Origin of the sequence: Corynebacterium sp. MSK150, from assembly GCF_030229215.1 — a bacterium.
Classification (GTDB): Bacteria; Actinomycetota; Actinomycetes; order Mycobacteriales; family Mycobacteriaceae; genus Corynebacterium.
Map to the genome: position 1 here is coordinate 1 of NZ_JASPHM010000002.1, position 115,343 is coordinate 115,343.

99 protein-coding genes, 1 tRNA gene and 3 pseudogenes (1 of these 103 running past the window's edge) are annotated in these 115,343 nt (G+C 59.6%); 59 read left to right on the forward strand and 44 right to left on the reverse strand.

The window, feature by feature from the left end; genetic code table 11:
* The 3 genes and pseudogenes from QP941_RS01230 to glgA all read right to left on the reverse strand — a co-directional run.
* Window positions 1-389 (reverse strand): annotated as a pseudogene (locus QP941_RS01230) (helix-turn-helix domain-containing protein); the annotation flags it as partial.
* A 495-nt stretch (window positions 390-884) separates the two neighbouring features.
* Window positions 885-2,327 carry a GH32 C-terminal domain-containing protein gene (locus tag QP941_RS01235; protein WP_284867719.1) on the reverse strand — a complete coding sequence of 481 codons (1,443 nt, stop codon included), beginning with the start codon at window positions 2,325-2,327 and terminating at the stop codon, window positions 885-887.
* A 12-nt stretch (window positions 2,328-2,339) separates the two neighbouring features.
* On the reverse strand, window positions 2,340-3,494 hold the full coding sequence (gene glgA, locus QP941_RS01240) for a glycogen synthase (RefSeq protein WP_284867720.1): 1,155 nt from the start codon (window positions 3,492-3,494) through the stop codon (window positions 2,340-2,342).
* Window positions 3,495-3,603: 109 nt separating this feature from the next.
* Here glgA and glgC point away from each other — a divergent pair, with 109 nt between their 5' ends.
* Window positions 3,604-4,821 (forward strand): glucose-1-phosphate adenylyltransferase, encoded by a 1,218-nt coding sequence (gene glgC / locus QP941_RS01245; protein WP_239277895.1) that lies wholly within the window; start codon window positions 3,604-3,606, stop codon window positions 4,819-4,821.
* On the opposite strand, the gene QP941_RS01250 is transcribed toward glgC, so the two are convergent.
* Window positions 4,818-5,465 (reverse strand): O-methyltransferase, encoded by a 648-nt coding sequence (locus QP941_RS01250; protein ID WP_284867721.1) that lies wholly within the window; start codon window positions 5,463-5,465, stop codon window positions 4,818-4,820. The two genes, glgC and QP941_RS01250, sit on opposite strands and share 4 nt — an antisense overlap.
* Before the next feature lie 151 nt (window positions 5,466-5,616).
* Between QP941_RS01250 and sigE the strand changes: the two genes are divergently transcribed.
* From sigE to QP941_RS01265, 3 genes are all read left to right on the forward strand, one after another.
* Window positions 5,617-6,246 carry an RNA polymerase sigma factor SigE gene (gene sigE, locus QP941_RS01255; RefSeq protein WP_284836430.1) on the forward strand — a complete coding sequence of 210 codons (630 nt, stop codon included), beginning with the start codon at window positions 5,617-5,619 and terminating at the stop codon, window positions 6,244-6,246.
* A gap of 100 nt (window positions 6,247-6,346) precedes the next feature.
* The gene (locus tag QP941_RS01260; RefSeq protein ID WP_284867722.1) at window positions 6,347-6,796 is read left to right on the forward strand and encodes an anti-sigma factor family protein; all 450 of its coding nucleotides are present in this window, start codon (window positions 6,347-6,349) and stop codon (window positions 6,794-6,796) included.
* A 23-nt stretch (window positions 6,797-6,819) separates the two neighbouring features.
* On the forward strand, window positions 6,820-7,374 hold the full coding sequence (locus tag QP941_RS01265; RefSeq protein WP_284867723.1) for a twin-arginine translocase TatA/TatE family subunit: 555 nt from the start codon (window positions 6,820-6,822) through the stop codon (window positions 7,372-7,374).
* Between the two features lie 4 nt (window positions 7,375-7,378).
* On the opposite strand, the gene QP941_RS01270 is transcribed toward QP941_RS01265, so the two are convergent.
* Window positions 7,379-8,509: an Mrp/NBP35 family ATP-binding protein gene (locus tag QP941_RS01270; RefSeq protein ID WP_284867724.1), complete on the reverse strand. Its 1,131-nt coding sequence runs from the start codon at window positions 8,507-8,509 to the stop codon at window positions 7,379-7,381.
* A 105-nt stretch (window positions 8,510-8,614) separates the two neighbouring features.
* Between QP941_RS01270 and QP941_RS01275 the strand changes: the two genes are divergently transcribed.
* A complete protein-coding gene (locus QP941_RS01275; protein WP_284867725.1) occupies window positions 8,615-9,355 on the forward strand; it encodes a hypothetical protein in 741 nt (246 codons plus the stop codon).
* Window positions 9,356-9,807: 452 nt separating this feature from the next.
* On the opposite strand, the gene QP941_RS01280 is transcribed toward QP941_RS01275, so the two are convergent.
* Both QP941_RS01280 and QP941_RS01285 read right to left on the reverse strand, forming a co-directional pair.
* Window positions 9,808-13,530, reverse strand: a complete 3,723-nt coding sequence (locus QP941_RS01280) for a multifunctional oxoglutarate decarboxylase/oxoglutarate dehydrogenase thiamine pyrophosphate-binding subunit/dihydrolipoyllysine-residue succinyltransferase subunit (protein ID WP_502869186.1) — start codon at window positions 13,528-13,530, stop codon at window positions 9,808-9,810.
* Between the two features lie 177 nt (window positions 13,531-13,707).
* Window positions 13,708-14,442, reverse strand: coding sequence for a hypothetical protein (locus QP941_RS01285; protein ID WP_284867727.1), 735 nt, complete (start codon window positions 14,440-14,442; stop codon window positions 13,708-13,710).
* Between the two features lie 116 nt (window positions 14,443-14,558).
* Between QP941_RS01285 and QP941_RS01290 the strand changes: the two genes are divergently transcribed.
* From QP941_RS01290 to QP941_RS01300, 3 genes are all read left to right on the forward strand, one after another.
* Window positions 14,559-16,262 (forward strand): carboxylesterase/lipase family protein, encoded by a 1,704-nt coding sequence (locus QP941_RS01290; protein WP_284867728.1) that lies wholly within the window; start codon window positions 14,559-14,561, stop codon window positions 16,260-16,262.
* An 81-nt stretch (window positions 16,263-16,343) separates the two neighbouring features.
* Window positions 16,344-17,192: a DNA primase gene (locus QP941_RS01295; RefSeq protein WP_284867729.1), complete on the forward strand. Its 849-nt coding sequence runs from the start codon at window positions 16,344-16,346 to the stop codon at window positions 17,190-17,192.
* Between the two features lie 174 nt (window positions 17,193-17,366).
* Window positions 17,367-18,209, forward strand: a complete 843-nt coding sequence (locus tag QP941_RS01300) for a hypothetical protein (RefSeq protein WP_284867730.1) — start codon at window positions 17,367-17,369, stop codon at window positions 18,207-18,209.
* On the opposite strand, the gene QP941_RS01305 is transcribed toward QP941_RS01300, so the two are convergent.
* A complete protein-coding gene (locus tag QP941_RS01305; protein ID WP_284867731.1) occupies window positions 18,206-18,724 on the reverse strand; it encodes a hypothetical protein in 519 nt (172 codons plus the stop codon). The genes QP941_RS01300 and QP941_RS01305 overlap by 4 nt on opposite strands.
* Before the next feature lie 112 nt (window positions 18,725-18,836).
* On the opposite strand from QP941_RS01305, the gene QP941_RS01310 reads away from it, so the two are divergent.
* The gene (locus QP941_RS01310) at window positions 18,837-20,078 is read left to right on the forward strand and encodes an MFS transporter (protein ID WP_284867732.1); all 1,242 of its coding nucleotides are present in this window, start codon (window positions 18,837-18,839) and stop codon (window positions 20,076-20,078) included.
* Window positions 20,079-20,092: 14 nt separating this feature from the next.
* Here the strand turns inward: QP941_RS01310 and QP941_RS01315 are convergent.
* Window positions 20,093-20,382: pseudogene (locus tag QP941_RS01315) on the reverse strand (divalent metal cation transporter); the annotation flags it as partial.
* Between the two features lie 193 nt (window positions 20,383-20,575).
* On the opposite strand from QP941_RS01315, the pseudogene QP941_RS01320 reads away from it, so the two are divergent.
* Both QP941_RS01320 and QP941_RS01325 read left to right on the forward strand, forming a co-directional pair.
* Window positions 20,576-22,446 (forward strand): annotated as a pseudogene (locus QP941_RS01320) (FAD-binding and (Fe-S)-binding domain-containing protein); the annotation flags it as partial.
* 589 nt (window positions 22,447-23,035) lie between these two features.
* Window positions 23,036-24,991, forward strand: coding sequence for a DNA cytosine methyltransferase (locus tag QP941_RS01325; protein ID WP_284867733.1), 1,956 nt, complete (start codon window positions 23,036-23,038; stop codon window positions 24,989-24,991).
* Here the strand turns inward: QP941_RS01325 and QP941_RS01330 are convergent.
* The 7 genes from QP941_RS01330 to QP941_RS01360 all read right to left on the reverse strand — a co-directional run bounded on the left by QP941_RS01330 (window position 24,988) and on the right by QP941_RS01360 (window position 34,221).
* The gene (locus QP941_RS01330) at window positions 24,988-26,268 is read right to left on the reverse strand and encodes an ATP-binding protein (protein ID WP_200435149.1); all 1,281 of its coding nucleotides are present in this window, start codon (window positions 26,266-26,268) and stop codon (window positions 24,988-24,990) included. The two genes, QP941_RS01325 and QP941_RS01330, sit on opposite strands and share 4 nt — an antisense overlap.
* A complete protein-coding gene (locus QP941_RS01335) occupies window positions 26,268-27,032 on the reverse strand; it encodes a DUF6339 family protein (RefSeq protein WP_284766324.1) in 765 nt (254 codons plus the stop codon). Before QP941_RS01335 ends, QP941_RS01330 begins: the two co-directional genes overlap by 1 nt.
* A complete protein-coding gene (locus tag QP941_RS01340) occupies window positions 27,033-27,938 on the reverse strand; it encodes a hypothetical protein (RefSeq protein WP_200435151.1) in 906 nt (301 codons plus the stop codon). It lies immediately after the preceding gene.
* On the reverse strand, window positions 27,931-29,910 hold the full coding sequence (locus tag QP941_RS01345) for a hypothetical protein (RefSeq protein ID WP_284867734.1): 1,980 nt from the start codon (window positions 29,908-29,910) through the stop codon (window positions 27,931-27,933). Before QP941_RS01345 ends, QP941_RS01340 begins: the two co-directional genes overlap by 8 nt.
* A gap of 3 nt (window positions 29,911-29,913) precedes the next feature.
* Entirely contained in the window at window positions 29,914-30,906 is a 993-nt protein-coding gene (locus QP941_RS01350; protein WP_284766322.1) for a PD-(D/E)XK motif protein, read from the reverse strand.
* Window positions 30,907-30,908: 2 nt separating this feature from the next.
* Window positions 30,909-33,659, reverse strand: coding sequence for a Z1 domain-containing protein (locus QP941_RS01355; protein WP_284867735.1), 2,751 nt, complete (start codon window positions 33,657-33,659; stop codon window positions 30,909-30,911).
* Window positions 33,660-33,789: 130 nt separating this feature from the next.
* On the reverse strand, window positions 33,790-34,221 hold the full coding sequence (locus QP941_RS01360; protein ID WP_200435155.1) for a (deoxy)nucleoside triphosphate pyrophosphohydrolase: 432 nt from the start codon (window positions 34,219-34,221) through the stop codon (window positions 33,790-33,792).
* 133 nt (window positions 34,222-34,354) lie between these two features.
* Between QP941_RS01360 and QP941_RS01365 the strand changes: the two genes are divergently transcribed.
* Window positions 34,355-35,701, forward strand: a complete 1,347-nt coding sequence (locus tag QP941_RS01365; RefSeq protein WP_284867736.1) for a YjiH family protein — start codon at window positions 34,355-34,357, stop codon at window positions 35,699-35,701.
* A gap of 8 nt (window positions 35,702-35,709) precedes the next feature.
* Here the strand turns inward: QP941_RS01365 and hutG are convergent, their stop codons facing one another.
* From hutG to QP941_RS01385, 4 genes are read right to left on the reverse strand one after another with little or no spacing between them, the layout of a single operon-like run.
* The gene (gene hutG, locus QP941_RS01370; RefSeq protein ID WP_284867737.1) at window positions 35,710-36,642 is read right to left on the reverse strand and encodes a formimidoylglutamase; all 933 of its coding nucleotides are present in this window, start codon (window positions 36,640-36,642) and stop codon (window positions 35,710-35,712) included.
* A gap of 23 nt (window positions 36,643-36,665) precedes the next feature.
* A complete protein-coding gene (locus QP941_RS01375; RefSeq protein ID WP_284867738.1) occupies window positions 36,666-38,006 on the reverse strand; it encodes a YjiH family protein in 1,341 nt (446 codons plus the stop codon).
* A gap of 18 nt (window positions 38,007-38,024) precedes the next feature.
* Entirely contained in the window at window positions 38,025-39,173 is a 1,149-nt protein-coding gene (locus tag QP941_RS01380; RefSeq protein WP_284867739.1) for a CaiB/BaiF CoA transferase family protein, read from the reverse strand.
* Between the two features lie 27 nt (window positions 39,174-39,200).
* On the reverse strand, window positions 39,201-40,367 hold the full coding sequence (locus QP941_RS01385; RefSeq protein ID WP_284867740.1) for an acyl-CoA dehydrogenase family protein: 1,167 nt from the start codon (window positions 40,365-40,367) through the stop codon (window positions 39,201-39,203).
* Window positions 40,368-40,567: 200 nt separating this feature from the next.
* Here QP941_RS01385 and QP941_RS01390 point away from each other — a divergent pair, with 200 nt between their 5' ends.
* The 3 genes from QP941_RS01390 (at window position 40,568) to QP941_RS01400 (ending at window position 43,646) form a co-directional block, all read left to right on the forward strand.
* Complete coding sequence (locus QP941_RS01390) at window positions 40,568-41,320, forward strand: IclR family transcriptional regulator (protein WP_284867741.1); 753 nt, start codon at window positions 40,568-40,570, stop codon at window positions 41,318-41,320.
* Between the two features lie 108 nt (window positions 41,321-41,428).
* Window positions 41,429-42,982: a histidine ammonia-lyase gene (gene hutH, locus QP941_RS01395; RefSeq protein ID WP_284867742.1), complete on the forward strand. Its 1,554-nt coding sequence runs from the start codon at window positions 41,429-41,431 to the stop codon at window positions 42,980-42,982.
* Window positions 42,983-43,055: 73 nt separating this feature from the next.
* The gene (locus QP941_RS01400) at window positions 43,056-43,646 is read left to right on the forward strand and encodes a flavin reductase family protein (RefSeq protein ID WP_284767517.1); all 591 of its coding nucleotides are present in this window, start codon (window positions 43,056-43,058) and stop codon (window positions 43,644-43,646) included.
* On the opposite strand, the gene QP941_RS01405 is transcribed toward QP941_RS01400, so the two are convergent.
* Window positions 43,629-44,414, reverse strand: a complete 786-nt coding sequence (locus tag QP941_RS01405; protein ID WP_284867743.1) for an SGNH/GDSL hydrolase family protein — start codon at window positions 44,412-44,414, stop codon at window positions 43,629-43,631. The genes QP941_RS01400 and QP941_RS01405 overlap by 18 nt on opposite strands.
* A gap of 189 nt (window positions 44,415-44,603) precedes the next feature.
* On the opposite strand from QP941_RS01405, the gene hutU reads away from it, so the two are divergent.
* Both hutU and hutI read left to right on the forward strand, forming a co-directional pair.
* Window positions 44,604-46,280 carry a urocanate hydratase gene (gene hutU, locus QP941_RS01410; protein WP_284596961.1) on the forward strand — a complete coding sequence of 559 codons (1,677 nt, stop codon included), beginning with the start codon at window positions 44,604-44,606 and terminating at the stop codon, window positions 46,278-46,280.
* Entirely contained in the window at window positions 46,281-47,450 is a 1,170-nt protein-coding gene (gene hutI / locus QP941_RS01415) for an imidazolonepropionase (protein ID WP_284867744.1), read from the forward strand.
* Here hutI and QP941_RS01420 read toward each other — a convergent pair.
* A complete protein-coding gene (locus QP941_RS01420; protein WP_284867745.1) occupies window positions 47,447-48,061 on the reverse strand; it encodes a hypothetical protein in 615 nt (204 codons plus the stop codon). The two genes, hutI and QP941_RS01420, sit on opposite strands and share 4 nt — an antisense overlap.
* 373 nt (window positions 48,062-48,434) lie before the next feature.
* Between QP941_RS01420 and QP941_RS01425 the strand changes: the two genes are divergently transcribed.
* A complete protein-coding gene (locus QP941_RS01425) occupies window positions 48,435-50,294 on the forward strand; it encodes a DEAD/DEAH box helicase (RefSeq protein ID WP_239280019.1) in 1,860 nt (619 codons plus the stop codon).
* A gap of 148 nt (window positions 50,295-50,442) precedes the next feature.
* On the forward strand, window positions 50,443-51,669 hold the full coding sequence (locus tag QP941_RS01430) for an HNH endonuclease signature motif containing protein (protein ID WP_284867746.1): 1,227 nt from the start codon (window positions 50,443-50,445) through the stop codon (window positions 51,667-51,669).
* A gap of 20 nt (window positions 51,670-51,689) precedes the next feature.
* On the opposite strand, the gene QP941_RS01435 is transcribed toward QP941_RS01430, so the two are convergent.
* The 3 genes from QP941_RS01435 to putP are packed head-to-tail and all read right to left on the reverse strand — an operon-like array spanning window position 51,690 to window position 54,365.
* Entirely contained in the window at window positions 51,690-52,139 is a 450-nt protein-coding gene (locus QP941_RS01435; protein ID WP_284867747.1) for a DUF2269 domain-containing protein, read from the reverse strand.
* 44 nt (window positions 52,140-52,183) lie between these two features.
* Window positions 52,184-52,762, reverse strand: coding sequence for an HNH endonuclease family protein (locus tag QP941_RS01440; RefSeq protein WP_284767505.1), 579 nt, complete (start codon window positions 52,760-52,762; stop codon window positions 52,184-52,186).
* Window positions 52,763-52,799: 37 nt separating this feature from the next.
* Window positions 52,800-54,365, reverse strand: a complete 1,566-nt coding sequence (putP, locus tag QP941_RS01445) for a sodium/proline symporter PutP (RefSeq protein ID WP_284867748.1) — start codon at window positions 54,363-54,365, stop codon at window positions 52,800-52,802.
* A gap of 178 nt (window positions 54,366-54,543) precedes the next feature.
* Between putP and QP941_RS01450 the strand changes: the two genes are divergently transcribed.
* The 7 genes from QP941_RS01450 to QP941_RS01480 all read left to right on the forward strand — a co-directional run bounded on the left by QP941_RS01450 (window position 54,544) and on the right by QP941_RS01480 (window position 63,223).
* On the forward strand, window positions 54,544-57,567 hold the full coding sequence (locus QP941_RS01450) for a DEAD/DEAH box helicase (RefSeq protein ID WP_502869187.1): 3,024 nt from the start codon (window positions 54,544-54,546) through the stop codon (window positions 57,565-57,567).
* A gap of 3 nt (window positions 57,568-57,570) precedes the next feature.
* The gene (locus QP941_RS01455) at window positions 57,571-58,392 is read left to right on the forward strand and encodes an SWIM zinc finger family protein (protein WP_284867750.1); all 822 of its coding nucleotides are present in this window, start codon (window positions 57,571-57,573) and stop codon (window positions 58,390-58,392) included.
* A complete protein-coding gene (locus QP941_RS01460; RefSeq protein ID WP_284867751.1) occupies window positions 58,392-59,510 on the forward strand; it encodes a metallophosphoesterase family protein in 1,119 nt (372 codons plus the stop codon). Before QP941_RS01455 ends, QP941_RS01460 begins: the two co-directional genes overlap by 1 nt.
* Complete coding sequence (locus tag QP941_RS01465; RefSeq protein WP_284867752.1) at window positions 59,510-62,095, forward strand: AAA family ATPase; 2,586 nt, start codon at window positions 59,510-59,512, stop codon at window positions 62,093-62,095. The genes QP941_RS01460 and QP941_RS01465 overlap by 1 nt, the downstream gene beginning before the upstream one ends.
* 4 nt (window positions 62,096-62,099) lie before the next feature.
* Complete coding sequence (locus QP941_RS01470; RefSeq protein ID WP_284867753.1) at window positions 62,100-62,606, forward strand: MarR family winged helix-turn-helix transcriptional regulator; 507 nt, start codon at window positions 62,100-62,102, stop codon at window positions 62,604-62,606.
* Between the two features lie 5 nt (window positions 62,607-62,611).
* A complete protein-coding gene (locus QP941_RS01475; protein ID WP_284867754.1) occupies window positions 62,612-62,911 on the forward strand; it encodes a molecular chaperone GrpE in 300 nt (99 codons plus the stop codon).
* 108 nt (window positions 62,912-63,019) lie between these two features.
* Window positions 63,020-63,223: a hypothetical protein gene (locus QP941_RS01480; protein WP_284766303.1), complete on the forward strand. Its 204-nt coding sequence runs from the start codon at window positions 63,020-63,022 to the stop codon at window positions 63,221-63,223.
* Between the two features lie 56 nt (window positions 63,224-63,279).
* Here QP941_RS01480 and QP941_RS01485 read toward each other — a convergent pair whose 3' ends face one another.
* Genes QP941_RS01485 through QP941_RS01495 form a run of 3 tightly spaced genes read right to left on the reverse strand, consistent with a single transcriptional unit; the run spans window position 63,280 to window position 65,859 of the window.
* Window positions 63,280-64,446 (reverse strand): ABC transporter permease, encoded by a 1,167-nt coding sequence (locus tag QP941_RS01485; RefSeq protein ID WP_284867755.1) that lies wholly within the window; start codon window positions 64,444-64,446, stop codon window positions 63,280-63,282.
* A 3-nt stretch (window positions 64,447-64,449) separates the two neighbouring features.
* Complete coding sequence (locus tag QP941_RS01490; RefSeq protein WP_179386357.1) at window positions 64,450-65,349, reverse strand: ABC transporter ATP-binding protein; 900 nt, start codon at window positions 65,347-65,349, stop codon at window positions 64,450-64,452.
* Between the two features lie 3 nt (window positions 65,350-65,352).
* Entirely contained in the window at window positions 65,353-65,859 is a 507-nt protein-coding gene (locus tag QP941_RS01495; protein WP_284867756.1) for a hypothetical protein, read from the reverse strand.
* A gap of 98 nt (window positions 65,860-65,957) precedes the next feature.
* Between QP941_RS01495 and QP941_RS01500 the strand changes: the two genes are divergently transcribed.
* Entirely contained in the window at window positions 65,958-66,755 is a 798-nt protein-coding gene (locus tag QP941_RS01500) for a MerR family transcriptional regulator (protein ID WP_284867757.1), read from the forward strand.
* 89 nt (window positions 66,756-66,844) lie between these two features.
* Here the strand turns inward: QP941_RS01500 and QP941_RS01505 are convergent.
* The 5 genes from QP941_RS01505 to QP941_RS01525 form a co-directional block, all read right to left on the reverse strand.
* A tRNA-Arg gene (locus QP941_RS01505) sits at window positions 66,845-66,918 on the reverse strand.
* A 53-nt stretch (window positions 66,919-66,971) separates the two neighbouring features.
* Window positions 66,972-68,558 (reverse strand): alpha/beta fold hydrolase, encoded by a 1,587-nt coding sequence (locus tag QP941_RS01510; RefSeq protein WP_284867758.1) that lies wholly within the window; start codon window positions 68,556-68,558, stop codon window positions 66,972-66,974.
* Window positions 68,559-68,682: 124 nt separating this feature from the next.
* On the reverse strand, window positions 68,683-69,303 hold the full coding sequence (locus QP941_RS01515) for a LutC/YkgG family protein (RefSeq protein WP_284867759.1): 621 nt from the start codon (window positions 69,301-69,303) through the stop codon (window positions 68,683-68,685).
* Window positions 69,300-70,805, reverse strand: a complete 1,506-nt coding sequence (locus QP941_RS01520) for a lactate utilization protein B (RefSeq protein WP_284836526.1) — start codon at window positions 70,803-70,805, stop codon at window positions 69,300-69,302. Before QP941_RS01520 ends, QP941_RS01515 begins: the two co-directional genes overlap by 4 nt.
* Window positions 70,805-71,590 (reverse strand): (Fe-S)-binding protein, encoded by a 786-nt coding sequence (locus QP941_RS01525; RefSeq protein ID WP_284791357.1) that lies wholly within the window; start codon window positions 71,588-71,590, stop codon window positions 70,805-70,807. The genes QP941_RS01520 and QP941_RS01525 overlap by 1 nt, the downstream gene beginning before the upstream one ends.
* Window positions 71,591-71,801: 211 nt before the next feature.
* Here QP941_RS01525 and argS point away from each other — a divergent pair, with 211 nt between their 5' ends.
* The 4 genes from argS (at window position 71,802) to thrB (ending at window position 77,265) form a co-directional block, all read left to right on the forward strand.
* Entirely contained in the window at window positions 71,802-73,454 is a 1,653-nt protein-coding gene (gene argS, locus QP941_RS01530) for an arginine--tRNA ligase (RefSeq protein ID WP_284867760.1), read from the forward strand.
* Window positions 73,455-74,792: a diaminopimelate decarboxylase gene (lysA, locus tag QP941_RS01535; RefSeq protein WP_284867761.1), complete on the forward strand. Its 1,338-nt coding sequence runs from the start codon at window positions 73,455-73,457 to the stop codon at window positions 74,790-74,792.
* Window positions 74,793-74,967: 175 nt separating this feature from the next.
* A complete protein-coding gene (locus QP941_RS01540; protein ID WP_284867762.1) occupies window positions 74,968-76,311 on the forward strand; it encodes a homoserine dehydrogenase in 1,344 nt (447 codons plus the stop codon).
* 24 nt (window positions 76,312-76,335) lie between these two features.
* Window positions 76,336-77,265, forward strand: coding sequence for a homoserine kinase (gene thrB, locus QP941_RS01545; RefSeq protein ID WP_284867763.1), 930 nt, complete (start codon window positions 76,336-76,338; stop codon window positions 77,263-77,265).
* Here the strand turns inward: thrB and QP941_RS01550 are convergent.
* From QP941_RS01550 to QP941_RS01565, 4 genes are all read right to left on the reverse strand, one after another.
* Window positions 77,252-77,911 carry a helix-turn-helix transcriptional regulator gene (locus tag QP941_RS01550; RefSeq protein ID WP_284867764.1) on the reverse strand — a complete coding sequence of 220 codons (660 nt, stop codon included), beginning with the start codon at window positions 77,909-77,911 and terminating at the stop codon, window positions 77,252-77,254. The two genes, thrB and QP941_RS01550, sit on opposite strands and share 14 nt — an antisense overlap.
* Before the next feature lie 38 nt (window positions 77,912-77,949).
* Entirely contained in the window at window positions 77,950-79,782 is a 1,833-nt protein-coding gene (locus QP941_RS01555) for an ATP-binding cassette domain-containing protein (RefSeq protein WP_284867765.1), read from the reverse strand.
* Between the two features lie 4 nt (window positions 79,783-79,786).
* On the reverse strand, window positions 79,787-80,551 hold the full coding sequence (modA, locus tag QP941_RS01560; RefSeq protein ID WP_284867766.1) for a molybdate ABC transporter substrate-binding protein: 765 nt from the start codon (window positions 80,549-80,551) through the stop codon (window positions 79,787-79,789).
* A 68-nt stretch (window positions 80,552-80,619) separates the two neighbouring features.
* Window positions 80,620-80,880: a DUF2249 domain-containing protein gene (locus QP941_RS01565; protein WP_239235769.1), complete on the reverse strand. Its 261-nt coding sequence runs from the start codon at window positions 80,878-80,880 to the stop codon at window positions 80,620-80,622.
* 66 nt (window positions 80,881-80,946) lie between these two features.
* On the opposite strand from QP941_RS01565, the gene QP941_RS01570 reads away from it, so the two are divergent.
* Genes QP941_RS01570 through QP941_RS01580 form a run of 3 tightly spaced genes read left to right on the forward strand, consistent with a single transcriptional unit; the run spans window position 80,947 to window position 84,559 of the window.
* A complete protein-coding gene (locus tag QP941_RS01570; protein WP_284766290.1) occupies window positions 80,947-82,026 on the forward strand; it encodes a DUF8744 domain-containing protein in 1,080 nt (359 codons plus the stop codon).
* Complete coding sequence (locus QP941_RS01575; RefSeq protein ID WP_284844018.1) at window positions 82,013-83,191, forward strand: beta-carotene 15,15'-monooxygenase; 1,179 nt, start codon at window positions 82,013-82,015, stop codon at window positions 83,189-83,191. The genes QP941_RS01570 and QP941_RS01575 overlap by 14 nt, the downstream gene beginning before the upstream one ends.
* Window positions 83,192-84,559, forward strand: a complete 1,368-nt coding sequence (locus tag QP941_RS01580) for a multicopper oxidase domain-containing protein (RefSeq protein WP_284867767.1) — start codon at window positions 83,192-83,194, stop codon at window positions 84,557-84,559.
* A 227-nt stretch (window positions 84,560-84,786) separates the two neighbouring features.
* On the opposite strand, the gene mobA is transcribed toward QP941_RS01580, so the two are convergent.
* The 5 genes from mobA to QP941_RS01605 form a co-directional block, all read right to left on the reverse strand.
* Window positions 84,787-85,374, reverse strand: coding sequence for a molybdenum cofactor guanylyltransferase (mobA, locus tag QP941_RS01585; protein ID WP_284867768.1), 588 nt, complete (start codon window positions 85,372-85,374; stop codon window positions 84,787-84,789).
* On the reverse strand, window positions 85,374-85,853 hold the full coding sequence (gene moaC / locus QP941_RS01590; RefSeq protein ID WP_198492889.1) for a cyclic pyranopterin monophosphate synthase MoaC: 480 nt from the start codon (window positions 85,851-85,853) through the stop codon (window positions 85,374-85,376). Before moaC ends, mobA begins: the two co-directional genes overlap by 1 nt.
* Window positions 85,854-85,862: 9 nt before the next feature.
* The gene (locus QP941_RS01595) at window positions 85,863-87,062 is read right to left on the reverse strand and encodes a molybdopterin molybdotransferase MoeA (RefSeq protein WP_284867769.1); all 1,200 of its coding nucleotides are present in this window, start codon (window positions 87,060-87,062) and stop codon (window positions 85,863-85,865) included.
* A gap of 10 nt (window positions 87,063-87,072) precedes the next feature.
* Window positions 87,073-88,185 carry a GTP 3',8-cyclase MoaA gene (gene moaA / locus QP941_RS01600; RefSeq protein ID WP_284867770.1) on the reverse strand — a complete coding sequence of 371 codons (1,113 nt, stop codon included), beginning with the start codon at window positions 88,183-88,185 and terminating at the stop codon, window positions 87,073-87,075.
* Window positions 88,186-88,251: 66 nt separating this feature from the next.
* Window positions 88,252-90,033 carry a long-chain fatty-acid--CoA ligase gene (locus tag QP941_RS01605; RefSeq protein ID WP_284867771.1) on the reverse strand — a complete coding sequence of 594 codons (1,782 nt, stop codon included), beginning with the start codon at window positions 90,031-90,033 and terminating at the stop codon, window positions 88,252-88,254.
* A gap of 354 nt (window positions 90,034-90,387) precedes the next feature.
* On the opposite strand from QP941_RS01605, the gene rho reads away from it, so the two are divergent.
* The 20 genes from rho (at window position 90,388) to QP941_RS01705 (ending at window position 107,424) form a co-directional block, all read left to right on the forward strand.
* Window positions 90,388-92,226, forward strand: a complete 1,839-nt coding sequence (gene rho / locus QP941_RS01610) for a transcription termination factor Rho (RefSeq protein WP_284838936.1) — start codon at window positions 90,388-90,390, stop codon at window positions 92,224-92,226.
* Window positions 92,219-93,295 carry a peptide chain release factor 1 gene (prfA, locus tag QP941_RS01615; protein WP_023021759.1) on the forward strand — a complete coding sequence of 359 codons (1,077 nt, stop codon included), beginning with the start codon at window positions 92,219-92,221 and terminating at the stop codon, window positions 93,293-93,295. The genes rho and prfA overlap by 8 nt, the downstream gene beginning before the upstream one ends.
* 6 nt (window positions 93,296-93,301) lie before the next feature.
* Window positions 93,302-94,138: a peptide chain release factor N(5)-glutamine methyltransferase gene (gene prmC / locus QP941_RS01620; RefSeq protein WP_284867772.1), complete on the forward strand. Its 837-nt coding sequence runs from the start codon at window positions 93,302-93,304 to the stop codon at window positions 94,136-94,138.
* 32 nt (window positions 94,139-94,170) lie between these two features.
* A complete protein-coding gene (locus QP941_RS01625) occupies window positions 94,171-94,839 on the forward strand; it encodes an L-threonylcarbamoyladenylate synthase (RefSeq protein WP_284867773.1) in 669 nt (222 codons plus the stop codon).
* Window positions 94,840-94,851: 12 nt separating this feature from the next.
* Window positions 94,852-96,027: an MraY family glycosyltransferase gene (locus tag QP941_RS01630; protein ID WP_284867774.1), complete on the forward strand. Its 1,176-nt coding sequence runs from the start codon at window positions 94,852-94,854 to the stop codon at window positions 96,025-96,027.
* Window positions 96,028-96,100: 73 nt separating this feature from the next.
* Window positions 96,101-96,478, forward strand: a complete 378-nt coding sequence (locus QP941_RS01635; RefSeq protein ID WP_284867864.1) for a Cg1360 family ATP-synthase-associated protein — start codon at window positions 96,101-96,103, stop codon at window positions 96,476-96,478.
* Between the two features lie 458 nt (window positions 96,479-96,936).
* Complete coding sequence (gene atpB / locus QP941_RS01640) at window positions 96,937-97,749, forward strand: F0F1 ATP synthase subunit A (protein WP_049361382.1); 813 nt, start codon at window positions 96,937-96,939, stop codon at window positions 97,747-97,749.
* Window positions 97,750-97,852: 103 nt separating this feature from the next.
* Entirely contained in the window at window positions 97,853-98,095 is a 243-nt protein-coding gene (locus QP941_RS01645; protein WP_049361381.1) for an ATP synthase F0 subunit C, read from the forward strand.
* A gap of 44 nt (window positions 98,096-98,139) precedes the next feature.
* On the forward strand, window positions 98,140-98,712 hold the full coding sequence (locus QP941_RS01650) for a F0F1 ATP synthase subunit B (RefSeq protein WP_284867775.1): 573 nt from the start codon (window positions 98,140-98,142) through the stop codon (window positions 98,710-98,712).
* Between the two features lie 6 nt (window positions 98,713-98,718).
* Window positions 98,719-99,534 (forward strand): F0F1 ATP synthase subunit delta, encoded by an 816-nt coding sequence (locus QP941_RS01655; protein WP_239191482.1) that lies wholly within the window; start codon window positions 98,719-98,721, stop codon window positions 99,532-99,534.
* Window positions 99,535-99,594: 60 nt separating this feature from the next.
* Window positions 99,595-101,235 carry a F0F1 ATP synthase subunit alpha gene (gene atpA / locus QP941_RS01660; RefSeq protein ID WP_284814005.1) on the forward strand — a complete coding sequence of 547 codons (1,641 nt, stop codon included), beginning with the start codon at window positions 99,595-99,597 and terminating at the stop codon, window positions 101,233-101,235.
* Window positions 101,236-101,285: 50 nt separating this feature from the next.
* Complete coding sequence (locus QP941_RS01665) at window positions 101,286-102,275, forward strand: F0F1 ATP synthase subunit gamma (RefSeq protein ID WP_284867776.1); 990 nt, start codon at window positions 101,286-101,288, stop codon at window positions 102,273-102,275.
* 3 nt (window positions 102,276-102,278) lie between these two features.
* Window positions 102,279-103,724, forward strand: a complete 1,446-nt coding sequence (gene atpD, locus QP941_RS01670; protein WP_049361377.1) for a F0F1 ATP synthase subunit beta — start codon at window positions 102,279-102,281, stop codon at window positions 103,722-103,724.
* Window positions 103,725-103,734: 10 nt separating this feature from the next.
* Window positions 103,735-104,103 carry a F0F1 ATP synthase subunit epsilon gene (locus QP941_RS01675; protein WP_238801023.1) on the forward strand — a complete coding sequence of 123 codons (369 nt, stop codon included), beginning with the start codon at window positions 103,735-103,737 and terminating at the stop codon, window positions 104,101-104,103.
* 185 nt (window positions 104,104-104,288) lie between these two features.
* Window positions 104,289-104,765, forward strand: a complete 477-nt coding sequence (locus QP941_RS01680) for a DUF2550 domain-containing protein (RefSeq protein ID WP_239277971.1) — start codon at window positions 104,289-104,291, stop codon at window positions 104,763-104,765.
* A gap of 23 nt (window positions 104,766-104,788) precedes the next feature.
* Window positions 104,789-105,481: an endonuclease NucS gene (nucS, locus tag QP941_RS01685; RefSeq protein ID WP_250410351.1), complete on the forward strand. Its 693-nt coding sequence runs from the start codon at window positions 104,789-104,791 to the stop codon at window positions 105,479-105,481.
* Window positions 105,481-105,765, forward strand: coding sequence for an Rv1322 family protein (locus QP941_RS01690; protein ID WP_284766272.1), 285 nt, complete (start codon window positions 105,481-105,483; stop codon window positions 105,763-105,765). The genes nucS and QP941_RS01690 overlap by 1 nt, the downstream gene beginning before the upstream one ends.
* Window positions 105,766-105,775: 10 nt before the next feature.
* Window positions 105,776-106,084, forward strand: a complete 309-nt coding sequence (locus tag QP941_RS01695; RefSeq protein WP_005323373.1) for a thiamine-binding protein — start codon at window positions 105,776-105,778, stop codon at window positions 106,082-106,084.
* Entirely contained in the window at window positions 106,085-107,011 is a 927-nt protein-coding gene (locus QP941_RS01700) for a tetratricopeptide repeat protein (protein WP_284867777.1), read from the forward strand.
* Between the two features lie 20 nt (window positions 107,012-107,031).
* Window positions 107,032-107,424, forward strand: coding sequence for an arsenate reductase/protein-tyrosine-phosphatase family protein (locus QP941_RS01705; protein WP_284867778.1), 393 nt, complete (start codon window positions 107,032-107,034; stop codon window positions 107,422-107,424).
* 4 nt (window positions 107,425-107,428) lie between these two features.
* Here the strand turns inward: QP941_RS01705 and glgB are convergent, their stop codons facing one another.
* Window positions 107,429-109,546, reverse strand: a complete 2,118-nt coding sequence (glgB, locus tag QP941_RS01710) for a 1,4-alpha-glucan branching protein GlgB (RefSeq protein ID WP_284867779.1) — start codon at window positions 109,544-109,546, stop codon at window positions 107,429-107,431.
* A gap of 44 nt (window positions 109,547-109,590) precedes the next feature.
* Window positions 109,591-111,600, reverse strand: a complete 2,010-nt coding sequence (locus QP941_RS01715; protein WP_284867780.1) for a maltotransferase domain-containing protein — start codon at window positions 111,598-111,600, stop codon at window positions 109,591-109,593.
* Between the two features lie 58 nt (window positions 111,601-111,658).
* On the opposite strand from QP941_RS01715, the gene QP941_RS01720 reads away from it, so the two are divergent.
* The 5 genes in view from QP941_RS01720 to QP941_RS01740 are tightly spaced (at most 24 nt apart) and all read left to right on the forward strand, a layout consistent with a single transcriptional unit that may run on beyond the window.
* The gene (locus QP941_RS01720) at window positions 111,659-112,480 is read left to right on the forward strand and encodes an ABC transporter ATP-binding protein (RefSeq protein WP_284867865.1); all 822 of its coding nucleotides are present in this window, start codon (window positions 111,659-111,661) and stop codon (window positions 112,478-112,480) included.
* Window positions 112,477-113,304: an NUDIX hydrolase gene (locus tag QP941_RS01725; protein WP_284867781.1), complete on the forward strand. Its 828-nt coding sequence runs from the start codon at window positions 112,477-112,479 to the stop codon at window positions 113,302-113,304. The genes QP941_RS01720 and QP941_RS01725 overlap by 4 nt, the downstream gene beginning before the upstream one ends.
* Entirely contained in the window at window positions 113,301-114,434 is a 1,134-nt protein-coding gene (locus QP941_RS01730) for a THUMP-like domain-containing protein (RefSeq protein WP_284867782.1), read from the forward strand. Before QP941_RS01725 ends, QP941_RS01730 begins: the two co-directional genes overlap by 4 nt.
* A gap of 24 nt (window positions 114,435-114,458) precedes the next feature.
* Complete coding sequence (locus QP941_RS01735; protein ID WP_225747081.1) at window positions 114,459-115,241, forward strand: electron transfer flavoprotein subunit beta/FixA family protein; 783 nt, start codon at window positions 114,459-114,461, stop codon at window positions 115,239-115,241.
* 8 nt (window positions 115,242-115,249) lie between these two features.
* On the forward strand, window positions 115,250-115,343 hold the start of the coding sequence (locus QP941_RS01740; protein ID WP_284867783.1) for an electron transfer flavoprotein subunit alpha/FixB family protein. The gene runs 848 nt beyond the window's last position; only the first 94 of its 942 coding nucleotides appear in the window; its start codon is at window positions 115,250-115,252; its stop codon lies off the right edge, out of view.

Genomic DNA, 115,343 nt, shown 5'->3' on the forward strand with positions numbered 1-115,343 from the left:
CCAAGCGGTGGTGTGACTTGAGGATGACGATTGCCTGGGCTTTCAGGCGTGTCCCTGGTTCCTCAAGTCTCGCAATTTTTTTAAGTAGGCGTTTTCCGCTTCCAGCCGCTCAACCTGGCGGCGAAGCTTTTCCTCTTCCGTGAGGCGTTTCGGCGCAGCCGATCCTTTGGGCCTGCCCTTCGGCTTCGGGCGCAGAGCCTCGTCGCCGCCTCTGCGCCACTTAGCCACCCAGTCCTTGACGAGGTGGTCGGATGAAAGATTGAACTCTCGGGCAAGATCCATCATCGACTCACCCGCAAGATGACGTTCTACAACTTCCTTCTTCGCCTCGAAGGAGTAGTGCTGCTTGTTTGGTTTCTCCACGAGACATAGTCTGCCACGCAGTTGGAAACGGCGATAAAGTCTACGCGTTGCGTCTCTCGAGACACCGACAACACGAGCAGCGGCTCGGCAACCCATTCCCTGCTCGAAAAGCTCCACTAACTGCTCACGCTGAACTTCACTCAGCGAACTACGTGCTCTCAAAGAAAATGCTCCCCACTAGTTGTTGGCAACTGATTTCTCAGTCCAACTAATGGGGAGCAGTTCACTCACCGGCAGCGCGTGGGGCGGTTCTTTCGTCTCCCCAGTGGGCGCGAGGGGGAGGCTTTCGTCCTTGCCGCTCACCGGCACACGCTTTCCGACGCCCCAGCATCTCCCCGTGAGCGCGAAGGGCGCGTGTGAGGGAGCGAGGGGAGACGCGGCCCAGCGGAGTGAGGCCGAAAACGCGCAACCCCGCCCTTGCCGCTCACCAGGAGAGGCGGAACCGCGGTGGGCAGCTGCGCTGGTGAGCGCGAAGGACGGGGAGGGACGGGCCGGGTGAGGCGGCGCTGAGAGCTGGGGGGTTAGAGCTTGGAACCGGAGCGCTGCCAGTCCTGCTCGATGATGGCCTCGCCGGAGGTCTCGACCCGCAGGCCGGAGCAGCCGCCTTCGAAGTAGACGCGGGAGGCCATCGCGATGAGGCCACCGTCGACGAATACCTCAACGGTGGAGCCGTCTTGGATGATGGTGAGGGTATCGGAGTCGCCTTCGGCAAGCGTGGCGGTGGCGGGTTCGGAATCAGCGAAACAGTGGTCGAAGGCCTTGTTCATGGAGCGATCGAGGCTGATGTCATCGCCGGAGTGGCAGATGGTGGCGGCGGGGTCACCGGCGCCGTCGAGAAGCGTGACCGTTACGCAGGAACCGGAAGGGACCTCCATGACGCCGGTCCAGGAACGGGCGTAATCGGACAGCTTGACGGCATCGGGCAGGCCGCGGGCGGGTGCTTGGTAGAGGACGCCGCCCTCGAGGGTGACCCGGCGAGGCAGGGACAGGGCATTGGCCCAGCCTTCGGCCTCCCAGGAGGCGTGCGCGGTGGCGTCGTCGCCGCGGCCGTTGCCGTTGAGGAGGCCGACGATGACGGCGCGCTCGTAGCGCTGCTCTGGGGTGAGAGTGCCGGTGGTGGTGTTGGTACTGCGCGGACGGGAGAAATCATGGCCGAAGTCCACCCGGCGGAAGCCGGAGACCACGGTAAAAGTGGTGCCCTCCAGCCGGCCGACGAGGTAGCCGGAGACGTCGCGGCCGCCGCGCTCTAGGGTGACGAAAAGGACGTCGTAGATATTGCCGTCGACCTCATCGCGCAGGCGGACCAAGCGAGGAGAGACAACCGGCGGGATGGGCGAGGTGGCGGGGACCTCGCCTTCCAAGAAGCCAGGGTCGCCGTCGAACTTGAGGCTGCCACGCAGGCGCCAGGCTACGCCATCGGCGGACTCGAGGATGACGGGAACCGGGGCGTCGGAGTGGCCGGTGAGCGCGAGCATGAGCCAGCCATCGTGGCCGGCATCGCGGTCCTCGGAGGCCCAATCGGGCACCACGCAGGGCGAGCGGAAGTGATCAAAGTTGCGGGTATTGCCTACGACCTCGCCAAAACGAACGACATTGGGGTCGAGCGCTTGAGGGTCGTCGGAGACCTCGCAGATCTCGTCCACGTCAGCGTAGCGGGCGAGGTGAACGGCGATTCCGGCGGCGGTCACGGAGGTGAAGTAGAGATGGATATCGTCCGGGCCTTGGGCTACGGAACCTGCGCGCAGGGAGAGCTCGCCGCCGACGGGGGCGAGGACATCGTCGCAGTCCAACCAGTCAAAGGGAGACTCTTCGGAGTAGGTGTGTCCCCAGCGGGCAGGGGAGTCTGCGGTGGGGCGGTACTGGTAGAACAGGTGCCAGGTATCGCCGTCGCGCAGGATACCAGCGGGGGCGTCGAGGACGCCGTCTTCGGGGACAAAATGCAGTTCGGGGCGGTGAGTTGTCACGGCTATCCTTCCTTAAATCAAGCTGCGGTAGATATCGACGGTCTGGGCGGCAATGGTAGCCCAAGAGAAATCGCGAATGGCGCGCTCGCGGCCGGCGCGGCCAAATTCCGCGGCGCGCTCTTTATCGGCGGCGACGTCATTGACGGCGGCGGCGAGGTCGGCTTCGAAGGCGGCGGTAGCGGCGGCGTCGTAAGGCACCAGCACACCGGTCTCGCCATCGACCACAACCTCCGGAATGCCGCCCACGTTGGAGGCGACAACGGCCGTGCCGCAGGCCATAGCTTCCAGGTTGACGATGCCGAGCGGCTCGTAGATGGACGGGCAGACAAACACATCCGCGCCGGAGTAAATCTGCTGGACCTCGTTGCGCGGGAGCATGTCCTTGACCCAGAAAATGCCATCGCGCTGGGCGCGCAGCTGATCCACCAGTGCCTCGGTCTCCGCCGCGATTTCGGGCGTATCGGGCGCGCCGGCGCACAGCACCAGCTGGATATCCGGGTCGAATTTCTGCGCCGCCTGCAGCAGGTGCTTTACGCCTTTCTGCCGGGTAATGCGGCCGACGAAGGCCACGATGGGGCGTTGCTTATCGACGCCCAGCTTGTCCAACACATCCCCCTCACGCGGCTGCCACAGCTCGGTGTCGATGCCGTTGAGGACGACGTGGACTTTGGAGGCGTCGATGCGCGGGTAGGCATCCAGGATGGAGTCCTTCATGCCGGCGGAGACGGCGATGACGGCGTCGGCATATTCCATGGCGTTCTTCTCAGACCAAGAGGAAACGTCATAGCCGCCGCCGAGCTGCTCGCGCTTCCACGGGCGGTGCGGCTCCAGCGAGTGGGCGGTGACCACGTGCGGAATATCGTAGAGCTGGGCGGAAAGATGGCCGGCGAGACCCGTGTACCACGTGTGGGAATGGGCGATGTCGATATCGGAGGCGGCATCGGCCATGCGCAGCCCGGTGGACAAGGTCTTAAGCGCGCCATTGGCACCCTCGAGTGCGGGGTCTACGCCGTGTACAAAGACGTCTTCTTCGTCGCGTGGGGAGCCCATGCAGTGCACGGAGACATCGATGATATCGCGCATAAAACGGGTGAGTTCAGCTACGTGAACTCCGGCCCCGCCGTAGATTTCCGGCGGGTATTCTTTGGAAAAGATTCCGGCTCTCATGCCCACCCAGAATACGTATCTCTGGTGCCGCGTGCAGAAATACGGGATGGGGGTAGAAATGTGCATATATCTGCTGCGAAATGTGGGATTTGCGGTTAGGTTTGGAAACGTGAGAAGCCTGCCAAATGTCCTAGCCATCGTCCTCGCCGGCGGCGAGGGAAAGCGTCTTTTTCCCCTGACCGAAGACCGCGCTAAACCCGCCGTGCCTTTTGGCGGTTCCTACCGCCTCATTGACTTTGTCCTGTCCAATCTGGTCAACGCCGGTTTCCTCAAGATTGCGGTGCTGACCCAGTACAAGTCCCACTCCCTGGACCGCCACATTTCCCAGGCGTGGAACTTAGCAGGGCCGACGCCGCAGTACATTGCCTCGGTGCCTGCCCAGCAGCGCCGCGGCAAGCGGTGGTACAACGGCTCCGCGGATGCCATTGTGCAGTCGCTTAACCTCATCTATGACGAGAATCCGGACTACGTCATCGTCTTCGGCGCAGACCATGTCTATCGCATGGATCCGGCGCAGATGGTAGAAGAGCACATTGCCACGGGGCTGGATTGCTCGGTGGCCGGCATTCGCGTGCCGCGCTCGGAGGCAACGGCGTTCGGATGCATCCAGGCCGATGGCATGGGAACCATCACGGAGTTCGTGGAAAAGCCTGCGGACCCACCGGCTACGCCGGATGATCCGAATATGAGCTATGCCTCGATGGGCAACTATGTCTTTACGGCGCAGGCGCTTATTGACGCCCTCTTGGAGGACGAAAAGAACGAGGACTCGGCCCACGATATGGGCGGCGATATTATCCCGTACTTTGTGGAGCGTGGGCAGGCGCATGTCTATGACTTCATGGCCAATGAGGTGCCGGGGTCTACCGAGCGCGATCACGGCTACTGGCGCGACGTGGGAACCATTGACTCCTTCTATGAAGCGCACATGGACATGATTTCGGTGCATCCGATCTTTAACCTCTATAACCGGAATTGGCCGATTCACTCCACGGATGACTCCAATTTCCCTCCGGCGAAGTTCGTGCAAAATGGCATCGCGCAGTCTTCGATGGTGGCGCCGGGCTGCATCGTCTCTGGCGGCACGGTGCGCAATTCCGTGCTGGCGTCTGATGTCCACGTGGCCGATGGCGCCACGGTCGAAGGATCGGTCATCCTGCCGGGCGTGCGCATCGGCCGTGGTGCGGTGGTGCGCCGCGCGATCCTCGATAAGAACGTCGTCGTCAGCGATGGCGCAATTATCGGCGTGGACCGCGAGCGCGATGAGGAGCGCTTCAAGGTTTCTGACGGCGGCGTGGTTGTCGTCGGCAAAAACCAGAAGGTCTAGAGCTTCGTTACAAGGGTGAGCCCGGACCCCAGCGGCAAGCGGGTCACGCTCGCGCCCTCGAGCTCGCGCAGGTACTCGTCTGCTTCGCGGGCGGCGGCGGTGTCGCGGTCGGTCCGGGAGACGTCGGCAAGCGTGCCATCGAGCAAAGAATTAGCCAAGACCAGGGTGCCGCCTTGGTGCAGCAGTGGCCACGCGGCCTTGATGATGGCGGGGAGCTCGAGCGCGGCGACGTCGGCGTAGATGACCTGGTAGGCATCATTAGCCAGGCGGCCCATGACCTCGAGTGGGCGAGACGGCAGGAAGCGGCCACGTGAAGGTGGATAGCCCGCCTCGCGGAAGGCGGTCTTGGCGCTACGCTGGTGCTCAGCCTCGGGGTCGATGCAGGTCAAAATGCCATTATCGGGCATGCCGGCAAGCAGGTAGAGGCCTACCACATTGGCGGCTGGGGTGATCGCCACGGACTGGGGGCGTTCGGTAGAGCTGGACGAGGCGGCCGTCAGCGTGGCGAGCAGCTGGCCCGTTGATTCATCAGGAACGGGCAGACCGTACTCATCGGCGTGGTCGCGCGCGCCACGCAGGGCCGCCGAAGGCTCGCTGGTGGTCTCGATATAAGAACGCAGTGCTTCATATGCGGTAGTAGTCACGTAATAAACCTTAGGGAAAAGTGTCCGTCGATGTGGCAAAAACGCGCCTAGCCAGCAAGGTTGTGGTAGGTGGGGATAATGTGACGGACTCACAGGAAATTATCAGCACTGTGGCTGGAGTTTCACTTTGAAGTATAGAAAGATGACATGCATGACAACAACGAAGCGCGATGCCGAATCCCTTCAGCCCGCCACCCCTGAGGCGGCGTTGACCGGTACCGCGGCGTTCGATGCCGGCGAAGCCGACATGCCCGCTTGGGGTGATCTCGTGGCCGAACACGCCGATGGCGTTTATCGCTTGGCGTACCGACTCTCTGGTAATCAGCACGATGCAGAGGATCTCACCCAGGAAACCTTCATGCGCGTCTTCCGCTCCCTGGATAAATACCAGGCCGGTACGTTTGAAGGCTGGCTGCACCGCATTACCACCAACCTCTTCTTGGATATGGTTCGCCACCGCTCCAAGATCCGCATGGAGGCCCTGCCGGAGGATTATGAGCGCGTGCCCGGCACGGATATGACCCCGGAGCAGGCCTATACTGTGGCCAACTTGGACCCGGCGCTGCAGTCTGCGCTCGATGGTCTGGCTCCCGATTTCCGCGTGGCCGTGGTGCTGTGTGATGTGGTTGGCATGAGCTATGACGAAATTGCAGAAACTCTCGGCGTCAAAATGGGTACGGTGCGCTCTCGCATCCACCGTGGCCGCTCGCAGCTGCGTGCGGCACTGGAAAAAGAAGCGCAAACCAATGCGGAAACCCGCATGCTGCTGCGCACGCGTTAAACCACCGCGCGCTAAACTTTAAAGAAACTGCATAGTCCCCGCTGCCGGCGGGGACTTTCCGTGTCACTGAAGGCCAAGCAACTAGTGGAGGAGGGTGTCGATGGACTCGCTGCGAGGACGCCGGACCGTGTCCATGCTGGGCGTGCGCGGCGGATTCGATACTGTCCAGGCCAAGGCCCGCGATAAGGCGAAAGCCAAGGCGCGGCGCAGCGATACCATCGGGCACCTTGGCCCTGAGGCTGTCGTTGCCTTCGTAGACGGGGAGATGGAACCGAAATTCATGCACCGCGTGCGCATCCATTTGGTGCACTGCGCCGAGTGTCGCGCGGATGTGCACCAGCAGCGCCATGCCTCAGAGTGGGTTCGCCACTGCGCGGATTCCGCGAAGGTCAAGGCACCGCAATCCCTGCTGGCAAAGCTCGCGGGCATTGCCACCGAAGAGGTTGCGCCCGGGCCGGATGCTGCAACGCCTGTGTACCGGCCGCAGCAGGATTTCTTGGACAAGGTGGAGATGGTGGTTCGCGCAATCAAGCACAATCAGCGCGGCTAAGAGTGAGGGACTAGTATTTAACCGTGTTTTCTTCCATTGGTTGGCCCGAGATTTTCGTCATCGTACTCTTGGGCATCATCGTCATCGGCCCGGAGCGCATGCCCGAGGTGATTAAGGACGTGCGCGCGGCCATCTACGCGGCGCGCAAGGCCATCAATAACGCCAAAGCGGAGCTCAACGGCGAGATGGGCTCGATTACCTCGGAATTCGATGATATCCGCGGCCCGCTCACCCAAGCCGCCCAGTGGACGCGCCTCGGCCCGAAGGGCGTAATCACCAAGGCGCTTTTCGATGGCGACGATTCCGCCTGGGACGATTTCAACCCCAAGAAAATGGCAGAAAACGTCAAGACCGCTACCGCTCCAAAGGAGCCGGAGGAGCAGCCGCAGTCTCAACCGCAGCAGCAGCGCCCGAGCTTCGACTACTCCCAGATCTACGCTGAGCAGCCGCAGCCAGAGTCCCGGCCGCAGCAACGCACCGAAGCCCCCAAGCCGACGGAGCAGCCCGCGCCGGAGAACAAGCCGCCACGCGGTGGGGAAGAATCCACCGGCGGCGGCATATGGGGCGATGTGACCTAAGGCGTTAGTTCACGCCCAAGTTGAGGTTTTTACCCACCAGTGAATCGGAGCGGATGGCCAGCTTATCGGCCACCGCCTGGATCTGCTGGGCGGCGGGGGACTCGGGGGGATCGAGAACAATCGGCGTGCCGGCATCGCCACCGCTGCGCAAGGTGGGATCCAGCGGCACGGAAGCCAACAATGGCACCTCATGGCCCAGGATGACGCCTAGGCGATCGGCCACAATCTGTCCGCCGCCGGAGCCAAAGACATCCATGGTGGAGCCATCCGGCATCACCATGGCGCCCATGTTTTCAATTACGCCAGCCACGCGCTGACGGGTCTGCTGGGAGATGGATCCGGCGCGCTCTGCCACCTCGGCGGCCGCGGCCTGCGGGGTGGTGACAATGAGTAGCTCTGCATTGGGAATGAGCTGGGCTACGGACAGGGCGACGTCGCCAGTGCCCGGTGGCAGATCCAAGAGCAGGACGTCGAGGTCGCCCCAAAAAACGTCAGCCAGGAATTGCTGCAGAGCGCGGTGGAGCATAGGCCCGCGCCAGACCACCGGGGCATTGCCCTCCACAAACTGCCCGATGGAAATGTGCTTAATTCCGTGAGAAATCGGCGGCAGTAGCATCTCATCATCGAGCACGGTCGGCCCGTCGGTGCAGCCCAAGAGGTTAGGAACGGAGTGGCCGTAAATATCGGCGTCCACAATGCCAACCTTGAGGCCCTTCTGGACCAGCGCTGCGGCCAGGTTTACGGTCATGGAGGATTTGCCCACACCACCTTTACCGGAGGCCACCGCGAAAACGCGAGTAGTGGAATCCGGCTTTGCAAACGGGATTTCGGGCTCGGCTCGGCCGCCGCGTAGCTTCTTCTTGAGCTCGCGACGCTGCTCATCGCTCATGGCTTCCATCGCCACCGTGACGTTTCCAACGCCCTCGATATCCTCTACCGCAGCGCGGGTATTGGACTCGATGGTGGACTTCATGGGGCAGCCAGCGATGGTGAGGTAAATTTCCACGGCCACGTCATTACCGGTGACGGTAACGGACTTCACCATGTTGAGTTCGGTGATGGGGCGGCCAATTTCGGGGTCTTCGACGCGGGAGAGTGCCTCGCGTACGACGGATTCAGTAATAACGCTAGACATAACCCTTGCCATCTTAGTCACGCCGCAACAGGAGGTAAACACACCCTCGGTGTAGAATCAGCTAGACGTTCACGCGCCGCCAACCAAAAGGAGAAGAGTACCGCCATGCGCAGCTTTGCCCGCCCCGCTCGTGTCATTGCCGGTGTGGTGCTGTCCGCAACGCTGCTTTCCGGCTGTTCCTCCCAGCTCGATACCAACCCCTTTGCTAAGAGCTCCCAGAGCGATCCCATTGGCATTTTGGTGGATACCAATGAGACCGACCAGCTGGTCCTCGCAGAGATCTACCGTCAGGAGCTGATGGGGCAGGGCCGCGAGGCGTCCATTGTGAAGGGAGACATCTTCCACGACACCAAGGGTGGGCGTTCCATGAACCCGGGTGGCAATTTCTATGTGGGTTGTACCGGCGCGTTTCTTAATATCCTCAACCCCCGTGAGGCGCGGGCTATTTCGAAGGACTACAAGAAGGCACAGAAAGCCTCTGAGCCCGGCGGCGAGGATTACTTGGCCCGTACCCACATTGCCCTCATGTCGAGCTTGCCCACGGATACCTCCACGGTTGAGCCTTCCGGTGCCAGCGGCTGCGAGGACGCCGAGCCCGAATTGCCAGAGAATTTTGTGGTGCTCTTTCAAGACGATCTTTTCGACCGTGAAGAGCGCCAGGCTGTGGCCTCGCTGACTAAGTTCATTACCCAAAAAGATCTCTCTGACATGGCCGAAGAGGTAGAAGCCGACGACACCAGCGCGGAGAAGGTCGTGCGCTCCTGGATGAATTCCTCCGGCGTCGACATCGCCCATGAAGAGGGCGACTCCGATTCTTCCGGCGGGTCGAATCTCACTGGTTCTTAATATTTGACCGTTGGCAGGTTTGTTTGAGTTTCCCGGGCTTGTTGGCAACTTGGAGCTCCTGATGGTTAGCAACCGGCAGACCAACACCTCCACAGGATCAAGGACACGTGTGACTCGATATGGAACCATTCTGGGCTTGTGAATTCCGACGCTAGTGCTTTTCATTGCTCCCGGGTTTGAGTGACAAGCATCCGCGACACGATTGGACATATCGAGTAAGCGCGCTAATTCTTAACCCGCTCCCTTGGCGCTCATGGGAAAGCGACCGCCAAGACAATAGTGTTCCGCTGGTGAGCGCGAAGGAATCGGAGATGAGAAAAGACGTGAGAGGGCAAGAACGCCGAGGGAGTGCTCCGGCAGAAGCAAGAACAGAAGCTTTACTAATGCTGGTGTCGGCATGAATAAACCCCAGTGAGGAGGTCCTCACTGGGGTTTAAACGGGGTAGAGGCGACTAGATATCGAAGGCCTCTTCCAGCAGGTTCTTCTGCTCAATCTGGTGCACCTTGGCGTTACCGGTGGCAGTAGAGGACTGAGCACGGCGGGAAACGCGTACCAGCTCCGGCATATCCGGAATCAGGGTGCGCAGGTGCTCGTTGTAGAACGGCCATGGGCCCTGGTTGGCCGGCTCGTCCTGAACGAAGCGGACCTGGGTGGCATTCGGGTAAGCCTCGAATGCCTCGCGCAGGCGGTTGAACGGAATCGGGTGGAGCATCTCCACGCGGACGATGGCGATGTCATCGCGGCCGTCGGCCTCGCGCTTCTTTTCCAGATCCCAGTACAACTTGCCGGAGACCAGCATGATGGTCTTGACCTTGTCGGTATCGCCGACCTTCTTGCCGTTGATATCAACGAAGTTCGGGTCATTGATAACGGACTGGAAGCGCTTGACCTCGGTGAAGTCTTCCACAGCAGAGGTGGCCGCCTTGTTGCGCAGCATGGACTTCGGGGTGAAGACGACCAGCGGGCGCTTCATCTCACCGAGGGCCTGACGGCGCAGCAGGTGGAAGTGGTTAGCAGGGGTGGAAGGCTGAGCCACGGTCATGGAGCCCTCAGCGCACAGCTGCAGGTAGCGCTCGATGCGGGCGGAGGAGTGGTCCGGGCCCTGGCCCTCGTAGCCGTGTGGCAGGAGGAGTACCAGGCTGGACAGCTGTCCCCACTTGGCCTCACCGGAGGAGATGTACTCGTCAATGATGGTCTGGGCGCCGTTCGCGAAGTCACCGAACTGTGCTTCCCAGGCCACAAGGGCGTCTGGGTTGCCCACGGTGTAGCCGTACTCGAAGCCCATGCCGGCGTACTCGGTGAGCGCGGAGTTGTAAACCATGAACTTGCCACCGTTGCCCTTGGAGGTGGCGACCGCGTGCATCGGGTTGTACTCGTTGCCGTTGCGCGGGTCGAAGGTGACGGCGTGGCGCTGGGTGAAGGTACCGCGACGGGAATCCTCGCCAGCCAGGCGGACAACCTTGCCTTCGCCGGCCAGGGAACCGAAGGCGATGAGCTCGCCCCAGCCCCAGTCGATGCCGCCCTCACGGGAGGACTTCTCGCGCTCTTTGGCTACCTTGCCCACGCGCTTGTGGTACTCGAAGTCCTCTGGTGGGTTGCCATAAGCGGCACCCAGCTCGGCGAGTTCCTCGGCGGTGATGGAGGTATCCAGGCCGCGGGTGAGCTCCTGGGAGGAAGTGATGCCGGTCTGCTCCTTCGGGCGAGCCTTGCCAGCTTCCTTGTGCTCGGTAAAGACGGATTCCATCTGGTCGTGGAAGTCGCGTGCGGCTGCCTCGGCGTCCTCAGCGGAAAGGTCACCACGGCCGATGAGGTCGTTGGTGTAGTGCTCGCGCACTGCCTTGTGCTCGTCGATGACGGAGTAGAGCTCCGGCTGAGTCATGGACGGGTCATCGGCCTCGTTGTGACCGCGCAGGCGGTAGACCATGAGGTCAATGAAGACGTCCTTGCCAAACTGGCGGCGGTACTCGGCTGCCATCTGACCAACCCAGACAACTGCCTCTGGGTCGTCGCCGTTGACGTGGAAGACCGGGCAGTCGAAGCCCTTGGCCAGGTCGGTGGCGTAGTGGGTGGAGCGACCGGAGTCCGGGGTGGTGGTGAAGCCCACCTGGTTGTTGACCACGATGTGGACGGTGCCGCCGTTGGTGTAACCGCGCAGCTGGGACAGGTTGATGGTCTCCTGAACAATGCCCAGGCCGGTGAAGGAAGCATCACCATGGAGCATGACCGGAACAACGGTGTGGCCCTCTGGGCCCTTGTCCAAGATGTCCTGCTTAGCGCGGGCGATGCCCTCCATGACCGGATCCACGGCCTCGAGGTGGGATGGGTTGGCGGCAAGGGTGACCTTGATTTCGCCATCGCCAAACATCTGCAGGTGGTGGCCCTCGGAGCCCAAGTGGTATTTCACGTCACCAGAGCCGCCGAGCTGGCCGCCCTTGTAGTTGCCGTCGAACTCGCCGAAGATATCGGCCAGTGGCTTGCCCACGATATTGAACAGGACGTTTAGGCGGCCGCGGTGCGGCATGCCGATGACGACCTCGTCCAAATCCTGGCCGGCGGCGGTATCAATGATGGAGTCCAGCAGCGGAATGAGGGTCTCGGCGCCCTCGAGGGAGAAGCGCTTCTGGCCCACGTACTTGGTTTGCAGGAAGTTCTCGAATGCTTCTGCGGCATTGACCTTCTGCAGGATGTACTTCTGCTCCGCGTTGGTCGGCTTCGGCATGCCCGCCTCCAGGCGGTCCTGCAGCCAGCTGCGCTCATCGCGGTCGAGGATGTGGGTGTATTCGGAGCCGACCTTCAAGGTGTAGGCGGCGCGCAGGCGAGACAGTACCTCGCGCAAGGTCATCTGCTCCTTGCCGCCAAAGCCACCGACATTGAAGGTGCGGTCCAGATCCCAGATGGTCAGGCCGTGGGTCGCGATGTCGAGGTCGCGGTGGTCCGGGTTAGGCAGGCCCGGCTGTACCCAGCCCAGCGGGTTGGTATCGGCCAGCAGGTGGCCGCGGGAGCGGTAGGACTCGATGAGCTGCATGACGCGGGTGTTCTTGTCCACGCCGGAGTTCGGCACGTCCTGTGCCCAACGGAACGGCTCATAAGGCACGCCCATGGAGGAGAAGAGGTCGTCCCAAAAGGCGCCGTCGACAAGCAGGTGGCCAATGGTGCGCAAGAATTCGCCGGACTCTGCACCCTGGATGACGCGGTGATCATAGGTGGAGGTCAGGGTAACCAGGCGGCCGACGCCCAGGTCCGCCAAGCGGTCCGCGGAAGCACCGGCAAACTCGGCCGGGTAATCCATGGAGCCCACGCCGATGATGGAGCCGGCGCCCTTAGTCAGGCGGGCGATGGAGTGGCGGGTGCCAATGCCGCCTGGGTTGGTGAGGTTAATGGTCACACCAGAGAAGTCGTCCATGGTGAGCTTGTTCTTGCGAGAACGGGTGACGATGTCCTCGTAGGCCTCAACGAACTCGGAGAAAGACTTGGTCTCGCACTCCTTGATGGCGGCGACGACCAACGCGCGGGAGCCATCCTTCTGCGGCAGGTCAATTGCCAGGCCCAGGTTAATGTGCTCCGGCTGGATGACATAAGGCTTGCCATCCTTTTCCTCGTAGCGCACGTTCATGTCTGGGTGCAGCTGTACGGCCTTAACCATGGCGTAGCCGATGATGTGGGTAAAGGAGATCTTGCCACCGCGGGTGCGCTTGAGGTGGTCATTGATCATGGAGCGGTTTTCCCACATGAGCTTAACCGGCATATCGCGCACGGTGGTAGCGGTAGGAATCTCCAGGGATTCTTCCATGTTCTTCGCAATGGCCTTGAACATGCCCTTGAGCTGGCGCTCCTCGCCGCCCTTGTAGTCGTCGATGCGGTCGAGCGGGGACTCGGGCTTCTTCACGGACTGCTTTGCCTTAGCGGACTTTTCCTGCGCCTTGGCCACGGACTTATCCACGTTGGTCTCGCGGGCCTCCTGCTTGCGGGCGGTAGTAGTACCCTCAGTCTTCTTCGCGGCAGGCTTAGACGGCTTCTTCGGGGCTTCCTTGGCAGGTGCCTCAGACTTGGGTGCGCCGTTTGCCTCGAAGTAGTCGCGCCACTCCTTATCTACGGAGTTAGGGTCCTTGGAGTACTGCTGGAACTGCTCGTCTATCAGCCACGCATTGGGGCCGAAGATATTCGATGTGCTCACGGCAGGTATTCGCCTCATTTCTCTGCTTTAAAATGGTCGTTTATTCGACTTTAGTGCGGCCTTTGTACGAGCGCATGCGCCACTCGCCAAAGAGTCTGCCTACATGATACGGGTCATACCCCTAAACTCACTATGTTAGGGGTATCAATAGCCCCGCTTAGTGGTTCCCGGCTACCCCTAGGCTTGGGTGAGGGGAGAAAGCTGCTCGCTGGCATGCTCGATGACCTGCTTGGCCAACTTGCGGTTGGCGGTAGTACCCAACACGGCGCCGATGCCCATGGGCATGAGCTTGCTGATCCACGCCCACTTCAGGCGCTTGGTGATCTGCTTGGTAAAAAGCTTGGTCAAGCGGCCGTTGATGCCAGACAGCGTCGGGCCGGAGAAGCGGGAGAGGCTAGCGGCCGAGCGCATGCCCGCCACGCTATTGAGATCGCCCACAAAGGTATCCACCAAAGCGGAGCCCTTCGAACCGGTCAGCACCACAAGTACAAGGGCGCGGCGGCGCTCGGGGGACTTGATTTCATCGCCACGCAGGTAGGCCGAAGCCAAGATGTACCACGCGGCGGCCTCCAGGAAGACCACGGATTCGCCGGCGATGGTGGCAGCGCCAGTTACCAAACCGACACCAGGGATGGCAGCGGAAGCGCCCGCGGCCGCACCGGTGCCGGAGGTGATATTGAGGAAGTGCTTGTCAATGAGCTCCTGCAGCTGCTGCGGGCTCGCGTCCTTATTGCGCTTCTTTAGGTTCTCGACGTACTTGATAATGACGCTGGACTGCACGGCCACTGCGCGGTCCAAGGAATTGAGGAGCGCGGAGGTAAAGCGGTTGGTATCTTCCGGATCGATGTCATAGGTATCGATGGTGTCGACCTCGGCGGAGTTGTCCTTTTTGTCTTTAGTAAAGAAACCCATGTGTCCTTCTCTTTTGCTAAAACTTATCTGCGCCCAGCATAGTAAAGGCTCTATTTATGCGCCGCCGCGCCGCATTGAGATCGCCGAGGGCGTGCAGGCAACCTAAGCTAGTGGGTATGGTTACGCCGCACGAGAACAACCGCGATTCCGGGGGTTTCCCTCTGGAGGAATCCTTCGCGGCGGCGCGCCTCAAAGCGGAGCAGGCCCACGAACGCGCCCGCCGCGCGCACGAAGAGGCTCAAAACGCCCTGGCCGATGAGTTCACCGTGCGCACCACCTCCGGGTGGGTGCGCGGCGTTATAGAGGAGGACCTGCGCACAGATCGCCCCATTAGCGCCGGTCCGGTGCTCACTTGGCGCGGCATCCCCTTCGGCGATACCACCGCCGGGGACAACCGCTTCCGCGCCCCGCAGCCCGCACCGGCTTGGGATGGCGTGCGTGATTGCAGCCAGTTCGGCCCACCGGCCCCGCAGCCCACGTATTCCTGGACCGACCGCATTATCGGCTCCGAGGACTGCCTGCACCTCGACATCGTGCGCCCGCGCACCGAAGAGAAGCTTCCCGTGGTGGTCTACCTGCACGGCGGCAGCTTCATTATGGGCTCGTCCCACATGCTTATGCTCCGCGGCTTTGAGTTAGCCACCCGCATGGACGTGGTCTACGTATCCATTAACTTCCGCCTCAACTCCCTGGGCTATTTGGATCTGCGCAGCCTGGGCGGGGACTGCAGCGCTAACCCGGCGGTGGCCGATCAGATCCTGGCGCTGCAATGGGTGCGCGACAATATCGCGGCCTTTGGCGGCGACCCAGATTCTGTCACCCTCATGGGCGAATCGGCCGGCGGCGCGGCGGTGCTCACCCTCATGACGAGCCCGGCCGCGGAAGGCCTCTTCCACCGAGCCATTGCCCAGTCCCCGCCGATTGCGATGATCCATTCCCGCGCCCAGTCCACCTTGTGGGCGCGCGAGCTGGTCCACCGCATGGCCTTGGCCCGGCGCACCTCGGTGGAGGACCTGCGCCAAGAAAACTATGCCGATCTAGTGCGCTCGGGCCAATCCATGATGTGGCGGGCCGGCGAGCTCATTCACCTCAATTCCTGCTACGCGCCCACGGTGGATGATGAGCTCATTCCGGAACACCCCATCGCCGCCTTCGAAAACGGGCATCAGCACCAGATTCCGCTGCTCATCGGCACAAACTCGGACGAGGCTAGCTTTGGTAAATTCCTCTTCCAGCGGCAAAGCTCCCGTGAGCGCGCCGCCTTGCGCCTTCTGGCTTCCTTCGATCCCCAGCACGCCCCCGAGGTCGTCGCCGCCTATGACGGCGCGGTGGCCCGGGAGGACTTTGCGCACCTGCTTGCCGACGCCCTCTTTTGGGCACCCTCCACCCGCATCGCCACCGCCCATGCAAAAGTGGCGCCAACGTGGATGTATCGCTTCGACTTCGCCTCTGCCGTGCTCAAGTGGCTCGGCCTCGGCGCCATGCATTCGATGGAGCTCGGCAATGTCTTCGGTGACCCTTATTCCTCGCGCGCGTCTTTCCTGACCAATTGGGGCTCGCGCGCGGAGATGGAGGAACTTACCGCCACCATGCAGCAACACTGGTCCGCCTTTATCCACGGCGGCCGCCCGGAGATGAGTTGGCCGCGCTACGGGTCCACTCAGCGCGCCACCATGATCTTCGATGCCGAGGCCTATATTGAGCACGCGCCGCACGAGCTCAAGCGGCAAGCCTGGGAGGGATACCACATGTTGGAGTGGGGAAGTGGGCGCCCGGAGCTGGTGAGATCTTTGGGCTTCCAACCATCCGGGTGGGAATAACGGTAGACTCCACAGTGACCGCGGGCGGCGGCTTGCCTACCGTGGGAACCTCTGCTTCCGAAGGATGGATTTTAAACCACCATGAGCTTTTTCGAAGATATTGCTTCTGCATTGGATGCCGAGGGCATCGAGTCCCGCGTCAACGATGACGTCATGTTCGTTCCAATCACCTCTGATCTGGAAATCCAATTTATTGAAATCGATCCGCTTCTCCCCGCAGCGAATGTCTACATTGCCGCGGCGGATGTTGATGAAGACGATGAAGAATTTGAGGCAGTCCTTGTCTCCGTCGCCTTCTCTGTAGACGATGCCGTGGAGGCGGTGTCCCGCCACATCGCCACCGACCAGGTGGTCACCGTCCTGCGTGACCTGCTGGAGGGCACCGATGAGCGCATCGCGGAACTAGAATTTGCCCAAGATGAGCTCAACCCGCACCTCGTCGTGGCTGAAGTGGCCAACGACTCGGAGCTGCGCGTGCTCGTGGAAACCATTGACGGAGTCCCGTCCGCCATTGTGCGCTTCCTTGCCTTCGACTTCGACGAAGACGATCTCGATGACATGGAGGATGAGGCAGTCGCCCTCGCCTGGGAAGTGGACGAAGAGGATGAGGACCTCGACGAGGCTGACCGCCTTGCCCTCTTTGATAACGCCGAGTTTGATGACGTTCCCATTGTGGAGGTTCCCGCCGAGGCCCTCGAGCTTGGCACCTACACCGACTTCGATCGCCTCTTTGATGTCCTAGGCCTCGTCTCCGAGCAGGCCCTGGACTGGGAAGCACAGCTCGTTTCCTTCGATGACGAAGACTACGAAGAGCCCGATGTCTACGATATCTTCGGCGAAGACGACGATGACGAAGACGAGGACTATTTCGACGGCGACGATGCCGAGCTGGATGATGAATCCGACGCCCCCGAAGCCGACGAGAAGTAATTCCGGCCTTCCGAAAGTCCAGCCCCGCCGCCTCCCGTGGCTAGGCTGGGCCTTTCCCGTTTTAGGGGCCCTTTTGTGTTGCTACTTTCGCGCGCCGCCAATTAGGCTTTAGGGCAATCCCAGCCTGCATCTGGAATTCCGCTCTAAACCTAGCCTTGTGAGGAGGAGAAGACCATGGCGATGACCCGCGATACCACGTGGCGCTACGTCCTTGTTGTAGTAGCCGTGGCACTCTCGCTTGCCGCGTGGTTTTGTACCGTCCTTGGGGTGTACTCCACGGTAAATGTAACTTTCGAGTCCTACCTGACCGCCAGCGTCTGGGTCCTCCTCCTAGTGGCTGCGGTGCTGCTATATACCTCACAGCATGGGTTGGTGCCTAACTGCATCCTCTTGTATCCCATCTTCGGCGCCTCCATCAACCTGTTGTTGGGCTCGTTGACGGTGCGCTCGCAGGTGCCGATGTTCTTTGACACCGTCGGCACCGCCATCGTCGCCATCATCGCCGGCCCCGTGCTCGGCATGGCCACGGGGCTTACCACCACCGTATTGGGTGGAGTGTACTTTTCCTATGATCTCGCCTTTGCGCCCGTGGGTATCTTTATCGGTGCCGCAGTAGGCCTGCTGGCTCGCCGCGGGGTATTCAACAAGCTGTCGTGGATTATTTTCTCCGGCCTCGGAATGGGCATCGGCTCCGGCGTGATGAGCGTGTACGTGCTCATCTTTTCCTTCAGTGGACGACCGCGCAAGGGGCCACATAACCTCACTAAGTTTTACGAGATGATCTTCCAAGACGAGCGCCTGGCCATCATCTTGCAGGGACTTACCTCGGACACTTTGGATAAGGTCTTTACCGTCCTCATCGCCTGCTTGGTCCTGCGCTTTATGCCAAAGTCAATCGCCCGGCACTACACGGTGACCTTCAACCATGAGGTGATGAGGAAGGTGCTGCACGCGCCTGACCCGCATGCCGGGCCAGACGCATCTGCGCAGTCAACAAACCAGCGAGCGGCCGCCTAGGCGGCTTGGCTGAAGCCGGCGAAGAGTGACTCGGGGGAGTGGACCGGCTGATAGGAGCTATCCACGAGCCACACATAAGTGGCATTCGGGCCACGGGAGACCTCGTGGACTGCACCAACCATCTCTGCCGGCACGAGCGTGCGTATCCAGCCCTCGGCCACAGCCGGATCTACCGGCTGACCAAAGTTCTCGGTAATGCGGATGGTAATCAGATACGCCGGAATACGGTCTTGCCCAAAGCCACGCACGCGGGCCTTCACACGCGCACCCACGCGGTGGCGGGTGATGCTCATGCAATACTCTCCGCCCGGTCCACCGGCGGGCGTCGGCAGTTGCTTTATTGGTGGGCGCCAGGTGGGAGTAGGGCGCGCCAGGGAGCGTGGGTGGTGCATGATGGCGGTGATGGAATTGATGGTGTCAAATTCGTGGTAGAGCAAGTCTGCCGCAATCTCGGAAGCGGACTGGGGCAGGTTCATTGCGGTGGGCTGGGGAGACTTCTTTTGTACGTTGTGCATGGCCATCACACTAGACCCCAGCGCGGACACAGTCCCAGCAAAAGCGAACGCCTGTTCGAACATAAACCGCAAATGGCTTTCCCTGGCACCAAGGATTAGAGTTGCAGCCGATATGATGAATACACGCAGTGGGGAAGTAGAACACGGGGAAGCGCCCAAGATTCCGCGCGAAATCTGGGTCATGGTTACGGCCGCATTTATTATCGCTTTGGGCTACGGCCTCATCGCCCCGCTGCTTCCGCAGTTCGTGGTGAGTTTCGATGTCTCCATGGCTGCCGCGGGCCTTGTGGTCTCCATCTTCGCCGCCTCGCGCCTCATCTTTGCGCCCATGTCCGGATCGCTTGTGGATCGCGTCGGATCGCGCCGCGTCTATCTCATCGGGCTCATGACCGTCGCGGTGACCACGGGCCTAGTCTCCATTGCGCAAAGCTATTGGCACATCGTGGCCCTGCGCGCCCTGGCCGGCATTGGTTCGACCATGTTTACCGTCTCTGCCATGGGACTTATCGTGCGCATGTCCCCACCGACGATTCGCGGTAAGTGCTCTGCCACCTACGCCACTGCCTTCCTGCTCGGTAACGTCGCCGGCCCCGTTCTTGGTGCCAGCCTGTCCTTCCTGGGGTTCCGCTGGCCATTTTTCATCTACGGCGTGGGCGTGGCGCTGGCCGCGTTCGTCGTCTGGTGGCAAATGCCCCGCGTGAACCACAAACAAGCCAGCAAGGATAAGCTGCCACCCATGCGCCTGCAGGAGGCCTGGGTCGATACCGCCTACCGCGCGGTGCTGACCTCTAACTTTGCTCATAGCTGGATCAACATGGGCGTGCGCGTATCCGTCCTGCCGCTTTTTGCCGCCTCCATCTTCCACAATGGCGCGGCCGCCTCCGGCCTGGCGCTTGCAGTCTTTGCGGCCGGCAACGCCATCGTGTTGCAGTTCTCTGGCAAGTGGTCCGATATCCACGGCCGCAAGCCACTTATCCTCATTGGCCTCGTCGGCTCCGCCATCTTCATGGTGCTCATGGGCATGGCCACCAGCGTGTGGTTCCTCCTGCTCGTCTCCGCCTTCGCCGGCGCCTCCTCCGGTCTTATCAACCCCTCCCAGCAGGCCGCAGTCGGTGACATCGTGGGCAATGACCGCTCCGGCGGCAAGGTACTATCCACCTTCCAGATGGCCGGAGACTTCGGCCAAATCTTGGGCCCTATGCTCATTGGCCTGCTTGCCGACGCCTCCGGCTTCCCCCTCGCCTTCACCGTCTGCGGCGCCATCGCCTTCATCGGTATCGTTCCCTGGGCATTCGGCCGTGACCCGCACGCTGGGGTGGGGAACAAGCCGAAGCGAGTGCCGCAGGAGAAGTAGGTACCAATTCTCGGCTAGAGAATTTCACCCAATTGGGAAACGCAAAGATAAACGAAGGCAACGGAGATTACCGCCATCAAGGTGTTGACGATCCAACCGTTTCTCCATTGCTTTGGGGTGTGTTTGGTATTCAGCAGGACCAAAAGCGTAAGGCCTAAGAACGGCATAAACAAAGCGCCCAGGACTCCGTAGGCGATGATGAGTCCGGTTGGCTTTCCAAGGAGCAAAAGCAGCATTGGCGGGAAGGTTAGCCAGATGAGGTAAGCGCGGTAATATTTTCCCCGGTACTTGTTCGGGGACCTCCCTACAGTGGACAGACGATTCCTCAGCTTCGTGCACATCTTCCGTGCAGTTCACGACCAACTCAAAGCTGCGGGCACAGTATCAAGCACCCATGATCTCGCTTCAACTTGAGATGTCCTACGCGCTCGTCCGTGGACTTCTCTGAGGCGAGAAATATCCGAGCTTTGGGACCGTCCTCGAGCTCGAAGGAATAAGAAATGCGGGAGCCGTGGCGCATCCGTCAGGCCGCGGCGGGAATCGTGACGCGCCTGACCGATGGCGGGGAGGCCTGGCCCAACTGGGAGGATTCGGCAGTTCCACCGGAAAACTTGGCGGACTACCTGCGGGATTTGTACGCATTGATGGCAAAACATGAGCTGCGCGGTATTCCATTTGGTCACTTCGGCGAGGGTTACGTGCACGTGCGCATCTCCTTCGACTTCGGCACGGAGGAGGGCATCGCGTAGTTCGAATCCTTCATGAATGAGGCAGCGGAGTTGGTCTCGGCCCATGGTGGTTCGCTCTTGGGCGAGCATGGCGATGGCCGCTCACGCTCGGCGTTACTGGACCGCATGTACTCGCAGGAGATGCGAGAGCTATTCGAAGAGTTCAAGGAGATTTTCGATCCGGAGATCTTCTTCAACCCGGGCGTTCTAGTAAAGCCGGAGGCAGTGACTGAGGGGCTGCGCATGGCGTCGGGGCAGCGGCGCTTTGGGCTCACGCCGGTGTACAAGTTGGGTAAGGACAAGGGCTCGCTGGTCAACGCCATCAATAGGTGCGTAGGTGTATCCGCGTGCCGCAGTGAGACGGGCTCGATGTGTCCGTCCTTCCAGATGACCGGCGATGAGATGCACTCGACACGAGGACGTGCGCGCATGTTCAGTGAGATGTTCCGCGGCGAGTCCATCCAGGGCGGCTTTGAGTCCAAAGAGGTTGAGGAAGCCCTCGACCTGTGCCTGTCCCGCAAGACGTGCGTTTCCGAATGCTCGGTGAACGTAGACATGGCGGCGTACAAGGCGGAGTTCCTACACAACAATTACAAAAGCAAGCTGTGCCCAGGCGCCCACTAGGTGATGGGCTGGCTGCCGCTGCTGGGCTATATCGCACACAAGATTCTGTTTCTGCCCGCGCTCATCGACAAGGCGATGTCCACCAAGGGCCTCGACGAGCTCATCGCGAAGGTGGGCGGCTTCGACCCGAACCGCCTGCTCATCCGCTTCACCCACGCGTCTCTGCGCAAGTGGCACAAGCAGCACGCCACCGTCGCTGCGCTTGACGACGTCGCGCACAACGGCACCGCGAACAACAATGACAAGGCGACGGTACCGCCGCTGGCCGACAACGAGCAGACGGTCGTGCTGTGGCCGGATTCCTTCAACTCCTCACTGGGTACTTCACCAGCGATGGCCGCGGTGGAGGTTCTCGAAGCAATCGGCTATACGGTGGTCATACCGCAACAGTTCGTATGCTGCACCCTGACCTGGCACTCGACTGGGCAGCTCGACATGGTAAATCGCGTGCTGCGGCAAACGGCAAAGGTGATGAAGCCCTACCTGGACCGCGGGCTTCCTATGATTGGCGTGGAGCCCTCATGCACCGTGATGCTGCAACATGAAGCCGCTGAGCTTTGCGACGACCCTAGATACGGCGCAGTGATTAAGCACCGGGCGCGCAACACTCACTCGTTTAGCGAGCTTATTGCCAAGCGCCTTGAGCAATTCGTCGCCGCCTGCGTCATCGCGCCGGGCGATGTCTCCGCGCTGACATAGGTGCATTGCCATGAAAAGTCCTTAGGCGACCCGCAACATTCCGCTGCCGTGCTGCGGGCATTGGGGATCAACGAGGAACAGATCGCTACCAGCTGCTGCGGCCTGGCCGGAAACTGGGGCTTTGAGAAAGGCCGCGCTGAAGTGTCCATGGCGCTGGGGAGCGCGAACTGTTCCCGAAGGTGAGGAAGGCAGCCACGGAAGGCAAGGTTGTCATCGCTGATGGCTTTTCCTGCCGCACTCAGATTGAGCAGGGAACAGGAAGCGATGCCAAGCACATCGCGGAAATAGTCCGCGGAATCTTGGATGAGGCGACCTAATACAACTAAGAGATGGTGATCTCAAGCTAGCCCACCATCCAACGAAGATTATAAGTTTTTAATTAGAAACGAGGTGTTGCCGAGCCATAAGGTTCGTGCGGACGACGGCGCTTGAAACCGGTGCAGTGGACCCTGAGATGTTTCGGTGCGATACGTGAAGGACGGAACGCAATTTCACGAAAAGGCGTGTAAGCACGCTTAGATGAGTGATTCATTTTTCCTCGACGGTGAGAGAGATTTTCATTTAGGTGGCATATCTCAAACCACGGAAACCGCTAAGTTATTCAAAACCGCCAGCCATAAGATTACGTTAAGTAATTCCCAGAATACGATTGGAGTGACACAACCGTCACTCAGATAAATTTATTCATCTATCGGGTGGAATCCATCAGTGGAATTGGAAGCGTCGGATGTTGAAGTATTAATGGGGTATTAATCTGTGGTTTGCAAAAGATTGCGGGCTACTGATGGGGTGTCGCACAAGCGCTGGCGCGACAAAGCGCCAGGTCTTCGCTCTGTTGTCTGGATATGGGTGTAGATATTGAATCTAGATTGGTGGGAGAGGCCTTTGACTAGCTAAATTATTCATGTGAAAACTGTCGACGAGTACGCCGTCAAACAAATCCGCGGCCCCTATGTGAAGCTTCCGAAGCATCCGGATCACTGCGAGACAGTCGATCAGCTTTTGGAATACGCCAAGAGGAGGAAAGCAGAGGGAGCAGTCCTCGGCGTCGATCTTTTTGCTGGCGCCGGAGGCTTGAGCCAAGGGCTAACTAACGCGGGCATTGAAGTTGTGCTCGGAGTCGATCACTACGACTACGCAGTCGAGACTCACGCTGCTAGATTCCCTGGAATTTCAGCAACTTGGGATCTATCAACTCCTGAAAGCGTTGAACGAGTTGCCTCTTTGATGAAAGAAACTGACATCGATGTCTTAGCGGGCGGACCGCCATGTCAGCCTTTTTCTAAAGCTGGGCGTAGTGGCATTCGCTATCTTGTTGAGAAAGGTATGCGTGATCCTGACGATCAGCGTCGAAACCTTTGGCGTGCGTATTTGGAAGTAGCCCTCCTTGCTCGTCCGAAAGCCGTTGTCATGGAAAATGTTCCAGACATGGCTTTGGACGATGAAATGTTCATCATGCGAAGCATGATTGAGGAACTGGAACAAGCCGGTTACAGCGTTGAAAGCCGTGTTATTGATACATGGCGTTACGGGGTTCCTCAATTCCGCCAGCGCTATATTCTTGTAGCTCTTAGAGACAGCGTTAAATTCGATTGGCCAGAGGAAGTAACGAAAAAGGTTACTGTCTGGAATGCAATTGGCGATATGCCTGAAGTAGAAGGTGGTTGGCGTCCTGAGGGAGGCGCTGATGGATGGATTGAATATTCAGGTCCGAAGACTGAGTTCCAGAAGTATATTCGCCGAGGTGTTTCGAACGCGGACGCTAGCAGGCTCTACGACCACATCACACGACCTGTACGTGAGGATGACAAGCTCGCTTTTGAAATGATGACTTCAGATACGAAGTACTCGGATCTTCCAGCTCATCTTCAGCGCTATCGATCAGACATTTTTAACGATAAGTACAAGCGGCTAGACGAAAATGATCTTTCAAGGACGATCACTGCGCATATCGCTAAAGATGGCTATGGTTTCATCCACCCACGCCAGTCTCGGACTCTAACCGTACGTGAAGCTGCGCGACTGCAGACCTTCCCAGATGACTTCCGCTTCAGCGGTCCGCCGAGTGCTGCTTTCAAACAAATTGGTAACGCCGTCCCAGTTCGATTGGGCGAAAATATCGGAAAGTCTGTACTCGATTCTCTAGAGCGAAATACGAGTAAGCCCTATGACTCAATCGCGACCTCGGAAACCCTTGCTAAGTGGTACAATGAACAGCCCGAAGCTAACCTCATGTGGCCGTGGATTCGAGAAGGCAATCGTTGGCACGTTCTGATCTGTGAAATCTTCCTAGAACGAGCAACGCGCGGTCAAGTCCAAATGTTGTGGCCATTGATTCAAAGTTTGGAAGGACCAACGCGGGAATCTGGCGTCCCGGAAAGCTCTTTTAGGACGGTCGTGGGTGTGTTCCAAGGCGAGCGTTTTGAGAAACGTCGTGAGAAGTTCTCACAAATCGTAGAACAAGTTAACGAAAAACCTGCAGAGTTTTGGAAGCCAAGCATCGATCCTGACGTATTTCCTGCGACTAATCCTGCGCTACGAAATATCCTTGAGCTCTCCTCGCCTGATGCCGGTGTGGAAGGTAAGAGCGAAGAGCCGGTTATCGTCGCGAAGGGTGTTTTGCGTGTTACATCGCGTTTTCAGGGAACCGATACAGAGTCACGTAACAAACAATCCGATGGGCGAATCAGCATCGCAAGACTGCTTGGCCTAAATGAAAATTCTCGCAGTGCTCATTTGGCTCTGTTCGAATTAGGTAGAACCGTGTGCGTAAGTGAAGGTCCGCGGTGTAGCTCGTGTCCCTTGCAGCGGTGGTGCGAATACGCACGCACTGCAACGGGCTCAGCTGACGTTCTCTTTTAATCGAAACCGAGGTGCTTCGCTAGTTCCGGCATTTCAGCCTTGAGGAGCTCAGAGATTGCTTCCAAAGCCTTGAAGTTACCGGTTCTAGCTGCCGCGGTTCGGAGAGCTAGGCCGATAGATTCACCGGACTCACTTCCACCAAAGTCAGGTTTGAATTCAGGCAGTTTTTCCTCGTCTACCAGTTTCCGCGCGTTCTCACGACGGTAAGCAGCGTCTGCTGCAATGCAAAGCTCATTGACTGGCCTTGCAAGCATTTTGCGTAACTGGCCCGGAAGATTCACCCGCATTTTGGCGACATTGATGTTGAACGCGTCGTCAAGGGTGGTGCCGAAATCGACAGATGCCCGAGCCAGCTTGGTGTGCTCATCAATCGTGCGGATTTTGGACCATCCGCCCCATTGGACCAAGCGGTCAGCTCGATAGATATATAGACCTTGCTGCTTGTTCCATTTGTCGATACCGGAGGCAGCATCGAAAGCTTCGCGAGAACTAAATTCGCTTCGCTGGGGTAGAAGGAATCGCCTGACCGTGACGGTGCCTGTGATGTCACCGTGTTCGATTTCAAATTCGTCTGAATCGAGCTCCTGAGTGTGAGGCTCGGAGCGTGCAAAAGGATCCCAAGGATTCAGCGATTCTCCGTTAACTTGAATCTCCACCTTTGCGTAGGCTTCGCCGGAAAGGAATCGGTGGAAAACCATCGACAAGTAGGAAGAAAGTTTTGGAGCAAGGTTTTCGATACGGCGCCTTGCCCAACCACTGTCAGGAGACTTGGCTGGCAGCAGTCGGTCTAGTTTGTTCCATATGACGAACGTTCCGCTTTCACCGAAGTGCTCAGCGGCGAGAGCAATTACTTCTTCCTCTTCACTGTGATCAAGTGTGACCCAGTCGTCGACTGTCTGGATGAAATCCAGATCAAGAATCCTTGCTTGGAGTGGAGCGTTGCTCGACTTACTGATGACTGAAAGACGCTTGCATTGCGAGAGCGATGCTGTCTTCAGGCCTAGGCCGTAACGGCCCAGTTCTTGGTCGGCATAGCTACGTCGGCTACCAAATCGCATAGCTTCGTCGATTGCTTGCGCAGTCATTCCATCACCGTCGTCTTTAATGATGACTGAGGAATTTTTGCCGTCGAATTCGATATCGATTGCTATCTTTGTGGCGCCGGCAGCAATTGAGTTATCGACAATATCTGCAACTGCAGATTCAAAGCTGTATCCGATATCTCTCAGGGAGGTAGTCAATCGGCGTGCAGAGGGAGCGATAGAAATCTGATTCATTATTCCTTTGTCCGCTTTTCGTTCTCGTATTCAACGCAGGAATTTTCGATCACTGGAATTAGTAACTCTCGCAGTTCGTCTTCCTTGTAAAAATCAAAGTCTATCAATGGCACTAGGCGCCGGACGTGTAGAGCGGCCAGACGCATGACCTCGGAGCGAGCAAGTTGCGTGTGATGCTTGTAAACCTCATCGAAAGCCGAAATGATTGCGCGCGCATTTATAGGATTGGCAGACAAGCTCGGACGCTCCATGACGCCTACGGCTTCGTCCTCACCAATCTTTTCGTTAAGGGTCTTTCCTAGCGTGGCTTGTCGCCACCAGAGTTTACGGAAAACATTTCGGTCACCGCCGAGCCAACGCTCGAAATCATACTTTGCATCGACATTTGGGTAGCGCCAAGCAGCTATGTCAGGAAGCAGCGCTAGAGTTAGAAAGTTCCAGATCTCTCCGTTCGCTGCTTCGGCGGGAACTAGATCAATACTGTTGTAGAGAATGTCAGCCGCTGGTTGGTCGAAGCTTCTTACCGCCTGACGCCCCAATTGCTCTGGAAAACCAAGTTCGTTTGCGAGCGCAACAATTTTCTTTCGTACCTCTGACAGCTCCGACTCTTCGACGAGTAAGGTCGCAAGTGGATCGTGATACTGCATTTCATGTCGCGTGGCGGCAAATTGCGTAAGTTCACTTGGGTCGTTAAATCGAGAGAAATCCCCGATTAACGAAATGGCGACCGAGTTGGTGAGTCGTGGGAAATACGTGATTGCCATTTATTTGGATTCCTTGAAAGTAAACGCTTGGACAGTCGCGAAAAGGGTGGATGGATCGTTGGCGATGTCGGCGTATGGCTTCTCCGGGAATAGTGCCTGGGCGAGATTGAAAATGCTTTCTGCCAGCGAGCCAGAAAACAGGCTATGACTTTCTAAGTTTTCGATTTCGTCCAAGCTTGGAGCGCGCAGGAGAAGCTGCGTAACAATGTCGGTTTGGAGATAACGCTCCCACATCTGTTTTTCTTTGCCAGAACCCTTTTCAAGCATTCTGCGGCTAGTGGGGTGAGCTGTGTTGATGAGGATTCTCAGGCCTGCTTGAACAGGCAGGAGAACGTCAGGAGAAACCTGCACTTTCCACATTGCCATTTGCGGGCGAATTCCGGTTTCTTTGAAATCCAGGGGAGTGATGGACATTTGTGACCCATCGCCCTCTAACCGAATCCGAAGTGGATAGCTGGCCCATAGGCGCGACCCAGGACGCTCTGGCGGAATTAAGTCCTCGTAGGCTACGCCTGGAGTCTCGAGGTCGACGTTGATTGCAATCTGAAGTTCTCCGCCGAGCAACAAACTGTCCAGCTCAAAGTGCAGCGTATTTTTGCCATCATGAAGCGATTGGCGAGGGCTTGCACCGCGTTGCCTAGTCTTGTTGCAGGACCAAGAGATTAGCCCTGAATATTCCGGTAAGTCTTCATCAGCAGCGAAAGAAATGAACCCCGCTTCCTTGGTAAACCGCTCGAAGTCGAAATCTAATTCTGCGAAGACTTCCACTTTGGATTCATAATCCCAAGTCGGGAGCTCTTCCGTTTTGCTGTCGAATGCTTCTCCGTCGATTACGACCTTGAAATCAATTATTTCGATGGAGTCTTGGGAAGGACGGTTGTAGCCAAAACTGACTGCGTTACTCATCTGTGCTTTCTCCAATCACAATCGAATTAGGTTTTAGGTTGTACTCGAACTCAAATCGAAGTGAGACGGCGGTGTCGTTTGGTTGCCAAACGTCGACTAGCAACGAAGCCTCTGGCGATTCGAGCAGGATCGGTGCATCAGCGGAAGCTAATGCATTTGATGCTGTATCTTCTTCGTCTGCCGTAAAGGCAATCTTTTCAATCTTCGGAACAGGTACGCCTAGTTTCGACAACTGTTCGTAAAGGTCACCTTTATCGGAGTTTACTGCGGGTTGAATCGTCAATCCCGCGGGCAGTTTATTAGACGGAATTTGTACATCGACGCTGAACGTTGTGTGCTTTCCGCCTTCTGCCTTTCGAATGGAATCGATTTCAGAGTTTGCAGTCGCGCGCGAGGAGGATTTCTTGCGTTGAACAGTTTTCAGCTTTGGCTTGATATAGCGGTTGCTGGTACCGCCTTCTGCATTAGAAATTAGCGTGCCTAGGGAACTAGACAGTTCCGCCGCTGAGCGAAAGTGTTGGCTTCGAGTGGGACGGGCATTCTCAAGTCCGACTGATTGAAGCATTTCTCGCAGTCTCGTGAAGAAGACACTGACAGGGTTGTTTGTGCTTCCCCAAAACTCTTTTAGAAGCTCTACATCGTGGGCAATCGTCTCACGGTTCCACTGGTGGTGCGCAGCCGGCTCGCTTCGGGCAAATACGCGGTCAGCCTCGGGGTCTGCCAAAAAGACTCCACAATACGGTTTTCCGTTTGCAGCTTCTGGAGCTTGGTAATATTCGACAACCATTCGGGGATTTCGCAGCGTGGCAACGTGGTTGGAAATATCCTGTCCGATGACAGTTTGCTCAGAAGAGATTGCATCGTTCAAACTCACGATCGCCAGCGTGCCTAGATCCTTCTTAGGACGCTTGCCCGAAATCGTCGTTAGACGACCAAAGTAGCTGTTATTCCAGACATTTGACGGCGGCTTTGGATTAGAAACTGCCTCTGAGTAGGCCATTACAAAAGGACGGAGGCCTTGATCCTTTTTTGGGTCGGGAATTTTCATTTGCTCACGCTTGTAGGAAACACTGAATTCGATCGGATCCATACCCGTGTCGATATCAATCATGTGTGGCCAAGCCCAACGAGTAAGGGAACTTGCGATTTGTTGAAGAACAATGCGGCCGCTGTCTAGGCCGGATTTAACCTGGTCTTCTTGGACAGAGAGATCAGGATTCAAAATCATGATTGAAGTACCGGTCTGCCGATCTTCGGTGAAGTAGCTGTCGAGGCCCAAAACTGCTGCAATTGCATCGGCAATTTGGCCTGTATAGGGTTCAGCAAACTCGGTGCGGTCAGTGCCGGTTTCCTCAACGGCGTGCTCTCCCCACCAGTGCCGGCCGGTGTAAGCGATATTGTCAGCTTGAAAGTCATCGGCATTAGACATGGCGATGAGTCGATTAACACGCTGACCATTTTCATCGATGGTTCGCGTGTAGACGACGATAGTCTTAACTTCGCTGGCGATGAAGAAGACGCCTTTGCCGAAGCCGTAAGTACCACCGGCTACCTTCTTGGTGTCGCTTCGACCGATGTTCCTAACGAATGAGTTGAAGTCGGTAGGTCCGTCTACCGCAGCTGTTGCAATACTCGGGCCGCGAAGCCCGTACGTTCCAGAATCGCTAACAGTCAGTGCGGACAGACTGCCTGACTCAAGCGCGGATTCAAGCTGCGGAATTCCGACAAAGTCATTGCCAAAGACATCGTTCTTTAAACAATCGATTTGATGTTGGTTCAGCTCTACAAAATCGATCGCGAAAGTGACGCCGTCATCGTGGGATGCACGATCGCGGGCATCCCAACTGTTTTGCAAAGTCTCGCGGGTGAACATGTCCCAAGCAGAAAGAGCCTGGCTTTTCATCGTTCGAGTTACGGAGTTTGCGTAGACATCGCCGGAAGGATCGAACGGCTTTTTGTGGTGAAAAGGCATGAGTTACTTAATGAATGAGGGGATTGGCCGGTATCCAGGGATAGAACTTGGGCCGGCTAGGTCAATTTTGTATTGGAGGTCGGAGATTCGGTTCGCGGGGTCTTTGACCTCCACTCGTGGGAACTCCTCAGTGATTTCAAATTCATGGACGTCAACCGCGAAATAGTTATTGAAGGCTTTCGAATGTGCTTCATCGAAAACATCTATCCCGAGGAGGTACATTTTTTCAGTGAAGCTTTCAATATTGAAAGCAGAGTATGTCTGAAGCTCCTCAACGAGGGACGGAATCGATAGCGCTCCGTCAGGATGGCGATTGTATCGACGAAATACGAGGTATAGCGGTTTATTGTTAGGGGTTTCCAGCTGGTTCCTGCCGTGGATAGATACCAACATTCTGTCCGCAGATGCCGTTCCCTTGCACTCAATCGCGCAGTCGTTAAGCAGGAAGTCGTGACGCGTCTTTTCTGGGCCGTACCAAGATTCGACGGCATTGGGCACTTCATCATGAAGCAAACCGAGCAGCACTTCTAGTTCGCAGAGGAGCCCAACTTCAACCTGCGGATCGATAACGAACTGCTTATCGCTGGAGAAGAAGTGACGCCACTTCGCAAGGAAAGCCGACACATCAGTGATTGATGCGTTTTCTTTCCCGTCGAGGAAACCTAGAAGCTCATCTACAAAGAAATAAAAGATGCTTCGTTGATTCAAATCCCGAAGAATCAGTCGTGCTTGGAAGTCGGTGTCGATTCCATTGTTGACGACCTTTCGACGAGTCAGATGAATTGCCTTGCTCTTCCTGTCATCGACGAAGGTGTCGAATTCCTCCTGGGAAGTAGGTATAATCAGGCCAATTTTTCCCGAGTAATCGGAAAAGCATTGAACGGCGCCGGCAGAAATTTCTACACCAGTACTTAGTGCCCATTCCTCGCCATTGTTGAGGTTCTGATCCTTCGAAACCGCCTGAAATAGAAATTCTGATTTGCTCAAAACTGACATTTCTAGGCCTCCTCACCTTCGATAGCTTGAAGAACTTCGCTTTCAGCTTCGGCGACTTGTTCCATGGTTTCGGCATCGAGGAAGTCCTGGGCGCTTACATATTCAGCGTCAGGATCTGGGTTGCTCGAAGTCGGGAAGAAGAGACCGATGCCGATCATTACGTCCTCAGCATTCAAATCCTTACGTCGATTTCTCGGAGTGATGAGTTTTCCAACGTTTTTGCCGGACTTGTGTACGAAGTCGGACGACTGACTTGTCTTTGAATCTGGATCGATGGCATAGATGCCTAAATGGGCGACGTCAGTGCCTACAGCTGCTTCGTACGCTTTCAGGAGTTTAGTTTCAGCTTTGGTCGACTGTGTTTCAAACTCGTCGATTAGTTCCTGCAACGCCGGCTTATCCAGATCGGCACTATTTAAGCGATCCAGCGAACCGACGAGGGTCTTAATGTTAGCGACATCCGGGCTTGCTGAAACCACCATCTGGGAACGATTGAGCAAGTTGAGTTCGCTGGTCAATCCTAAATCGATGGATTTAGGATTGTCTGAGCCAGACCTACCGAAGAAGGAAATATCCCATGCTCGGATAGAGCCTGTTGAGTGTTCCTTCTTGATATATGCCTTGAGCAGCTCCGCATTGTTTCGGCCAAGAGTGGATTCCTCGTAGATGGCATATTCGTCTAGGAATTTTTCAACGACGCTTGGAGGGACTTGTTTGAAGAACTTAGTACCGTTCTTCTTTTGATGCTCTTTTAGACCCTTGCCTTGAATGCCCTGGACCAAGGATTCCGACGCTTGAATATTTTGGGATAGCCAGTCTTTATTCTTGTGGCGGAAGAGAATCGTCTGGACTTTCTGGCCTGAATAACTGACTACTGCTGGGCGACTATTCTGCTGCTTTGCACGAGCCGTAACTTCCATCGACGGATGCGTGCGGATTCGGGCTTGGAATGTAAGCGGGGTTTCGCCGTCATCGGCGTAACGCGCTAGATCCTTTCGCAAGTCCGCTTCCACCAAAGCAAGGTCATGGAACCAATTCTCGAGATCTTCGGTCATCCAAATTCGCGGAAGGTCACCGTATCCGTTTCTGAAACCGAACCAGCGTCCCATCTGAAGAAGGGTGTCGTAGGCAGTAGCGTTTCGAACGAAATAGCTGCAGACGAGGCCTTCTAGAGTCAGACCTCGGGACAAAGTATTGCCGCCGACTGCAATAACAGTCTTCGGCTTCCCGTCTTCGTATTGAAGTCGTTGCTCGGATATACCATTGTCCATTACTACTTCAGTTGCTTTGAGGACGTCTGAAATTTGTGGCTTGATTTCCTCAAATGTCAGAGTCTCGTATCCCAGTGCTTCTGTGGAAACTTGCTCGGTCTCGTAAACCCATTGTGCTTCGAGAAGCTTAAGCATCTCTGGGTCGTCCTGCGCTCGCGCGATGAACTTCACTTGTTCTTGAACTAATTCGTGCAAGATCTCATGGGCAGCGGTGCGTACTGCAGTGTGAATCAGCATCGATGAATGCGCATCTTTTTGCCCACGCGCACGGCGAGCTGCAGTGGCGAGGATAAACCAGCGAATTGCTTCATCGAGGGACTTAGGAATTTCAGGCTCCCAGTTTTCGAAGCCCTTCTTTCCACTTGGAGGTCGTGTCGCACCGATTTCATCTTCGTCGATCGTCCGCACCATAGACAGACCATCCAGCTCTTCGGCGTCTTCGCCATTTAGTGGCTCACGGCCAAAGATAGTCTCTGTGCCGAAATATCCTTCCGGTTTGGGTAGTACATGGATGAAGTCCTTTGGATAGAGATCAGTGGTGTCATTTGGATCGATAAGGATATTGGCAAAAGGAGTCGCTGTATACGCGACGTATGCCGTCTTAGGATTCCGCAGAAGCGTTTTGATTTGGGCGTTGATTTTTGAGGCTTCGGCTCTGGCCTTGGGGGATACATTGATAGAAGCCTGATCAGATTCGTCGTCGATGACGAGAATAGGAAGATCTTTAGTAGCAATTTTTGCGCCCTGGAGGAAATTATTCAGAGCAGTAAGAATATGGCCGTTCTTCTTCACAACTGCGATATGTCGGTTCGCCGGCGCCCCAAGAAGGGTATCCGAATTCCGATTGTTCGCGTTGAACTGCGAAGCATTGAAGTCGCTATCGATATCGGTGAGTTTTACCCAGTTCGGTGTTTCATCGATGAGTTGTTCATTGATACGTTTCTGAGTCTGAACACGGAGATTATCCGTCATACCTGCCAGGACAATGATTAGCCTGTATCCGATATCTGCGGCCTTAGAAATCAAAGATATGAAGTTCGTAGTTTTGCCGCTTTGAACGAAGCCGAGTACTAGGCCACGGACATCGAACGTATCTTCAGCGGGCGGCCGAAGTGAGCAAAGCACTTTGCTCGATGCTTTGTCGACTTCGTCGAGCGCACTGCCGAGTTTGGGTTGAAGTACTTCCTTTACATGCGGCCAATAAATGTGGTTGTCGTAGTCTGGGCCGTCATACCAATCGCCGGAATCCACTTCATCCTGAATTAGGGAGTCGACAGCCTTAAACTTTGAGATTTGCCCGGCATTCTGGAGAAAGATGATTCGTGCTTCGTTGAGGAGCTCTTCTGGGGGCTTGACGAAAGGATTGTTGGAAATCCTTTCTACTGCCGCATCTACAGAAACTCCCGTACGGACGGCATTTCGAATTTCTTCTAAAAGCCATTCGATTTTGAGGTCACGGGCAGTAGTCGAATTATCAGTCATTTTTTCTCCGGGGAATTGGTGAGCAAATTTAGCAAACTTGCTTTAAGACAATTCAAGATTAGCGGTGGTTTAAATAGCCCACAGGCAATTATTCAAATTATTTTGTGGCCTTTTCTACATAATTATTTTGCTAAATAAACACTGTTTGCTTGGGCGGCGTTGCCCAGAGCTGCTCTACCGCAGGCACGTCCGCCGGAGCCCACTCGAGTTCGAGGGCGTCGGAGATGTTGACCCAGCGCGTGGCGTCGTGGTCGGTGAGACTGAGATTGTCGGCTAGCAGAGAGGCGGTGGTGGTGCAGTAAAAGGTGGTGAGCTCGATGGTGGCGAAATCGTAATGGTGAACGGTGGTCGTTACTTCTTCGCCGACGGTGGCTGAAATGCCGAGTTCTTCCTTAAGTTCGCGCGCGAGTGCTTGTTCTGGTGTTTCGCCAGGTTCGATCTTGCCGCCGGGAAATTCCCACATGCCAGCAAGGGAAGTGCCAGGCTTCTTGCGGAAGGCTAAAAGCTGTGTGCGTTCTTCATCGACGAAGACGGCGCCGACGACGCGAATAGGATTAGACATGACTCTATTGTGCCTTGGATCTCGGAAACATCTAGACAGTGAGCTGTTACTTAGATAACATATCCCCAATGTTCGCGTAAGGCTGTCACGCGGGCTTGAATTTTGTATGCAAGCTTGAGGGGACGGTTTTACTGTGACTTCTACCGAATCGGTTTACTCCTCCCACCAGAGTCATGACGGGGAAATCCCGCAGCCTGGGGGACGGTGGAAACTCTTTTTATATAGCGCCATCGGCGCGTTCGTATTCTTCCTGCCGGTGACGTATCAGGATAAGCGCTCCATCCCTTTGGACCACATGGTCACCATGGTGCGCGAGGGGATTCCAGCGGCGGTGCCGTGGATTATCTTTGCGCTTGCCGTCTATGGCACGGTGCGCAGCTTTACCACTGGGGCGTTTAAGGAAAGCGTATTGCAGGCGGTCTTTGCGGTGCTCAACATTGTGGGTGCGGTGATCTCCTTCCTTATGGTCATCGATGCGCTGCCGTGGGTGCTGGGCGATGAAGACTTGGTGCCGTTCCTGTGGAACTCCATCGCGATTCCGGTAGGCCTCATCGTGCCTATCGGTGGTGCGTTCCTGGCGTTTCTCATTGGCTTTGGCCTGCTGGAGTTTGTCGGTGTGCTCATGCAGCCCATCATGCGGCCGCTGTGGAAGACGCCGGGGCGCTCCGCCATTGACGCGGTGGCTTCGTTCGTGGGCTCGTACTCGCTGGGCATTTTGGTGACGGACCGCGTCTACCAAAAGGGCGGCTATACCGGGCGCGAGGCGGCCATTATTGCCACCGGCTTTTCGACGGTCTCTGCGGCCTTCATGGTCATTGTGGCCAAGCAGCTTGACCTGATGAAAATCTGGGGTACTTACTTTATTGTCACGCTCATCGTGACTTTTGTGGTCACGGCCATTACCGTGCGCATTCCGCCGCTGCGCACCATTCCGGATGAGTACTTCGCAGAAGCACACCCAGACCCGGAAAAGCCGGTGGAGGGCTCGCGCATCAAGAACGCGTGGCGCGAAGCGATGCTAGCACTGCAGCGCGCACCGTCCTTGTGGGAGTCCATCTGGGAGAACCTGCGCGATGGCGTGCGCATGGCGGCGGCCATCGTGCCTTCCATTATGTCGGTAGGCCTTATTGGCCTATTGCTCGCGCGCTTTACGCCTATCTTCGAGTGGATTGGCTACCTGTTTTATCCGTTCGCGTGGGTTGTGCAGCTGCCGGAGCCGGTCCAGGCTGGTAAGGGCGCGGCCATGGGTATTGCGGAGATGTTCCTGCCCGCCACCGCAGTGGCAGGCAGTGACAGCATGGTGCTCAAGTTCGTCATCGGCGTGGTGGCAGTTTCCGCCATCATCTTCTTCTCCGCGCTGGTGCCGTGCATCCTGGCCACCAAGATTCCGGTGAAGCTCACCCACCTGGTCATCATTTGGTTTGAGCGCGTGGCGCTGACCATCCTCATCGCCACGCCGATTGCCCACCTGCTGTTTTGAGCTAAGTGCTAGGCCTTGAGGTGGGCCGTGACGATGTCATCGATTAACCGCGCCGCTGCCTTGGCGGTGCGGTTATCTATGTCAAAGGTGGGGTTGAGCTCGACGATGTCCACCAGGGCCAGCTTGCCCGTTTGTGCAATAGCCACAGCCATGGCACGGATGCGCTCGTAGCTGACGCCCAGCGACGCCGGTGCGGATACGCCCGGCGCGGTGGACGCTGGCAAAACGTCGAGGTCGATGGACAGGTGGACCTTGCCCTTGCCCTCGGTAGCACGGGCGGCAAGCTCGCCGCACTCGGCCGGGGAGAGGTTGACCAGCTCTTCGTCCAGGGTGATGGCCACGCCGAGGGACTCGGCTTCGTCGAAAAGCACCGCGGTGTTATTGGGGCGGGAGATACCCAGCACGGTGTAGTCGAAGTCATCGGTGAGCTCCGAAATCTGCTTGAACGGGGTGCCAGAGGTGGCTTGATCGGCGCGGCGCAGATCGAAGTGCGCGTCCAAGTTAATGATCTTGGTGGCGCCCACCGCACGGTAGAGGCCGCGGTGGGAGCCAAAGGCAGTCTCGTGACCGCCGCCCAGAATGATGGGGAGGGTGCCGGTTTCGACGAGTTCCTGCACCTTATCGGAGAGCGCGTCGTGGGCGCCGTCGAGGTCGTCGGCTTGGGTGGTGATCGTGCCGGCGTCGGCAAGCGCATGCGCATGGTGCACCGCCAAGGAACCCAGCGCGGAACGCAGCGCGGCCGGGCCGGCGGCTGCACCCTGGCGGCCGCCGTTGCGCAGCACGCCCTCATCGGAGGCAAAGCCCAGGAGGGTTACTGGGGCGGGGGATTCGGTGGACTGATTGATAACGCTATGCCAGCGGGCATGCTCTGGGCCAGGGCCATCGGAGCGGCCGGACCATTCGGGGGCGGGGGTGAAAAGTTCAGCTTTTTCGGTGTTCATGGTTATCGATGTTAGGCGGGGAATTACATCAGCGCAGCGATGCCGTAGGCAAACGGTGCGGCGATGATGGTGGACAATATGACGCGCTCGAACCAGATTATGATGATGTTCTTAATGCTCAGGGGAATGTCCGTGGCCAGCACGGAAGGCACCATAGAGGAGAAGAAGAATACCTGGGAGACTGACACCATGGCGATAATAAGCCTTAAGACATCGGACTCTGCGCCGGCAACCAAGGTGGCTGGCAGGAAGAGCTCAGATAGGCCAATGGCGAGTGCTTCGGAGCCAAGGCCCGGATCCGGTACTCCCAAAATCCACAGCACTGGGTAGAACAGGTAGCCAAAATAAGTAAAGAACGGGGTGTAGAAGGCGACTACCAAGCCAAGGAAACCTACGGACATGATGCCTGGTAGAACCTGCATGGTCATGAGCAGGCCATCGCGGAAGTTGTGCCACAGTACCTTCCAGAGCGGTGGCGAATCACGGAGAACTGCCTTAGCTTCTTCCCAAGCAGTGTGCGCTCGACTGTCATTGACCTCGGATTCCGGGTTGGGTTCCGCGCCGGGGTAGTAGTCTTCTGGGATGGTAGCGATGGGTGGAATGCGCACCATGATTATTGTCACCAGGAAGGTGACGATGAGGGTGGCTCCGAAATACATACCCCACACACTCATGAGGTCAAGGGCGCGGGCAATGACCACCATGAATGTGGCGGAGGCGGTAGAAAATCCAGCAGCGATGATAGCTGCTTCTTTCCCGGTATATCCACCGGCCTTATACACGCGGTTGGTTACCAGCAGGCCTAGCGAGTAGCTGCCGACGAAGGAGGCCACGGCATCAATAGCTGAGCGTCCAGGCGTTTTGTACAGCGGCCGCATGATAGGCTGGACCCATACGCCCATGTACTCCATGAGGCCGAAACCAACCAGAAGGGCGAGGAAAATAGCACCCACTGGGATTAAGAGGCCTACGGGGATCACCAGTTTATTGAGGAGGAATGGACCGAGGTCTTCTTCAAAGACGAAGGCGGGGCCGAAATTAAACACCAGCATGGCCGTGATGATCACCGCCAAGATATTTAAAAAGGCGAAGACCATGCGTGCAGCAGAGGACTTCCATGTGCCGGTGACAAAAGGGGCGATGGCGCCGGCAATGATGAGCAGCAGCACTACGTACTTGGAGCCGCTCCCTAGGGTGTCAGAAATCCAACCCACCAGGTGATCGAGCAGGATGGTGTTTTCGCCTCCGAAGGGAAAGGGGACAAAGAAGGCGAAGATGCCGAGTCCGCTATATACAAAGAATCGCCAGGTATTTTTCACTGGAGGGGTGGTGGTTTTAGTGCGGGGATTCTTGGTGTCAGTCATGGTGTCTCCATTTCAGAATCACCCGCGCACCGGCTCAGCGAGCCATTCGGGGATATGGGCGTTGTGCTCTCCTAGTTGCGGTGCTGGCTCCGGCTGGCGGGAGCCAGTCAGACGCAGGGGAGAGCTTAAGGTAGTAAATCCATCGGATTCAGTAAAGAGAACCTCGCGTTCAGTGCCTACGTCTCCGTGCAGGGCTTCGTCGACGGAATGAACCGGCGCGGTGGGAACCCCGTGTTCTTGGAAGAGAGCGAGCGCTTGCTCGACGGTCTTGCCCCGCAGGGCGTCCTCAATAATGGAGCGGACTTCCTCGCGGCGCTCTTTGCGGGCGGGATTGGAGTTATACCGGGGGTCATCGACCATGTATTCCAAGCCCAAGGCGCGAGTCAGACATCCGAAGAGCTTCTCATTCAAGATGGCGATGACCACCTCACCGTCATCCACACGGTAAGTACTGAAGGGAACCGTCATGGCGTGGTCGCTACCGACGGCCGTAGGGACTTCTTCTTCATACAGGTCTCGCATGGCCACTGATTCCAAGATGGACACCAAGGAATCAAACATGGCGACGTCAACGTGCTGGCCATGTCCGGTGCGATGGCGCTCTTGCAAGGCACCGAGCGTGCCGATAGCACCGTAGAGTCCAGGGATTAGATCTCCCAGACTGATGCCTACACGGGTGGGGCGACCGTCTGGCCAGCCGGTTACAGACATGATTCCGCTCATCGCTTGTGCTACGAGGTCATATGCAGGGGCCTTGCTCATAGAACCGCTTTGGCCAAAGCCACTGATGCTGGTGACAATGAGCTGCGGGTTGAGTTCCATGAGGGATTCTGGAGAAATGCCCAGCTTTTCCATTACGCCGGGCCGGAAGTTTTCTACCAATACGTCGGCACGCTGCACCAACTCGCGCAATGTGTTCAAGTCTGCATCTTCTTTGAGGTTCAAGGTGATGCCCTTCTTGGACCGGTTAAATAGCCGGTAGTAGGCGGAATCACCTTTGAAAGCTGGGCCAAAATTGCGGGAGTCATCACCCCAGGGGGTTTCGATTTTGATGACTTCGGCTCCTAAGTCAGCCAGAATCATTGAGCAGAAGGGGCCTGCCAGTACGCGTGACATATCCAGCACGCGCAGGCCTTCGAGGGAGTGTGGGTGTCCAGTATCGACCATGTGGGAGCTCCTTTCCGGGGAAGTGGTTTAGACAAAAGCGGAAATTCCGGTGATGGAACGGGCAGCAACGAGCTGGTTGATATCGAAGGTGCCTTCGTAGGAGTAGATAGCTTCGGCATCGCAGAAGTGCTTTGCGGCGGTGTAGTCAGAAATGATGCCGTTTCCGCCGAGGAGTTCGCGGCCAAGTGCGGCGGACTCGCGCATCAACTTGGATACGTGTGCCTTAGCTAATGCGGAGTGCTCCCCGCGGGTGTCTCCCCGGGCCTCCAGGCGAGTAAGGGCCGCCATCATGGATTCAGAAGCGATGAGGTTGCCCAAAATGGTGGAAAGTTTGGACTGATTGATTTGGAAACTCGCCAACGGCTTTCCAAATTGATTGCGCTTGCCGGTGTAGTCCAAGGCAGTATCGAGCACGCCCATTTGCAGTCCTACTGCTTGCCAGCCCACCGTGGAGCGGGCGGACTTCAACACCTTGTTGGTGTCTTTAAAAGTATTGGCGTGGGCCAGCTTATAATCATCAGGAACAAAGACGTTGTCTAGCGTGATATCGGCATTTTGCACAGCGCGAAGCGCGATGCGGTTCTGCATGAGGGTGGCTTTGTAGCCTTCCCAGGAGGTATCGACGAGGAACCCCTTGACGTGGTTGTCTTCAGGGTCGCGTGCCCAAACTACGACGTAATCGGACCAAGTGGCGTTGCCAATCCAGCGTTTCGCGCCGTTGAGGATCCACCCGCCGTCGACCTTCGTGGCGGTGGTGGACATATCTTGCGCGACGTCGGAACCGGCATCCGGCTCGGTGATGGCGAAGACGCCGGTCTTCTTTACCGCGTAGATGTCTGGGAGCCACCGCTCCTTTTGCTCCTCGGAAGCGAGCAGCTCAATGGATCCGGTGAACAGACCATCCTGGCCGCTGAAAAACGTTCCGACGGAGGCATCGGCGCGATGGATTTCCGCAGTGACTAGGCCTGCCAGAAGATGGGAGCGGCCTTGGCGGCGAACCAAGCTGATGATGTCGAGTTCTTGGATAGAGGGAAGTAGCTCGTGGGGGAATTCGCAGCGATTCCAATAGTCGGTGGCGATGGGGCGAACCTTGTCGTGGGTCCAGTCACGGACCTTGTGGAGAATTTCAAGTTCTTCTGCGGGTAGGTCTTGTTCGAATCCGTAAAAGTCTCCGTCTGGGTAGCGGCCGGGCATAGGGTTCTCCAATCCAATTAGTTAGGCAACACACAATCGGTACTAGAATGTAATCTGCAACACTCTGTGTGGGATAGATTACGGAGGGTGGAATGGGAAAGCACTAGTCGAATCGGGTGGAAAGTCTTGTATTCGAGACTGTTAAGAAGTAAGTTATTTCTGCACAGTAATAGTTATTTCCATCGTGGAGGTGGGTGACCGTGGCTAAATCACATGTTCCAGCGGCGAGAAACGTGCTCGCTATCTTGCGGCTGCTTTCCACTATCGATGTCCCAATCTCTGCCAGCCGCATCCGTTCTGAACTGGACCTTCCTCGCTCATCCACATATCACTTGCTCAATGAAATGGTGGAATCCGGATTCGTGGTGCATATTGAGGAAAATCAAACCTACGGACTCGGGCTTGCGGCTTACTCCATGGCTTCGGCTTATTCGACCCAACAGCCCCTCGTGCGCCTAGCGACGAATCAGCTGCGCGATATTGCCACTTTTGTGGCTGGCTCCGGGCATGTGGCCCGCATGTCTGGTGCTGAAATTGTCTACCTGCAGGAGGTCCGCGCGCCTGGCGCTGTGTCTCTGGTGACGGATAAGGGGGTTCGATTACCGGCCTATAAAACTGCTTCCGGCAAGATTATGATGGCCTTTCAATCGGAGAGTGAAGTGCGCGCTGCATTCTCGGATAAAGGGGCCGCCGCCTATTTTGCTCCGTATAAAAAGCAGGTGGACACCTTGCGTGCATGCGGATGGGCGGAGGAAAGGGAAGAGGTGTCTAAGGGGCAGGCCACGGTTGCAGTGGCGGTCAAGGATCACCTCGCCCGGCCGTCGGCGGCGTTGGCGGTCACGTTTTCCATCAACGAGGAAAACCTTGCCAAGGAAGCCGTGGTGGTTGACCGGCTGGCGCTCTTGGCTGCAGAACTTTCACGTCGCATCTATGGCAAGAAGGCGGCGGATTAACAACCGTACCCTCGCATGGCGAAATTATGATGTAGCATACATCTATCGCGTTGGGTTGTCGCGCGACACATTTTTGATTATCAATCCCTACTCCAAGGAGTTTTTGTCATGCCTAACGCCTACCCATCCACCGTGACCGTCAACGTCGGTGCGCTGAGCATCGAGGACGTCGTTGCCGTTGCCCGCTATGGGGCGAAGGTGGAGATTGCGCCTGAGGCTCTCGAAGAGGTAGCCGCGACCCGCGAGCGAGTGGAAGAACTGGCACAGGATCCCACCCCGGTCTATGGCATTTCCACCGGCTTTGGTGCGCTTGCCCGCCGCCACATTCCAGAGGAAATGCGCGCCCAGCTCCAGCTTTCCCTGGTGCGCTCGCATGCTGCGGGCACGGGACCGGAGGTGGAAGAAGAGGTTATCCGCGCGCTTATGCTCCTGCGCCTGTCAACCTTGTGTACCGGTCGTACCGGTGTGCGCCCCGTGGTGGTAGAAACCTACGCCAAGGCGCTGAACGCTGGCATCGTTCCGGTGGTGCGCGAGTATGGCTCGCTGGGCTGCTCTGGTGACTTGGCGCCGCTGGCACACTGTGCGCTGGCCCTGCTGGGGGAGGGCGAGGTACGTGTCAATGGTGAGCTCAAGGATGCGGGCGACGCCCTGGCCGTGGCCGGCATCGAGCCGCTGCAGCTGCGGGAGAAGGAGGGGCTCGCGCTTATTAACGGCACCGATGGCATGCTCGGCCAGCTCTGCCTGGCCATCACCGACCTGCGCGCGGCCGCAAAGACCGCCGATATTGCTACTGCTATGACCGTGGAAGGGTTGCTCGGCACCCTCGTGGTCTTTGCCGATGACCTGCAGCAGCTGCGCCCGCACCCAGGCCAGGCCGATGCCGCGGCGAATATCCTTCAGGTGGCTGAAGGCTCTGAGATCCTGGAGGCCGCGCTCGAGGAGTTCAAGAAAAACCAGGTGCAGGATGCTTACTCCGTGCGCTGCGCCCCGCAGGTGGCCGGAGGCTTCCGCGATACCTTGGCGCATACCACCCAGGTGGCCGAGCGTGAGCTCGCCGCCGCAGTGGATAACCCGGTGGTAACCAAGGATGGCCGCGTGGTCTCTAATGGCAATTTCCACGGTGCGCCGGTGGCCTATGCGCTGGATTTCCTCGCCATCGTCACCGCGGACTTGGCCTCGGTTTCCGAGCGTCGCACCGACCGCTTCCTGGATCCAGCGCGCAACCGCGGGCTGAACGCCTTTCTTGCCGACGACCCCGGTGTTGACTCCGGCCACATGATTGCTCAGTACGCCCAGGCTGGCATCGTCAGTGAGATGAAGCGCCTGGCTAACCCCTCCTCGGCTGATTCCATTCCGTCTTCGGCCATGCAGGAAGACCACGTGTCCATGGGCTGGTCCGCTGCCCGCAAGCTTCGCAAGGCTGTCGATGGCCTGCAGCGCGTGCTGGCCGTGGAGATCCTCACCGCCGCCCGCGCCATCGACATGCGCGAGGGTACCCCAGCCAAGGGAACCGGCGCGGTGATTGAGAAGCTGCGCGAGACCGTCGAAGGCCCCGGCGTGGACCGCTTCCTGTCCCCGGAAATCGAGGAAACTGTACGCCTAGTCAAGGAAGGCGCTCTTATCGACGCCGTCGAGAACGCTACTGGAAAGCTGCGTGGTTAATATGTCGACCATTTCCTGGCATCCACAGACCGAACCTAACCCCTTGCCATTTTCGCCCTTTAAGGCGAGCACGGTGCCACGACCTATTGGTTGGCTCTCCAGCGTTGACGGTCAAGGTCGCGAAAATATCGCCCCCTATAGCCAGTGGCAAAACCTCACCTTCGATCCACCCATGGTGATGTTCTCGGCTAACCAGTATCCGGATGGTCGCCGCAAGGACACGGTCCTCAATGCCGAGGACACCGGCTGGTTCGTATGGAATATGGCCACCTATGACCTGCGTGAAGAGGTCAATAAATCCGCCCAAGTACTGGATTACGGCGAAAGCGAATGGGATCGCCTTTCCGTGACCAAGGAGTACGCGGACAATCACCGCATTCCCATGGTGAAGGAATCGCCAGTGAAGTTCGAGTGTCAGTACAAGACCACCTTGCGCGTGCCAGGCAACTCCAAGGTGGGCACCATCGACCTCGTGGTAGCGGATGTTAAGACCATTCACATCGATGAATCCGTCATCGACGAGGACGGCAAGCTGGACATCCTCAAGATTAAGCCCATTGCGCGCATGGGTTACTTTGACTACACCGTGGTCACAGAGCGGTTCGAGATGCGCGTTCCCGGTTCCGATGACGCCGCGCGCGCCGGGCTAGAGGGCAGCGCGTAGCTCCTTGGCCATGGCTACCTGTCCGGCGTGGGTGGGGTGCATGGGGAAGGAATTGGTCTCCTCGCCCGTAAAATCCACCCACGGCGAGGGGGAGCAGGCGGTGTGGTCTAGGGCGGCGTCGGCAAGCACGTAAGTAGCCCCATTGCGCTCGGCGGCCTCGCGCACCGCCTGGTTGATGCGCTCGATGGAGCGAGCCAACCACTCCCGGTCACTGGCCGGGATTTTTTCTATGTAGGGGCAGGTCTCCCCACGCTTGATCAGCGGAAGGTAGCCGGTAGCCAGGATCTTCGCGTTAGGGGAGCGGCGGTGAATCTCCTCGTAGGCCTTGTCGAGCCGGCGGGGCAGATCGCGAATTTCCAGGTCTATCTGCGCGCCGGATTCCGCCTGGCAAATATCATCCGTGGCGCACTGGGTAAGGCGCACGAAGCTGGCGTCATTGCCGCCGATGGACAGGCTCACCAGGTCGGTGTCTTCGCGTAGGGCGTCCACCTGGGCGGGGTGCTCGCCGGCCGAGGAAAGTACGTCGAGGGTGCTAGCGCCCTGGCAGGCTACATTGGTGAGCTCTGCGCCCATCTCCTTGGCCGCGAGCTCGGGGTAGGAATCCTGTGCGCGCACGCAGGTATTGGGCGGATCCAGTGGCAGCGTGGTCGAGCCCATGGCGGCATAGGAATCTCCTAGCGCCACATAGTGGGGCGGCTGCGGTTCCTCGGCGGGGGTGGAACAAGCGGCGAGGAGGGCCACGGAAAGGAGGGGGATGAACCGACGCATGCAGGCCATCGTAGATCACTCCGCGGGTGTCTCATATACGAGACAGTTCGGGTTCGTGTGGCATGGTACACAGAGCTAGGTCACAGTACCTTGTGACATGTGACGCTGAACAAGTCCTCGGGGACAGCCCCGGGACACCGGCCTAGGGGGCTTGGGAAGGCGTCGAACAAGCACGACGAAAGGAAGCCCATGTCTCAACCACGCGAAGTACGCGCGCCGCGCGGAACCGAACTGTCCGCCAAGTCCTGGCAGACCGAAGCGCCCCTGCGCATGCTCATGAATAACCTCGACCCCGAGGTTGCCGAGCGCCCCGAGGACCTCGTGGTCTATGGCGGCACCGGCCGCGCAGCACGCAGCTGGGAAGCCTTCGACGCCATCGTTGAATCCCTCAAGGACCTCGAGTCCGATGAGACCCTGCTGGTGCAGTCCGGCAAGCCGGTAGGCATTTGGAAGACCAACGAGTGGGCACCGCGCGTGCTCATCGCTAACTCCAACCTCGTGGGAGACTGGGCTAACTGGGAGCACTTCCGCAAGCTCGAGGACGAGGGCCTCATGATGTACGGCCAGATGACGGCCGGATCCTGGATCTACATCGCCACCCAGGGCATCCTGCAGGGCACCTTCGAGACCTTCGCGGCTGTGGCGAAGAAGCGTTTTGGCGGCAGCTTGGCCGGCACCTTCACCCTGACCGGTGGCTGCGGCGGCATGGGTGGCGCACAGCCGCTGTCCGTCACCCTCAACGGCGGCGCCTGCCTCATCGTGGACGTGGACGAGACCCGCCTGAAGCGTCGTCAGCACAAGCGCTACCTAGATGAGGTTGTCACCGACCTCGACGAGGCCCTGAAGCTGGTCCTGGATGCCAAGGAAAACAAGAAGGCCCTGTCCGTCGGCCTCGTGGGCAACGCCGCTGAAGTCTTTCCGGAGATCCTGCGCCGCCAGCGCGCCGGGGAATTTACCGTAGATATCGTCACGGACCAGACCTCCGCACATGACCCGCTGTCCTACCTGCCTTCTGAAATCACCATGGAAGACTGGCACAACGAGGCCAAGGCGGATCCGACCACCTTTACCAAGAAGGCTCGCGAGTCCATGGCCGCCCAGGTCCAGGCCATGGTCGAGTTCCAGGATGAGGGTGCCGAGGTCTTCGACTACGGCAACTCGATCCGCGATGAGGCCCGCAAGGCCGGCTACCAGCGCGCCTTCGAGTTCCCGGGCTTCGTTCCGGCCTATATCCGCCCGCTCTTCTGCGAGGGCCTGGGCCCCTTCCGCTGGGCCGCGCTTTCCGGCGACCCGGAGGACATCAAGGTCACCGACCAAGCACTCAAGGAGCTCTTCCCGGACAACGAGCACCTGCACAACTGGCTCGACGCCGCCGAAGAATACGTCGAATTCGAGGGTCTGCCGGCACGCATTTGCTGGCTGGGCTACAACGAGCGCCACAAGGCCGGCCTGCTCTTTAATGACCTAGTGCGCGAGGGCAAGATCAAGGCGCCGATTGTCATCGGCCGTGACCACCTGGATTCTGGCTCGGTGGCATCCCCATACCGCGAAACCGAGGCCATGCTCGATGGCACCGATGCCGTGGCTGACTGGCCGCTGCTCAATGCGATGACCGCCGTATCTTCCGGCGCGACCTGGGTTTCCCTCCACCACGGCGGTGGCGTGGGCATGGGCCGCTCCATCCACGCCGGCCAGGTCACCGTTGCAGATGGCACCGAGCTCGCCGCGGCCAAGCTGCGCGCGGTGCTCACCAATGACCCGGGCATGGGCGTTATCCGCCACGTTGATTCCGGCTACACTCGCGCGAAGGAGGTCGCCGACGAGCGCGGCGTCCGCATTCCGATGGAATTCAAGGCAAGGGACTAGATGAGCACACTTTTTACCGGCATTTCAGAACTCCGTACAGTCAGCGAGCGTGGCACGCTTAACGACGCCGCCATTATCGCCCAATCCGGCACCATCGCCTGGGTCGGCCCAGCCTCCGAGGCACCGGCGGCCGACGAAAAGGTGGACCTAGGTGGCCGCGCCGTTCTGCCCGGCTGGGTAGATTCGCACACCCACATGGTCTTTGACGGTGACCGCTCCGCCGAATTCGAGGCCCGCATCTCCGGCGGCTCCTACGAGGCGGGCGGCATCGCGGTGACCATGGATGCCACCCGCCAGGCTGGCACCGACCGCCTGGACAAGCTGGTGACGGACCGCGTGGCCGCCGGCCGCCGCGGTGGTACCACCACCTTCGAGACCAAGACGGGCTACGGACTCAATACTGAGTCCGAGGTGGAGGCCGCCAAGGTAGCCTCCCGCCACGTCGATGACGTGACCTTCTTGGGCGCGCACCTGGTCCCGCCAGGAGCGGACGCGGAGGAGTACCTTGACGAGGTCGTTGGCCCCATGCTCGAGGGCGTTGCTCCCTACGTGCAGTGGATCGACGTCTTCTGTGAGCGCGGCGCCTTCAACGAGGAACAATCCCGCCGCGTGCTGGAGGCCGGTAAGAAGTTGGGCCTGGGCCTGCGCGTGCACGGCAACCAGCTGGGCGAGGGTCCGGGCGTTGCCCTCGCCGTCGAACTGGGCGCCGCCTCGGTGGACCACGTCAACTACCTCAGCGACGAGGACGTAGAGCTGCTGGCCAATTCCGATACCGTGGCCACCATGCTCCCGGCCTGCGACCTGTCCACCCGAGAGCCGCTCGCCCCGGGCCGCACGCTTCTCGACGCCGGTGCCACCCTCGCCATCGCCTCCAACCTCAACCCCGGCACGTCCTATACCTCCTCGATGAATTACTGCGTGACCACCGCGGTCCTGCAGCAACACCTCTCCGTCGATGAGGCCATCCATGCCGCCACCACCGGCGGAGCGACCGCCCTGCGCCGCCACAACGTGGGCAACGGCCTCGACCCGCAGGGCCGCCCCGCTAAGGGCACCATTGTGGAGGGCGCCGCCGCGGACCTGCACGTGCTCGACGCACCCAGCGCCGTGCACCTGGCCTACCGCCCAGGCATGCCACTGAGCTATCGCACCTTTATCGCCGGAGCCTAGCGCTTCTCTAGAAAGGTCGCCGCTATCTGATATAGTCGGCGGCCTTTTTCTTTTGTCATATGCAGCCACGCGTCTTTTTTGCCGATAAAGACCGCCCGCGATCCATCCGGATCTTCTACCATAAAGAGGGTTTCTTCGTCTTGTGCACCATGAACAGTCCATGACTCTGGGTCGTAGAGGCGACGGAAGCGCCCTAGCTCTATCTCTACGTCCGTGCGGGTGATAGCCGGTGGCCGGTAGGGGAGGTTATCGGGGCCGTAGTCCTTTCGCGGTCCTTTTCTTTCTCCGCGCTCAAAGTCGCTATAGAGCTCGCTCACCTGGGCGCGCACCAGCCCATTGTTGTCCTCCGTGGATTCTATGCGCAGGCATAAAGGGTGCCGAGGCCGTGAAGTAAAGCAGGAGTATAGGCGGCCTACCTTAGGCTTATCAACAGCACTAAAAGTCACAAACTTGGCACGAGATGCGAAATCAAACTCCACCGGAAAGTAAGTAGTTTTCTCGTTGTCCACCACGCTGCCAAGGCTAAGAAGCTTAGGACGTGCGGCGTATTCAGTGCGGTGAAAGCGCACTGGATCTAGCTCCACCACATAAAACTCAAAATTGTCCTCCACCTTAGTTATGCGAAAAACGGGGTTTAGGTGAAAGCGGCGGTCTGTAATGTGTACAAACTCGCCATGCTGTGGCCGACGGCTGCGCCTAGTGGGGTAGATCAGGCCCGTAGACAGCGAGGACAGATAAAGATCTACCGGAGGGTCCAGTTCCGTGCTGAACCCTGGATACGAACTTAGCTTGGCACGGATACGTGATTGGTCGTAAAGGGACCGTGGGCGTGGATGAGACATGAACTGCACCTTAGAAGAAGGACGCGACTCCACGCTTCGGTGTTTTCGAACTGCTTCGAACATTGCTGGAAATCTGGGCTAGGAAAGCCGAGGAGCTGCGCAATGGAGTTTGTGGCTGCAATCGCGTAGGGTTGGTGAAGCAATGAGCATTACCGATAACGCCACCGGCGGCGTCAACGAGCCGGAAGATTTTAATAAGTCGGAATCTCAGGACAACTCGCAAGGTGTCACCAAGGACACCAGGGCTGCGAATACTTCTGAGGACACCGGCGCTGAGTCCCAAGATTCAGCCAACGACAACTCCCAGGGGTTCGCGCATCTTGGCCTGCCAGAGAAAATTCTGGAGGCCGTTGCGAAAGTAGGCTTCACCAAGCCTTCCCCCATTCAGGAAGAAACCATCCCGATCTTGATGGAAGGCCGCGACGTTGTCGGCCTTGCTCAGACCGGTACCGGCAAGACCGCAGCCTTTGCGCTGCCGGTTCTGTCGCAGATTGACACCAAGGCCCGCCATCCGCAGGCCCTCGTGCTCGCGCCAACCCGCGAGCTGGCCCTGCAGGTGGCGGACTCCTTCCAGTCCTTCGCTGAGTCCCTCAAGGGCGTCGAGGTGCTTCCTATCTATGGCGGCCAAGCCTATGGCATTCAGCTTTCCGGTCTGCGCCGCGGTGCGCAGGTCATCGTGGGTACCCCGGGGCGCGTCATCGACCACCTGGAGAAGGGCTCGCTAGACCTGTCCCAGTTGCAGTTCCTCGTCCTCGATGAGGCCGATGAGATGCTGAACATGGGCTTCCAGGAAGACGTCGAGCGCATCCTGGAGGACACCCCGGATCGCAAGCAGGTGGCGCTTTTCTCGGCCACCATGCCGAATGCTATCCGTCGCCTTTCTAAGCAGTACCTCGACAACCCCGCCGAGGTCACGGTGAAGTCGGAGCGCCGCACCAATGACAACATCACGCAGCGCTTCCTCCTCATCCCGCACCGGGCAAAGATGGATGCCTTCACCCGCATCCTCGAGGTCATCAATTACGACGCCATCATCGTCTTCTGCCGTACCAAGCACGAGACCGAAGAGGTGGCCGAGACCCTGCGTGATCGCGGTTTCAGCGCCGCCGCCATCAACGGCGATATTGCGCAGGCGCAGCGTGAGCGCACCGTCGATCAGCTTAAGGATGGCCGCCTAGACATCCTCGTGGCTACCGACGTCGCCGCCCGTGGCCTCGACGTTGAGCGCATCACCCACGTGGTCAACTTCGATATCCCGAACGATACCGAGTCCTACGTGCACCGCATCGGCCGCACCGGCCGCGCGGGCCGTTCCGGCGAAGCCATCCTGTTCGTCACCCCGCGCGAGCGCCGCATGCTGCGCTCCATCGAGCGCGTGACCAACGCCCGCTTGGAAGAGATGGAACTGCCGTCCGTCGATGAGGTCAATGAAAAGCGCAAGGAAAAGTTCGCGCAGTCCATTACCAACTCCATGGACAATAAGCAGGCGGACTTCTTCCGCACCTTGGTGCGCAAGTACTCCGAGGACAATAACGCGGCCATGGATGACATCGCCGCAGCCCTCGCCGTCATGTTGCAGGGCGGCAAGAACTTCCTGATGGAAGACAAGCCGCTTCCCAAGCCGAAGCGTGACCGCGACCGCCGCGATGATCGCAAGCGCGATTTCAAGAGCGGCGGCAAGGGTCGCGGCCCCAAGCGGCCGGACGGAGACTTTGAGACGTACCGACTGGACGTCGGCAAGCGGCAAAATGTGCGCCCGGGAGCTATCGTGGGTGCCATCGCCAATGAAGGCGGATTGTCAGCCAAGGACTTCGGCCGCATCACCATCGCGGTAGGCCATACTCTGGTTGACCTGCCAAAGAACCTCGACCCAGCGGTGCTGGATCGCCTGAAGGATACCCGCATTTCCGGTCAGCTGATCAAGATTCAAAAGGACACGGGCCGCCCGCCACGCCGTGACCACGGTGGCGGACGCAAGCGCGGTGGACGCTGGCGCGACTAGCATTTTCCACTGAATGGGCCTCTTTGGAGGCCCATTTTTTCGTACCCTTTGACCTGCGGTTTTACTATAAACGGGGGTAGTGTGTCGGAGGGGTTTTGTATACTGAAAGCGCAAACATGTTCTAGAGAAACTTCTGCGGGGGAAGTCCATGAATGCGCCCTACTTTGCCAATACCAATCCAACAAATTCCACCTCACAAGCAGCAACAGACATCCGCAAGGCTGAATACCTCCTATGGAAACGCCTGCATCCAGACTCGGATGGCGATATCGAAATAATTAGCCAATCACTGTCGGATCTCACCGGAACGCGGCAGTCCCGAATTAGAAATATCATTTTCGCCTTTGAGCGATTACAGGAGCTGCCGCGCCTTAAAGCCCGGCAGGAAGAGCACTACCACTTAGATTTAGACCGCTTAATTACCATCGACCAGACGCTGTCCAAGTTGGGCGAGATTGGCACCGAACAATGCCTGCTTATCGACGCCGAATTAACCACCTACCTCACCCCCAAACGTCCCAACCAAAAATTACCGTCCCATCGCAACCTGCGGCGAAAGCTGCGGGAGCTCATTGTCCGCCTTGATCCCACCATCGCCGCACGCGACCCGCGGCGCAAGGAGTCCTATCACCTCGAGCCTACGGGCGGGGAGTGGGCCGCAGTGTGCCTCGATGTGGGCTTAGAGACTGCCGAAATCATCGACCGAAATATTCGCGGTGTGGCCACGGAGAAGGACATTTCCTTGGCTCAGGCTGCGGTCGAGTTGCTCACCGGCGAGGCCGAAGCCAAGGCGAAGGTGGTGCTCAATATGTACCGCTGCGATCTGCCGGATGCTCCGGCCTTCGTCCAAAGCTTGGGGTGGGTTTCACCGGAGGTTGCCGATGACATGCAATCGCGGGCCACGACCGTCCGCGACATGGATGCAGCAGCGGAGGATGAAAGCGGAAACTATGTAACTCCGCCGCATATTCGCGCCTTTGTGGAAGGGCTCGATGGAACCTGCCGGTGGCCCGGATGTACGCGGCCGGCGATGGCTTCCCAGATGGACCATCGGCATGATTTCGCTGACGGAGGACCTACTTCGGCGGCGAACTTGACCTGCCTGTGTCAACATCACCACAACATTAAGACTGATGGGCGGGCGTTTTATATCAAAGACCCGATTAGCGGGGACGTCGTCTGGCTCTTTGAAGACTCGACTTGGGTCTATGACGAAGCCAGCGGACCGCTCGCGCCGAAGAATCGGAGATGGGCGCAGACTGTGGCACAGGCGACGCAGCGGCGTCGGCAAAATGTGCACGAGGATGCGCAAAAGCTGAAGGAAGAGCTAGAAAACGAGAAAAGGGACAGTGAAGACACTGTCCCAGAGGAGTAAATGGCTTTCTAGAAGGCCACTTAGAAGTTGACGTACATCAGGATAAGGCAGACAATCCACAGCAGGTTGAACACGCCGCCGAATGCGGACAGCGGCTTCTTTGCTGCCGCGTAGTCGAAGGATTCAGTGGACTCGAGGGCGGCCATTGCCTTCTTCTGCTTTGGCAGAATGACGAAGAAGAGCAGGCACCATGCGACGATGGCAACCAAGATGGCGATGTGGAAATTGACCGCGGACTTGTAAGCGTCAATATCGGACAGGAATACGCCGAGGCCGAGGATAGGCACGATGGCAGAGATGTAGCCGTAGGTATTGGTGATGTTATGCAGGACGCGAGCGGAGCCGAGCGCCGCGTGGTCGCCTTGTGCTGCTTTGGCCATTTGGGTCTGGAAGCTGGAGGTGGATACGCATACTGGGCCGATCATGAGAATGGCTGCGGCCACGTGGAGAAATACAAGGAAAGAAGTCATTGAAAGAACCCTTCAATCGCGGAAAGTTGCCACGTCAACCCTAATCAATTCCCGGTGAGTACGGCTAACCGACATTGCCTTTGCATAACCCGCACGTCCTTGGAAGGCAGGGGAAGGGAGTACTTTCGAGCGATGTCGGCGAGGCGCCGGGAATAACCGCAGCGGTTGGCGGGAGGAAGCCAATCCGCAGGGAGGGAGTCTGACTTTTCTTGGTTGAGCTCACGGCTGGTAGCTACGAGATTGAGCGGGTCGTTGCCAAAGCGGACCTTGGTTTCGCGGTCCCACTCGGAAGCGCCCAGGTCATAGGCCGCGGAGAGGGGAAAGATATGGTCGATCTCAATGGGAGAGGTAGCGGGAATGGTGGTGCCACTATAGGGGTCATAAAGAGTCCCGCTGCGGGCGTGGCAGGCGTGGAGGGGATCGCTTGATTGGCTTTCTAGAATGACCTCGCGGGTGGTGCAGGCGCCGTGGGGCTGCCAGATGCCGAAGTCTTCGCGGTCGTAGCCGGTGGCCTCGGGGCGAGCTGGGAGAGTGGCAACATCAAAACGTGGAAAAGGCCACGCATACCATGCGCCGATGAGAACGGTAATGCATGATAGCGCGGCCAAGTAATAGGACTTCATGTCCTATTGGACTGCGCGGAGCGCAGGGTGGTTCCGACTATTTATCGGTGACCTTTTCTGCGGCTTCCTCAAAATCGAGGTTGGAGTCCTTTTCCACGAGCTTGGCCAGCTTGGTGGCCTCTTCGAACTCGGCAACAACCTCCGGCTGTGGTTCCTTGGTGAGCTTGGTGACTACGACGGCCACGAGGAGGGCCAGGAAGAAGCCTGGGACCATCTCATAGAGGACGTCGGAAAGCGGGGACATGCCCCAACCAATGGCCACGACGGCACCGGTTACCATGCCGGCAATCGCGCCGGTGGAATTAAAGCGCTTCCAGTACAGGGACAGCAGAACGATGGGGCCGAAGGCGGAACCGAAGCCTGCCCAGGCGAAGCCAACTAGGCCGAGGATGGAATCGGACGGGTTGATAGCCAGCAGGGCGGCGATGACCGCGATGGCAACGATGGCGGTGCGGGAGAGGTTGATGAGGACCTGCTCGCTGGGCTTCTTCTTAGCAAAGATGAGGAAGAGGTCCTCGATGAGGGAAGTAGAGACGACGAGCATCTGGGACGACATAGTGGACATGATGGCGGCCAGAACCGCGGTCAGGACGAAGCCGGCGGGCAGTGGGTGCATCATGGCCTGAGCCATATCCAGGAAGATGGTTTCGAAGTTGTCCTGGTCGGTGATGCTGTGGCCGGTCTGGGTGAAGTAAACGGTGCCAGAGAGAGCGACGAAGATGGCGCCGATGACGGACAGGCCCATCCAGGTGACGCCGTAGAAGCGGCCCTGGCGGGCGTCGGAAGGCTTACGCAGCGCCATGAAGCGGACCACGATGTGTGGCTGGCCAAAGTAGCCCAGGCCCCAGGCCAGGTTGCCGATGATAACGCCAGCGGAAACACCGGCGAACATGGAGAAGTAGCTGTCATTTTCCACTACGCCATCGGTGCCGTAGGCATTATTGCTTGCGAAAGTGAAGATGGAGGCAGGATCGCTGAGAGAGACGATTGCCATAATCGGCACGATCATCAGGGCGACGAACATAAGCACGCCCTGGACGACGTCCGTGTAGGACACCGCCAAGAAGCCGCCGACGAAGGTGTAGAAGATGGTCACCGCGGCGATAACGAGCATGCCGGTGAGGTAGTCGCCACCGAAGGTGGACTCAAAGTAGCGGCCGCCGGAGACCATGCCGGAGGAGACGTAGAAGGTAAAGAAGAAGATGATGATGGCTGCGGAGATGATGCGCAGCAGGCGGGACTTATCGTGCAGGCGGTTTTCAAAGAAGGACGGCACGGTAATTGAGTTGGCCGCAATCTCCGAGTAGGAGCGCAGGCGCGGCGCGACCCACTTCCAGTTTGCCCAGCAGCCCACGAGCAGGCCGATGGCCATCCATAGCTCGGACATGCCGGAGAGGAAGAGCGCGCCTGGCAAGCCCATGAGCAGCCAGCCGGACATGTCGGAAGCGCCTGCGGAGAGAGCCGCTACGAATGGGTGCAGGCCACGGCCGCCCAAAACATAATCGTCATATTGATCGGTTTGCTTGTAGCTCCAGTAGCCAATGGCTGCCATTGCGAGGAGATACACGATCATCGCAATGACGTACCAAGTTGAATCTTGCACGTTTTACTCCTTGTAGGTGTGTGATGACATTCTCACGTTAACGAGGTCACAAGGTTTACCCAAGCGAAATTACAGGTGTGGCATAGATCTCCGGCTCGATTTTCTGTCGTTCAACTGGGAAAAGGGTGGAACATAACGAGCGTGTAACAAAATCAAATGGGCTGCTATGCTGGCGGCTATGGCTTCTTACCTCGTGCATGGACTGTGGCTCCCCGTTACGGGACTAGGTCTATGGATTGAACAGGTAGAAGGACACAAGATCGTCATGCCCAATGCCGTTCCTGAGGGCACCTTCCCGCCAGCGGTGGAGTCCATCTTGGCGAAGAAATCCTTCCGCAACCGAGCGCGGGTATCGCTGCGCACGCCCAAGGGCAAGGATGTCTCCCTGATGGTGCCCATGGCGATGTTCGGCCCTGAAGAGGCCGTGGCGGCGCTTGCCCAAATGGAGCACCTGAACCACAAGCCGCCCGCCACCATCGCGCCCGACCTCCAGTGGCTCATCCACGCCTACAGCGGCCTGTGCAAGTTTGTGCGCGCCGGGCGGGTGACCTTCCGGCTGGCTTACCAGGCCAATGAGTGGTTCCCCATGTGGCAGCTGGCCTCCGGCTTGGGCGAGCGCGGCTGGCTCGCGGAGATGATGGCGGCCGCGCCAGGAATCTTGCACGTTAATAACCGTGCGCTGTCGGATGATATGGCCGATGAGCTTACCCACTGGATTGCCTTCCGCGAGCTGCGGCCCGTGGCGGAGGCGCCGCGGCCGATGCCATGGCACGAGTTTGCTCGCGCCCTGCTCGATACGCGGCCGATCCGACGGGGGCGATCGCAGCTGCTGCGCGGGCTCAATGAGTGGAAGAACTCCATTTACGAGGTAGAGCTCCAGCTGGTCTACATCGTGGAGGAGCCGCTTGACGATGACCCGGATATGGCCAAGTGGCCAGTGCGCGTGCGGGTTCGCTCGGGTACGGATTCTCCGCGGCCGGTGTCGGCGCAGAGTTTGGATAGGGCGAGTGTGGAAAAGCTGCGCGAGGCTCACCGCAAAGCAGTGCGCATCGCACCCACGCTGGGGGAGACCGCGCAACTGCCGCAGCCTGGCGACGGCGACTGGGATGTCTACCTTGAAACCCACCAGCTCACCCACTTTATTACCCACGAGGTGGATAAGCTCAAGGCCAGCGGCGTGACCGTCATGCTTCCCAAAGCATGGGCGCAGATGGAGACTAAGGCCAAGCTGGAAACCCACGAGGCCCGCGATCCGGCCGAGGCCGCCACGAAGAAGCACATCGGCATGAATAAGCTGGTGGACTATAACTGGCGCATGTCCGTGGGCGATGTGGAACTGACTGAGGAAGAGATGGAGGACCTGGTCAATTCCAAGTCCGGTCTTATCCAGCTGCGTGGCAAGTGGGTCATGGCCGATAAGCAGGTCGTCTCCCAAGTCTCCGGCTACATGGACGCGCTGCGCGAGAAGGCCATAGCGCGCAAGAAGAAGGAGCTCGAGCAGCTAGCCGCCTCCGCGGAGATGGCCAAGCAGCTCGACCAGCCAGGGTGGGAAGCCCTGATCGCGGACGTGGAGCGCCGCCGCCAAGAATTCAACGAGGGCGGCGAAGAACACGAACAGGTCACCGTGGCTGAGCTGCGCGAGCTGGCGCTGGAGTCCATGACCCAGGAACCCATCGAGTTCACCGGCAGCACCTGGCACACGGCGCTGCTCGGCGGAGTGGATAAGGTTGCCCCAGAGCGCGTGGAGATTCCCGCATCCGTACACGCGGAGCTGCGCGAGTACCAGCGCCGCGGCGTCGACTGGCTGTACTGGATGTCGCGCAGTGGCATTGGAGCAGTGCTTGCCGACGACATGGGACTCGGCAAAACCCTCCAACTACTGTCCCTCCTCGCGGTGGAGAAGGACCGCGGTGAGCAGACCGGCCCCACGCTCGTGGTGGCACCAACGTCCGTGGTGGGCAACTGGGCCCGCGAGGCCCAGCGCTTCGTCCCAGACTTCAAGGTTATGGTGCAGCATGGCTCGAGCCGTCCGCGTGGCGAGGACTTTGCCCGGGCTGCCGCCACATCCGACCTCGTGATTACCACCTACGGCACCGTGGGCCGTGATTTTAAGGACATGGGCGAGGTCGGCTGGCAGCGCGTTGTCCTCGATGAGGCCCAGGCCATCAAGAATTCCGCGACGCGCTCTTCCAAGGCCGTGCGCTCGCTGCCCTCGGAACACCGCGTGGCGCTGACCGGCACTCCCGTGGAAAATCGCCTCTCTGAGATGCGCTCCATCCTGGATTTCTGCAATCCCGGCGTGCTGGGCACCGCTTCGTTCTTCCGCAATCACTTTGCTAAGGCCATCGAGCGCAATAATGACGAGGAAATGTCCGAGCGCCTGCGCCAGCTCACCGCGCCGTTTATCCTCCGCCGCGTCAAGACGGATCCGAATATCATCGATGACCTGCCGGAAAAGTCCGAGCAGATCCTCACCGTATCCATGACCACCGAACAGGCTGCCCTGTATAAGGCGCTGGTCAACCAGGTGAAAAAGGACCTGCAGGAAGCGACGGGCATCAATAAGCGCGGTTTGGTGCTGGCCTCACTCACCCGCATTAAGCAGATTTGTAATCACCCCGCGCACTACCTAGGCGATAACTCGCCGGTGGTGCTCAAGGGAAAGCACCGCTCCGGCAAGGTCAAAGAGCTCATGCGCATCGTGGATGAGGCCACCGAATCCGGCGAGCGTCTCCTGGTGTTTACCCAGTACAAGGCCTTTGGTGATATCTTGCAGCCTTACCTAAGCGACCAGCTCGGCCGCGAGATCCCCTTCCTGCACGGCGGGGTAAGCAAGAATAAGCGCGACCAGATGGTGGAGGACTTCCAGTCCGAGGACGGCCCGCCGGCGATGATCCTATCGCTCAAGGCGGGCGGCACCGGCCTGAACCTCACGGCCGCCTCTATCGTCGTGCACATGGACCGCTGGTGGAACCCGGCGGTGGAAAACCAGGCGACGGACCGTGCCTTCCGCATTGGCCAGCGCCGCAATGTGCAGGTGTATAAGATGATCACCGCAGGTACGCTGGAGGAATCCATCCAGGATATCTTGGACGGTAAGACGCAGCTGGCCGGCGCCGTGGTGGGCGAAGGCGAGGGCTGGCTTACCGAGCTAGACCCCGATCAGCTGGCCGCACTCATGAGCTACCGGGGGAGGGAGTAATCCATGGCTGTTAAAGGCGACGACAACGTCATCTATGCCAATTTTGGTACCCGCAAGCGGGTGAGCACCCCGGCCGAGGTCAATCACGTAGACCGCAGCGGGCGCATACTGTCCACCACGGCTGCGCGGATTGCGGCCTTTACCTCGCATGGCGCGGATCGCGGCCGAATTACTCGCGGCCGTCAGTATGCCGAGGGCGGCCACGTCGTAGGCCTCGAGGTGCGCAATGGCGCCATCCATGGCCGCGTGGCCGGCTCCCAGAACGAGCCCTTTGCGGTGCTCATCCAGCTGCCGTACCGCAATAACGACGATATTGCCCAGCTAGCCACCGAGTTCGCCCGCACCCCCAATTCCGTGGCCAATGCGCGCAAGGGCCTGCTTTCCGACGACGCCTTGGACACCCTCTTCGCCCCCGAGGCCGAAGACCTGCGCCTGACCTGTGATTGCCCCGATGGCGAGTACGTGTGCAAGCACATCGTGGCGGTGGGCGATAAGCTCGCCACCCGCGCGGATGCGGACCCGGCCGTCATCTTTAATATGCGCGGGCTGGACTTTGCCCGGCTCGAGCGCATGGTTTTAGAGCAGGCCAAGGCGGTCAGCCGCGAAAGCTTCACCCCGAGCGACCTGTCCGAGGAAGAAAAGAATGAGCTCTTCTGGAACGGGCGCGAGCTGCCGAAGCTGCCGCAGCCCAAGGTCGCCCCGGCAATCGATGACTCCGATCCGGACCTGCTGCGCAAGGCCATGCGCTCGGTTTCGCATACCAATCTGGATCTCCTGCGCGCGGTATCCGATATTGAAGACCTCTACTACCACCTCTCGCACTAATGACTGCTATCACGTTTATCCATACCTCCGATTTCCAGCTGGGCATGACCCGGTGGTTTCTGAAGGGTGAGGCCCAAGGCCGTTTTAACGATGACCGCGAGGCCGCTATCGTGCGGCTAGGCGAGCTGGCTGAGGACACCGGCGCGGAATTCATCGTCGTGGCCGGCGACGTGTTTGAGCACAATGCCCTCTCGCGCGACATCCTTGCCCGCGCCACGGAGATGTTTAAGCGCCTGCCGGTGCCGGTTTATGTCCTGCCGGGAAACCACGATCCGCTGGTGGCGGATTCAGTCTTTTATAAGACCAGCGCGGAGAATGTCCACGTCATCGCAGACTCAGAGCCCATCGAGGTTGCACCCGGCGTGGAGTTGGTCGGCGCGCCGTACCTGTCCAAGCGCGCGAATCACGACTTGGTCCGCCAGGCGCTCGAGCCGTTGGAGCCGGCCGCGGGCATCCGCATCGCCGTCGGCCACGGCCAAGTGGATTCCCGCTCCGGCGAGGATGACGCCGATACCATCGACCTTGCCTTCGTCGAGGACTGCCTGGGCCGTGGGGTGATCGACTACCTAGCGCTGGGCGATACCCACTCCACCGCCAGCCTCGGCACCACCGGCCGGGTGTGGTTCTCCGGCAGCCCGGAGACCACGGATTATAAGGAAACCAGCACCGGCGGCGGCGAGGCCGATTCCGGCAATGCGTTGGTGGTGCGCGTGGGGGATGAGGTGGACGTCGATAAGCGCCGCATCGGCCGCTGGACCTTTGAAACCATTGATGCCGCCGTGGATTCTGCCGAAGACGTGGAGCGCTTCCTCGCGCGCTTGGGTGAGTACCCGGATAAGGTGCGCACGGCCGTGAAATATAGCCTGCGTGGCACGCTCGGCGTTGAGGCCCACGCCCGCCTGCAGCGCGGCCTGGACGAGTACGAAGCCGTATTTGCCTCCCTGCGCCCGCGCGAGCGCACCATGGACCTTTACCTGGAACCCAGCGAGGAGGAACTAGCCAGCCTCGATATCTCCGGCTACGCGGCCGAAGCCCTGAATGAGCTGCTGGACAACCGCGAGGATCCCGTCGCCCGCGACGCCGCCAACCTGCTATTCCGCTTGGAGGGACAGTCCTGATGCGCATCCACCGCCTAGAACTTAACAACGTCCGCGGCATTGAGCACTTGGTCCTCGATGAGCTGCCCGAGACCGGCGTCGTGGTCATCCATGGCGAGAACGAGGCCGGCAAGTCCACCATCGTGGAGGCACTCGACGTGGTGCTCACCGAAAAACACAGCGGCCGCTCCAAGCGCATTCGCTCCCTGCAGCCGGTGGGCAAGGACGTTGCCCCGGAAGTTACGGCCGAGCTGAGCGTAGGGGAGTACCGCTTCCGCATTGCCAAGCGTTGGCTGTCCAAAAAGTCCTGCGAGCTGAATATCACCGCACCCCGGCCGGCGCAGTTTACCGGCAGCCAAGCCGACGATGAGCTAGAGCGCATCCTTTCGGAGCACTTGGATCGCTCGCTTGTCGACGCCCTCTTTATGCGCCAAGACGACACCGGAGAGGCCATTTCTGCCGTCGGCATACCCAGCCTAACCCGGGCGCTAGAGCGCGAATCCGGCCTGGCTGAGGAAGAAGTCTCCGGCGATGACTCCGCGCTGCTGGCCCGCGTGGACAAGGAATACCAGCGCTACTTCACCGCGGCGAAGGGTAATCCGACAGGCGAGTACAAGGAATCCGCCGCAGCCCTAGCCCGCGCCGAAGAGGAATACACAGAAGCCACCCGCGTCCTGCGCGAGCTCGATTCCGTGGTCGAGCGCTACGAGCAACTCGAGCGCGACCAAGCCGCCGCCGAAGCGGAGCTCCCCGCCGCCCGCGCCGATCTCACCGACAAACAGGCGCAGGCCGAGGAAGCCGCCACCGCGCAGGCCACCCTGGACTCACATAAGGCCACCCTCGCCCGTGCTTCAGAGGATCTTGCCCGTGCGCAAGCCGCGGTCACCGAGCGCGCCGAGCTCGTCACCGCGGCCGAGGAAGCTGCCGCGGCCACCGAGGCCGCCCAGAATAAGCTCACCGCCGCCCAAGACAAGGCGAAAGAAGAAGCCGCGTCCAAAGAATCGCTGGAGAAGCAACTAGCGGAGGCCAAAGAGGACTATGCCGCGGCCCGCACCACTCTTAAACAGGCACGTCGCCTACAGGACAAGCAGAAGTTTGAGCAGCTCAGCACCCGTCTGGAATCGCTTGACGGCCTAGCCGCCAAAGTAGACCAAGCCCGCGGGGCCATTGCTCAGCGCGGACGCGAGGTCACCGCGGCCGATATCACCAGCCTGCATAAGGCAGACTCAGCGCTGTCGGTGGCCAAACGCCTGCACGAGGCCGCGGCCGCCAAGGTCCATTTCTCCGGACCTGCTGGTTCCTCCATCCGCGTCGATGGCGAGGACATCGAGGTGGGGGAGGACACCGCCGTTGAGCTTGTCGATTCCCGCGTAATCACCATCGGCGATATCACCGCCCGCTTCTCGGCCGGGTCCTATTCCGCGGAGGACACCCAGCGTGATGTGGAACAGGCGGGCACGCGGCTGCGGGATCTGCTCGATACCCTCGGCGTAGAATCAATGGCCGCGGCCGGGGAAGCCCATGAGGTGCACCGTGCACAGAACGACGCCCTCGATGCCGCCACCCGTGCCCTTGCCGCGGAACTGGGACCGGATGATTTGGGCGAGCTGCGCGCCCAGCATGCCGCACTGGCTGAGAAAGCCGCGGACCTTGCAGACGCGAAAGAGGTAGACCTCGCCGCCGCCGAAGCCGCGGAGGAAGCAGCCAGCGAAAAGGTCGATGCGCTCGACCGCGAGCTCCTGCCGTACCGCGAAAGCCGCCTAGCTCATGAGGTAGTTCGCCTGGATGCCGAACATGCTGCGGCCCGGGAAAACGCGCAGCGCGTGACTCGAGAGCTTGCCTCCGCGCGCGAACGCGCCGCCGACGAAGACCTGGGCGCCGAGGTCACCCGCCTAGAAGGTGTGGTGGGAGACCTGCGCGGGCAGCTCGAAGAAATGGAAGCCGTTGACCTTGCTACCGCGCAGTCCCTGGTAGAAGGCGCGCAGTCCCACCTGGATTACCTCACCAACCGCATCCAACGCTGCGAGGTAGACCTCGGCCGGCTTTCCAGCGAGGTGAACTTCCACTCCGGTGCCGCCGAGCGCGCCCAACAGGCCACCGCAGCGGTGGAGATGGCGCGGGCGGTATATGAAAGCGTGGACAAACGTGCGCAAGCCGCCCGCTATCTGCGAGAACTTTTGCTCAAGCATCGCGATGCCGCCCGGCAGCGCTACGCCGCGCCCTTCGTGGCTGCACTGTCGCGGCTGGCCCGCACCGTGTACGGCGGCGACATCACTTTCGAGCTCGATGACGACCTCCGCGTGACCACCCGCACCCAGGATAATGAGACGGTGAGCCTAGCGAGCTTGTCCGGTGGTGCCCGCGAGCAGCTGGCCATCCTTACCCGCTTTGCCATTGCGCAATTAGTGGGGGCGGAGTCGGTGCCGGTCATCGTCGATGATGCGCTGGGCTCTACCGATGCACACCGCCTGCAACTTATGGCCACGCTCTTTTCCCACGTGGGACGAGACAACCAGGTATTGGTCTTTACTTGCATGCCGGAGCGCTACTCCCGCGTGCCGGGGCGCAGTGAGCGCGACATTGCCGCGCTCAAAGGGGTAATCTAGTGCCATGCCTTATCAAACTCGCTGGTTAGACGACGATGAGCAGGAGCTATGGCGCCTGCTCCTTGGCGCCGTGCGCAAGATCGATAGGGGAATGGATGAAACGCTCAAGGCCGGCGGCGAGGTATCTGCCTCCGAGTTCGCCGTCCTCGTTGCCCTGTCCGAGGCACCGGAACAACGCCTGCGCCTGCACGAGCTGTGCACGCAGCTGGAGTGGGACCGCTCCCGCGCCTCCCACCAAGTGACCAGGATGGAAAAGCGTGGCCTGCTCACCAAGGAACCAGACGAGGAAGATGCTCGCGGCATCAACGTGTGCGTGACCCACGTGGGCCTAGAACACCTGCGGCGTGCCGCTCCGGAGCACGTGGAATCCGTGCGCCGCATGGTATTTGACCATCTGCAACCCGAAGACGTACCGGCGCTGCGGCGCTTTTTTGCCGGAGTTCTTCAGGTCAATAACATCCCGGGCTATGAGGGGTACGTGCCAGATTCGCTACTACACGGAAAGGATTAAGCTCCATGATGGGACAAGAGCTCTTTGAGCACCCGAAGAAGCAATATAAGACCTACGGTATCACCGCGTTGGAGGAGCTTAGCCCGCGCATCGGCGATCCAGAGGTGCACTTGGATGACGCAGCCAGCGAGGACCAAGTTGCCGCCATGGAGGAGGCACTTGAGGCCTACCCAGATTCCGCTCTCACCTATGACCAAGACACCGAGCTGTGGATCGTCGGCGCAGAAGAGGACATTGAGCGCATGCTTGGTGACCGCGAGTCCTTCGTAGAGGCGCTGCTCAATAATGAGGACCCAGGAATTTAATCGCCGATTTTCGGTGTCAATCAAAAGTGCGAGGAATGCGGCCTTGTAAGCACTTAACTGTTAAGATATCCGTAGTTAATCCTCGGTGGATCGAAAGGTTTTATCATTATGAACGAGCGTGAGGCTCAGGAACAGCGCGAAGCGGCAGCTCGCGATAAGGGCAATGGCTGGGTTCCCGTATTCCTTCAGTGGATCCCTTCCATGCTGCTATCCGTAGTGATGCTGGCAGCCATGTTCTTCGGTATGTACTACATCGAGCACGGCACCTTGGACATCACCCAGCCGATCACCAACGAGTTCATTACTCAGTAGCTTCGGCACATAAAAGAATCCGGCTCCCACACAATCGGCGGGGAGCCGGATTATTTTTACTTGCTCAGTGCTTGGCGCCAGGTCATCTTCCTGCCATTGTTCAAAATGGCGCGGCGGTAAATGCGGCCAACCATGACGATAATAAGTGCAGTGGTCAAGGCCATCAGTAGGTAGCTTGCGGCAAGGCCTAGCCAGCTGAGGTTGCCTCCGGCCACCTGCAGCGGAGCGACCAGCATGGAGACTGGCGGCAACCAGGTCATGACCTGCATCCACGTGGCGTCCAGGTGCATCCAGCCGAACATCGGTACATACATGGTGGCAAAGACGAGGAACAGGATAGGTGCCTGCGTGGACTGGAGATCCTCGGTACGCTGCACCATCGAGCCGGCTGCAGCGTAGAGGCTGCCAAAGAAGAGCAGGCCTAGAATCTCGCCAACAAGGAGCACGGCTACCAAGCCATAGTCCAGCTCGATGTCACTAGCCAGGCCGGTCGCAGCAAGCGAGATTGCACCGCCGCCCAAAATGAGCAGCGTGGCTAGGAATCCAACGATGGTATTGCCCAGAATCTTGCCGGCCAAAAAGTCCACCGGACGCACGGAAGACAAGATAATTTCCACCACTCGGGACGACTTTTCCTCCGTGACGCGGCCGCCAATGAGGCCGGCGAAGGTCATGACGGAAAAGACGACCACCATTGCGCCAATGAGGACCGTGGCTACGCCGGCCATCTTTTGTTCCGTGCCGTCCTCTTCTTCTAAGTTCACCTGATTGACCGTGGTGGATGGGGTAGCGTCTGCTAGGTCCTGTGGGTCGATATTTAGCTTATTCAGCGCCGTTGCTTGTGCTTGAGAAGACACGATTTGGTTGACGGTAGTGGACACGGATGCTGGGGCATCCCCCTTGCTCACGAGATCCCAGCCATCATCCTCGGCCGGCACCAGGGCGGCATCGGCCTCGTCATTTTCCACCAGTTGCTGGGCTTCCGCGCGGTCATTTGCCGCAGTGGCATCGATGCCGGAATCATCAAAAGCAGACGCTTCCATCCCCACGACGGCTACGGAATCCGGTTCGTCATCGCCGCTGAAGAAATTGATAGCGATAGGGGCGATAATGGCACCGAGGATGAGCAGCAGCATGGTGCCTACCACCATCTTCGACTTCAGTGCGACTGCCATCTCACGCTTGGCTACAACCCCGATGGTCTTCATTGCGGAATACTGCATGGCCTAGGCCTCCTCATTCTGGTTGCTGGTGACGACGTCTTGGAATAGCTCGGTGAGATCCGGAATCTTACGTCCGAAGGAATGCACCGGGCCTGCGGCTAGGGCTGCCTGCAGGATTGCCTGGTCATCGATGGTTTCATCGGCCTCGAGCACGACGGCATCGGCAGTTTCTGCCACCAGCTCCGTGCCTTCCGGATACCAGCCGCGCGCTGGGGTAGCGACCTCAAAGCGGGGAGGGCCTTGGCTGCGCAGCTTATCGACGCCCCCTTCAGCCACCATATGCCCCTTCGTCACAATGCCCACGCGGTCACACAAGCGCTGCACCAAGTCCAACTGGTGCGAGGAGAAAATGACGGGCACGCCGCGATTGGCGCGCTCACGCAGCATGTCTGACATGACATTAACCGCAACCGGGTCCAGCCCGGAGAATGGCTCATCCAGAATCAGCATGTCTGGGTCATGGATAAGGGAGGCCGCGAGCTGTACTCGCTGCTGGTTGCCCAAGGAGAGGTCATCGAGCTTATCGTCCATGCGCTCGCCCAGCCCCAGCTGTTCAAGAAGTTCAGTGCCGGCGCGCTTCGCGGCGGGCTTATCCATGCCGTGCAGCGTACCGAGGAAGACCAGCTGGCTAAGCAGCGGCTCTTTGCCGTAGAGCCCGCGCTCTTCTGGCATATAGCCAATGCGGCGGCGGTTATCGTCATTGATCGGGGCGTCATCGAAGTAGACTTCGCCAGAGTCTTTGGCCAGCACACCAAGCGCAATGCGCATGGTGGTGGACTTTCCGGCGCCGTTGGATCCGACGAAACCGAAGATTTCGCCGTCACCAACGCTAAAGGTCATATCCCGCAGGGCTTGAGTCTCCCCGAAGGACTTATTGAGGTGGTCAATGGTTAAGGTGGGCATGTGTTAGTCCTCCGAGTTCTGGTTGAAGGTCAGTGCATAACCGACAGCGGGCAGGGTGGCAGAGATGAAGTAACTGAAGAGCAGGTAGTAGCCAGCTCCAAGCAAATATTTGGTGCCAATAATGCCGGTAATGCCTCCGCCTAGGAACCAATTTCCTACGAGGAGGGTGACAAATCCACCGGCAAAAAGTAGGGCGGTAGACAGCTGGAAAGCCTTGCGGCGCCACTGGTCGAGGACCTGGGCCTCGTACTCATCAAGAGAGGACAGCGGCTTGCGATCTTTGGAATCAATGGATACTCGCAGAATGGTCCACGGAATGCAAGAGAGCACCATTGCTATAGACATGGCTAACAGCGCCCAGTAAGAAGAAAGCGCCAGTGCGAGTATGAGGAAAATCGCGGATACGGCCACGCAGCCATACATTGCCGCGATTAATCCACGGGTGGGCCCGGGCCTGCGGAACCGTTCGGCGCGGATCGTTGTTGAAACAGGGACGTCGTTTGCTGTCATGTATTCAAGTGTTGCATAAACCCAACACTCTGGCAACAGTTTCTGCAGATTTTCTCTGGGGTTGACCCTGACGTGGCGTTAGGCGCGACAATGAAGCCATGGACGACATCGATGAAGTTCTTTATACCGTTGGCGAGGTAGCCGCGCTCTTCCGCATTACGGTACGGACTCTGCATCACTGGGAGGCACAAGGCTTGCTGTCTCCAACGTGGCGCAGTTGGTCCAACTACCGGCTGTACACCGAAGAAGACTGCGCCCGCGTGCAGAAGATTCTGATCTATCGCGCCACCGGTATGAAATTGACCGATATTAAACAGCTGCTAGATGGCGGTGCCTCCGACTTAGAGCATTTGCGGAGGCAAAAGGAGAGCCTGCTCGCGCAGCGCGACAGCCTTACTGACATGCTGGCAGCAATTGACACCTTGATGGAGGATGCAATGAATAACCGAAAGCTCACCACCGAAGAAATTGGACAAATTGTTGGCGATGCCAACTTCGCCGCGCATCAACAAGAAGCCGAGGAAGCCTACGGATCGAGCGAAGACTGGTCTATCTATCAGCAGCGCACTGCCGGCTGGTCGAAGGATGACTGGAGCGATGCGCAAGCCGGCGTCGCTGAGGTCGAAAAGGAGCTGGCCCGGGCCGTAGCGGGCGGTGTGGCTGCGGGGTCGGAGGAGGCGCAGGGGCTCGTCGACAAGCACCGCACAGCACTCAGTGCCTTCTTTCCCGTCACGCCAGCGAAGCACTTCCTAATCTCGCGCGGCTATGTGGCTGATGAACGCTTCCGTGCTCACTATGAGGTGCAGCAGGAGGGGTTGGCGCAGTGGCTGGCAGACGCAATTGAGCATGCGGCTAAGGCACAAGGGGTGGATACCGGCAACCCGGAGTGGCAATAGAAGGCTCGTGTCCAGCCAGGAAAGACTAGCTGGCCGGAGGAAAAATGAACCGCTGACCACCAGAAAGTCCTGGTGGTCAGCGGTGAGTGTGTCCCCGACAGGGATCGAACCTGCGACCTTCGGTACCGGAAACCGATGCTCTAATCCGCTGAGCTACGGAGACATCGCTGGGAGAATTCCCAACGATGTGATTCTAGCGCATGGGTTAGTGGGGGACTAAATCAACCCGGGGGCGTCGGAAGTAGTGACTTCGCCGGTGCGCAGGTAGTGCACGCCAATGTCATCAACGACCTTGTTCTTAGAGGCAAAGTGGGCATGGCCAGGGCCATGGACGGTGACCACGTGGGATTGCATCGGCTTCGAGAGGCTGGTGTGGTACTGATACGGCGTTTGTGGGTCGCCCGTAGCCTGAATCTGGAGGGGCTTGGTGGCGAGCTTGGAGCCGTCGAGAGGCGCCTGGCCGGTGACCGGCGCACGGCCACCGCAGCCCGCGCCGGAGCCGTAGAGAGAGTTGACTTGGGTGAAGGGATCAAAGCTGACGAAGTTGGACCACAGGTAGCTCGGGTACAGCAGCGGATTTCCGGGCACGGTGTTTTCATTGCAAACGATTAGGTTTTGCATATTTATTGCTTGCGCGAAGGACTCCTGTTGTTTCTGCACGGCGTCCGGATCGGCCTGCTCCGCATCGATAGGTTCGCTACCGTTGAGGTGCTTGGCAAAGGCATCCCATCGTGAAGGGGTCGGTACAACAAGGAGGCGCGTCATGTTCAGTAACGGGGAGGCTGCCTGCACGGCGTTGGGGTTGTGAATCTTCTGGCTGAGGAACTCCGCCTGCACGCGCAATGGGCCGGTGGCAGTCATGATGTCCGCACCAGGCTGACCGGCAAACTCGAGTCCTGGAGGTAGGTCACCAATCTTGGCGTTCGGTGGCAATACGGTAGGGCGTACACCTGCCTCACGAGCTACCTTTTGAGACCATTTTTCATAGACCTGCAGCGGGGTGGTGCCGAGGTGGTACTTGGCGTCATTTTTGGCAATAAACCCGAAGAGATCGTGCAGTCCCTTTTCATAGCCGCGCTGTTGCGAAGCAAAGATGCCATTCCACGCCAGTTTGGGGCTCATACCCGAATCTAGCAAGACCTTGCCGGTGTGCTCTGGATACTTGGTGGCGTAGGCGGAGCCGAGGTAAGTGCCATAAGAGGTGCCGGCGATGTCAATCTTGTCCTCGCCCAAGGCGCGGCGAACCATCTCCCAATCTTCCAAGGTATTGGCGGTGGTTAAAGAATTGGTATAGCCCGGGGTGTTCTTCTCGCAAGCATCGCGAGTGAGTTTTCCTATCTGCAGGCTATCTCGGAGTGGGTCACTAGCAGCCGAAGCATCGCACTTGACTGGAGTGGAGCCAGGCAGACCACGTGGTTGTACACCGATGGTGTCCCATTCATCGCGCACGGCCTGAGGCCAAGGAGCAGCGCTATTGCCGGCCCATTCATAGGCATCGCCGCTTGGTCCACCGGGGTTAGTAAACAGCGCGCCACGGCGAGCGCCGGGGTTGGCGGCGGGAACGCGCACGAAGCCGACGCTAATCGTGCCCGCCTTTGGGTTGTCGTAGTACGTGGGGACTTCAATGCGTCCGCATTCGGCAGTGTCGATGTCCACCTGCTCTGGGCAGTCTTCCCAGGAAATGGCGGGCTTGGCTGCCTGTGGTGCAGGTGCAGGCGCGGCCGTGGCAATCGGTGCAGTGATGCCCATGGTCAGTGCGGCAGCACCAAGCGTGGCCGCAAGCTTAGAAGAAAAAGAAAGCATAGGTTAGGTCTCCAGAATAAAAATGATTGGTAGACCTAGCCTATGCTTTTTTGATGCTTTTGGCATCATATTCACAGTAGGTGGGTGCCCTCACCGGCCGGGGCGGGAGAGGGGCTACGCAGTACTACTTGACGATGACAACGATGAGGTCACGCGGGCCGTGTACGCCCTCGACACGAGTGAGCTCGATATCGGAGGTAGCGGACGGGCCGGAGATCCAAGTCGCTGGCTTCTCCGGGTTCATGCGGGAGATGACCTCGGGGATGCCGTAGACGATCTCATTCTGGTGGACGATGCACAGGTGGCGGTCCGGAACCAGGGTCAGTGCGCGACGGCCGCAGCGCTCGTCAGACTCGAGCACGATGGTGCCGGTCTGCGCGGAGGTGACGTGGGAATAGGTCACCACAGCGTCCGTCTCGTTCAGCGTGCGCGGATCGACAGCCTTATCGTCCGGCTTGGCGTCGAAGCCCTCGAAGAGGGTGGCGTCCATGCCTTCGGCGTAACGAATGTCGTTGCACTCGCGGTCCTTGAGGATCGTGGCGATGGTCTGCTTGAGCTCGCCTTCCTCGGTGACGTGCACCTCGGCCTTGTAATCCTCGAGTCGGTCAATGAGCATATCGCGCAGCTCGTCCGCGTTCAGGGTGCCCTCGTGGTGGTAGTCGCGCGGGGCATCAACGTGGTCGGGCAGACCAGCCTGCTTCTGGGCGGAGCGGATGCGGCTTAGGATTTCCTGCTTTGCGTTCACTTTTTGGACTCCTCACGGGCCTCGGCAAGAAGCTCCTTGCCTTCTTCGGACTCGAACCACTGGCGGAAGGACTTCTTTGGCGGAACCGCGGTGTCGCGGCCTTCAGACCAACCAGACATAAACAGTGGCAGGGATTCGATGGTCTTGTTCGTACCACCCAAGATGCGGCCCAAGGCGACCATGTGGGTTGCCTTGTTCCACAGCTTCGGGTTGCTCCACAGAAGCTGAATGGTTTTGAAGAGCTTCGGCTCGATTGGTGGGGTGGCGTGGGTGACCTTCTGGTGGCGGTTTTCCAAAATGACGTCGGAAAGCGGAATCTTCACCGGGCACACCTCGTCGCAGCGGCCACACAGCGAGCACGCATAAGGCAGGCTGGCGGAAGGATCGTTGTGGTCCTTCATGCCGGTCAGCTGCGGCGTCAGGGAAATGCCGATCGGGCCAGGGTAGACAGAGCCGTAGGCGTGGCCGCCGGCGCGCTCGTAGACTGGGCAAACATTCAGGCAAGCCGAGCAACGGATGCACTTGAGGGCCTGGTGGCCAATCGGGGAGGACAGGGCCGCGGTACGGCCGTTATCCAGCAGCACCAAGTGGAAGTTCTGCGGGCCATCGCCCTCAGTAACACCGGACCACATGGAGGTGTACGGGTTCATGCGCTCTGCCGTGGAAGAACGCGGCAGCAGCTGGAGGAAGACCTCTAGATCCTGGAAAGTAGGAACCAGCTTTTCGATGCCCATCACGGTAATGAGGGTCTCCGGCAGGGTAAGGCACATGCGGCCATTGCCCTCGGACTCCACGATGTTGATGGTGCCGGTTTCTGCTACACCGAAGTTGGCGCCGGAAATGGCAACCTTGGCCTGCATGAACTGCTCGCGCAGGAACTGGCGGGAAGCCTCGGCCAACTCTGCCGGCTCAGCCTGCAGAGTGTCATCGGTATTGGGCATCTTGTTGACGAAGATATCGCGAATCTCCGCACGGTTGCGGTGGATAGCCGGAACCAGAATGTGGGACGGCTTATCCTCACCTAGCTGCACGATGAGCTCGGCCAGGTCGGTCTCGCGAGCGTTGATGCCCGCGGCCTCCAAGTGCTCGTTCATGCCGATTTCCTGGGTGGCCATGGACTTGACCTTGACCACATCGGTCTCGCCGGTAGCGCGAATCAGACCCTCAATGATCTGGTTAGCTTCCTTGGCATCGCGTGCCCAGTGGACGATGCCGCCGCGAGCCTTGACTGCCTCTTCGAACTGCTCGAGCAGTTCTGGCATACGGGCGGCAACATCTTCCTTGATGGCGGAACCTGCAGCGCGCAGCTCCTGCCAATCGTCCAGCTCCTCCACAGCGTTGGAGCGCTTCTCACGAATGGAGGTGGTGGCGTGCTGCAGGTTGTGGCGCTGGGTGGCGTTATTCAGGCCAACGTGTGCCAGGGGAACAAAGGCCTTGCTGCCACGCAGGTTGCCGTAGCCTTCCGGCGCGCGTGGTGGGGTGGTATCGAGGAAAGAGGTCATTAGAGCATCGTCTCCTTGGAGTAAGCGGCGGAGGTCGGAGTCCATGGGTGCTCCTTGGTGGAAGCTAAGATCTCAGCCATGTGCACGGCGCGGATACCGGAACGCTGGCGGCTTAGGGCACCACCGATGTTCATCAGGCAGGAAGAGTCACCGCCGGTGACGTATTCAGCCGCGGTTTCCTTAACGTGGCGGGTCTTGTCGGTGACCATCGCGCGGGATACTTCCGCATTCTTGATAGCAAAGGTGCCGCCGAAGCCACAGCATTCTTCCTTATTGGGGAGTGTGACTAGGTCGATTCCTTCTACTTCTTGGAGAAGCTGAAGTGGGCGGTCTCCCAGCTTCAAAAAGCGTAGGCCGTGGCAGGAGGGGTGGTACGTCACGCGGTGCGGGAAGAATGCGCCGACGTTGGTCACGCCGGCAACATCCACTAGGAATTCCGGGAGATCCAGGGTCTTCTGAGTGGTCTTGCGGGCGCCGTCGACGTCGGCGGAGTTGCCAAATCGGTCAGCGATGCGCTCGTGCTGCTCGCGAACGGCGCCGACGCAGGAGCCGGAGGCCGCGACGACATAATCAATGGAGGGGTCGGCAAAGGCATCCGCATAGGAGCGGATCATTCCCAGGGTTTCCTTCTGATAGCCGGTATTGATGTGCATCTGGCCGCAGCAGGTCTGTTCCTCCGGGAAGACCACTTCGTGGCCCAAGCGGGAGAGAACCAGTGCCGTTGCCTTTTGTACGTCCGGGAAAAGGGCGTCACCAATGCAAGTGGAAAATAGCGCAATGCGCATACGGTGCTCCTCGTTGATTTTTTACATGGGGGTAGGCACGACCTTACTCCCTTTAAGTAGTACGTGCGTAATGCGTCCCCCGCTTGACCAGCAATTATTTCGCAATATTAGTGTTGCAGAAAACTGCTATCAACCGTTTGCGCTGCAAAGGCGAACTTTTTGATATAGCCCTTTTCACACTCGTCTTTTCAGTGAACTAGAATCGTGCGACATGACTCCAGCTGATTTGGCCACATTGATTAAAAAATCCGCAATCAAGGTCATGGATGACCATGATCTTGATTCCTCTGTCTTGCCAGAAACGGTAACCGTTGAGCGTCCGCGCAACCCTGAGCACGGCGATTATGCCACCAACGTGGCGCTGCAGGTGGCCAAGAAGGCCGGTGCTAACCCGCGCGAGCTAGGCGGCTGGTTGGCAGAGGCCTTGGCAGACAATGATGCCGTTGCCGAGGCTGACATTGCCGGACCTGGGTTCATTAATATTCGCCTTGCTGCCGACGCCCAGGGAGAAATCGTCGCTCAGATTCTCCGCGCAGGCAAGGAGTATGGCAATAATGATGCCTTTGCGGGCAAGAAGGTCAACCTAGAGTTTGTCTCCGCGAACCCGACCGGCCCGATCCACCTTGGCGGCACCCGTTGGGCGGCCGTCGGTGATTCTTTAGGCCGCGTGCTGGAGGCATCCGGCGCAGAGGTTACCCGCGAGTATTACTTCAATGACCACGGCGGCCAGATTGACCGCTTCTCTCGCTCGCTCGTGGCAGCGGCGAAGGGTGAGCCAACCCCAGAAGATGGCTACGGCGGTGCTTATATCCAGGACATTGCTCAGGCCGTGGTAGAGAAGAATCCGTCTGCCCTTGAAGGCAGTGATGAAGAAGTCCAAGAGGCCTTCCGCGCAGACGGCGTAGAGATGATGTTCGCGCAGATTAAGCAGTCCTTGCACGAGTTCGGAGTGGATTTTGACGTCTACTTCCATGAGAACTCCCTCTTTGACTCCGGTGCTGTGGATGCAGCGTTGGAAAAGCTCAAGGCCGAAGACCACATGTATGAGGCGGACAATGCTTGGTGGCTCAAGTCCACCGACTATGGCGACTCCAAGGACCGCGTAGTGGTGAAATCCGATGGCAATGCAGCCTATATTGCCGGTGACATCGCTTACGTGGCCGATAAGTTTGATCGCGGCCACGATTTGAATATCTACATGCTGGGCGCAGACCACCACGGCTATGTGCCGCGTTTGAAGGCGGCAGCGGCTGCCCTAGGCTACGACGCCGATGCCGTCGAGGTTCTTATCGGCCAGCTGGTTAACCTCATGCGTGATGGCAAGCCGGTGCGCATGTCTAAGCGTGCAGGCACGGTCATCACTATGGAGGATCTCGTCGCCGCTATTGGCGTGGATGCTTCGCGCTATTCCCTGGTGCGCTCTTCCGTGGATCAAACCATCGATATTGACTTGGGCCTGTGGGAGACGCAGTCTTCCGATAATCCTGTCTACTACGTGCAGTACGGCCACGCCCGTCTATGTTCCATCGCCCGTAAGGCTGCCGAGCTCGGCATCGACGCGGAAGGTGCGGATCTCTCGCTGCTTACCCACGAGCGCGAGGGTGACTTGATTCGTACCTTGGGTGAATTCCCAGCAGTAGTGGAGGAAGCAGCGAAGCTGCGCGAGCCGCACCGCATCGCCCGCTATGCTGAGGATCTTGCCGCGGTATTCCACCGCTTTTATGATTCCTGCCAGGTCCTGCCCAAGGCTGGCGAGGATGAAGCACCAATCCACGGGGCCCGTTTGGCGCTGGCGCAGGCTTCCCGCGTGGTTCTGGCCAATGCCTTGTCCATGGTGGGCGTGAGCACCCCGGAGAAGATGTAAGTGGCGGATTTCAATGAGCTGCCGGCCCACGTCTGGCCGCGCAATGCCCAGCGCGAGGAAGACGGCGTGGTAACCATTGCTGGCGTTCCACTGCCAGATTTGGCGGAGGAATTCCAGACCCCACTTTATGTCTTCGATGAAGATGACTTCCGGTCCCGCTGCCAGGACATGGCCCGCGCTTTCGGTGGACCCGAGCACGTGCACTATGCTTCCAAGGCATTCATCTCAAAGAAGATCGTGAACTGGGTCAATGAGGAAGGCCTGTGCTTGGACGCGGCCTCGCTCAATGAGCTCAAGATTGCCCTAGCCGCAGAGTTTCCAGCCGAGCGCATCACCACGCACGGCAACAATAAGGACGATGAGTACCTGCGTTTGTGCGTAGACGCCGGCGTGGGCCACGTGGTCATTGACAACGAGCTCGAGCTGGAAGAACTTAATCGCATTGCGGGCGAGGCCGGCAAGGTCCAGCCGGTGATGATCCGCGTCAAGCCGGGTGTTGATGCGCATACGCACGAATTCATCGCCACGGCGCATGAGGACCAAAAGTTCGGCATTTCGCTCGCCACGGGCGCGGCTTTTGCTGCGGCCAAGCGTTGCTTGGAAGCGGACAACCTGCACCTGAGCGGCCTGCACTGCCACGTGGGATCCCAGGTCTTTAATGCGGAGGGCTTCAAACTTGCCGCGGAGCGCGTCATGGGACTGTATCGCCAGATTTACACCGAGCTGGGCGTGACGCTGGAAGAGCTCGATCTGGGCGGCGGCTTTGGTATTCCCTACATGCCCTATGAGGAGGCGCTGGATATCGAGCGCGTGGCCGGCGATATGCTCGGCGCGGTCAAGCACACCGCAGAGGAGTTGGGCATTGAGGCGCCCTTCCTCTTAGTTGAGCCCGGTCGCTCCTTGGTTGCGGGCTCGGCGGTGACCGTCTACCGCGTGGGTACCGTCAAGGATGTAGAAACTGGCAAGTCGGATCTGCCGCTGCGTCGCTATATCTCCGTCGATGGTGGAATGTCAGATAATATCCGCCCGGCGCTCTACGGTTCGGCCTATGACGTGCGCGTGGTCAACCGCTTTAGCGATGGGGAAGTGGTGCCCTCGCGCGTGGTGGGTTTCCATTGCGAGTCCGGCGATATTCTCCTTGAAGACGGCGAGCTGTCCAATGATATTCAGCCGGGAGACTTGATCGCCTTTGCAGCGACTGGCGGCTACCAGTACATGATGTCCTCGCGCTATAACGGTGCGGTGCGCCCGGCGGTCGTCGCCACGCGCGTGGGCCAGACCAAGCCCATGCTGCGCCGCGAGACCATCGAGGACCTCCTCTCCCTAGAGGTGGATTAACCTCCATCCTTCGGTCCCCGTTACATGGCGGAATTTAATTCACGCCCTGTGACGGGGACTTTTCTATTAATGGCTCTATTTAGGGCGAAAGTAGACAGCTTGTTCTGTATAGTGTCCTGTATCCGCAATTAGCGGGCACAACACCTTTACCCCAACCGCACAATGGAGACGGACTATGGCTGCATCGACTAGCGAGCTTCAGGCACACGAGTATTCCGGCAAGGGCGAGGGCGAGACCGTTGGTATCGCGCTGCTGGGCTTTGGCACCGTTGGTGCCGAGGTCTTTCGCCTGCTGGGGGAGAATGCTCATGCCTTTGCTCACCGCATCGGTGGTCCAGCCGAGATTCGCGGCATCGCCATCCACAATAAGAATAAGCTGCGCCCGGGCGTGCCCCAGGAGCTTTTGACCGATGACGCCAAGGCGCTCGTCGCCCGCGATGATATCGACCTCGTGGTTGAGGTCATCGGCGGTATTGATTTTCCGCGCGAGCTGGTGCTCGCCGCACTCAATTCCGGAAAGTCCGTGGTGACCGCCAATAAGGCGCTGGTTGCTGCGCACGCAGATGAGCTGGCGGAGGCCGCCGACCGCGCCGGTGTAGATCTCTATTTTGAGGCTGCCGTAGCCGCCGCGATTCCGGTAGTGGGCATGCTGCGTCGCTCCTTGGCCGGCGATCAGGTAGAGCGCATCTCTGGCATTGTCAATGGCACCACCAACTTCATCTTGGACGCGATGGAGTCCACGGGCGCTTCTTATGATGAAGCGCTGGCGGAGGCTACTCGCCTGGGCTATGCCGAGGCCGATCCCACCGCGGATGTTGAGGGCCATGACGCCGCCTCCAAGGCTGCCATCATGGCGTCTTTGGGTTTCCACACTCGCGTGAAGTTCGAGGACGTCCACTGCGAGGGCATTACCAAGGTCACCGCCGCGGATATCGCCGCGGCCAATGATGCCGGCTATTCCATCAAGCTGCTGGCCATTTGCGAGCGCCTTAAGCGTGAGGACGGCTCCGAGGCGGTCAATGCCCGCGTGCACCCCACGTTGGTGCCTAAGGAGCACCCGTTGGCCTCCGTGAGCGAGTCCTATAATGCCATCTTCGTCGAGGCCGAGGCCGCAGGTTCCCTGATGTTCTACGGCAATGGTGCGGGCGGCAATCCTACGGCTTCTGCCGTGCTTGGCGACGTCGTCGGGGCAGCCCGCAATATTGTCCACGGCGGCCGCGCACCGGGCGAGAATACCTATGCCAACCTGCCTATCGCAGACTTTGGTGAGGTGGAAACCCGCTACCACATCGATATGGAGGTCCAAGACCGCACCGGTGTGCTGGCCGCCATCTCCGCCGTCTTTGCCGACAATGACGTTTCCCTGCGCACCGTGCGCCAGGAAGACGGCGCGGACACCGCCCGCCTCATCGTGGTCACCCATGCCGCGAAGGAGGCGACCTTGGACACCATTGTGGCTGCTTTGGGCGAGCTCGAAGAGGTCAAGGCCGTTCATTCCGTAATCCGCCTCGGCAGCTAGCCCGGCCAAATAGACTGGACAGCTATGAGCATCGAAGTTGAAGTCGGCACTAAAGCCATCGTGACCGTTCCTGCCTCCACGGCGAACCTTGGCCCAGGATATGACACCTTGGGCATGGCGTTGAGCCTGTATGACACCGTCGAGGTAGAGGTCACCGCCTCGGGCCTTACGGTAGAGATTTTCGGCGAGGGCGCAGAAGACCTGCCGCGCGATGGCTCCCACTTGGTGGTCAAGGCGATTCGCTCCGCACTCTCGGCGGCCGACGCCACCGTGCCCGGCCTGCGGGTGGTCTCGCATAATAATATCCCGCAGTCGCGCGGCCTGGGCTCTTCTGCCTCCGCCGCGGTGGCGGGCGTGGCCGCCGGCAATGCGCTGGCGGGAAGTCCGCTGACCCAAGAGCAAGTGGTGCAGCTTTCTTCCGCCTTTGAGGGCCACCCCGATAATGCGGCCGCCTCTGTATTGGGTGACGCCGTGGTGTCGTGGACAAATGTCCCCGTCGACGGCCATTCTTTGCCGGACTACCGCGCCGCGTCCATCAAGGTGCACGAAGATATCCGCGCCACCGCGCTCGTGCCTGATTTCCATGCCTCCACCCAGGCGGTGCGCCGTGTCCTGCCCTCGCACGTGACGCATTCGGATGCGGCGTTCAACGTCTCGCGCACCGCGGTTCAGGTGGCGGCATTGCAGAACTATCCGGACCTCCTGTGGGAGGGAACCCGCGATCGCTTGCACCAGCCGTACCGCGCGGATGTGCTTCCCGTGACCGCGGAGTGGGTCAATCGCCTGCGCAATCGCGGCTATGCGGCCTACCTATCCGGCGCCGGCCCCACTGTTATGGTGCTGCACACCGAGGATATTGAGGAGGGCATTCTTGCCGACGCCCGCGAGCAGAACCTCCGCGTCATCGACCTCACCGTGGCCGGCCCCGTCCGCGTGGAGCTTACGCAGGCTTAATTTTTAGACGGCACACGTTGGGGTGCTGGCGCGGAACCAAGGTGATCGAGGTTGTATCATCGCTGGTTTCTTGCAGGAAGCCAGCGTGTACCGCACACAGGAACGGCGAAGGCTCAAGCCCCGAAGAGACAAACGGGCAAGCATGAAGCTCGATGTCGGCTGAATCGGGTTTGGTGGCAGGGTCAAAGCCCATATCGCGCAGGGTGGCAAAGAGCGTATCGAGCGCGCCATCGGAGGCATCCGTGCCCGCGGCGCGCGCCCAGCGTCGTCCGATCTCGAGGGCCTTGGCCGAGGCGGCGTCATCAAGCTCTTCCTTATCGGCCAGCATCGTGGTCAGTACCTCCACCAAGGTGATGTATTCCTCTGCCACCGCTTTATTATCTGGAATGCGGGCTTGGAAGATGAGGGAGGGGCGCCCGCGGCCCTTACTCGGCGCGGATACTACGTTGACGGCCCCAGCGTTGACCAGTTCATCGATGTGTCCGCGAGCGGTGTTGACGTGCATGCCTAGTTCCTCGGCCACGGTGCCGGCCTTAGCGCCTTCGGGGTGGCGCTGCACAGCGGTGAGCACCTCGCGCTGCTTGGGTGAGAGGTTGAGGGCCTCTGGAAAGAGTTCGGTAGTGGGCCGGGGAAGTGAATCAGGCATGGTAGAAATCCGCCTTGGGGTCTGCGAATACAGAAAAACTAGTTGGGGTGGACAAAAACGTGTGCTTTAGATATCGCTAAGGATACGATGTTACCCACCGCGACGCCTAAAGCGAACTCGCGGTCTACCGGTACTGTAGCCTCTTGACCACCCAGATCAACGCGCAGCTGGGCCGCTGCGAGGCTGGTGGCCTCGACTGCAAGGACGCGCACCGCCCACTGATTGCACGTTTCCTGCGCGGCGCCAATTGTGGCCGCATGCGGGTCAAAGGTCACCGCCACCTTCTGCCCGGGCTCAAAAGACGTATGCTCCTTGGTCGCCAGAACGGAAATATCGCCGCACGCGACCTCGACGGCGGAGGCGCCGATCGCGGTCACGGTTCCTTCGAGGCGGTTGAGTCCCGCTAGCGCCGCGACGAAGCTTGTCGGCGGTGCCTCGAGCAGCAGCGCGGTTGCGCCGTGCGCCCGCACTTGACCGGATTCCATGACCAGCATGTCCTGCGCCAGGTGCGCAATATCGAGCGCATCATGGGTAACAAGCAGCGTGGTACGGTCTGCGCGGGCCGCGTGCAAGAAGCGGCGCCACCTCTCGGCCGATGTCACATCGACTGCGGCAAGGGGTTCGTCCACAATCAAGACCGCCGGCCGTGCGGCTAGCGCGCGCACCAGCGCCACGTGGGCGGCTTGGCCGCCAGACAGGGCGGGAACGGGGACGTCGGCAAGCTCGTGCAATCCCGCCGCCGCCAGGAGCTCCTGCGCACGGGCTTTATCGCGGGTGACCATGGCGACCGCCTGCACGACCGTCGAACGCGGCGGCAAGCCCGGACGCTGGGTGAGCAAGACGATGTCGGCGTGCTCCGGGGATACCTCCCCGCCGCTCAGGCGCCCGGCAATGCGCCCCATCAAGGTCGTCTTGCCGGAACCATTCGGGCCCACCACGGCCGTTATGGCACGCGGGGAAAAATCCGTGCGCACCCCGTCGACGGTCACGGACAGCACCGGCGCATCAGTGGGACGGGTAAGGGCGCGGAGCTTATCGACGTCCATCCCATGCAACCTCCTGGCCTGCGGCTGGTAGCTTCGCCGCCGAAGGGCAGGCAAGCCCGCCAGCGCCAGACAGGCCAAGGCCAACCCGATAAGCAGCGCGGAGAGCACGTACGCGCCATCCGCATCGACCTCGCGCTCCAAATAAATACCCATCGGCATGGTGCGGGTAACCCCCGGCTGTGAGCCGGCAAAGGTCAGCGTCGTGCCAAATTCGCCCAGCGAGCGCGCGAAGGCCAACCCCGCACCCGTAGCCAAGGCCGGGGCGATGGACGGCAGGGTGATTTTGCCCAGGACCTCCCACCGGCCCAAGCCCACGCCGCGCGCAGAGGCGAGGATTTCCTGGTCCAGCTGGCGCAATGCCGAATCAACCGCGACCACCACAAAGGGCAGCGCCACAAAGGTCTGCGCCATAACGACTCCGGGGAAGGCGAAGGCGAGGTTGATGCCTAGGGCGTCGAGAAGCGGGGCCAGGTACCCCTTGCGGCCAAAGGCTGCGGTAAGGGCCAAGCCGCCCACCACCGGTGGCATGGCCAAGGGCAGGTAGACCAAGAGGCGCACTACGGAGCTGCCGCGGCCGAGCTGCTGCACCCACAGGGCCAGCCCCAAGCCCAGAACGAGCGCAAGGATCATGGATTGGAAAGCGGCTGCCACTGAGATGAGCAGCATATCCCGGATCTCGTCGCGCGCGAGGTAGTCGCTAATGCGCGCCCATGGCACGCGCAGCCCAAGAGCGGCAACGGGGACGATGATGGTCGCCACCGCGATGAGGCCAATAAGGCCGATAAGAAGCGGGGCTTTGGGGCGAATGGGCTGGGGTGCGGACACAGAACTACTCCGCCGGGTTAAAGCCGCGGTCGCGCCAGGTGGATGCAAAGTCGCCGCTCAGGATATCGAGCACCGCGCGAGCCTGGTCGGGGTGGGATGCTTCTGCGGTAACGGCGCCCAGAATCTGGTTAGTAAATTTCTCTGCCCCAGGAATGTCAATCACCTCGACATCGTCGCCGGCCGCGGCGGCATCGGTGGAGTAGACCCACCCAGCATCCGCCTCGCCCGAGGCAACCTTTCCTAAAACGTCGGCCACCTGGCGCTCTTGGGAGGATGGATGGACGTCCAAGCGTTTATCGTCGATGATCCGGGAGGAGATATCGCCACAGGGAACTTGGGGATCGCAAAGCACGAAGTGGTGGGAGTGGCGGAGATCCTCCACGGAATGGATTCCCGCCGGGTTGCCCTTGGGCACAACCATGACCATGACATTGGTGGCAAGCACCTCGGGCGTGGCAACCGTGCCATCCTGCACCGCCTTATCCATGGTTTTCTTCGATGCCGTAAGGAGAAGATCGGCCGGGGCGCCCTCGCGCAGCTTGCTCACCAGGTCGGAGGAGCCGCCATTTTCAAAGTTTAGATTTACCGGCGGTGTGAGCTGGCCTGCGCGCGAAGTGAGTTCGTCATTGATGACGCGGGTGGAGGATGCAGCCAGGACATTGAGCGTGGGAGCATCCGCGTCCTGGGCGGAGGTCGTTGACGTTGGGGGAGCGCAGGCCGCTAGGGCGAATGCGAGGGCGGCGAGGAGTGCGGCGGCGCGCTTCTTCATCTGCGGAGGGCTCCTTCTACAGCGGAGAGTGTGACCTATCCAGGATAGCCCTCCGCTCCGCGAAGGGTTTAGCTCACGCGGGTGAACTTGATGTGGAAGTCGTTTTCTTCTTCCTTGAGGTAGTCCAGCTCGAAGTTCTCCTCGCGAGCCTCGACCTCCTTGAGCAGGGGAACCGGATTATGCGGGGCGATGAGGATCATTGCTTCGCCCACGTTGAGGGTGCCGAGTGCGCCGTGGATGGCGCCGTGGCGAACGGCGTGCGGAATTTCGGAGGCATTCAGAGTTGGGATGGAGTGTGGCTTATTGGCATCGGAGATGGGTAGTTGCATAGCGAGTGGTCCTTTCTTAAGGGGTGCGAGTTTCGCTCTGTTAGCAATATTAGTACGATAAAACCCGTGCAAAACAATAGCGTGGCGCATCGCCTCATCTTCCTCGCCTTCGCAGGACTGTCCCTGCTGGTAGGTCTGGTTGCGGGTGCCACCCTCTTGGGGCTGAACGTTACCCCGGGAGCGTCCTTCGCCGCCGACCACGGACCGCTCATGGTCTTCGGTTTCGTGGGCGGAGCCATCGGCCTTGAGCGCACCGTTGCCGTGCGCACCTCCTGGGCATGGGCCGGGCCCGTGTTCCACGTCGCCGGCGTGCTGAGCATTCTCGCCGGCCTGCCGCGGGCGGTCCCGGCCGTGTGTTTTGCCGCGAGCTTCCTTGTCCTTGGCTTCATTTACGCCACCATCTATCGCCGTCAGGCGAGCCTTGCGATCTTGGTGCAGGCAGCCGGAGTTATCGGGGGAATAGCAGCAGCTGCCCTATGGGCCATGGGCCCGGGGTTCGCCGCGGCGATGCCGCTGTGCGTCCTCTACGCCGTGGCCACCATCATCGGCGAGCGCATGGAACTAGCGCGCGTCACCATGGCCGGAACCCGCGCCGAAAACCACCTGACCCTTCTGGTTCTGGGGCTGGCGGCGGCCAGCGTCATCTACGTGCTTGCCCCTGCGGTGGGCTATCGCGCGATGGGCTTGGTGCTCATCGCCATCGCTGCGGCCACCGCGCGGGTGGACGTGGCCAAGAATCTGGTGCGCTCGCACGGCCTGCCGCGCTACTCGGCGGCGTGCATGTTGGCCGGCTACGGCTGGCTCGCCCTCGGCGGTTACCTCTGGCTGCTACACGGACAGTCCACCGGCTTTGCCTATGATGCCTCAGTGCACGCCATCTTCTTGGGCTTTGTCATGTCCATGATTTTTGCGCACGCACCCATCATCTTCACCTCCGTTATCCGCCGCCGATTGCCGTACCACTCAGTGCTCTATGTGCCGGTGGCGCTCTTACATGGCGGCCTCGCGTTGCGCATCCTTGCCGATTGCGCCGAGCACACCACTGCCCTCCACACCGGCGGGGTGGTTACGATATTCGCAGTGTTAATTTTTCTCGCTTGCGGCATTGCCTTGACTGCGAAGGAGGCGCGACGTGCGCATTCATGACGTATCCCTGGCCGTGCGCGGCCGCTGGCATACCCTGAGCGCCGCCGTTATTGGCTTGTGGATCCTTATTGGTCTCGGCCTACTCATTGCTGGCTCCTTGGGCGCTCCTGTGGTGTGGTGGGATATCATCCATCCCTTCACCATTGGTGCTCTGACCACGGCCATCATCGTCTTTTCCACCCATTTCACCGAGGCCTTGACCCGGACTGCGGGCGGGGACTACCGGGGCGTCGGCAGTCGCGTGGGCCTAGTGCAGCTCGGGCTTATCTTGCTGCTCATTGATAGGGCGGGGTATGACTGGGGCCCGCTTGCCGACGCCGCCTCTGCCCTCATCATCGCCGCCCTCACCTGGCACCTGTGGTTCGTTGCGCGGCGCCTTCGCGGCTCACTGTCTGGTTCTTTTGCCGTGACCGTGCCCTTTTATATCGCGGCGGCTGTGTTCATGATTGCCTCCGTGGTGCTTGTCATCCTCAGCGGTAATGGGGTGGGCGAGTACTCCCTCCTCGTCGGCGCCCACTCGCGCGGCATGGTCTGGGGCTTCGCGTGGCTGACCGTCATCGGCACGGTGGTTACGTTGCTCCCCACGCTATCGGCCACGGCGATTTCGCCCACCGCTCGCGCGCGGTGTACTCGCGCGCTCATCGTGCACTGCGTTGGCTTGTCCTTGGCGATGGCGCTGTACGCGGTGGGCCTTACCCGCGCCGCAGGCGTGGCCCAACTGCTCGTGGTCCTGGCGGCGGTGCTCATCATCCAGCCGGTGCTTGCCACCGTCATGGGGCGTTCGCCGCGGCTGACCACCGCCACCGTTGCTGTCATCGCCGGCCTGCTGTGGATGCTGGCGCTGTGCGCCGGCGATGCCATTTCCGCAGCGGTAGGCGCCTACCCGCGCACCATTACCCTGATTTTGCTACCCGCCTTTCTCGGTGCCGGCCTCTTGCAGTTGGTCACCGGGGTCCTGCACCACTTGCTACCGATCCTTACCGGCGCGCGTCCTAATACCGCGGAGCGCACCGGCTACGCCCGCCTGCTGCTCATCAACGTGGGCGGACTGCTGACATTGCTGGGCGCTACCGTGGCCGGGCTTATCATGATGGGGATAGGCCTTGCCGCCAACGTTATCGCCGTCGGCCGAGCCATCTACCTTAAGAAAAGACTGGAGAGTTAAATGCTGAGCGTTTCTTCCTCACAACCTGCGGACAAACCCGCACCCAAAGATTCCTCCTGGGCCTCATGGCTGCTCATCGGCATCGCGCTGGCGGCGGTCATCGCGCTCGCGGTGGTTAATTCCACTGGTAAGGGCTCGGAGTCCGCGGCACCGGTATCCTCTGGCGAAACGCAGACCATTGACGTGGGCGTAGACGGCATGGCCTTTACCCCCTCGTCCATCGATATCGACCCCGGCACCCACTTGGTGGTCAACTTCACCAACTCCGGCGACCAAGTCCACGACTTAAAGATTGGCGACGCTGAAACCGGCCGCGTCGACCCCGGCGAGACCGTCCAACTCGACGCCGGAGTCATCGACTCCTCCGAGGAAGGCTATTGCACCATCGCTGGCCACAAGATGCAGGGCATGACCTTCCAGGTCAACGTGGGAGACGGTGCCGCTGCAGGACATGACCATGCGGTGTCTTCTGCTAGCAACCCGCACGTAGACGTGCCAACCGCCGCCGAACTCGGCGCACAACGCGACGATTTTTCCGCCTTCGACGCCTCTTTGCAGCCGGCCGCTGAGACGAAGACGCACAAAGAGACCTGGACGATGACCGAGGAAGTCGTGGAGGTCGCCCCCGGCATCAAGCAGATGCGCTGGCTCTTCAACGGCCAAGCCCCTGGTCCCACCCTGCGCGGCAAGGTGGGCGATAAATTCGAAATCACCATCAAGAACGAGGGCTCCATGGCCCACTCCATTGACTTCCACGCCGGCGAGGTCAACCCAGATAAGACCATGAAATCCATCCAGCCGGGCGAGGAATTGACCTACAAGTTCACCGCGAACCGCTCCGGCATCTGGATGTATCACTGCTCCACGATGCCCATGTCCCTACACATCGCCAACGGCATGGCCGGCAATGTCATTATCGATCCGCTGGACCTTAAGCCCGTTGACGCGGAGTATAACTTCATGGCCACCGACATCTTCCTCGGCGAGGAATCCACCGGCGCCGACGCCCAGCGCGTTGCCGACGGCCGCTTCGACCTGATGGCCTTCAATTACTACCCTGGCCAGTATGACGCAGAGCCCATCAAGGCCAAGGTAGGCGATACCGTCCGTCTGTGGCTGACCAACCTAGGCCCCGACCAGCCGCTGAGCTTCCATGTTGTAGGCGAACAATTCGATACCGCCTACAAGGAAGGCGCCTACCTCATCAAGAATGAAGACTCCACCGGTTCACAAGCCCTTGACCTCCTCCCGGCGCAAGGCGGATTCGTCGAAATGACCTTCAACGAGCCCGGTACCTATTCCTTTGTCAATCACATCATGACTAACGCAGAGAAGGGCCAGCACGGCAAGTTCATCGTGACCGAGTAGCTCTCCCGCGGTTCGGACCCTCCCGCTCCTCCCGCCCTTCGCGCTCACCAGCGACCGTTCTTGGTCATATTTCATGCCCACCGTGAGCGCGAAGGGCGGGTTTTCGTATTCGTCCACCCCTCGCGCTCACCGGGGCGGCGATTTCGCGTTTGCTGCGGCTCCCAGTGAGCGCGAAGGGCGGGAAAGCGGAGACTTCTCCCTCGGCGCTCACGGGTGGAGGTGGAGGACTAGCCGAGCGGCTGCCGGTGAGCGCGAAGGGTGGTGTGAGGAGGGAACGCGGGGAGCTCGCGCAGCTCCGCACGGGTGTCGTAGTCGCGTTCGGCGCCGGTGCCGGGAATCTCGATGAAATTGGCGCCACGGATGAGGCGACGGACGGAAACGTTCCGAGTCGTAGGAAGGGATTCCAGCTGAGAGTGGAGCGCGCGAGCGCGCCAGAGGGAACACAGCGGCTGGAGGTATCCGTCGGCGGCACGGGTGAGTACGGCATCGGCCGTGGAGGAAGCGAGGGTCGAGCGCAGACGGGGAAGCAGCAGCGGCGAATCGGGGGCATCCACGGCGAAGAGGGCGAGCTCGGAGCAGTGGGATAACGCCTGGGCGCCGGCCGCGATGCCGGCGACGGGACCACCGTAGAGCGGTGACTCGCACACCTGGGGCAGGCCGAGGCGATGCGGGGAGACGGCTACGGTCGGGGTGCCGTAGGGAAGCTGGGCGAGCAGGCGGTCAATAAAGCGCGTGCCGTGGGCAAAAAGGGAGGCCTTATCGGCGCCGCCCATGCGCCTGCCGTGACCGCCGGCGAGGATGACCGCGCCGAGCATTAGGACTCCGGGAGGGTGCGGGACCAGTCCCCGGAGCGGCCGCCGGATTTCGCCACGATTCCGCAGCGGCGGATATACGCGGAGCGATCCACGCCCTTGACCATGTCGATAATGGCGAGCGCGGAGACATTTACGGCCGTAAGCGCCTCCATTTCCACGCCGGTGCGGTCGGCGGTGCGGACGGTGGCGGAGATGGAAACGTGGTCGTCGGCAAGCGTGAGCTCCACTGCACAGCCGTGTACGCCGATGGTGTGTGCCAAGGGAAGTAGCTCGGGGACCTTCTTGGCGGCCGAGATTCCAGCAATGCGGGCGACGGCGAGGACATCGCCCTTGGGCACGGTGCCATCGCGCAGCGCGGTCATCACCTCGGGGGAACAGGCGACCTCGCCCTCCGCAGTGGCGGTGCGCACGGTGGGCTGTTTCTCGGTGACGTCGACCATGTAGGCGGCGCCGTCAGAGTTTAGGTGGGTAAATTCCATGGTTGCTCCTTAATACAGATAAACGGTGATGTCCTCGCCCATGGCCGGCGGCTCGGAGTCGATGAGGCAAAAGCCATTGCTGCCGGCCAGCGACACGACGCGGTGGCTGCCGTGGGGCAGGTGCGAGGTGATGGTGGGCGCTGCCTGAAAGTCTACGGTGACGGGAACAATGGTCGGCCGGCCGCGGGAGGCGGGAAGGGGCGAATCCACCCGTGCACGCAGGTTGACCCTCTGACAGGGAGCGGGGTGTCCGGACAGTGCGGCGATAAGCGGCCGGGCATAGAGCTGAAAATCGACGAAGGCTGCCACAGGGTTTCCGGGCAAGCACAGCACCGGGGTGTCATCCCACAGGGAGTAGCCCTGCGGGGCACCCGGGCGCTGGTCGACGTGCCCGAACCACGCGGAATCCGTGCGCCCGAGTACGGTGTGGACGACGTCGAAGGCGCCGGCTGATACGCCACCTGAGGTGATGATGAGGTCGTGGGACGGGGCTAGCTCATCTAGCGCAGAGGCTAGGTCCGCAGGGGCATCGCCCACATGGACGTGCGTATCTGCGCCACAAAGAGCGGCGAGCATCGGGCCATTGGAATCTGGCAGTTGGCCGGGGGCGAGCTGCGCTGGGGAAGAGACGAGTTCTTCGCCGGAAGAAATTACCGCGATGCGCGGGCGCCGGTAGGCCGTAACGGTATATACGCCGGCGGAGGTGAGGGCGGCGATGACGGCGGCATCGATAAGCATGCCGGCGGTGGCGACTGGCGCGCCGGGCTGGATATCCTCGCCGGCGGGGCGGATATGCGACTTGGTGGGGGTCTCCGTGATGGTGACCTCGTCCGGAAGTGCTACCGGGCCGGCCGGGGTGGTGGTGTTTTCCACGGGAACGACGAGCATTCCTGCGGTATCGGCCACCGGGGCGCCGGTCATGATGCGAACGGCGTGGCCGGTGGGCACAGCGATGGGAGCCGCGCCGGCCGGTACATCGCCGGCGACGGGGAGGGTCCACGGTGCGGAGGAAGAAAGATCCGCGGCATGGACGAGGAAGCCATCCATCGCTGAATTGGCATGGGGTGGCACGGGAAAGCGCGCGGTGGCGTCGGCGGCGAGGATGCGGCCGATGAGGGAGGCATCGACTGGTGCGGACTCGGCCGGTGGCGTGGAAGCCAGCGCGAGTACGGCGTCGAGGTGCGCGGAGATGCTGCGGGGCGTGGACATAAGACTCAGGTTAGCCGCCGATGGCGGACATCGGGCGGTCTGGTTGGAGAAAGCCCTCGTCGTCGATGCCGTGACCGGGCTTTTTGCTCCACATTTCCCCGGCCCAAGCCTCCATGATGTCCTCATCGCTCGCGCCGGAGCGCAGCAGGTCTCGCAGCGGGGTTTCGGAATTGCCAAAGAGACAATTGCGAATGGCGCCGTCGGTAGTAAGGCGGGTGCGGTCGCAATCGCCGCAGAAGGGGTGGGTGACCGAGGCAATGATGCCCAGCGTGCCGCGCGTGCCGTCCGGAGCGCTGACCTCCCATAGGGCGGCGGGGGCGGAACCGCGCGGTTCGCGTGCCGGCGCCATGGAAAAGTGGGTACGCAGGCGGGCGAGGATATCTTCGGCCGTGACCATGTCCTCGCGGCGCCACTGCTCGCGGGGCCCGAGCGGCATCTGCTCGATGAAGCGGAGCTGGGCGCCGTGGTGGACGGCATAGTCCGCCAGTGGAACGATGTCTTCTTCGTTGACCCCGGGCATGACCACGGCGTTTATCTTGATGGGATGCAGGCCCGCGGCATCCGCGGCGGCGATGGCCTGCAACACGTGGTCGAGCCGATCGCGGCGGGTGAGTGCGGCGTAGCGCTCGCGGTCGATGGTGTCGAGCGAGATATTGATGCGGTCGAGCCCGGCCGCGGCGAGGGCGCCGGCGCGCTTTTCTAGGCCAAGCCCGTTGGTGGTCAGCGCGGTGGATGGGGAGCGGCCTTGGTCAGTGCGCAGCTGTTTGGTCGCAGCAATAATTTTCTCCAGCGACTTGCGCAGCAGGGGCTCGCCGCCGGTAAAGCGCACCTGGCGGATGCCCAGCTTGCCGACGCCTATCCGGATCAGCCGGATGGTTTCCTCATCGCTTAAGGTTTGCTCTGTGGGCATCCACTCCAAGCCTTCGGCCGGCATGCAATAGGTGCAGCGCAGGTTGCAGCGATCCGTCAGCGAGACGCGCAGGTCACGGGCCTGGCGTCCATAGCGATCCACCAGTGCGCGCGTGCCATCAGCGGCCGGTGCAGGCAGATCCGCCGGCGGTTTCGCCCGGCCCACGGTAGGCAGGGGCAGGGAAACCACGGGCTGCTGGGAGGAAGAGGTCATTGGTGCCAGTCTAGGAGAGGGGACGAGGTACACCAAGCTGCAACGGCGACTGACGCGAATTTATTCCTAGTTTTCCCGGCTTAAATCGGCGGCGTTGGTGGCATCGAGGCGCTGGGATTCGCCTGGGCCCTTGAGCCGGATGATGTTGTACTCGCCCTCTGCCAGGTGGGCGCGCAAATCTTTCTTATCGAACTTGCCCACGGAGGTCTTATCGATGGACTTCACAAAGGTCCAATACTCTGGCAGCATCCAGCTCGGCAGTTCCTTGCGCATGCTGGCGCGCAGGCGTTCTGCGGTCTCGATGGTGGGCGAGGCGCCCTCGGCCAATACTGTGACGGCGAGTGGGCGCTCGACCCATTGCTTATCGGGGTAGCCAATCACAGCGGCCTCCACGACAAGCTCGTCAGACATGATGAGGTTTTCTAGCTGCACGGAATAGATCCATTCGCCGCCGGAGCGAATGACATCGCGGGCGCGGTCCTCCACGGTAAGGAAGCCGTCCTTGGTAACAGAGCCGACGTCGCCAGTGCGCAGCCAGCCATCGGCGGTGAACTTATCCTCCGCGGCCTCGACTTGCTTGCCGCGGAATTCGGAGGCGATTTCGCCCGGCTCAGCGGTGGGCGAGTGGTAGTAGGAACCGGTGACTAGGTTGCCGCGCACCTGCAGCTCGCCGGCATTGCGGTCGGTGCGGGCGACGACTTGCCCATCATTGACCACGCGGTATTCCAGTGAGGCGGGGATGCGACCTTGGGATACGCGGTAGGCCCAGCGGGTATCGCCCGAGGCACCCTGGGGTGGGCGGGCAACGCTGCCCACGGTGGAGGTTTCCACCATGCCCCACACATGGACCACATCGACGCCGTAGCGCTCCTCCCACATCTTGATCAGCATCGGCGGGACGGGGGAGCCGCCGGCGTAGATCTCGGTGAGTGTCATGCGCTCTGGTGGATGGTGCATGTAGTGGACAAAGAGCTGAATCCAGATGGTGGGCACGCCGTGTGCCACGCGCGGAGAGGTAGCGGCGATGGCTTTGGCAAGGGTGGGGGCGGACACGTCGGCGTCGGGAAGCACCAGCGGGGTGCCCGTCATGAAACAGGTGAAGGGAACGCCCCAGCTGAGCACGTGGCAGATGGGAATGCAGCACAGGAAGGTCTCGCCGTGGGTAATGCACAGCGAGTCCGAGGAACGCAGCTGCATGGCCTCCAGGTAGAGGGACCGGTGCGAATATAGTACTCCCTTGGGAGCGCCCGTGGTGCCCGTGGAATAGCACAGCGCCGCGGCCGTGCGCTCATCTAGTTCGGGCCAGTCATAGACGGTAGACCGGCCGTCAATAAGAGCCTCATAGGAATACACCTCAACCCCGCGGGGGAAAAGGTGGGCAAACTGCTGCGCTGGTTGGGCGCCGGTGATGATGACGCTTCCCACGGAGTCGGTGCCCACGAGCACCTTGCCCAGCTGCTGCGCCAGGCGCGGATCGCACACGATGGCGGAGATTTCCGCATGGTTAATAATGTGGCGAATCTGGTCATTCATCAGCTGTTTATTCAGCGGGGCAAAAATCGCGCCCTTGCAGGCGGTGCCAAACATTACCTCCAAGTGCTCGGCGCAATTCCACATAAAGCTGCCCACGCGCTCATCGCTGGTGATACCCAATTCATCGTGAATGGCGTGGGCGAACGCGGCGGCGCGGGCAGCGATATCGCGGAAGGTAACTTCCTCGGCCGGATCGAATTCTGAGCCGGTGCCCTCACCGTGCCAGGTGGTAACCGTGGTGTCCCCGTGTACCGAGGCACCGTATTCCAAAATGCGGGTCAGGGAGAGGGGGATATCCATCATCGTGGAAAGCATGCCTCTACTGTAGCGGTGTCATGGTGCGGGCGTTGCGCCCTATGCGTTATACTTGTTCGCGACTGGTAGGAAACTGGAAAGTTTTAGCTCCCCTTTCCTATGCATTCGGGCCCAGAGAAGTATTTTGCCCGCAGTCGTTTCTTGATTTCTTCCGGTTCGCGCACTCGTTGTGCGAAGTCTCCTCGAGGACACGGAAGAGGCCTCATACTTATTGCCCGGCAGGACGCGCATGCGCCTTGGCATGAGGGCGAAAAGTCCTAGAAAAATACACATTGGCTTCCAGTGCAACGCCGCGAGCATAGGCTGCGGCGGCTCCCGCATAATCGGACCTGGTCAAGCAACGAAAGGATATCCGTGAGCGAAACGGACAACACCGCAGCACAGGATCTTGCATCCCTGAAGCTGCCGGAATTGCGCAAAATGGCCGCAGAGCGCGGCCTACGTGGTGTCTCTGCCCTGCGCAAGGGGGATCTCATCACCGCCATCAAGACCGGACAGGTTCCGCCTAAGGCCAAGGCCAAGGTGGAAAAGGCCGTTCAGGTAGAAAAGGCGGAGAAGCCTGAGAAAGCAGATAAGCCGCGCAAAAAGGCGCAGGAAGATGCGCCGCTGAAGGCGGAAAAGCAGGAAGAATCCGGCGAGAAGCAGGATAACCGCCAGCAGAGCTCTGGCGAGGAGCAGCGCTATGAATCGCGCTCCCAGGCCCGCCGCGCTCGCCGCAACCGCGCCCGCCGCCAAGAGCGTCAGGAGCGCCAAGAACGGCAAGAGCGCGAGGAGCGCAACCGCAACGAGGAGCAGGGCGGCGCTAAGGACAACCGCGACAATAGCTCCCAGGATGGCTCCGATAATCAGGGCGAGAAGAATGACCGCGGCGATAATAAGCAGCGCGGCAACCGCCACGAGGACAACAATAACCACGAGCGCGGCAACCGCCGTGGGCGCCGCAATCGCCGCAACCGCCGCGGCCGCGGAAATAACAATGACAATAATGGCGGCAATGATTTGCAGGTCCGCGAGGGCGATGAGCTGCAGGCTGTCGGCGGCATCTTGGACGTCGTAGACAATAATGTCGCTTTCCTGCGCACCACGGGCTACCGCGCCGCGGCTTCCGACGTCTTTGTCAACAACGGCATCGTCCGCCGCCTAGGTCTGCGCTCTGGTGACGCCATTACCGGTCAGGTCAAGGTTTCCGGCCCGACGCATACGCACGGCAATGGCCGCAACCGCCGCAAGTACAATCAGCTGGTGCAGGTCGATACCGTCAACGGCATTGATCCGGAAGGCGCAAAGCAACGCCCGCACTTTAATAAGCTGACCCCGCTGTACCCGAATAAGCGCCTGCGTTTGGAAACGGATCCGAAGATCCTCACCACCCGCGTCATTGACCTCATCATGCCGATTGGTAAGGGCCAGCGCGCGCTTATCGTCTCCCCGCCAAAGGCCGGCAAGACGACGATTCTGCAGAATATCGCCAACGCGATTTCTACCAATAACCCGGAGTGCTACCTCATGGTCGTCCTCGTAGACGAGCGCCCTGAGGAAGTTACGGACATGCAACGCTCCGTCAACGGTGAGGTAATTGCCTCCACCTTTGACCGTCCGCCATCAGAGCACACCTCCGTGGCGGAGCTGGCTATCGAGCGCGCCAAGCGCCTGGTGGAGCAGGGCAAGGACGTCGTGGTCCTGCTGGATTCCATTACCCGCCTCGGCCGTGCTTATAACAATTCCTCCCCGGCTTCTGGCCGCATTCTCTCCGGCGGTGTGGACTCCAATGCGCTCTACCCGCCAAAGCGTTTCCTGGGTGCCGCCCGCAATATCGAAGAGGGCGGTTCGCTGACCATTATCGCCACCGCCATGGTGGAGACTGGCTCTACCGGCGATACCGTCATCTTCGAGGAATTTAAGGGCACCGGCAATGCCGAGCTGAAGCTGGACCGTGGCATTTCCGAGCGACGCGTCTTCCCGGCCGTAGACGTCAACCCGTCCGGCACCCGTAAGGACGAACTGCTGCTCGTTCCAGAGGAAGCACGCATCATGACCAAGCTGCGTCGCATCCTTTCTGCCCTGGATTCTCACCAGGCGATTGACCTGCTCATTAAGCAGCTGAAGAAGACCCGCTCCAATGGCGAGTTCTTGATGCAGGTGGCCTCCTCGGCCCCGATGGCTGCGGATAAGGATGAAGAAGATTATGTCTAATCAGGTTTCCCTCGTTGATGACATCGTGTCCGAGTACCAGGGCATTGAGATGCAGATGGGCGATCCGGAGGTTGCCGGCGACCAGAAGCAATTCCGCAAGCTCTCCAAGCGCTACGCGGAACTGCGTCCCATCATCATGGTCAATGATGAGCTCACTCAGGCTCGCGAGGACCTCGCCGACGCCAAGGAGATGGCCTATGAGGACCATGACTTCCAGGAGGAAGCGGATCGCCTAGAAAAGTCCGTGGAGAGCTTGGAAGAAAAGCTCGCTGACCTGCTCGCGCCGCGCGATGAGCAGGATTCCGAGGACATCATTATGGAAATCAAGGCCGGCGCGGGCGGCGAGGAAGCAGCCCTCTTTGCCGGCGACTTGGCCCGTATGTACGAGCGCTATGCGGATAAGACGGGCTTTAACTGGGAGGTCTTGGGCCTCAATGAGTCCGATTTGGGCGGTGTGAAGGATATGACCATTTCCTTCCGCTCCAAGTCTCCGTCGCGCGATGGTGCATGGTCCGTATTCAAGTTTGAGGGCGGCGTGCACCGCGTGCAGCGAGTTCCGGTTACCGAATCCCAGGGTCGCATCCAGACCTCTGCCGCCGGCGTGCTGGTCTACCCGGAGCCGGAAGAGGTCGAGTCCGTCAATATCGATGACAAGGATATTCGCGTCGACGTCTACCGTTCTTCCGGTAAGGGCGGTCAGGGCGTGAACACCACCGACTCCGCGGTGCGTATTACTCACCTGCCCACCGGGCTTATCGTGACCTGCCAGAAGGAGCGCTCTCAGATCCAGAACAAGGCGCGTGCGCTGCAGGTACTGCAGGCTCGCTTGGACCAGATGGAGCGTGAGGCCCGCGAGGCCGAGGCCGGCGAGCAGCGCGCCTCCCAGGTGCGCACCATGGACCGCTCCGAGCGCATCCGCACCTATAACTGGCCGGAAAACCGCATCACGGATCACCGCATTGGTTACAAGGCTAATAACTTGGACTCTGTGTTGAATGGCGACATGCATGACCTTATTAAGGCCCTGCAGGACCAAGAGCGTGCCGAGCGCCTCGAGGCCGAGGGTTAAACCAGCGTGGATAACACGTATGGACAGGCGCTGCGCCGCGGGGTGCAGCGCCTTCGTGCTGCCGGGGTGGCCAGCCCTGAATGGGATGCACGCATTATGGCCGCGCACCTCATCCACTGCGGCCACATGGATATCCCGCTCGATCAGTCTTCTATGCCCGGCTTCGACGTGGCCTTTGATGCGCTGCTTCGCCGCCGGGAGGACCGCGAGCCTTTGCAGTATGTACTAGGCAGCGCCTGGTTCGGCCCGCTGGAGCTCAAGGTGGGCCCGGGCGTGTTCATCCCGCGGCCGGAAACCGAGGTTATGGCGGACTGGGCGGTGCGCAATGCGGAAGGCCCGCGGCTGGTTGATCTGTGCACCGGCACAGGCGCGTTGGCGCTCTACCTACACCACTATCTGCCTGACGCCCAGGTGAAGGCAGTGGAGCTTGCCGACGCCGCCCTGGCCTACACCCAAGCCAATGCCCGTAACACCGGGGTAGAGGTCATCCAGGCCGACGCCACGGCCGACGATACTTTGGCGGAATGGAACGGGACCGTGGACCTCCTCGTGACCAACCCGCCCTATGTGCCAGAGACCTCGGATCTTGAACCGGAGGTCTATCATGACCCGCATAACGCGGTCTTTGCCGGTACGGATGGGATGGGGGTCATCACCGGCCTTATCCCGACCATTGCGCGCCTTGTGCGCCCAGGCGGCAAGTTAGCCATCGAACACGACGATTCCACGAGCGAGGCCGTACAAGCCGCATTGGTCCGCCACGGCGGCTTTGAACAGATCGCCCCGCTGCAGGATCTGACGGGAACGCCCCGCTTTGTCACTGCGGTACGCGGAGTAGACTAAGACACCAGTGAGGGCAAGAAGGGGAAAAGAATATGCAAGGAAAGATTTTTAACTGCGCCGATGATGCCGAGCGCGAAGAGGGCATGAACATTGCGGTCAAGGCTGCGCAATCCGGCCGCCTTGTGGTCATGCCCACCGATACGCTCTACGGCCTCGGCTGCGATGCCTTTGATAATGATGCCGTAGCCAACCTCCTGGCCACCAAGCAGCGCGGCCCGGATATGCCGGTGCCAGTTTTGGTGGGGTCCTGGGATACCGTTCGCGGCCTCGTTGCTTCCTATACGGATACCGCGCGCGACTTGGTTGAGGCCTTCTGGCCCGGTGGCCTGTCCATCGTCGTTCCGCAAGCGCCGTCTCTGCCGTGGAACCTCGGCGATACCCGCGGCACCGTGATGCTGCGCATGCCTTTGCATCCCATTGCCATCGAGTTGCTGCGCGAGGTTGGCCCCATGGCTGTCTCCTCCGCCAATATTTCTGGCCACCAGCCGCCGACCACGGCGCTCATGGCCAAGCAGCAGCTTGGTAAAGCCGTGACGGTTTACTTGGATGGGGGAGAGACGGCCGTCGGCAAGCCCTCGACCATCATTGACCTCTCCGGCGAGCGCCCGTACCTCCTGCGCGAAGGCGCGCTTTCGGCCGAGGAAATCGGCGAGGTCATCGGCGCCGATGCGCAGACCCTGCGTACCCGCCCACATGCTTAAGGAGGCATTCGCGTGAGCGGCAGTGGTGTCCCGCTGCGCGAGCTGGCCCTCGTCATCCTCGTCGCAGCAGCATTTACGTATCTCACCACCGGTGTGGTGCGCTCCTTTTTGGTGCGCACCGGCCGTGTGGCGGAGATTCGCCTGCGCGACGCCCACACGCAGCCCACCCCGCGCATGGGTGGGGTGGCCATGTTTATCGGCTTCGCGGCGGCGATATTCCTCGCAGCCCAGCTTCCAGCCTTGACTCGGGGTTTTATGCCCGTCACTCCGGAGATGAATGCGGTGCTCTGGGCGGCCCTGGCGCTAGTGCTTGTCGGAGTGGTCGATGACTTGGTGGAGCTGAGTGCCATAGTGAAGCTGTTTGGACAGCTCTTTGCGGCCACCTTGATGAGCGGGCTGGGCCTTACCTGGACCCTGCTTTTCATCCCTTTTGGCGGCGGCACCACGGTCGTCCTCGACCAATTGCAAAGCACCCTGCTCACCGCTTTCTTTACCGTTCTGCTCATCAATGCCATCAACTTTGTCGACGGCCTCGATGGCCTAGCGGCAGGCCTTGGCATGATTGCGGGCGGGGCAATTCTGGTGTTTTCTTTGACCGTTCTCCATGACCAAGGCGGTGCGGTCTCGGCATACCCACCGGCCATCATCAGCGCAGCCCTGGTGGGAATGTGCGCTGGATTCTTGCCGCATAACTTTGAACCGTCTCGCATCTTCATGGGGGATTCAGGCTCGATGCTTATTGGTCTCTTGCTTGCTGCGGCCTCGACTTCCGCGTCTGGCAAGATCAACATGTCGCTTTACGGCACGGTGGACATTGTCGCTTTGATGTCGCCGATCATCGTTGTGGTCGCAGCGGTGTTCATTCCAGTCCTGGACCTTGTCTGGGCCGTTATTCGTCGACTATCCCAAGGGCGTTCGCCGTTTTCTGCAGATAAGGCGCACATCCATCACCGCCTTCTCTCGCTCGGCCATACCCACCGCCGGACCGTGCTGGTCCTCTACCTGTGGGTCTCCGCCGTAGCCTTCGGCGCGGTGTCCTTTTCTATCGTGCCCGCACCCGTGGCCATTGGCGTTACCGTTGTTGCCTTGCTCTTGGCATTCGCGGCAACCCTCGTACCTTTGCGGCAAGGAAAGATTGGCCCAGCTGCGCGAGAGACCGTCGTGGTGAAGGAATCCGAGCCCTCGTGAGGTAGGGTGTGTAGCCGTGAGTGAAGCACAAGCGACTACGCAACCCTCGGAATTTGATGACCACCGCCGTCCCATGCAAAGGGCGGTCAGACTGGGCGGCCTAGCCCTGCTGGTTATCACGGTGGTCTCCTTAGCCGTCTGGGGCGGTATCAGTGGTCTTCCCGGTATTTGGGGAGTCCTGGTCGGTGCCGCTATCGGTGGCGGCTTCGTCTTATTTACCGCCTTGTCGGTTTTGCTGACTGCCAATACCACTCCTGCCAACACCATGGCGGTGGTGCTGGGTGGTTGGCTGCTTAAGATCATCGTTTTGGTCATGGTGCTTCTCGTAATCCGAGATATGGATTTCTATGACACCTTGGCGCTGTTCGTGACCGTCATGCTGGCCCTTTTCGCCACTTTGGGCACAGAGGTATGGGCCGTCGTCACCTCGCGGGTCACGTACGTCTCGTAGCAGGGAAGTGGCCTTTGTTAGGGCCCACCGCTCTTCTGGAAGGAAAGGTGGTGGGCCCTTTTGCTCTGTGTGCATGCAATCGTTTCTGTTGTGGTTACCCCCGTCAAGGTGGGGAAATAGGCAGGTGTGATGAACTCCACGTAGCAGGATTTAGGCAGAATGTGGCCTTTTTGTTGTGAATTTGTGGCGGAATTGGGCCCACAGTGGCGAAACTAGGCTTGTTAGTGGCCCCCCACGTGCGAAAACTCTTGATCTAACTGATACGCTTTTCTTCGGGTTACCGCGGGCTGGCACAAAAGCTGGCTTTCGCAGCGGTGAATCCCTGTCTTACGCACGCTGATGTGCGACGGAGTCCGTGTGTGAGGCAGAGAGTTTGAGACGTCCATCGCACCACACGGCCTTCGACAAGCTGTGTGGCCCGAACACGGGAGAGAACGCTGAGCGTTACAACATTGGCCATGAAGGGTAGCTTCCACGCACCCGAACTGGACCCAGAATTTTTCCCGGGGCACGTAACCGATGATGGCGGAGTCGTTGACCTCTGGTTGAGCGATTTTGCCAACGGTTGGTTCGCTTTGGATCGCATCATGCTCGTTCGCCTTCTGATGGCGGCCGTGCTGGTGCTCCTATTTGTTGTCGCCTTCAGGAACCCCAAGCTGGTTCCTAAAGGAATTCAAAACGTAGGCGAGCATGCGATTGACTTCGTGCGAGTTCAGATCGCAGAAGACATCTTGGGCAAGAAGGAAGGACGTCGCTTCCTTCCACTTTTGGCCTCTATCTTCTTTGCAGTTTTGTTCTGGAACCTCACAACTATTGTGCCGGGTCTGAACATTTCTCCGAACGCCCGTATCGGTATGCCAATCGTCTTGGCAGCTGTTGCGTATATCGCCATGATTTACGCCGGCGCTAAGCGCTATGGCTTTGGCAAGTTCATCAAGTCCTCGGTGGTTATTCCTAACCTGCCACCGGCCTTGCACATTCTTGTCGTGCCGATTGAGGCATTCTCTACGTTTGTTATGCGCCCAGTCACTTTGGCTCTTCGTCTTATGGCGAACTTCCTGGCTGGCCACCTCATTTTGGTCCTGTTGTACTCGGCTACGAACTTCTTCTTCTTCCAGTTCAACGCCTGGACCGCAGTGGGTGGCTTGACCCTGGTCGCAGCGGTTCTGTTCACGCTTTACGAGCTTATCGTCATCTTCCTGCAGGCATACATCTTTGCCCTGCTGACGGCGGTATACATCGAATTGTCGTTGCATGCAGATTCGCACTAACAACAACGCGAACCTCGCGGTTAACTAAATACCCCAAAATCAAACCAACACCGCCCCGCAGGACACTCCCGCGGGATATACATTGAAAGGGAACGACTTTCACATGAACGAGATCATCCTGGCTCAGGACGCAGCAACCACCTCCTTCGACGGCCTTCAGTCCCTCGGCTACGGCCTGGCCACCATCGGCCCGGGCCTGGGCATCGGCATCCTCGTTGGCAAGACCGTTGAGGGCATGGCACGCCAGCCTGAGATGGCCGGCCAGCTGCGTACCACCATGTTCCTGGGTATCGCCTTCGTTGAGGCACTTGCCCTCATCGGCCTCGTTGCAGGCTTCCTGTTCTAAAGAACGCTTTACACAAGTAAATCGAACTTTAAGAACGGAGACCCATGAACAACGTCATTTACTACCTTGCAGCAGAAGGAAGTGAGCACCTGCCGCTGGAGAGCGGCAACTCCATCCTCCTGCCCAAGATGTACGACTTAGTCTGGTCAATCATTCCGTTCGCCATCATCTTGCTGATTTTCGCGAAGTTCGTTCTTCCGATGTACAGCAAGATGCTGCAGGAGCGTGAAGACCGGATCGAGGGCGGCTTGAAGCGTGCCAAGGCCCAGCAGGCCGAGGCTAAGGCTGCTCTGGAAAAGTACAATGCTCAGCTGGCTGATGCCCGTGCAGAGGCAGCCGAGATCCGCGAGCAGGCGCGCGAGCGCGGTAAGCAGATTGAGGCCGAGGCTAAGACCAACGCGGAAGAAGAGTCCCGCCGCATCGTCGCCAATGGCGAGAAGCAGCTGGAGGCCTCCCGCTCGCAGGTTGTTACTGAGCTGCGTTCCGAAATGGGCCAGAACTCCATCAACCTGGCGGAGAAGATTCTGGGCGGCGAGCTTTCCGACGCCTCTAAGAAGTCCTCCACCATTGATGGCTTCTTGTCCGAGCTCGACTCTGTGGCACCGGCCGGAAAGTAGGCAACTATGAAGGCAGCTAGCCGCGAAGCACTCGCAACCTCACAAACCCGCTTGGATGAAATCCTGGCAGGCGACAACAACGTCGCCACCGCCGCGCAGGCGGGCCTGGATATCTTCGAGGTTGTCGATGTCTTGGATGCAGACCGCGAATTGCGCGTTGCATTCACCGATATCGCCGCCCCGAGCGAGGCACGCAAGTCCCTGGCAGAGACCCTGTTCGGCTCCAAGATTTCCGATGGCGCATTGCGCATCATCCAGGAAGCTGCGGCCGCACAGTGGTCCACCCCGAAGGACTTTGTCAAGGGATTGGTGTCCCTGGGCCGCCGCGCATTGCTGCGCGGTGCTGAGGCGCAGGGTCAGCTGGGCCAGGTAGAAGACGAGCTCTTCCGTCTGTCTCAGATCCTTGACCGTGAGGGCGAGCTCACCCAGCTGCTTTCCGACCGAACTGCTGATTCCGCCCGCAAGCGCGGATTGCTGGCAAACGTGCTCTACGGCAAGGTCACGATGTTTACTGAGGCCCTCGTGCTTCAGGCCATCTCCCGCCCAGAGCAGAACCCAATCGATGACGTAGCCGCACTGGCCGATACTGCAGCTGACCTGCAGGACCGCACCATTGCGCGCGTTACCGCAGCGGGTGAACTAAACGAAGGCCAGCAAGCAGTACTCGCTGAGAAGCTGGGCAAAATTTATGGTCGTGCGATGTCCATTCACTCTGAGGTTGACACCAGCCTCCTCGGTGGCATGCGCATCCGCGTCGGCGATGAAGTCATTGATGGCTCCACGGCAGGCAAGATTGCCCGCCTGCGTGCCCAGATGGCGTAGCCGAAACGACAGAAACGATTTAAGTAAGTGCTGGAAGATACTACCGAGAGCAGGAAGAACATGGCGGAGCTGACGATCTCCTCCGACGAGATCCGTAGTGCGATTGCGAACTACACCTCGAGCTACTCCGCGGAGGCCTCCCGTGAGGAGGTCGGCGTGGTCATTTCGGCAGCTGACGGTATTGCGCAGGTTTCTGGCCTGCCATCCGTTATGGCGAATGAGCTGCTCGAGTTCCCAGGCGGCGTGATTGGCGTCGCACAGAACCTCGACACCAACTCCATCGGTGTTGTGGTCCTGGGCAACTTCGAGTCCCTCAAGGAGGGCGACGAGGTTAAGAGGACCGGCGAGGTTCTCTCCATCCCAGTGGGCGAGGAATTCCTCGGCCGCGTAATTAACCCATTGGGTCAGCCGATCGACGGCATGGGCCCAATCAACGCTGAAGAGGAGCGCGTCCTCGAGCTGCAGGCACCGTCCGTGCTGCAGCGTCAGCCGGTTGAAGAGCCAATGCAGACCGGCATCAAGGCTATCGACGCAATGACCCCGATCGGCCGCGGCCAGCGTCAGCTGGTCATCGGTGACCGTAAGACCGGTAAGACCGCGGTCTGCATCGATACCATTTTGAACCAGAAGGCTAACTGGGAGTCCGGCGACAAGGACAAGCAGGTACGCTGCATCTACGTCGCGATCGGCCAGAAGGGCTCGACCATCGCTGGCGTGCGCCGCACCCTTGAGGAGCACGGCGCACTGGATTACACCACCATCGTGGCCGCACCGGCTTCCGATTCCGCCGGCTTCAAGTGGCTGGCACCGTTCTCCGGTGCAGCGCTGGGTCAGCACTGGATGTACCAGGGCAACCACGTCCTGGTTATCTACGATGACCTGACCAAGCAGGCTGAGGCCTACCGTGCCATTTCCTTGCTGCTGCGCCGTCCGCCGGGACGCGAGGCATACCCAGGCGATGTGTTCTACCTGCACTCCCGCCTGCTGGAGCGTGCTGCAAAGCTTTCCGACGACATGGGTGCTGGCTCCATGACCGCCCTACCGATCATCGAGACCAAGGCAAACGACGTCGGCGCCTTCATTCCGACCAACGTCATTTCCATTACTGACGGCCAGGTCTTCCTGGAGTCCGACCTGTTTAACCAGGGCGTTCGCCCGGCTATTAACGTCGGTGTTTCCGTCTCCCGTGTCGGTGGCGCTGCACAGACTAAGGGCATGAAGAAGGTCGCCGGTAATCTGCGTCTGGACCTGGCTTCCTACCGTGACCTGCAGGCCTTCGCTGCGTTCGCATCTGACCTGGACGCCGCTTCCAAGGCTCAGCTGGAGCGCGGTTCCCGTCTGGTCGAGCTGCTCAAGCAGTCGGAGTCCTCCCCGCAGCCGGTGGAGTACCAGATGGTGTCCATTTACCTCGCCGAGGCTGGCATCTTCGACGTCGTTCCCGTTGAAGACGTCCGCCGCTTCGAGGACGAGGTACACGAGTACCTCAACGCCAATACCCCAGAGGTCTTTGAGCAGATTTCCGGTGGCAAGCCGCTGACCGATGAGTCCAAGGACGCATTGGTTGCGGCAGCTAAGGACTTCCAGCCGACCTTCCGCACCTCCGAGGGCCGTAACCTGGGCTCCGAGGCACCGGTAGAGCCTTTGGACGAAAGCGACGTAAAGAACACCGAGCTCAACGTCTCCCGCAAGACGGCTAAGTAGAGTTCAGAACTCACAACTAACCGTCTAGATTAAAGAAGGGAGGAGAAACGATGGCTAATCTTCGCGAACTACGTGACCGCATCCGGTCCGTCAATTCGACTAAGAAGATCACCAAGGCCCAGGAGCTCATTGCTACCTCGCGCATTACCAAGGCGCAGGCTAGGGTAGAGGCCTCTCAGCCGTACGCGGCTGAGATGACCAGAATGATGAACAAGCTGGCTGCCGCCTCTACGTTGGAGCATGACATGCTGCGTGAGCGTGAAGACGGAAACGTCGCCGCCATTCTCGTGGTCACTTCTGACCGTGGTATGTGCGGTGGCTATAACAACAACGTCTTCAAGAAGGCGGCACAGCTGCAGGCTCTCCTGGAAAGCAAGGGCTACGAGGTAGTTCGCTACGTTACTGGTAATAAGGGCATCGGTCACTACAAGTTCCGCGAGGACGAAATAGTGGGCAGCTGGGGCGGTTTCTCTCAGGATCCAACCTGGGAGACCACCCACGATGTGCGCCGTCACTTGATTGATGGCTTTATTGCTGGTTCTCATGGCACTACCAAGGGCCGCGACGGCCTGCATGCGCAGGGTGAGGGCGCCGGTGTACGTGGCTTTGACCAGGTACACGTTGTCTACACCGAGTTTGAGTCCATGCTGACCCAGACCGCGCGTGCTCAGCAGCTGTTGCCAGTTCAACCGGTCATTCAGGATGAGGAGTATCACCTCGGTGACTCCGCTCTGACTGACGCCGAGTCTGCGGACGATGTTGCCGCAGGATTCGAGTTTGAGCCAGACGCAGATACGCTGATGAAAGCGCTGCTTCCGCAGTACGTCTCGCGTATCCTGTTTGCTATGTTCTTGGAAGCTTCTGCTTCCGAGTCCGCTGCACGCCGTACAGCTATGAAGTCTGCTACTGACAACGCAACCGAGATGGTCGAGGACCTCTCTCGCGTGGCTAACCAGGCCCGTCAGGCACAGATTACCCAGGAAATTTCAGAGATCGTCGGTGGCGCTGGCGCGCTATCTGACAGCGCAGAAAGTGACTAGATTATGACTACAGCTCTGCAAGAGCAGAATGCACAGTCTTCGGCAGTCGCCGGTCGTGTCGTGCGCGTCATCGGTCCGGTTGTGGACGTGGAATTCCCACGTGAGGCACTGCCGGCCCTGTACAACGCACTGCACGTCGACATTAAGCTCGAAGCTGTTGCAAAGACCGTCACCCTCGAGGTCGCTCAGCACCTCGGTGACAACCTTGTCCGTACCGTCTCCATGGCACCGACCGACGGCCTCGTCCGCGGTGCCGAGGTCATCGACTCCGGAAAGCCAATTTCCGTGCCGGTCGGCGACGTCGTCAAGGGCCACGTCTTCAACGCCCTCGGTGACTGCCTCGACGAGCCGGGTCTCGGCCGCGATGGTGAGCAGTGGGGCATCCACCGCGAGCCGCCAGCGTTCGACCAGCTCGAGGGTAAGACCGAGATTCTGGAGACCGGCATTAAGGTCATTGACCTGCTGACCCCGTACGTTAAGGGCGGCAAGATTGGCCTCTTCGGTGGCGCAGGTGTGGGTAAGACCGTTCTCATTCAGGAGATGATTACCCGTATCGCCCGTGAGTTCTCTGGTACCTCCGTCTTCGCCGGCGTCGGCGAGCGCACCCGTGAGGGCACCGACCTCTTCCTGGAGATGGAAGAGATGGGCGTGCTGCAAGATACCGCACTTGTCTTCGGCCAGATGGATGAGCCGCCAGGAGTCCGTATGCGCGTGGCTCTGTCCGGCTTGACCATGGCGGAGTACTTCCGCGATGTGCAGAACCAGGACGTGCTGCTGTTCATCGACAACATCTTCCGCTTCACCCAGGCCGGCTCCGAGGTTTCGACCCTGCTGGGTCGTATGCCTTCCGCTGTGGGCTACCAGCCAACCCTGGCTGATGAGATGGGTGTTCTGCAGGAGCGCATTACCTCGACCAAGGGCCGTTCCATTACGTCCCTGCAGGCCGTTTACGTTCCTGCCGATGACTACACCGACCCTGCTCCGGCTACGACGTTCGCTCACTTGGACGCCACCACCGAGCTGGACCGTGCTATTGCTTCCAAGGGTATTTACCCAGCAGTGAACCCGCTGACCTCTACCTCTCGTATCCTCGAGCCGGGTATCGTTGGCGAGAAGCACTACGAGGTTGCACAGCGCGTCATCGGTATTCTGCAGAAGAACAAGGAACTCCAGGACATCATCGCCATCCTTGGTATGGACGAGCTGTCTGAGGAGGACAAGGTCACCGTTCAGCGTGCCCGCCGTATCGAGCGCTTCTTGGGCCAGAACTTCTTCGTCGCACAGAAGTTCACCGGCCTGCCGGGCTCCTACGTGCCGCTGTCTGAGACCATCGATGCCTTCGAGCGCATCTGCGATGGCGAGTTTGACCACTACCCAGAGCAGGCCTTCAACGGCTTGGGTGGCTTGGACGACGTCGAGGCTGCATACAAGAAGTTGAACGAGAAGTAGGGAGAGGCACATGGCTGACATCACCGCCGAATTGGTTTCCGTCGAGCGCCTGCTGTGGTCTGGACAGGCCTCCATGGTCACGGCTGAGACCACCGAGGGTGAGATCGGCGTGCTTCCCGGTCACGAGCCAATGATCGGTCAGTTGATCGATAATGGCGTGGTGACCATCCACCCAGTGGACGGCGAGCGCCGCGTCGCCGCCGTGCAGGGTGGTTTCCTCTCCGTTACCCAGGACAAGATCACCGTCCTCGCTGATTGGGCCATCTGGTCCGATGAGGTGGATGAGGAGAAGGCTCAGAAGGATTTCGCTTCTGAGCACGAGCTCACCAAGTCCCGTGGCGAGGCCGCACAGCGTGCAGTTCGCCGCGCCAAGGCTTAATACCTTGGATTGGTAGGAGAGGGCAGCAATAGCCGCCCTTCCTGCTCTCTTAAGGCGCATCGGTTTATAGCCGGTGCGCCTTCTTCGTTTTTTCTTTGCCTTTTCTTATTGGCGTGTGGGCCCTTCAAGGCGCTACAATCCAAAGAATCAGTTTCTCCACAGAGCGAGGATGGCGTGAAAGGCCCATGAATTCAACGGTGGTTGCAGTGCTTCTGTGGGCCCTTGGAGTGGCCCTGCTGCTAGTTATTTTTTTGGCTGCGCTTCGCTTTTTCACCGTGCGATCGCGCGGTACTTCCGTCCTCCTGCGCCGAGTTCCGGCTAAGAATTCCCTTTCCTGGCGCCATGGTTCGTTGCGTTATGAAGGCGAATTTGTGGAGTATTTCAAGCTCCGTTCTGTCTCTCCGCGCTGCGATCTGCGCATCAACCGCCTCGACATCGAAGTAGTGAGCACCCGCCCGCTTGATGATGACGAGGCTTCTTTTATGTCCGCTGCCACCGAAGTCGTTCGCTTTCGGGCCAAGGGAAGAGAATATGAACTGGCGTCGGACGCCCACGGAATCATGGCCTTCGGGGCGTGGGTAGAGGCCGCTCCGTCCAAGCGCCAGCAGCGCTTTGACTTCCGGGAACTGCGCGAACGCGCTACCCGTCAATCCAAGCGATAGCTCCACCCGCTAGGGTAGAGAACATGCGTTTAGTAATCGCCCGATGCTCAGTAGATTACGTGGGCCGCTTGGATGCCCACCTGCCGATGGCAGACCGCCTGCTCATCGTCAAAGCGGACGGTTCCGTGTCCGTGCATGCCGACGACCGCGCTTATAAGCCACTTAACTGGATGACACCCCCGTGCACCCTGAAGGAGTCCGCGATTGAGGACCTCGACGGCGAAGACACAGGCGAAATCTTGTGGCTGGTGGAAAACCCCAAGGGCGAGCAGTTGCGCATCACCATTGCCGAGATTCATGAAGAAATCTCCTATGACATGGGTGAGGATCCAGGCCTAGTCAAGGATGGCGTCGAGGCTCACCTTCAAGAGCTCTTGGCAGACCAGATTGATACCTTGGGCGAGCGCTACACATTGGTGCGCCGCGAATATCCCACGGCCATCGGTCCTGTGGATATCATGGCTAAGGATGAGAACAATAATAACGTCGCCATCGAGGTAAAGCGCCGCGGCGGCATTGATGGCGTTGAGCAGCTGACACGATATCTGGAGCTGCTCAACCGCGATGAGCTTCTCGCTCCTGTGTCCGGTGTATTCGCAGCCCAGGAAATCAAGCCGCAGGCACGTACCTTGGCTGAGGACCGCGGCATTCGGTGCGTGGTACTGGATTACCAGGAGCTACGCGGGCTCGAGTCGAACGAATTGCGACTGTTCTAATGCCACGGCGAAATAGGCGCAAACCCGTGGAAGTCCGGTCCCTGCCCAAAGACGGTTCAACCTTTCTAGGTTCGCAAACGGTCGAGGGGCCAAGTTGGACGCACGGCGAGCCCTATGTCATGCGGCATATCGGTTCTGCTCGGGCCCAGAAGTATTACGTGTGCCCGGGGTGTAACCAGAACATTCCACCCGGGGTGGCACACATCGTCGCCTGGCCGCGGGACGTGGGCCGCCAGGGCGACGATCGCCGGCACTGGCACCGCCACTGCTGGGAGCGTAGGTAGACTAGCGGGCATGATTGTTGCATTTTCTGTAGCCCCTGCGGTGGTCAATAATGACTCCCAAGAAATGGCCGACGCCGTGTCCGAGGCCGTGCGCGTAGTCCGCGAATCCGGCCTGCCCAACGAGACCAATGCCATGTTCACCTTGCTAGAAGGCGAATGGGACGAGGTCTTTGACACGATTAAGAAGGCCACCGATGCAGTGCGTGCGGTATCCCCGCGCACTTCTTTGGTGGTCAAAGCCGATATCCGCGAAGGCGTAACTAATCAGCTAACGGACAAGGTAGATGCGGTTAACCGCCGCCTTGCAAAGGAGGACTAGATGACTTCACCAAATAATGCTTATGTAGGAGGAGCACTTGACCTCAGCCAGGTCAAGGCGCGAGCTGAGGCCCGGCAGAAGGCGCAGGAGTCGCCGCAGGCGAATGCGGGCGGCGTCCAGCCCTTCTTCACGGTGACCGAGGCCAACTTCGACCAGGACGTGGTTCGCCGGTCTACGGAAGTTCCGGTCGTGGTCCTCATCGGTACTGCTCGCTCCACCCAGTCGGAGCAGTTGAAGACAGACCTTGCGGATTTGGCCGCGCAAGGAAACTTGAGTTTCTTGGTTGCTTACGTGGATGCGGATGCTACTCCGCAGGTTGCGCAGGCCTTTGGCGTTAAGAATTTGCCAACCGTGGTGGCATTGGGCGCTGGCCAGCCGCTGACGAACTTTGAGGGTGCGCAACCCAAAGAAGCCCTAAAGCAGTGGGTCGATACCTTGGTGCAAAATGTCGGCCCACAGCTGAAGGGCCTGCAAGGCAATGAGGCATCGGAACAGCCGCAGGAGGAAGAAGAGGATCCGCGCCTTCAGGAAGCAGAAAGCTCCTTGAACGCCGGCGACTTTGATGGCGCTCTCAACGTCTACAACTCCATCTTGGAATCTGAGCCCGATAATGTGCAGATTAAGCAGGCGCGCGACACCACAGTCTTGCTCAAGCGCCTCGACCCTGCCAACCAGACCGAGGACCCGATTGCGGCCGCGGAAGGGGATAAAGGGGACGTCGATAAGCAAATGCGGGCTGCCGACGCCGAGGTGGTAGCCGGAGCCCCAGAAAAGGCCTTTGATCGCCTCATTGAGACGATGAAGACAACGGCCGGCGACGAGAAGTCCCGCGTACGCGAGCGCCTGCTGGAGCTCTTTGGGCTCTTTGAAGGCAATGACCCACGCGTCCTGGAGGCGCGCACCAAGTTGGCGAGCGCCCTGTACTAGCTTGGGTAGCATGGGAAAGCATGACTTCAGTGCTTTTTCTTTGCAATACCAACCGAGGCAAGTCGCAAATGGCAGCAGCACTCGCCCTCAAACATGCACCAGATTGGGATATTTACTCTGCTGGCGTGCAAACTACCGATGAGCACGTCAAGCAGGGAATCAACAAAGAGGCGAAAGCTTCCCTGGTGAAGGTGGGAGTAGAGATGTCGGGTACGCCCACTCTCGTGGATCCCCAGATTGCCGCAACTGTTGACCACGTGGTGGTGGTAGGCGATGCGGATTACGATGGCCCAGCGCAACGGTGGGACATTGAGGATCCATCGCTACGCGGATTGGAAGGGGAAGAGCGCATGGACGCGCTGCGCGATGACATCGATGCCCGCGTGGCGGAGTTCGTGCGCGCGCAGCGGTAGCTCTTTAGCCTTCCAAGACATACCACTGCACGGAATTGGCCGGCAGATGCAGCGTCGTGGAGTTGTTCTCCACGCGGATGCGCTGGGGAAGTGGGTTCCCAGCGCCTTCGTAGACGGCGTTATCGGTGTTGAGCACCATCTGCCATTCGCCGTCGTGTGGAACCCAGAGGCCATAGTTGGGGATGGAAGAACCAGAAAGGTTGCACAGGGTGAGCAGGGCAGAGCCGTCTGCGCCGTAGCGGACGTAGCCGAGCACGTTATTATTCGAATCATCCGCCTTGACCCATTGGAAGCCGTCCTCGCTGAAATCCTGGCTCCACAGTGCTGGGGTATCGCGGTAGACGAGGTTAATATCACGTATGAGGCGCTTGATGCCCTGGTGCCATTCGCTACCCCAACCGTGGAGGTTACCCCAGTCCACGGAATGCCCCTCGGCCCACTCGGTAGTCTGGCCAAATTCCTGGCCCATGAAGAGCAGGTTCTTGCCGGGGTGGGAGAACATGTAGCCATAGAGGGCGCGGAGTCCGGCGGCCTTATTCCAGTCGTCGCCAGGCATGCGCTCCCACAGCGAGCCTTTGCCGTGCACAACTTCGTCGTGGCTAAACGGCAGTACGTAGCGCTCGGAGTAGGCATAGACCATGGAGAAGGTGAGCTCGCCGTGGTGATAGGAACGGTGAATGGGCTCGTGCTTGAAGTACTCCAAGGTGTCATTCATCCAGCCCATATTCCACTTCAGGGAAAAGCCCAGGCCGTTTTCAGAGGTGGGGGCGGTAACGCCCGGCCAGGAAGTGGATTCCTCGGCGATGGTGAGCACGCCTGGATGCGTGCGGTTGAGGGTGGCGTTGGTTTCCTGGAGGAATTGCACCGCCTCGAGGTTCTCGCGGCCACCATATTGGTTGGGCAGCCACTCATCGCGGGAATAGTCCAGGTAGAGCATGGAAGCCACGGCGTCTACGCGCAGGCCGTCGATGTGGAATTCTTCGGCCCAGTATAGGGCGTTGGCCACGAGGAAATTGCGGACCTCATTGCGGCCGAAGTCAAAGACATAGGTGCCCCAATCGGCCTGCTCGCCGCGGCGGGGATCGGGGTGCTCGTAGAGAGCCTGGCCGTCGAAGCGACCAAGGGCCCAATCATCCTTGGGGAAGTGTGCCGGCACCCAGTCCACGATGACGCCGATGCCATTCTTGTGCAGGGCATTGACCAGTTCTCGGAATTCATCCGGCGAGCCCCAGCGCGCAGAAGGCGAGTAATAGCCAGAGACTTGGTATCCCCAGGACCCGCCGAAGGGATGCTCGGCCACGGGCAAGAGCTCGACGTGGGTGAAACCGTGCTCCTTGAGGTATGGGATGAGCTCCTCGCGCAAGCGGTTGTAGTCGGCGCCAACCTTCCACGAGCCAACGTGGACCTCATAGATGCTCATAGGCAAATCGAGGTTGCCGGTGCGCTTGTCCATCCAGGCGGAATCGGACCAGGCGAAGCTGGTGGAATCCACGATAGAGTCCGTCTCCGGCGGGCAGGCGGTGCGCTTGGCTAGGGGATCGGCCTTGTCCTTGCGGCCCTCGTGGCTAAAGATAGCAAACTTATAGTGCTCGCCAGCACCGATACCAGGAACAAAGACCTCCCAGACGCCGGTAGAGCCAAGCGAACGCATCGGATACTGGGTGGGGTTCCAGCCACAGAAATCGCCCACGACGGCAACGCCCTGGGCATTGGGTGCCCACACGGCAAAGGAGACGCCGGACACGGTACCCATCTCAGTGTCATAGGAACGCAGGTTGGCGCCGAGGACATCCCAGAGGCGCTCGTGTCGGCCTTCCCCAATCAGGTGCAGATCCAGCGAGCCCACCGTGGGAAGGAAGTGATAGCCGTCTGCCACGGTGCGGGTAGGGGCCTCCGGATAGGAGATTTCTAAGCGGTAATCGCAGTTATCGCCAATTTCCGCCTCCCAGATGTCATCGCCCACCAATTCCATGGACACGGATTGCGTGGGAGTGTGAAGCTGCACCTCGCAAGCGCCTGGTTGGCGGGTGCGGACGGTACCTTCGTGCCAGCCGTAGAAACCGTGCGGGTCATGGTGGCGGCAGTCATTGAGGTGAGCGAGGTCAGCGGCCGGGATAGTCATACAATCACAGTACCTAGTTCGGGTGCGGTCGGGTGGGCGAATGTTTACGGGCGATAGTCGCTAACTACGCGCCAGGTGAGCTGTTCCTGGAGGGCGTGGTCGGCAGGGGGAAGGACGAAGACATGGGCGACGTCGCGAAGCGGCTCTAGGCGCACAAAGTTGCGCTCGGACCAGTGGTAGGCAGAGCCGGTAATCGTGTCCTGGACGGTATAGGACTCGCCGGGGTGGCGGCCGATAGCCTGCATATCTACCGTCACGGTGGCTTCCTGCGCGTTGCGCGGATCTAGGTTGACCACGACGAGGACTACATTGCCGGTGGCCGGATCCGCCTTGGAATAGGCAATGATGGCTTCATTGTCGGTGTCATGGAACCGCAGGGTGCGCAGTTGCTGCAAAGCGGGATTATCGCGGCGGATCTGGTTGAGCAGCCGGATATAGGACTCAAGGGAATCTCCCGACGCAGCCGCCGCCGCAAAATCGCGCGGGCGCAGTTCGTACTTCTCAGAGTCGAGATATTCCTCGGAGCCTGGGGCTACTGGGGTGTGCTCGTAGAGCTCAAAGCCGGAGTACACGCCCCATAGAGGCGACATGGTGGCGGCTAGGACCGCGCGAATGGCGAACATAGCACGCCCGCCGGTCTGCAGGGACTCGTGCAGGATATCCGGGGTATTAACAAAGAGGTTGGGGCGGCAGATATCTGCTTGGTCGACGTGCATCTGGCCAAATTGGGTGAGCTCGTGCTTGGAGGTTTGCCAGGTGAAATAGGTATAGGACTGGGAAAACCCCGCCTTCGCTAGACCGAAGAGGCGAGGCGCGCGGGTAAAGGCCTCAGCCAAGAAGATGACATCCGGATGGGTGGCGTGCACGCGGGTAATCAGCCAGTTCCAAAAATTTGCCGGCTTGGTGTGCGGGTTATCCACGCGGAAAGTACTCACACCGGCTTCGACCCAAATCATCAAGGTCTCATAGATCTCGTGGTAGATGGCATCAGGAGCGTTATCGAAGTTCAGCGGATAGATATCCTGATACTTCTTCGGCGGGTTCTCGGCGTAGGCGATGGTGCCATCCGGAAGGACGGTGAAAAATTCTGGGTGGCTCTTCGCCCACGGATGGTCTGGCGATGCTTGAAGAGCGAAATCGAGCGCTACCTCTAGGCCGAGTTCTTGGGCGCGGGAGACTAGTTTCTTGAAATCCTCCATGGTGCCCAAGTCCGGATGGGTGGTGGAGTGGTCCTGGATGGCCCAGGGGCTTCCCACATCGCCGGGCTCGGCAACGACCGAATTATTCTTTCCCTTGCGGTGTACCTTGCCGATGGGATGAATGGGCGGAAAGTACACCGTATCGAAGCCCATATCGGCCACCCGCTCCAGTGCCTTGGCAGTGGTGTCAAAAGTGCCGTGGACTGGATTTCCCTCTTCATCCCAGCCTCCCGTGGAGCGGGGAAAAAGCTCGTACCACGAGTTATAGAGTGCGGCCCGGCGCTCCACATATACCTCGTGGATTGCGCCCTCTACCAGCAGGTCGCGCAAGGGATGCGAGTGCAGGATGCCTGCTACTTCCTCCGAGAGCGCTACCTGCACGCGCTTATCGACGTCCAAGGACTCATCCTCCAAATCCCGAGCAGCCACAAAGAGCGGTTCCACCACATCCGACGGGGTTTGCAGAGCCGCGCGAGAAAACAACTCTGCGCCATGCTGCAGGTCATTGGCAAGCTCAGCAGTCGATTGCCCAGCCGCCATCTTCTTGGTTACCGCGTTCTTCCACGTGGCGATGGGATCGGACCAGGCATCGACGCGGAAGTACCAGGTGCCTTGGGTGCCCGGGGTAAATACGCCGTGTACGCGATCTTGGTCATTAGGGTCGACCTGCATGGTGACGGAGGAGGTAGCCGTGGTCCGTGCCGCCCACGCAGACAGGGTTGCCGAGACCGCGTCGTGGCCCTCGCGCCAGACTAGGGCGGTGACAGGAATTACCTCGCCTACAACGGCTTTGGAGGCTACAGAACCGGCGGAGATAAGCGGGCGGACATCGTCAATACCAAGGCGAGTAGTCATGCCCATAAGACTAATGCAGCTGTGTCAATTTCACCGGGCAAAGAACAAATCAGTCACAATGGAAGGCGTGAACGACGTAACTCCCACTGATCAAGATTGGCTCGTAGATTTTCGCGGCGTCGAACTGCGCCGCGGCGGCAAGACCCTCGTCGGACCCGTGGATTGGCAAGTAGAGCTCGATGAGCGCTGGGTCATTATCGGCCCCAATGGCGCGGGCAAGACCTCGCTGGTGCGCATGGCCGCGGCCGAAGAGTTCCCCTCGAAAGGCACCGCCTTTGTGATGGGGGAGCAAATCGGCAAAACCGACATGCGCGATCTGCGCGCGCTTATCGGCATCTCCTCCGCGGCGGTGCAATCGCGCATCCCGGACACTGAGCGGGTAGACGATCTAGTTGTCTCCGCCGGTTACGCAGTGCTAGGCCGCTGGCGGGAAGAATACCAGGACATGGATTTTTCCCGCGCGGATGACATCTTGGCCCAAGTCGGCGCCACCCACCTCAAAGAGCGCACCTGGGGAACCCTGTCTGAGGGTGAAAAGAAGCGCGTCGTCCTCGCTCGCGCTCTCATGTCTAACCCGGAGTTGCTCATCCTCGATGAGCCGTCCGCAGGCATGGACCTGGGAGGCCGCGAAGACCTCGTGGGCTACCTTGGAAATCTAGCTATGGATCCCGATGCCCCAGCGATTGTCATGATCACCCACCACGTGGAGGAGATTCCCTATGGCTTCACCCACGCCATGCTATTGGATGAGGGTAAAGCTGTGGCAAAAGGGCTGATTAATTCCGTCCTCACCTCCGAAAATCTGACTCGCGCCTTCCACCAGCCCATTCAGGTGGACCGCATTGGACAGCGATACTTTGCCCGCCGAGCTTCTCTATGACCAATCCTTTTCATGACCGTCTCGATGCCATTGACGCCAGCGATACCACCGGCTTCCACGGTGGGCGCTTGGCGGCAACCGTCCTGCTACTGCGGGACGGCGCTGACGGTCTTGAAGTGTGGGTACAAGAGCGCGTCCACACCATGCATAACTACCCGGGGCATTCAGTATTTCCGGGCGGCGGTGTAGACCCACGTGACTTTCCGCCGCGTGCCTGGGACTCGGGCGAGCTGTGGGCCGGAAAGTCTGTCATCTCCATGGCCCGCCGGATGGGCGTGACCAAGTACAAAGCCCACGCCCTCGTTTTCGCCGCTGCCCGCGAGCTCTTCGAAGAGGCCGGCACCCTTTTCGCCATCCGCGAGGACGGTATCGTCTCCAATGCGCGGCGCTATCACAAAGAGCGAAAACTCCTCGAAAACCACACCATTTCCTTTACCGAATTCCTCAGCAATAACGGAATGCGGGTCGACGCCGATATGCTTCTTCCTTGGGCGCGCTGGGTAGGAAAGGGGAAAAGCCATTGGTTCGACACCTTCTTCTTCGTTGGGGTGTTGCCCTCCGGCCAAGAACCAGATGGGGATACCGATGAAGCAGACGATGCCGGATGGTTCCCCCCGCAGCTCATCCTGGACGGCTGGCGCGCCGGGTTGGTGCGCCTTGTCATCCCCACGTGGGCACAGATGCAAAGGTTGAGCAAGTATTCCTCCGTCCAAGAGGTCCTAGATGATGCGTCCTTTTCGGACCTGCGCCCCGTCATTGGGGATCCACGCGAAGACCCCCGTTACCGCGAATTCTTTTCCACCACCCCTTTAGACCGAATATGAGTTATACCCCCGCAGAAGTCGACTTCCTTGCCGAACATCAAGAGGAAATAGCACACCTCGACCTCACCTTAACCAAGGCTTCTCGGCTCAAAGACACTGAAATCCTCAAAGCTAAGTTTGGTGAGTATGGCCGCGCGGTCATGGAGCTGGTAATCGCCCGCAGTTCCGGCAAGCTCCCGCACGATTGGCTTATGGACGCCGACTCCGCCCAGCAAGCAACCCCCATTGAAGTGGCGGCGTATCGGACGAATTTCCTCGCCGAACAGGGCGTGCGCAGCGTCCACGACGTCACCTGTTCCATCGGCACGGAAGGCTATAAGTCTCCGCTCGACTATTGTGGCTCTGACCTGGATGAATCACGGGTAAGAATGGCGAGGCACAATCTCTCCTCCGCCAAGATTTTCCGCGCGGATGCGCTGACGACTACTACCACTGCCGATGTTCTCCTTGCAGACCCGGCCCGCCGCGCCGGTGGCAGGCGAATCACGCGGCCGGAGGATTTGGTGCCACCGCTCCCGGAGGTCGTCGAAAAGCATCGCGACAAGGAACTGGCCATCAAGTGCGCGCCTGGCCTTGATTTCAGCGAGTGGGACGGCCTCGTCACCGTCGCGAGCGTCGATGGCGGGGTAAAAGAAGCCTGCCTTTATACCCCAGGCCTTGGTAACGGCCGAAGGGCAGTGGTGATTCGCGGAGGCAAGTTAGATGTCCTCGATGACCACGCAGACAACCTACCCGATGCTGGGGACATTGGCAGTTACCTTATCGATCCGGATGGGGCCATCGTTCGAGCGGGGTTGGTCCAGCACTACGCGGCCAGGGAAGGGTTGCATCAAATCGATCCGCGCATCGCATACCTGACAGGAGAGAGGATTCCGGAGGGAACTTCGGGATTTCCTTTCATAGAAGAAGTACCCCTAAAAAGATTAAAATCCGTACTTAAATCCTATGACGCGGGAAGCCTAGAAATCCTTGTACGCGGGGTAGAGGTGGACCCTGACCAGCTACGGAAGAAGATGAAGCTGAAGGGATCGAAACCTTTTGCGGTCATCATTACGCGAATTGGCTCACAGGGAATCGCCTTGCTGTGTCAACCCCGAGTATCATCGTCCGAGGATAATTACGCAACATAAATATATCGGAAAGGTGAGTGCCCAATGCCAACTATTGTGGCTCTGGTCAAACACGTGCCGGATACGTGGTCTACCAAGTCTTTGAACGATGACCACACCCTGGATCGCACCTCCGTGGATAACGTCATTGATGAGGTTAATGAGTACTCCGTGGAACAAGCCCTGCGACTGCGCGACAATAACCCCGATGCGGGCTACAAAGTCGTAGCACTGACGATGGGGCCGGCCCAGGCCGACGAGGCACTGCGTAAGGCTTTGGCTATGGGCGCCGACGATGCCGTGCTCGTCTCCGATGATTCCTTGGCCGGAGCGGACGCGCTATCGACCGCGTGGACCCTCAACGCCGCGCTCAATAAGCTTGACGACGTCCAGCTGATCACCGCCGGCACCGAGGCATCCGATGCCTCCACCGGCCTGCTTGCCGGCCTTCTTGCCGAATACCGCCAGCTGCCGGCCCTTACCGGCTTGCACAAAGTAGAGCTAGCTGACGGCACCGTGCAGGGCACCCGTGATGACGCGCGCGGCACCTGGGAACTCGAGGCGCCACTGCCGGCGATCGTTACGGTGAACGATAAGAGTGACAAGCCACGATTCCCCAATTTCAAGGGCCTGATGGCAGCTAAGAAGGCGGAAATCACCACCTTCACCCTGGCTGACCTGGGCATCGAGGCCATCGCGCCGACGACCTCTGTCTCGGCCGCTGAGAAGCGCCCACCGCGCACCGCCGGCGAAGTTATTTCGGAGCCCAACCCGCAAGATGCAGCGAAGAAGATCGCTGATTTCCTGTCCGCAAAGAACTTGATTTAGGAGTAGATATGTCGCACGTTTACGTACTAGTTGAGCACGACGCGGACAACCTCCTTCCCGTTACCGGCGAGCTGATTACGGCCGCGCGGGAATTGGGTACGG

Coding starts and splice junctions, on each gene's coding strand:
- glgA (WP_284867720.1), bottom strand. CDS start 3,494: ATGAGAGCCGGAATCTTTTCCAAAGAATACCCGCCGGAAATCTACGGC.
- sigE (WP_284836430.1), top strand. CDS start 5,617: ATGACAACAACGAAGCGCGATGCCGAATCCCTTCAGCCCGCCACCCCT.
- QP941_RS01260 (WP_284867722.1), top strand. CDS start 6,347: ATGGACTCGCTGCGAGGACGCCGGACCGTGTCCATGCTGGGCGTGCGC.
- QP941_RS01270 (WP_284867724.1), bottom strand. CDS start 8,509: ATGTCTAGCGTTATTACTGAATCCGTCGTACGCGAGGCACTCTCCCGC.
- QP941_RS01275 (WP_284867725.1), top strand. CDS start 8,615: ATGCGCAGCTTTGCCCGCCCCGCTCGTGTCATTGCCGGTGTGGTGCTG.
- QP941_RS01285 (WP_284867727.1), bottom strand. CDS start 14,442: ATGGGTTTCTTTACTAAAGACAAAAAGGACAACTCCGCCGAGGTCGAC.
- QP941_RS01290 (WP_284867728.1), top strand. CDS start 14,559: ATGGTTACGCCGCACGAGAACAACCGCGATTCCGGGGGTTTCCCTCTG.
- QP941_RS01295 (WP_284867729.1), top strand. CDS start 16,344: ATGAGCTTTTTCGAAGATATTGCTTCTGCATTGGATGCCGAGGGCATC.
- QP941_RS01300 (WP_284867730.1), top strand. CDS start 17,367: ATGGCGATGACCCGCGATACCACGTGGCGCTACGTCCTTGTTGTAGTA.
- QP941_RS01305 (WP_284867731.1), bottom strand. CDS start 18,724: ATGCACAACGTACAAAAGAAGTCTCCCCAGCCCACCGCAATGAACCTG.
- QP941_RS01310 (WP_284867732.1), top strand. CDS start 18,837: ATGATGAATACACGCAGTGGGGAAGTAGAACACGGGGAAGCGCCCAAG.
- QP941_RS01330 (WP_200435149.1), bottom strand. CDS start 26,268: ATGAATCAGATTTCTATCGCTCCCTCTGCACGCCGATTGACTACCTCC.
- QP941_RS01335 (WP_284766324.1), bottom strand. CDS start 27,032: ATGGCAATCACGTATTTCCCACGACTCACCAACTCGGTCGCCATTTCG.
- QP941_RS01340 (WP_200435151.1), bottom strand. CDS start 27,938: ATGAGTAACGCAGTCAGTTTTGGCTACAACCGTCCTTCCCAAGACTCC.
- QP941_RS01345 (WP_284867734.1), bottom strand. CDS start 29,910: ATGCCTTTTCACCACAAAAAGCCGTTCGATCCTTCCGGCGATGTCTAC.
- QP941_RS01350 (WP_284766322.1), bottom strand. CDS start 30,906: ATGTCAGTTTTGAGCAAATCAGAATTTCTATTTCAGGCGGTTTCGAAG.
- QP941_RS01355 (WP_284867735.1), bottom strand. CDS start 33,659: ATGACTGATAATTCGACTACTGCCCGTGACCTCAAAATCGAATGGCTT.
- QP941_RS01360 (WP_200435155.1), bottom strand. CDS start 34,221: ATGTCTAATCCTATTCGCGTCGTCGGCGCCGTCTTCGTCGATGAAGAA.
- hutG (WP_284867737.1), bottom strand. CDS start 36,642: ATGAACACCGAAAAAGCTGAACTTTTCACCCCCGCCCCCGAATGGTCC.
- QP941_RS01375 (WP_284867738.1), bottom strand. CDS start 38,006: ATGACTGACACCAAGAATCCCCGCACTAAAACCACCACCCCTCCAGTG.
- QP941_RS01380 (WP_284867739.1), bottom strand. CDS start 39,173: ATGGTCGATACTGGACACCCACACTCCCTCGAAGGCCTGCGCGTGCTG.
- QP941_RS01385 (WP_284867740.1), bottom strand. CDS start 40,367: ATGCCCGGCCGCTACCCAGACGGAGACTTTTACGGATTCGAACAAGAC.
- hutH (WP_284867742.1), top strand. CDS start 41,429: ATGCCTAACGCCTACCCATCCACCGTGACCGTCAACGTCGGTGCGCTG.
- QP941_RS01405 (WP_284867743.1), bottom strand. CDS start 44,414: ATGCGTCGGTTCATCCCCCTCCTTTCCGTGGCCCTCCTCGCCGCTTGT.
- hutU (WP_284596961.1), top strand. CDS start 44,604: ATGTCTCAACCACGCGAAGTACGCGCGCCGCGCGGAACCGAACTGTCC.
- hutI (WP_284867744.1), top strand. CDS start 46,281: ATGAGCACACTTTTTACCGGCATTTCAGAACTCCGTACAGTCAGCGAG.
- QP941_RS01425 (WP_239280019.1), top strand. CDS start 48,435: ATGAGCATTACCGATAACGCCACCGGCGGCGTCAACGAGCCGGAAGAT.
- QP941_RS01430 (WP_284867746.1), top strand. CDS start 50,443: ATGAATGCGCCCTACTTTGCCAATACCAATCCAACAAATTCCACCTCA.
- QP941_RS01435 (WP_284867747.1), bottom strand. CDS start 52,139: ATGACTTCTTTCCTTGTATTTCTCCACGTGGCCGCAGCCATTCTCATG.
- QP941_RS01440 (WP_284767505.1), bottom strand. CDS start 52,762: ATGAAGTCCTATTACTTGGCCGCGCTATCATGCATTACCGTTCTCATC.
- QP941_RS01450 (WP_502869187.1), top strand. CDS start 54,544: ATGGCTTCTTACCTCGTGCATGGACTGTGGCTCCCCGTTACGGGACTA.
- QP941_RS01455 (WP_284867750.1), top strand. CDS start 57,571: ATGGCTGTTAAAGGCGACGACAACGTCATCTATGCCAATTTTGGTACC.
- QP941_RS01460 (WP_284867751.1), top strand. CDS start 58,392: ATGACTGCTATCACGTTTATCCATACCTCCGATTTCCAGCTGGGCATG.
- QP941_RS01465 (WP_284867752.1), top strand. CDS start 59,510: ATGCGCATCCACCGCCTAGAACTTAACAACGTCCGCGGCATTGAGCAC.
- QP941_RS01470 (WP_284867753.1), top strand. CDS start 62,100: ATGCCTTATCAAACTCGCTGGTTAGACGACGATGAGCAGGAGCTATGG.
- QP941_RS01475 (WP_284867754.1), top strand. CDS start 62,612: ATGATGGGACAAGAGCTCTTTGAGCACCCGAAGAAGCAATATAAGACC.
- QP941_RS01480 (WP_284766303.1), top strand. CDS start 63,020: ATGAACGAGCGTGAGGCTCAGGAACAGCGCGAAGCGGCAGCTCGCGAT.
- QP941_RS01485 (WP_284867755.1), bottom strand. CDS start 64,446: ATGCAGTATTCCGCAATGAAGACCATCGGGGTTGTAGCCAAGCGTGAG.
- QP941_RS01490 (WP_179386357.1), bottom strand. CDS start 65,349: ATGCCCACCTTAACCATTGACCACCTCAATAAGTCCTTCGGGGAGACT.
- QP941_RS01495 (WP_284867756.1), bottom strand. CDS start 65,859: ATGACAGCAAACGACGTCCCTGTTTCAACAACGATCCGCGCCGAACGG.
- QP941_RS01500 (WP_284867757.1), top strand. CDS start 65,958: ATGGACGACATCGATGAAGTTCTTTATACCGTTGGCGAGGTAGCCGCG.
- QP941_RS01510 (WP_284867758.1), bottom strand. CDS start 68,558: ATGCTTTCTTTTTCTTCTAAGCTTGCGGCCACGCTTGGTGCTGCCGCA.
- QP941_RS01520 (WP_284836526.1), bottom strand. CDS start 70,805: ATGACCTCTTTCCTCGATACCACCCCACCACGCGCGCCGGAAGGCTAC.
- QP941_RS01525 (WP_284791357.1), bottom strand. CDS start 71,590: ATGCGCATTGCGCTATTTTCCACTTGCATTGGTGACGCCCTTTTCCCG.
- argS (WP_284867760.1), top strand. CDS start 71,802: ATGACTCCAGCTGATTTGGCCACATTGATTAAAAAATCCGCAATCAAG.
- QP941_RS01540 (WP_284867762.1), top strand. CDS start 74,968: ATGGCTGCATCGACTAGCGAGCTTCAGGCACACGAGTATTCCGGCAAG.
- thrB (WP_284867763.1), top strand. CDS start 76,336: ATGAGCATCGAAGTTGAAGTCGGCACTAAAGCCATCGTGACCGTTCCT.
- QP941_RS01550 (WP_284867764.1), bottom strand. CDS start 77,911: ATGCCTGATTCACTTCCCCGGCCCACTACCGAACTCTTTCCAGAGGCC.
- modA (WP_284867766.1), bottom strand. CDS start 80,551: ATGAAGAAGCGCGCCGCCGCACTCCTCGCCGCCCTCGCATTCGCCCTA.
- QP941_RS01565 (WP_239235769.1), bottom strand. CDS start 80,880: ATGCAACTACCCATCTCCGATGCCAATAAGCCACACTCCATCCCAACT.
- QP941_RS01580 (WP_284867767.1), top strand. CDS start 83,192: ATGCTGAGCGTTTCTTCCTCACAACCTGCGGACAAACCCGCACCCAAA.
- mobA (WP_284867768.1), bottom strand. CDS start 85,374: ATGCTCGGCGCGGTCATCCTCGCCGGCGGTCACGGCAGGCGCATGGGC.
- moaC (WP_198492889.1), bottom strand. CDS start 85,853: ATGGAATTTACCCACCTAAACTCTGACGGCGCCGCCTACATGGTCGAC.
- QP941_RS01595 (WP_284867769.1), bottom strand. CDS start 87,062: ATGTCCACGCCCCGCAGCATCTCCGCGCACCTCGACGCCGTACTCGCG.
- moaA (WP_284867770.1), bottom strand. CDS start 88,185: ATGACCTCTTCCTCCCAGCAGCCCGTGGTTTCCCTGCCCCTGCCTACC.
- QP941_RS01605 (WP_284867771.1), bottom strand. CDS start 90,033: ATGCTTTCCACGATGATGGATATCCCCCTCTCCCTGACCCGCATTTTG.
- prfA (WP_023021759.1), top strand. CDS start 92,219: ATGTCTAATCAGGTTTCCCTCGTTGATGACATCGTGTCCGAGTACCAG.
- QP941_RS01625 (WP_284867773.1), top strand. CDS start 94,171: ATGCAAGGAAAGATTTTTAACTGCGCCGATGATGCCGAGCGCGAAGAG.
- QP941_RS01635 (WP_284867864.1), top strand. CDS start 96,101: ATGCAAAGGGCGGTCAGACTGGGCGGCCTAGCCCTGCTGGTTATCACG.
- atpB (WP_049361382.1), top strand. CDS start 96,937: ATGAAGGGTAGCTTCCACGCACCCGAACTGGACCCAGAATTTTTCCCG.
- QP941_RS01645 (WP_049361381.1), top strand. CDS start 97,853: ATGAACGAGATCATCCTGGCTCAGGACGCAGCAACCACCTCCTTCGAC.
- QP941_RS01650 (WP_284867775.1), top strand. CDS start 98,140: ATGAACAACGTCATTTACTACCTTGCAGCAGAAGGAAGTGAGCACCTG.
- QP941_RS01655 (WP_239191482.1), top strand. CDS start 98,719: ATGAAGGCAGCTAGCCGCGAAGCACTCGCAACCTCACAAACCCGCTTG.
- atpA (WP_284814005.1), top strand. CDS start 99,595: ATGGCGGAGCTGACGATCTCCTCCGACGAGATCCGTAGTGCGATTGCG.
- QP941_RS01665 (WP_284867776.1), top strand. CDS start 101,286: ATGGCTAATCTTCGCGAACTACGTGACCGCATCCGGTCCGTCAATTCG.
- atpD (WP_049361377.1), top strand. CDS start 102,279: ATGACTACAGCTCTGCAAGAGCAGAATGCACAGTCTTCGGCAGTCGCC.
- QP941_RS01675 (WP_238801023.1), top strand. CDS start 103,735: ATGGCTGACATCACCGCCGAATTGGTTTCCGTCGAGCGCCTGCTGTGG.
- QP941_RS01680 (WP_239277971.1), top strand. CDS start 104,289: ATGAATTCAACGGTGGTTGCAGTGCTTCTGTGGGCCCTTGGAGTGGCC.
- nucS (WP_250410351.1), top strand. CDS start 104,789: ATGCGTTTAGTAATCGCCCGATGCTCAGTAGATTACGTGGGCCGCTTG.
- QP941_RS01690 (WP_284766272.1), top strand. CDS start 105,481: ATGCCACGGCGAAATAGGCGCAAACCCGTGGAAGTCCGGTCCCTGCCC.
- QP941_RS01695 (WP_005323373.1), top strand. CDS start 105,776: ATGATTGTTGCATTTTCTGTAGCCCCTGCGGTGGTCAATAATGACTCC.
- QP941_RS01700 (WP_284867777.1), top strand. CDS start 106,085: ATGACTTCACCAAATAATGCTTATGTAGGAGGAGCACTTGACCTCAGC.
- QP941_RS01705 (WP_284867778.1), top strand. CDS start 107,032: ATGACTTCAGTGCTTTTTCTTTGCAATACCAACCGAGGCAAGTCGCAA.
- glgB (WP_284867779.1), bottom strand. CDS start 109,546: ATGACTATCCCGGCCGCTGACCTCGCTCACCTCAATGACTGCCGCCAC.
- QP941_RS01715 (WP_284867780.1), bottom strand. CDS start 111,600: ATGACTACTCGCCTTGGTATTGACGATGTCCGCCCGCTTATCTCCGCC.
- QP941_RS01720 (WP_284867865.1), top strand. CDS start 111,659: ATGGAAGGCGTGAACGACGTAACTCCCACTGATCAAGATTGGCTCGTA.
- QP941_RS01725 (WP_284867781.1), top strand. CDS start 112,477: ATGACCAATCCTTTTCATGACCGTCTCGATGCCATTGACGCCAGCGAT.
- QP941_RS01730 (WP_284867782.1), top strand. CDS start 113,301: ATGAGTTATACCCCCGCAGAAGTCGACTTCCTTGCCGAACATCAAGAG.
- QP941_RS01735 (WP_225747081.1), top strand. CDS start 114,459: ATGCCAACTATTGTGGCTCTGGTCAAACACGTGCCGGATACGTGGTCT.